112 protein-coding genes and 1 tRNA gene (2 of these 113 cut by a window edge) are annotated in these 111,631 nt (G+C 62.7%); 88 read left to right on the top strand and 25 right to left on the bottom strand.

Annotated elements, in window-relative coordinates; all coding sequences use genetic code 11:
- On the bottom strand, positions 1–719 hold the 5' portion of the coding sequence (tssK, locus tag AC54AG_RS21020) for a type VI secretion system baseplate subunit TssK (protein ID WP_496631492.1). It extends 652 nt beyond the left edge of the window; only the first 719 of its 1,371 coding nucleotides appear in the window; its start codon is at positions 717–719; its stop codon lies beyond the left edge, outside the window.
- A 37-nt stretch (positions 720–756) separates the two neighbouring features.
- Entirely contained in the window at positions 757–1,341 is a 585-nt protein-coding gene (gene tssJ / locus AC54AG_RS21015; RefSeq protein WP_051991048.1) for a type VI secretion system lipoprotein TssJ, read from the bottom strand.
- Positions 1,342–1,617: 276 nt separating this feature from the next.
- On the opposite strand from tssJ, the gene AC54AG_RS21010 reads away from it, so the two are divergent.
- The 12 genes from AC54AG_RS21010 to AC54AG_RS20955 all read left to right on the top strand — a co-directional run bounded on the left by AC54AG_RS21010 (position 1,618) and on the right by AC54AG_RS20955 (position 14,481).
- A complete protein-coding gene (locus tag AC54AG_RS21010) occupies positions 1,618–2,214 on the top strand; it encodes a hypothetical protein (RefSeq protein WP_496631491.1) in 597 nt (198 codons plus the stop codon).
- 37 nt (positions 2,215–2,251) lie between these two features.
- Positions 2,252–2,761 (top strand): type VI secretion system contractile sheath small subunit, encoded by a 510-nt coding sequence (gene tssB / locus AC54AG_RS21005; RefSeq protein ID WP_034750131.1) that lies wholly within the window; start codon positions 2,252–2,254, stop codon positions 2,759–2,761.
- 1 nt (position 2,762) lies between these two features.
- Complete coding sequence (gene tssC / locus AC54AG_RS21000) at positions 2,763–4,253, top strand: type VI secretion system contractile sheath large subunit (RefSeq protein WP_072452675.1); 1,491 nt, start codon at positions 2,763–2,765, stop codon at positions 4,251–4,253.
- 31 nt (positions 4,254–4,284) lie between these two features.
- Complete coding sequence (locus tag AC54AG_RS20995; RefSeq protein ID WP_034750126.1) at positions 4,285–4,776, top strand: Hcp family type VI secretion system effector; 492 nt, start codon at positions 4,285–4,287, stop codon at positions 4,774–4,776.
- A 66-nt stretch (positions 4,777–4,842) separates the two neighbouring features.
- On the top strand, positions 4,843–5,319 hold the full coding sequence (gene tssE, locus AC54AG_RS20990; protein WP_072452677.1) for a type VI secretion system baseplate subunit TssE: 477 nt from the start codon (positions 4,843–4,845) through the stop codon (positions 5,317–5,319).
- Positions 5,316–7,958 (top strand): type VI secretion system ATPase TssH, encoded by a 2,643-nt coding sequence (gene tssH, locus AC54AG_RS20985; protein ID WP_331778008.1) that lies wholly within the window; start codon positions 5,316–5,318, stop codon positions 7,956–7,958. The genes tssE and tssH overlap by 4 nt, the downstream gene beginning before the upstream one ends.
- Positions 7,959–7,978: 20 nt before the next feature.
- The gene (gene tssA / locus AC54AG_RS20980; RefSeq protein ID WP_331778007.1) at positions 7,979–9,010 is read left to right on the top strand and encodes a type VI secretion system protein TssA; all 1,032 of its coding nucleotides are present in this window, start codon (positions 7,979–7,981) and stop codon (positions 9,008–9,010) included.
- Positions 9,011–9,043: 33 nt separating this feature from the next.
- Positions 9,044–9,844, top strand: coding sequence for a substrate-binding periplasmic protein (locus AC54AG_RS20975; protein ID WP_331778006.1), 801 nt, complete (start codon positions 9,044–9,046; stop codon positions 9,842–9,844).
- Positions 9,845–9,879: 35 nt separating this feature from the next.
- Complete coding sequence (locus AC54AG_RS20970) at positions 9,880–10,392, top strand: lipocalin family protein (RefSeq protein WP_034750114.1); 513 nt, start codon at positions 9,880–9,882, stop codon at positions 10,390–10,392.
- A gap of 263 nt (positions 10,393–10,655) precedes the next feature.
- Positions 10,656–12,431 carry a methyl-accepting chemotaxis protein gene (locus tag AC54AG_RS20965; protein WP_331778005.1) on the top strand — a complete coding sequence of 592 codons (1,776 nt, stop codon included), beginning with the start codon at positions 10,656–10,658 and terminating at the stop codon, positions 12,429–12,431.
- Positions 12,432–12,502: 71 nt separating this feature from the next.
- Positions 12,503–13,210, top strand: a complete 708-nt coding sequence (locus AC54AG_RS20960; RefSeq protein WP_496631490.1) for a tRNA-uridine aminocarboxypropyltransferase — start codon at positions 12,503–12,505, stop codon at positions 13,208–13,210.
- A gap of 80 nt (positions 13,211–13,290) precedes the next feature.
- Positions 13,291–14,481, top strand: a complete 1,191-nt coding sequence (locus tag AC54AG_RS20955) for a PA0069 family radical SAM protein (protein WP_419177875.1) — start codon at positions 13,291–13,293, stop codon at positions 14,479–14,481.
- Positions 14,482–14,563: 82 nt separating this feature from the next.
- Here AC54AG_RS20955 and AC54AG_RS20950 read toward each other — a convergent pair whose 3' ends face one another.
- The gene (locus tag AC54AG_RS20950) at positions 14,564–15,187 is read right to left on the bottom strand and encodes a gamma-glutamylcyclotransferase (RefSeq protein ID WP_442907274.1); all 624 of its coding nucleotides are present in this window, start codon (positions 15,185–15,187) and stop codon (positions 14,564–14,566) included.
- Positions 15,188–15,215: 28 nt separating this feature from the next.
- Entirely contained in the window at positions 15,216–16,184 is a 969-nt protein-coding gene (locus AC54AG_RS20945) for a LysR family transcriptional regulator (protein ID WP_034750103.1), read from the bottom strand.
- 126 nt (positions 16,185–16,310) lie between these two features.
- Between AC54AG_RS20945 and AC54AG_RS20940 the strand changes: the two genes are divergently transcribed.
- The 3 genes from AC54AG_RS20940 to maiA are packed head-to-tail and all read left to right on the top strand — an operon-like array spanning position 16,311 to position 18,585.
- Positions 16,311–16,844, top strand: a complete 534-nt coding sequence (locus tag AC54AG_RS20940; protein WP_092710160.1) for a VOC family protein — start codon at positions 16,311–16,313, stop codon at positions 16,842–16,844.
- A gap of 57 nt (positions 16,845–16,901) precedes the next feature.
- Entirely contained in the window at positions 16,902–17,924 is a 1,023-nt protein-coding gene (locus tag AC54AG_RS20935) for a fumarylacetoacetate hydrolase family protein (protein WP_331778003.1), read from the top strand.
- A gap of 10 nt (positions 17,925–17,934) precedes the next feature.
- On the top strand, positions 17,935–18,585 hold the full coding sequence (gene maiA, locus AC54AG_RS20930) for a maleylacetoacetate isomerase (RefSeq protein ID WP_496631489.1): 651 nt from the start codon (positions 17,935–17,937) through the stop codon (positions 18,583–18,585).
- A gap of 26 nt (positions 18,586–18,611) precedes the next feature.
- On the opposite strand, the gene AC54AG_RS20925 is transcribed toward maiA, so the two are convergent.
- Entirely contained in the window at positions 18,612–20,351 is a 1,740-nt protein-coding gene (locus tag AC54AG_RS20925; RefSeq protein WP_496631488.1) for a diguanylate cyclase, read from the bottom strand.
- Between the two features lie 265 nt (positions 20,352–20,616).
- Between AC54AG_RS20925 and AC54AG_RS20920 the strand changes: the two genes are divergently transcribed.
- The 12 genes from AC54AG_RS20920 (at position 20,617) to AC54AG_RS20865 (ending at position 29,985) form a co-directional block, all read left to right on the top strand.
- On the top strand, positions 20,617–21,396 hold the full coding sequence (locus tag AC54AG_RS20920) for a uracil-DNA glycosylase family protein (RefSeq protein ID WP_496631487.1): 780 nt from the start codon (positions 20,617–20,619) through the stop codon (positions 21,394–21,396).
- Between the two features lie 37 nt (positions 21,397–21,433).
- Complete coding sequence (ybiA, locus tag AC54AG_RS20915; RefSeq protein WP_496631486.1) at positions 21,434–21,985, top strand: riboflavin biosynthesis intermediates N-glycosidase; 552 nt, start codon at positions 21,434–21,436, stop codon at positions 21,983–21,985.
- A 349-nt stretch (positions 21,986–22,334) separates the two neighbouring features.
- Positions 22,335–22,811, top strand: a complete 477-nt coding sequence (iscR, locus tag AC54AG_RS20910; RefSeq protein ID WP_034750086.1) for a Fe-S cluster assembly transcriptional regulator IscR — start codon at positions 22,335–22,337, stop codon at positions 22,809–22,811.
- Positions 22,812–22,851: 40 nt separating this feature from the next.
- Positions 22,852–24,108, top strand: a complete 1,257-nt coding sequence (locus AC54AG_RS20905) for an IscS subfamily cysteine desulfurase (protein ID WP_034750084.1) — start codon at positions 22,852–22,854, stop codon at positions 24,106–24,108.
- Positions 24,109–24,163: 55 nt separating this feature from the next.
- Entirely contained in the window at positions 24,164–24,553 is a 390-nt protein-coding gene (gene iscU / locus AC54AG_RS20900; RefSeq protein ID WP_034779562.1) for a Fe-S cluster assembly scaffold IscU, read from the top strand.
- A gap of 51 nt (positions 24,554–24,604) precedes the next feature.
- Positions 24,605–24,925 carry an iron-sulfur cluster assembly protein IscA gene (gene iscA, locus AC54AG_RS20895; protein ID WP_034750079.1) on the top strand — a complete coding sequence of 107 codons (321 nt, stop codon included), beginning with the start codon at positions 24,605–24,607 and terminating at the stop codon, positions 24,923–24,925.
- A 66-nt stretch (positions 24,926–24,991) separates the two neighbouring features.
- Positions 24,992–25,507, top strand: a complete 516-nt coding sequence (hscB, locus tag AC54AG_RS20890) for a Fe-S protein assembly co-chaperone HscB (protein ID WP_035820574.1) — start codon at positions 24,992–24,994, stop codon at positions 25,505–25,507.
- 108 nt (positions 25,508–25,615) lie between these two features.
- Positions 25,616–27,502 (top strand): Fe-S protein assembly chaperone HscA, encoded by a 1,887-nt coding sequence (hscA, locus tag AC54AG_RS20885; protein WP_319992893.1) that lies wholly within the window; start codon positions 25,616–25,618, stop codon positions 27,500–27,502.
- A gap of 61 nt (positions 27,503–27,563) precedes the next feature.
- Positions 27,564–27,905 (top strand): ISC system 2Fe-2S type ferredoxin, encoded by a 342-nt coding sequence (gene fdx, locus AC54AG_RS20880; RefSeq protein WP_034750070.1) that lies wholly within the window; start codon positions 27,564–27,566, stop codon positions 27,903–27,905.
- 1 nt (position 27,906) lies between these two features.
- A complete protein-coding gene (iscX, locus tag AC54AG_RS20875; RefSeq protein WP_034750067.1) occupies positions 27,907–28,101 on the top strand; it encodes a Fe-S cluster assembly protein IscX in 195 nt (64 codons plus the stop codon).
- Entirely contained in the window at positions 28,088–29,005 is a 918-nt protein-coding gene (locus tag AC54AG_RS20870; protein ID WP_072452701.1) for a class I SAM-dependent methyltransferase, read from the top strand. Before iscX ends, AC54AG_RS20870 begins: the two co-directional genes overlap by 14 nt.
- Positions 29,006–29,226: 221 nt before the next feature.
- Positions 29,227–29,985, top strand: a complete 759-nt coding sequence (locus tag AC54AG_RS20865; protein ID WP_496631485.1) for an rRNA pseudouridine synthase — start codon at positions 29,227–29,229, stop codon at positions 29,983–29,985.
- Here AC54AG_RS20865 and AC54AG_RS20860 read toward each other — a convergent pair.
- The 5 genes from AC54AG_RS20860 to AC54AG_RS20840 form a co-directional block, all read right to left on the bottom strand.
- Positions 29,982–30,410 (bottom strand): group III truncated hemoglobin, encoded by a 429-nt coding sequence (locus tag AC54AG_RS20860; RefSeq protein WP_496631484.1) that lies wholly within the window; start codon positions 30,408–30,410, stop codon positions 29,982–29,984. The two genes, AC54AG_RS20865 and AC54AG_RS20860, sit on opposite strands and share 4 nt — an antisense overlap.
- 63 nt (positions 30,411–30,473) lie before the next feature.
- Positions 30,474–31,010, bottom strand: a complete 537-nt coding sequence (locus AC54AG_RS20855; RefSeq protein ID WP_496631483.1) for an RDD family protein — start codon at positions 31,008–31,010, stop codon at positions 30,474–30,476.
- Positions 31,000–31,761, bottom strand: coding sequence for a DUF3106 domain-containing protein (locus AC54AG_RS20850; RefSeq protein WP_496631482.1), 762 nt, complete (start codon positions 31,759–31,761; stop codon positions 31,000–31,002). Before AC54AG_RS20850 ends, AC54AG_RS20855 begins: the two co-directional genes overlap by 11 nt.
- Positions 31,762–32,166 carry a DUF3619 family protein gene (locus tag AC54AG_RS20845; protein ID WP_046683840.1) on the bottom strand — a complete coding sequence of 135 codons (405 nt, stop codon included), beginning with the start codon at positions 32,164–32,166 and terminating at the stop codon, positions 31,762–31,764.
- Positions 32,163–32,732: an RNA polymerase sigma factor gene (locus tag AC54AG_RS20840; RefSeq protein ID WP_034750048.1), complete on the bottom strand. Its 570-nt coding sequence runs from the start codon at positions 32,730–32,732 to the stop codon at positions 32,163–32,165. Before AC54AG_RS20840 ends, AC54AG_RS20845 begins: the two co-directional genes overlap by 4 nt.
- Before the next feature lie 497 nt (positions 32,733–33,229).
- On the opposite strand from AC54AG_RS20840, the gene AC54AG_RS20835 reads away from it, so the two are divergent.
- From AC54AG_RS20835 to AC54AG_RS20795, 9 genes are all read left to right on the top strand, one after another.
- Positions 33,230–34,960: an acetolactate synthase 3 catalytic subunit gene (locus AC54AG_RS20835; RefSeq protein WP_051991041.1), complete on the top strand. Its 1,731-nt coding sequence runs from the start codon at positions 33,230–33,232 to the stop codon at positions 34,958–34,960.
- 2 nt (positions 34,961–34,962) lie between these two features.
- Complete coding sequence (ilvN, locus tag AC54AG_RS20830; protein WP_010399754.1) at positions 34,963–35,454, top strand: acetolactate synthase small subunit; 492 nt, start codon at positions 34,963–34,965, stop codon at positions 35,452–35,454.
- Positions 35,455–35,529: 75 nt separating this feature from the next.
- On the top strand, positions 35,530–36,546 hold the full coding sequence (ilvC, locus tag AC54AG_RS20825) for a ketol-acid reductoisomerase (protein ID WP_034750044.1): 1,017 nt from the start codon (positions 35,530–35,532) through the stop codon (positions 36,544–36,546).
- 308 nt (positions 36,547–36,854) lie between these two features.
- A complete protein-coding gene (locus AC54AG_RS20820) occupies positions 36,855–37,265 on the top strand; it encodes a hypothetical protein (protein ID WP_219327404.1) in 411 nt (136 codons plus the stop codon).
- 195 nt (positions 37,266–37,460) lie between these two features.
- Positions 37,461–38,699 carry an MFS transporter gene (locus AC54AG_RS20815; protein ID WP_496631481.1) on the top strand — a complete coding sequence of 413 codons (1,239 nt, stop codon included), beginning with the start codon at positions 37,461–37,463 and terminating at the stop codon, positions 38,697–38,699.
- A 206-nt stretch (positions 38,700–38,905) separates the two neighbouring features.
- Positions 38,906–39,661 (top strand): SIMPL domain-containing protein, encoded by a 756-nt coding sequence (locus AC54AG_RS20810; protein ID WP_034750034.1) that lies wholly within the window; start codon positions 38,906–38,908, stop codon positions 39,659–39,661.
- A gap of 101 nt (positions 39,662–39,762) precedes the next feature.
- The gene (locus AC54AG_RS20805) at positions 39,763–40,518 is read left to right on the top strand and encodes an SIMPL domain-containing protein (protein ID WP_496631480.1); all 756 of its coding nucleotides are present in this window, start codon (positions 39,763–39,765) and stop codon (positions 40,516–40,518) included.
- Between the two features lie 157 nt (positions 40,519–40,675).
- Positions 40,676–41,527 carry a CDP-diacylglycerol--serine O-phosphatidyltransferase gene (gene pssA, locus AC54AG_RS20800; RefSeq protein ID WP_034750030.1) on the top strand — a complete coding sequence of 284 codons (852 nt, stop codon included), beginning with the start codon at positions 40,676–40,678 and terminating at the stop codon, positions 41,525–41,527.
- Between the two features lie 48 nt (positions 41,528–41,575).
- Complete coding sequence (locus AC54AG_RS20795) at positions 41,576–43,120, top strand: 2-isopropylmalate synthase (protein WP_456150504.1); 1,545 nt, start codon at positions 41,576–41,578, stop codon at positions 43,118–43,120.
- An 11-nt stretch (positions 43,121–43,131) separates the two neighbouring features.
- Here the strand turns inward: AC54AG_RS20795 and bamE are convergent, their stop codons facing one another.
- On the bottom strand, positions 43,132–43,629 hold the full coding sequence (bamE, locus tag AC54AG_RS20790; RefSeq protein WP_034750022.1) for an outer membrane protein assembly factor BamE domain-containing protein: 498 nt from the start codon (positions 43,627–43,629) through the stop codon (positions 43,132–43,134).
- A gap of 185 nt (positions 43,630–43,814) precedes the next feature.
- On the opposite strand from bamE, the gene rpsO reads away from it, so the two are divergent.
- From rpsO to AC54AG_RS20620, 34 genes are all read left to right on the top strand, one after another.
- Positions 43,815–44,084 (top strand): 30S ribosomal protein S15, encoded by a 270-nt coding sequence (rpsO, locus tag AC54AG_RS20785; RefSeq protein WP_010399743.1) that lies wholly within the window; start codon positions 43,815–43,817, stop codon positions 44,082–44,084.
- A 220-nt stretch (positions 44,085–44,304) separates the two neighbouring features.
- Positions 44,305–46,422 (top strand): polyribonucleotide nucleotidyltransferase, encoded by a 2,118-nt coding sequence (gene pnp / locus AC54AG_RS20780; protein WP_128142471.1) that lies wholly within the window; start codon positions 44,305–44,307, stop codon positions 46,420–46,422.
- A 216-nt stretch (positions 46,423–46,638) separates the two neighbouring features.
- Positions 46,639–47,331 carry a hypothetical protein gene (locus tag AC54AG_RS20775; protein ID WP_070302204.1) on the top strand — a complete coding sequence of 231 codons (693 nt, stop codon included), beginning with the start codon at positions 46,639–46,641 and terminating at the stop codon, positions 47,329–47,331.
- An 8-nt stretch (positions 47,332–47,339) separates the two neighbouring features.
- Entirely contained in the window at positions 47,340–47,636 is a 297-nt protein-coding gene (locus tag AC54AG_RS20770; protein ID WP_496631479.1) for a hypothetical protein, read from the top strand.
- A 121-nt stretch (positions 47,637–47,757) separates the two neighbouring features.
- Positions 47,758–49,704 (top strand): methyl-accepting chemotaxis protein, encoded by a 1,947-nt coding sequence (locus AC54AG_RS20765; RefSeq protein ID WP_331777996.1) that lies wholly within the window; start codon positions 47,758–47,760, stop codon positions 49,702–49,704.
- A gap of 153 nt (positions 49,705–49,857) precedes the next feature.
- Positions 49,858–50,067, top strand: coding sequence for a hypothetical protein (locus AC54AG_RS20760; RefSeq protein WP_034750006.1), 210 nt, complete (start codon positions 49,858–49,860; stop codon positions 50,065–50,067).
- Positions 50,068–50,175: 108 nt separating this feature from the next.
- Positions 50,176–50,937 carry a GIN domain-containing protein gene (locus tag AC54AG_RS20755; RefSeq protein WP_072452723.1) on the top strand — a complete coding sequence of 254 codons (762 nt, stop codon included), beginning with the start codon at positions 50,176–50,178 and terminating at the stop codon, positions 50,935–50,937.
- A 64-nt stretch (positions 50,938–51,001) separates the two neighbouring features.
- Positions 51,002–51,610 (top strand): tetratricopeptide repeat protein, encoded by a 609-nt coding sequence (locus AC54AG_RS20750; protein WP_338679304.1) that lies wholly within the window; start codon positions 51,002–51,004, stop codon positions 51,608–51,610.
- 71 nt (positions 51,611–51,681) lie between these two features.
- Positions 51,682–52,662 (top strand): NAD(P)H-quinone oxidoreductase, encoded by a 981-nt coding sequence (locus tag AC54AG_RS20745; RefSeq protein WP_496631478.1) that lies wholly within the window; start codon positions 51,682–51,684, stop codon positions 52,660–52,662.
- 72 nt (positions 52,663–52,734) lie between these two features.
- Positions 52,735–53,484 carry a triose-phosphate isomerase gene (gene tpiA / locus AC54AG_RS20740; RefSeq protein ID WP_496631477.1) on the top strand — a complete coding sequence of 250 codons (750 nt, stop codon included), beginning with the start codon at positions 52,735–52,737 and terminating at the stop codon, positions 53,482–53,484.
- A gap of 28 nt (positions 53,485–53,512) precedes the next feature.
- The gene (gene secG, locus AC54AG_RS20735) at positions 53,513–53,917 is read left to right on the top strand and encodes a preprotein translocase subunit SecG (RefSeq protein ID WP_496631476.1); all 405 of its coding nucleotides are present in this window, start codon (positions 53,513–53,515) and stop codon (positions 53,915–53,917) included.
- 192 nt (positions 53,918–54,109) lie between these two features.
- Positions 54,110–54,194: transfer RNA gene (locus AC54AG_RS20730), tRNA-Leu, on the top strand.
- Between the two features lie 177 nt (positions 54,195–54,371).
- The gene (locus tag AC54AG_RS20725; protein ID WP_010399734.1) at positions 54,372–54,731 is read left to right on the top strand and encodes an NADH-quinone oxidoreductase subunit A; all 360 of its coding nucleotides are present in this window, start codon (positions 54,372–54,374) and stop codon (positions 54,729–54,731) included.
- 3 nt (positions 54,732–54,734) lie between these two features.
- Positions 54,735–55,211, top strand: coding sequence for a NuoB/complex I 20 kDa subunit family protein (locus AC54AG_RS20720; protein ID WP_010399733.1), 477 nt, complete (start codon positions 54,735–54,737; stop codon positions 55,209–55,211).
- Positions 55,212–55,228: 17 nt separating this feature from the next.
- Positions 55,229–55,822, top strand: a complete 594-nt coding sequence (locus AC54AG_RS20715) for an NADH-quinone oxidoreductase subunit C (RefSeq protein ID WP_072452729.1) — start codon at positions 55,229–55,231, stop codon at positions 55,820–55,822.
- On the top strand, positions 55,822–57,075 hold the full coding sequence (locus AC54AG_RS20710; protein WP_034749992.1) for an NADH-quinone oxidoreductase subunit D: 1,254 nt from the start codon (positions 55,822–55,824) through the stop codon (positions 57,073–57,075). Before AC54AG_RS20715 ends, AC54AG_RS20710 begins: the two co-directional genes overlap by 1 nt.
- 12 nt (positions 57,076–57,087) lie before the next feature.
- Positions 57,088–57,567, top strand: a complete 480-nt coding sequence (gene nuoE / locus AC54AG_RS20705; RefSeq protein WP_035820520.1) for an NADH-quinone oxidoreductase subunit NuoE — start codon at positions 57,088–57,090, stop codon at positions 57,565–57,567.
- Entirely contained in the window at positions 57,564–58,859 is a 1,296-nt protein-coding gene (gene nuoF, locus AC54AG_RS20700; protein WP_010399729.1) for an NADH-quinone oxidoreductase subunit NuoF, read from the top strand. The genes nuoE and nuoF overlap by 4 nt, the downstream gene beginning before the upstream one ends.
- A 22-nt stretch (positions 58,860–58,881) precedes the next feature.
- Positions 58,882–61,215, top strand: a complete 2,334-nt coding sequence (gene nuoG / locus AC54AG_RS20695; protein WP_496631475.1) for an NADH-quinone oxidoreductase subunit NuoG — start codon at positions 58,882–58,884, stop codon at positions 61,213–61,215.
- Entirely contained in the window at positions 61,215–62,297 is a 1,083-nt protein-coding gene (gene nuoH, locus AC54AG_RS20690; RefSeq protein ID WP_034749983.1) for an NADH-quinone oxidoreductase subunit NuoH, read from the top strand. The genes nuoG and nuoH overlap by 1 nt, the downstream gene beginning before the upstream one ends.
- A gap of 14 nt (positions 62,298–62,311) precedes the next feature.
- On the top strand, positions 62,312–62,800 hold the full coding sequence (gene nuoI / locus AC54AG_RS20685) for an NADH-quinone oxidoreductase subunit NuoI (RefSeq protein ID WP_010399726.1): 489 nt from the start codon (positions 62,312–62,314) through the stop codon (positions 62,798–62,800).
- 65 nt (positions 62,801–62,865) lie between these two features.
- Complete coding sequence (locus AC54AG_RS20680; protein WP_034749981.1) at positions 62,866–63,498, top strand: NADH-quinone oxidoreductase subunit J; 633 nt, start codon at positions 62,866–62,868, stop codon at positions 63,496–63,498.
- Positions 63,495–63,803, top strand: a complete 309-nt coding sequence (gene nuoK, locus AC54AG_RS20675) for an NADH-quinone oxidoreductase subunit NuoK (RefSeq protein WP_010399724.1) — start codon at positions 63,495–63,497, stop codon at positions 63,801–63,803. Before AC54AG_RS20680 ends, nuoK begins: the two co-directional genes overlap by 4 nt.
- 46 nt (positions 63,804–63,849) lie before the next feature.
- Entirely contained in the window at positions 63,850–65,943 is a 2,094-nt protein-coding gene (gene nuoL, locus AC54AG_RS20670; protein ID WP_496631474.1) for an NADH-quinone oxidoreductase subunit L, read from the top strand.
- A 29-nt stretch (positions 65,944–65,972) separates the two neighbouring features.
- Positions 65,973–67,472, top strand: a complete 1,500-nt coding sequence (locus tag AC54AG_RS20665) for an NADH-quinone oxidoreductase subunit M (protein WP_496631473.1) — start codon at positions 65,973–65,975, stop codon at positions 67,470–67,472.
- Positions 67,473–67,488: 16 nt separating this feature from the next.
- The gene (gene nuoN, locus AC54AG_RS20660; protein WP_070302186.1) at positions 67,489–68,991 is read left to right on the top strand and encodes an NADH-quinone oxidoreductase subunit NuoN; all 1,503 of its coding nucleotides are present in this window, start codon (positions 67,489–67,491) and stop codon (positions 68,989–68,991) included.
- 3 nt (positions 68,992–68,994) lie between these two features.
- Complete coding sequence (locus tag AC54AG_RS20655) at positions 68,995–69,318, top strand: DUF2818 family protein (RefSeq protein WP_034749970.1); 324 nt, start codon at positions 68,995–68,997, stop codon at positions 69,316–69,318.
- Between the two features lie 57 nt (positions 69,319–69,375).
- Positions 69,376–69,948 carry an NUDIX domain-containing protein gene (locus tag AC54AG_RS20650; RefSeq protein ID WP_034749968.1) on the top strand — a complete coding sequence of 191 codons (573 nt, stop codon included), beginning with the start codon at positions 69,376–69,378 and terminating at the stop codon, positions 69,946–69,948.
- Between the two features lie 8 nt (positions 69,949–69,956).
- The gene (locus tag AC54AG_RS20645; protein WP_034750291.1) at positions 69,957–70,652 is read left to right on the top strand and encodes a membrane protein; all 696 of its coding nucleotides are present in this window, start codon (positions 69,957–69,959) and stop codon (positions 70,650–70,652) included.
- A 12-nt stretch (positions 70,653–70,664) separates the two neighbouring features.
- Complete coding sequence (gene ispD / locus AC54AG_RS20640) at positions 70,665–71,366, top strand: 2-C-methyl-D-erythritol 4-phosphate cytidylyltransferase (RefSeq protein WP_456130412.1); 702 nt, start codon at positions 70,665–70,667, stop codon at positions 71,364–71,366.
- A gap of 17 nt (positions 71,367–71,383) precedes the next feature.
- A complete protein-coding gene (ispF, locus tag AC54AG_RS20635; protein ID WP_496631472.1) occupies positions 71,384–71,884 on the top strand; it encodes a 2-C-methyl-D-erythritol 2,4-cyclodiphosphate synthase in 501 nt (166 codons plus the stop codon).
- 162 nt (positions 71,885–72,046) lie between these two features.
- Positions 72,047–74,080: a PKD domain-containing protein gene (locus AC54AG_RS20630; protein WP_496631471.1), complete on the top strand. Its 2,034-nt coding sequence runs from the start codon at positions 72,047–72,049 to the stop codon at positions 74,078–74,080.
- A gap of 114 nt (positions 74,081–74,194) precedes the next feature.
- Entirely contained in the window at positions 74,195–75,370 is a 1,176-nt protein-coding gene (locus AC54AG_RS20625) for a PQQ-dependent sugar dehydrogenase (RefSeq protein WP_496631470.1), read from the top strand.
- Positions 75,371–75,427: 57 nt separating this feature from the next.
- Entirely contained in the window at positions 75,428–75,730 is a 303-nt protein-coding gene (locus AC54AG_RS20620) for a hypothetical protein (protein WP_034749954.1), read from the top strand.
- A 4-nt stretch (positions 75,731–75,734) separates the two neighbouring features.
- On the opposite strand, the gene AC54AG_RS20615 is transcribed toward AC54AG_RS20620, so the two are convergent.
- The gene (locus AC54AG_RS20615) at positions 75,735–76,949 is read right to left on the bottom strand and encodes an MFS transporter (RefSeq protein ID WP_338679294.1); all 1,215 of its coding nucleotides are present in this window, start codon (positions 76,947–76,949) and stop codon (positions 75,735–75,737) included.
- A 90-nt stretch (positions 76,950–77,039) separates the two neighbouring features.
- Here AC54AG_RS20615 and AC54AG_RS20610 point away from each other — a divergent pair, with 90 nt between their 5' ends.
- Positions 77,040–77,660 (top strand): TetR/AcrR family transcriptional regulator, encoded by a 621-nt coding sequence (locus AC54AG_RS20610; protein ID WP_496631469.1) that lies wholly within the window; start codon positions 77,040–77,042, stop codon positions 77,658–77,660.
- Here AC54AG_RS20610 and AC54AG_RS20605 read toward each other — a convergent pair whose 3' ends face one another.
- Positions 77,661–77,999: an MmcQ/YjbR family DNA-binding protein gene (locus AC54AG_RS20605; RefSeq protein ID WP_072452751.1), complete on the bottom strand. Its 339-nt coding sequence runs from the start codon at positions 77,997–77,999 to the stop codon at positions 77,661–77,663. It lies immediately after the preceding gene.
- 516 nt (positions 78,000–78,515) lie between these two features.
- On the opposite strand from AC54AG_RS20605, the gene AC54AG_RS20600 reads away from it, so the two are divergent.
- A complete protein-coding gene (locus AC54AG_RS20600; RefSeq protein WP_072454057.1) occupies positions 78,516–79,172 on the top strand; it encodes a CCXG family PEP-CTERM protein in 657 nt (218 codons plus the stop codon).
- Between the two features lie 73 nt (positions 79,173–79,245).
- On the opposite strand, the gene AC54AG_RS20595 is transcribed toward AC54AG_RS20600, so the two are convergent.
- The 6 genes from AC54AG_RS20595 to AC54AG_RS20570 form a co-directional block, all read right to left on the bottom strand.
- A complete protein-coding gene (locus tag AC54AG_RS20595; RefSeq protein ID WP_496631468.1) occupies positions 79,246–80,226 on the bottom strand; it encodes an FHA domain-containing protein in 981 nt (326 codons plus the stop codon).
- The gene (locus tag AC54AG_RS20590) at positions 80,223–81,626 is read right to left on the bottom strand and encodes a S1 family peptidase (RefSeq protein WP_496631467.1); all 1,404 of its coding nucleotides are present in this window, start codon (positions 81,624–81,626) and stop codon (positions 80,223–80,225) included. The genes AC54AG_RS20595 and AC54AG_RS20590 overlap by 4 nt, the downstream gene beginning before the upstream one ends.
- A gap of 74 nt (positions 81,627–81,700) precedes the next feature.
- Positions 81,701–82,354 carry a GTP cyclohydrolase II gene (gene ribA, locus AC54AG_RS20585; protein WP_034749940.1) on the bottom strand — a complete coding sequence of 218 codons (654 nt, stop codon included), beginning with the start codon at positions 82,352–82,354 and terminating at the stop codon, positions 81,701–81,703.
- 220 nt (positions 82,355–82,574) lie between these two features.
- Positions 82,575–84,818 carry a PhoX family protein gene (locus tag AC54AG_RS20580; RefSeq protein WP_072452757.1) on the bottom strand — a complete coding sequence of 748 codons (2,244 nt, stop codon included), beginning with the start codon at positions 84,816–84,818 and terminating at the stop codon, positions 82,575–82,577.
- A 157-nt stretch (positions 84,819–84,975) separates the two neighbouring features.
- Positions 84,976–85,362, bottom strand: a complete 387-nt coding sequence (locus AC54AG_RS20575; RefSeq protein WP_034749935.1) for a DoxX family protein — start codon at positions 85,360–85,362, stop codon at positions 84,976–84,978.
- A gap of 31 nt (positions 85,363–85,393) precedes the next feature.
- Positions 85,394–86,095, bottom strand: a complete 702-nt coding sequence (locus tag AC54AG_RS20570; RefSeq protein ID WP_072452761.1) for a pirin family protein — start codon at positions 86,093–86,095, stop codon at positions 85,394–85,396.
- A 167-nt stretch (positions 86,096–86,262) separates the two neighbouring features.
- Here AC54AG_RS20570 and AC54AG_RS20565 point away from each other — a divergent pair, with 167 nt between their 5' ends.
- Positions 86,263–87,189: a LysR family transcriptional regulator gene (locus AC54AG_RS20565; protein WP_034749931.1), complete on the top strand. Its 927-nt coding sequence runs from the start codon at positions 86,263–86,265 to the stop codon at positions 87,187–87,189.
- Positions 87,190–87,354: 165 nt separating this feature from the next.
- Entirely contained in the window at positions 87,355–89,511 is a 2,157-nt protein-coding gene (locus AC54AG_RS20560) for a putative bifunctional diguanylate cyclase/phosphodiesterase (RefSeq protein ID WP_070302160.1), read from the top strand.
- An 11-nt stretch (positions 89,512–89,522) separates the two neighbouring features.
- Here the strand turns inward: AC54AG_RS20560 and AC54AG_RS20555 are convergent, their stop codons facing one another.
- Both AC54AG_RS20555 and AC54AG_RS20550 read right to left on the bottom strand, forming a co-directional pair.
- Positions 89,523–90,056: a DUF4256 domain-containing protein gene (locus AC54AG_RS20555; RefSeq protein WP_496631466.1), complete on the bottom strand. Its 534-nt coding sequence runs from the start codon at positions 90,054–90,056 to the stop codon at positions 89,523–89,525.
- 64 nt (positions 90,057–90,120) lie between these two features.
- The gene (locus AC54AG_RS20550) at positions 90,121–91,041 is read right to left on the bottom strand and encodes a LysR family transcriptional regulator (protein ID WP_496631465.1); all 921 of its coding nucleotides are present in this window, start codon (positions 91,039–91,041) and stop codon (positions 90,121–90,123) included.
- Between the two features lie 85 nt (positions 91,042–91,126).
- Between AC54AG_RS20550 and AC54AG_RS20545 the strand changes: the two genes are divergently transcribed.
- Positions 91,127–92,359 (top strand): MFS transporter, encoded by a 1,233-nt coding sequence (locus AC54AG_RS20545; RefSeq protein WP_496631464.1) that lies wholly within the window; start codon positions 91,127–91,129, stop codon positions 92,357–92,359.
- Here AC54AG_RS20545 and AC54AG_RS20540 read toward each other — a convergent pair.
- Positions 92,324–93,217 (bottom strand): LysR family transcriptional regulator, encoded by an 894-nt coding sequence (locus AC54AG_RS20540; RefSeq protein ID WP_034749920.1) that lies wholly within the window; start codon positions 93,215–93,217, stop codon positions 92,324–92,326. The two genes, AC54AG_RS20545 and AC54AG_RS20540, sit on opposite strands and share 36 nt — an antisense overlap.
- Positions 93,218–93,390: 173 nt before the next feature.
- Here AC54AG_RS20540 and AC54AG_RS20535 point away from each other — a divergent pair, with 173 nt between their 5' ends.
- Together AC54AG_RS20535 and AC54AG_RS20530 are read left to right on the top strand one after the other, a co-directional pair.
- Entirely contained in the window at positions 93,391–94,422 is a 1,032-nt protein-coding gene (locus tag AC54AG_RS20535) for an alpha/beta hydrolase (RefSeq protein WP_496631550.1), read from the top strand.
- Complete coding sequence (locus AC54AG_RS20530; RefSeq protein ID WP_496631463.1) at positions 94,419–95,603, top strand: MFS transporter; 1,185 nt, start codon at positions 94,419–94,421, stop codon at positions 95,601–95,603. The genes AC54AG_RS20535 and AC54AG_RS20530 overlap by 4 nt, the downstream gene beginning before the upstream one ends.
- 19 nt (positions 95,604–95,622) lie before the next feature.
- On the opposite strand, the gene AC54AG_RS20525 is transcribed toward AC54AG_RS20530, so the two are convergent.
- Positions 95,623–96,516, bottom strand: a complete 894-nt coding sequence (locus AC54AG_RS20525; RefSeq protein ID WP_319992866.1) for an EamA family transporter — start codon at positions 96,514–96,516, stop codon at positions 95,623–95,625.
- Between the two features lie 77 nt (positions 96,517–96,593).
- Between AC54AG_RS20525 and AC54AG_RS20520 the strand changes: the two genes are divergently transcribed.
- On the top strand, positions 96,594–97,082 hold the full coding sequence (locus AC54AG_RS20520; protein ID WP_331777979.1) for an Lrp/AsnC family transcriptional regulator: 489 nt from the start codon (positions 96,594–96,596) through the stop codon (positions 97,080–97,082).
- Positions 97,083–97,137: 55 nt separating this feature from the next.
- Positions 97,138–97,815, top strand: coding sequence for a GNAT family N-acetyltransferase (locus tag AC54AG_RS20515; RefSeq protein WP_496631462.1), 678 nt, complete (start codon positions 97,138–97,140; stop codon positions 97,813–97,815).
- Here AC54AG_RS20515 and AC54AG_RS20510 read toward each other — a convergent pair.
- Positions 97,812–98,327: a hypothetical protein gene (locus AC54AG_RS20510; protein ID WP_496631461.1), complete on the bottom strand. Its 516-nt coding sequence runs from the start codon at positions 98,325–98,327 to the stop codon at positions 97,812–97,814. The genes AC54AG_RS20515 and AC54AG_RS20510 overlap by 4 nt on opposite strands.
- 124 nt (positions 98,328–98,451) lie before the next feature.
- On the opposite strand from AC54AG_RS20510, the gene AC54AG_RS20505 reads away from it, so the two are divergent.
- Positions 98,452–98,835: a glutaredoxin domain-containing protein gene (locus tag AC54AG_RS20505; RefSeq protein ID WP_034749913.1), complete on the top strand. Its 384-nt coding sequence runs from the start codon at positions 98,452–98,454 to the stop codon at positions 98,833–98,835.
- A gap of 20 nt (positions 98,836–98,855) precedes the next feature.
- Here the strand turns inward: AC54AG_RS20505 and AC54AG_RS20500 are convergent, their stop codons facing one another.
- Positions 98,856–99,092, bottom strand: coding sequence for a DUF3820 family protein (locus AC54AG_RS20500; protein WP_034749909.1), 237 nt, complete (start codon positions 99,090–99,092; stop codon positions 98,856–98,858).
- 144 nt (positions 99,093–99,236) lie between these two features.
- Here AC54AG_RS20500 and AC54AG_RS20495 point away from each other — a divergent pair, with 144 nt between their 5' ends.
- The 8 genes from AC54AG_RS20495 to AC54AG_RS20460 all read left to right on the top strand — a co-directional run.
- Positions 99,237–100,448, top strand: coding sequence for an MFS transporter (locus tag AC54AG_RS20495; protein WP_034749907.1), 1,212 nt, complete (start codon positions 99,237–99,239; stop codon positions 100,446–100,448).
- A gap of 86 nt (positions 100,449–100,534) precedes the next feature.
- Positions 100,535–101,752, top strand: coding sequence for a YeeE/YedE family protein (locus AC54AG_RS20490; RefSeq protein WP_496631460.1), 1,218 nt, complete (start codon positions 100,535–100,537; stop codon positions 101,750–101,752).
- Between the two features lie 81 nt (positions 101,753–101,833).
- Positions 101,834–103,312: a sodium:solute symporter gene (locus tag AC54AG_RS20485; protein ID WP_496631459.1), complete on the top strand. Its 1,479-nt coding sequence runs from the start codon at positions 101,834–101,836 to the stop codon at positions 103,310–103,312.
- 63 nt (positions 103,313–103,375) lie between these two features.
- A complete protein-coding gene (gene sppA, locus AC54AG_RS20480) occupies positions 103,376–105,250 on the top strand; it encodes a signal peptide peptidase SppA (protein WP_070302140.1) in 1,875 nt (624 codons plus the stop codon).
- A 62-nt stretch (positions 105,251–105,312) separates the two neighbouring features.
- Positions 105,313–105,864: a GNAT family N-acetyltransferase gene (locus AC54AG_RS20475; protein WP_496631458.1), complete on the top strand. Its 552-nt coding sequence runs from the start codon at positions 105,313–105,315 to the stop codon at positions 105,862–105,864.
- Between the two features lie 438 nt (positions 105,865–106,302).
- Complete coding sequence (locus AC54AG_RS20470) at positions 106,303–107,667, top strand: efflux RND transporter periplasmic adaptor subunit (RefSeq protein ID WP_496631457.1); 1,365 nt, start codon at positions 106,303–106,305, stop codon at positions 107,665–107,667.
- On the top strand, positions 107,664–110,783 hold the full coding sequence (locus AC54AG_RS20465) for an efflux RND transporter permease subunit (protein WP_496631456.1): 3,120 nt from the start codon (positions 107,664–107,666) through the stop codon (positions 110,781–110,783). Before AC54AG_RS20470 ends, AC54AG_RS20465 begins: the two co-directional genes overlap by 4 nt.
- Positions 110,780–111,631 carry the start of an efflux RND transporter permease subunit gene (locus AC54AG_RS20460; protein WP_496631455.1) on the top strand. Its footprint extends 2,391 nt past the window's final position, so the window shows 852 of its 3,243 coding nt (coding positions 1–852); its start codon is at positions 110,780–110,782; its stop codon lies off the right edge, out of view. The genes AC54AG_RS20465 and AC54AG_RS20460 overlap by 4 nt, the downstream gene beginning before the upstream one ends.

Raw genomic sequence — 111,631 nt, 5'->3', positions numbered from 1 at the left:
AACTCGATCACGTTGCGGCTTGGTTCGCGATGGTGGCCGTGCAGCGCGCTCACTTTCGCCTGCAAGGCGTCGAGCAGGTGTTCCAGCACGCCCTGCAGGCGCGGCGCGCCGGCGATCGCCAGGCTGGGCGCCATGAACGAGGGCACGGGTTCGAAGCCGCCCGACACCGTGCGCCGCAGGGCGATCAGCGGCAGGCAGTCGTAGGAGCCGCGTGCTTCGCTGTCGGGAATCAGGCGCACGGTTTTCTTCAGGTAGGCCACGTCGGCCACGGCGGACTCCGTAAACAGGTCGGGCGTGGCGCGCATGGCGTGCGCAAAGCGCGTGCTGGCCGGCGTGCCTGCCGTTGCTGCCTGCACCGTGTAATTCATGCCTTCGCGGTTGAGGATGGGCAGCGCCGCGTAATACGTCACTTCCTGCACGGCCGGCGGCAGCGCTTCCAGGTCCACGGGCGGGGGCAGGGTATCGCTGCCGGGCGCGCCGTCGCCCAGCGATTCGAACACTTCGCCGTCGCGGAAGATCGCCGACAGCGCTTGCAGGCGCAGGGTGCCCGTCTTCAGCGCCGCCAGGTCCCACGCCATGTGCGCCACGCCCCACAGGTAGGGATGCAGCGCGCTGGCCGTGTGATGCAGGCGCGCTTCGTGATATTGATCCTGGCGCTGGAAATGCTGCGGCCGCAGGAACAGGCCTTCTCCCCACAAGACTTTCGCTGCCATGCCCATCTCGGTTCTCCTTGAATATGTGGCGTGTCTGTTCGTGTTACTGGCAGCGCGGGGCCGACAGCGCGGCTACCCCGCTGATGCTGAGCGCGCAGGCGTGCAGGCCGACGGTGATGCCGCCGCGTTCCGCATCGGCGGCGGCAAAGGTGGCGCGCCAGCGCTGCGCGGCCGGCGCGCGGAACAGGGCCACGACGCCGATGAAATACGCTTCCTTGCTGACTTTTTCCTGTACTTCGTAGCGCTGGCCCGGCACCAGCAGCACCTCCTTGACTTCCATCAGGTCGGCGCCCAGCGCGGCCTTTTCGCGCTGCGTGTCGAGGAAGCTGTCGTACGGCGCCTGTTCGAAGGCGGCGCTCTGGCGCAGCTTGTAGATGCGCGCCACCAGCGCCAGCGGCCGGCCGTCCGCATCCGTGTTCAGGCGCTGCGCCGCATGCAGGCGGATGCTGACATTGCGCGGCGGCTTTTGCGCGTCGGGCAGTTCCGGCGGCGGCTTGGCCACGCCGGCCATTTGCAGCGCCGCGTTGGCCAGTGTACCGATGGCGCCGCCCGCACAGCCGGCCAGCAGCAAGGCCATCAGCAGTAGCGCGGTGGCGCGGGCTGGGCGGACCAGGGCGTCAGGTGGCATGGGCGACCTTTGTAAATTGAAGGGTGGAAATAAAAGTGTTGCAGTCATTTAAACGCATGCACTGGCGGCCTGCTTGCGTTGGCGCAAGATCGGCCTGCGATCAAGACAGTTACTGCGCCAGATCAGGATTCATGGCGCTGTACGCGGCTGTGATGTGGAACTTCTTCTTTGCTGATTAATCTCAATTTGGCAAAAAATTGCCGATCAATAATAGTCTCCACCAAGGCGCCGCCCATCGTTCCCAGCGGTAGCGTCCTCCACGTGAAGGAATGCCCGATGAAGCCAGCCACGATGTTGCCCCGTATTGCCTGCCTCGCCAGCGCCTTGCTGCTGGCGGCCTGTGCCACGCCAGACCAGCCGGCGCCCCAAAAACCTGCCGCGCCGACCCTGGCGCAAGTGATGAGCGACGCCGATGCGGCTGCGCGCGCCGGCCAGTACGAACGCGCCATGACCCTGCTTCAGCGCGGCGGGGCCAGCTACCCGGCTGACAAGGCGCCGTGGCTGCAAATGGCGCAGATGAAGTTCGACCGCGGCCAGTACGGCGATGCCATCGGCCATGCGCTCGAAGCGCTGGAGCGCGACCCGGACGACAAGGTGGCCAACAGCATCGTCGCCGTCAGCGGCTTGCGCCTGTCCGGCAAGGCGCTGGCCGACCTGTCGCGGCAAAACAATCTGAATGGCTCGCTGCGTTCGGAAGCGCAGGACCTGGCCAAGCTGCTGCGCGCGAGCATCGGCGAAGACGTGCTGGTGCCGCCGGCTAAACGTCCGCTGGCGGCCGGCAAGCGCGCTTCCGCATCCGGCTCCGGCTCGGCGGCGGCGAAGGGCGCGGCGGCGCCAGGCAGCACGGCCGACCCGTTCAGCGGCCTGAAATAAGCGAGCATCCCCACCATCCCCTTGCAAAGGAAGCGACATGCCCAAGTCCGATAGCGTGCAAAAACGCCTGCAGAAGATCCGCGCGCCGCGCGTGCAAATGACCTACGACGTCGAGATTGGCGACGCGATTGAAAACAAGGAGCTGCCCTTCGTGGTCGGCGTGCTGGGCGACTTTGGCGGCAATCCGGACAGCGAGAAAAAACGCCTGAAGGACCGCAAGTTCGTTTCCATCGACCGCGACAACTTCGATGAAGTGCTGGCCGGCGTGGAGCCGGTGGCCCGTTTCGCCGTGCCGAACCGCCTCAGCGACGCGGGCGGCACGTTTGCCGTCGACCTGCATTTCCGCTCGATGGATGACTTTCGCCCTGAATCGGTGGTGCGCCAGGTCGACCCCTTGCGCAAGCTGCTCGAAGCGCGCACCAAGCTGGCCGACCTGCGCAACAAGCTGGCCGGCAACGACAAGCTGGAAGATTTGCTGACGGAAGTGCTGAACAACACGGACAGCCTGGCCGCCCTGAAACCGCAGTTCCCAGCGCAGGAGGATTGAGATGAGCGCCCAGGCAGAAGCCCTTGCAGTATCGGCCGCCAATGCGCCGGCCGCCACCGACTTGCTGGACCAGATCGTCGAGCAAAGCCGCGTCGCCAAGTCCGGCGCCGAACATGCGCGCGCGCGTGACCTGATCTCCGAGCTGGTGGCGCAGGTGCTCGATGGCACGGTGCTGATGTCCAGCAGCCTGTCGGCGACGCTGGACGGGCGCGTGGCGGAGATCGACCGCCTGATCTCGGCCCAGCTCAGCGAAATCATGCACGCGGCGCCGTTCCAGCAGCTCGAACAAAGCTGGACGGGACTGCGCTACCTGGTCGGCAATTCCGATACGGGCACGCGTTTGCAGATCCGCATGTTCAACGCCACCAAGCGCGAACTGGTGAAGGATTTCCAGGCCGCGCTGGAGTTCGACCAGAGCAGCATGTTCAAGAAGGTGTATGAAGAGGAATTCGGCACCTTCGGCGGTGCGCCATTCGCCGCGCTGCTGGGCGACTTCGCCATTTCGCGCCAGCCGGAAGACATCTATTTCGTCGAGCAGATGTCGCACGTCGCGGCCGCCGCGCATGCGCCGTTCATCGCCTCGGCCGCGCCGGAACTGTTTGGCCTGGAAAGCTACGGTGACCTGGGCAAGCCGCGCGACCTGGCCAAGGTGTTCGACACCATCGAATACGCGAAATGGAAAGCCTTCCGCGAATCGGAAGACGCGCGCTACGTCGGCCTGACCTTGCCCCGCTTCCTGGGCCGGCTGCCCTTCAATCCCGTCGATGGCACCACGGTCGAAGGTTTTAATTTTGTCGAGGAAGTCGACGGCAGCGACCATCACAAATACCTGTGGTGTAACGCCGCATATGCGTTCGGCTGCAAGCTGACAAGCGCCTTTGCCGACTACGGCTGGTGCGCCGCCATCCGCGGCGTGGAGGGCGGCGGCCTGGTGGACGACCTGCCCACGCACACCTTCAAGACGGACGAGGGCGACGTGGCCCTGAAATGCCCGGCCGAAGTGGCGATCACCGACCGCCGCGAAAAGGAGTTGTCGGACCTGGGCTTCATCTCGCTGGTGCACTGCAAGAACACGGCATATGCGGCATTTTTCGGCGCCCAGTCGGCGCAGAAAAGCCGCAAGTACAACAGCGACGCGGCCAACGCGAACGCGGTGCTGTCGTCGCAGCTACAGTACATCTTCGCCGTCTCGCGCATCGCCCACTACATGAAAGCCATGATGCGCGACAAGATCGGCAGCTTTGCCGCCGCCTCCAACGTGGAAGATTTTTTGAACCGCTGGCTGATGCAGTACGTGCTGCTCGACGATAACGCCAGCCAGGAACAGAAAGCGCAGTTCCCGCTGCGCGAGGCGTCCGTGCAGGTGCACGAAGTGCCGGGCCGGCCCGGCGTGTACCGCGCCGTGTCATTCCTGCGGCCGCACTTCCAGCTTGATGAATTATCCGTTTCGCTCCGACTGGTCGCGGAGTTGCCGAAGTCGACCAATTCCTGATTCACCCATCTTTCAACCACAGGAGCACACCATGGCAATCGATGTATATCTGCAGATAGACGGCATCAAGGGCGAGTCCACCGATGACAAGCACAAGGATTGGATCGAGTGCAAATCGGTCAGCTGGAGCGTCGAACAGCCGAAGTCCGCCACCGCGTCGACGGGCGGCGGCCACACGGCCGAACGCTGCGAGCACAAGGATATCGTCATCTCCAAGCTGGCCGACCTGGCCTCGCCGGTGCTGCTGCAGACCTGCTCGGCCGGCAAGACCATCCCCAAGGCGCGCTTCGAATTCATGCGCGCCGACGGCCAGGGCGAGCGCGTCAAGTACTTTGAAATTGAAATCGAGAATGTGCTGATCGGCGCCGTGACGCCGAACGTGGAAGAGGGCGACATCCTCGGTGAACACGTCGGCTTCAAGTTCTCGAAAGTGAAGTGGAAATACACGCAGCAGAAAGTGACGGGCGGCGCCGGCGGCAATACCTCGGGCGGCTGGGACCTGGCCGCGAACCGCGTGGCTTGATCGATGGTGCGCGGCGCGCGGCGGCTACCTTCGCCCGCGCGCCGCGCCGACTTTTCAGGAGAGCGCATGGACAGTTATGTACCTGGCCTGTTCGACCGCCTGATGGGCGATGGCGGTGCGGCGGCGGGCGGCGTGGCGGTGCGCCTGTCGCTGGAACAATTGAAGGATGCGGTGGCGCGCGACCTGGAAGAACTGCTCAACACGCGCGTGGCCCTGCCGCCTGGCGCGCTCGACGCCTATCCGGAATGCGCGGCCTCCATCGTCAACTATGGCCTGATCGATTTCGCCGGCATGTGCTTGTCCAGCAGCGATGACCGCGCCCGCATCTGCGCCGCGCTGAAGGCCGCCATCGAACGCCACGAACCGCGCCTGCGCAATGTGCGCGCCCGCCTGGAACGCGAAGCGGGCGCCATCAACCGGGTCGGCTTCGTCATCAGCGGCACCCTGGCCGTGAAGGCTGGCGGCGAGACGGTCAATTTCGACGCCGTGCTGCAGCCATCGTCGCTGCGTTATTCGATCAACCGCAAGGGAGCCGCCGCATGAGCACTAATCTGAAAACCCTGATCGCCAAACTCAATGACACGGCGCGCACGGCCGCCACGCGTGCCGCCGCCATCTGCGTGGGACTGGGACAATATGAAGTCGATATCGAGCATCTGTTTTTGGCGTTGCTGGAGCAGGAGCGCAGCGACTTCGTCACCATCGCGCGGCGCAGCGAAATCAGCCTGACGGCGCTGGAAGCGGACCTGCGCCGCGAGATCGGCGGCTTCAGGACGGGCAGCGCGCGCACGCCCGTGTTCTCTCCCCATCTGCCCTTGCTGTTCGAGCATGCCTGGCTGATCGCTTCGCTCGATACGGCGCAGCCAGGCCCCATCCGCAGCCGCCACCTGTTATTGGCGCTGCTGACGGAGCCGGAACTGTCGCAGCTCGCATACCGCGGTTCGAAGCTGTTCGCCCGCTTCAGCGTGGAGCAATTAAAGCACCATCCGGACAAGCTGACGGCCGGCTCCTGTGAAGAGGAAAGCGCGGCAGTGCCGCGGCTTGCCGACACAGGTGATGATCCTGTTGCGGCCCTGGCCAGCAAAACCCCGGCGCTGGACCAGTTTACCACCGACCTGACGCAGCTGGCGCGCGACGGCAAGCTTGATCCCGTGATCGGCCGCGAGGCGGAGATACGCCAGGCCGTCGATATCCTGCTGCGCCGGCGCCAGAACAATCCGATACTCACGGGCGAGGCGGGCGTGGGCAAGACGGCCGTGGTGGAAGGCCTGGCCTTGCGCATCGCTGCAGGCGACGTGCCCGAGGTGCTGCAGGGCGCGCACATCCACGCGCTCGACATGGGTTTGCTGCAGGCCGGCGCCAGCGTGAAGGGCGAGTTTGAAAGCCGCTTGAAAAACGTCATCGACGAGGTGACGAAAAGCCCGCACCCGATCATCCTCTTCATCGACGAGGCGCACACGATGATCGGCGCCGGTGGCCAGGCGGGGCAGAACGACGCGGCCAATCTGCTGAAACCGGCGCTGGCGCGCGGCGCCTTGCGCACCATCGCCGCCACCACCTGGAGCGAGTACAAAAAATATTTTGAAAAGGATGCGGCGCTGGCGCGGCGCTTCCAGGTGGTGAAGGTGGAAGAACCGAGCGAGGACATCGCCTGCGCCATGCTACGCGCCATGGCACCGCTGATGGAGCGCCATTTCGGCATCCGCGTGCGCGACGCCGCCATCGTCGAGGCGGTGCGCCTGTCGCACCGCTACATCAGCGGGCGCCAGCTGCCCGACAAGGCCATCAGCGTGCTCGATACGGCCTGCGCCAAGGTGGCGCTGGGCCAGTGCGCCACGCCGGCGCAACTGGAAAACGCGCACCGGCGCCAGGAACGCATCGGCGCGGAAATCGACGCCTTGAGCCGCGAGGCGGCCGATGGCGAAGTGCCCGATAAAGCCGGTGCCGCGCGCCTGACGCAGCTGCGGCGCGAGCATGAAGAAGGACAGACGCAGATCGCGGCGCTGGCGCAGCGCTGGGAGCGCGAAAAGGCGCTGGTGGCGCAGATCGGCGACTTGCGTGCGCAGCTGCGCGGCGAGCGGCCGGGCGAGGTCGGCGCGGCGCGCCTGCTGGCGCTGAAGGAAGAACTGGCGGCGCTGCAGGGAGAAGCGCCGCTGTCGCCGCTGGAAGTCGATGCGCAGGTGGTGGCCGGCATCGTCGCCGGCTGGACCGGCATCCCGCTGGGGAAAATGCTCAAGGACGAGATCCGCACGGTGCTGACCCTCGACGGGGCGCTGCGCGAACGGGTGCTGGGGCAGGACCACGTCATCGCAGCAGTGGCACAGCGCGTGCGCACGGCGCGCGCCAGCCTGGACGACCCGAACAAGCCGCAAGCCGTGTTCCTGTTCACGGGGCCGTCCGGTACGGGCAAGACGGAAACGGCGCTGGCGCTGGCCGACCTGCTGTATGGCGGCGAGCGCAAGCTCATTACGATCAACATGAGCGAATACCAGGAAGCGCACAGCGTGGCCGGCCTGAAAGGCTCGCCGCCCGGCTATGTCGGCTATGGCGAAGGCGGCGTGCTGACGGAAGCCGTGCGGCGCCAGCCCTACAGCGTGGTGCTGCTCGATGAAGCCGAAAAAGCGCACCCCGACGTGCTGGAGCTGTTCTTTCAGGTCTTCGACAAGGGCGTGCTCGATGATGCGGAAGGGCGCGAAGTCGATTTTCGCAACACCATCATCATCGCCACCTCGAACCTGGGTTCGGGCGCCATGATGGCCGCCTGCCTGAACCGGGTCGCGCAGGACATGCCCACGCCGGCCGCGCTGGAAGAACTGGTGCGCCCGCAACTGGTCGCGCATTTCAAGCCAGCCTTGCTGGGACGGCTGAAGGTGCTGCCGTTCTATCCCCTCAACGACGCGGTGCTGGCCGAGATCATCCACCTGAAGCTGGCGCGCATCGGGCAGCGCATCGCGCGCAACCATCAGGCGCAGTTCAGCCATGACGCGGGTCTGGTCGACGCCGTGCTGGCGCGCTGCACCGAGGTCGATTCGGGCGCGCGCAATGTCGACCAGATCCTCAATGGCAGCCTGCTGCCGGCGATCGCCGAAGCGGTGCTGGCGCGCATGGCCGAAGGCGAGTCGGTCGCGTCGATACGCATCAGCGCGAACAAGCAGGGGCAGTTCAAGTACACGATCCGATAATCCACTTTCCGGAGAGCGCCATGTTCAATCTGGAGCAGTTGCTGCATCCCGTCAGCGCCGTCAGTCCCTGCGGCGGCGACATCACCTTCAGCCAGGAGCTCGACGCCATCGCGCGCGCGCGCCAGCACGATGACCCGAGCCTGGACCAGGGCGAGTGGGTGACGGCGTTGAAGGAGGCGGACTGGCCGTTCGTGGCCACGCGCTGCGAACAGCTGATCGCCACGCACAGCAAGGATTTGCGCGTGGCCGTGTGGCTGGCCGAGGCGCACGCGAAAACGCGCCACTTCCGTGGCCTGGGCGATGGCTACGCGCTGCTGGCCGGCCTGTGCGAGCGTTACTGGGATGGCCTGTATCCGCCGGCGGAGGAGGGCGATCAGGAACAGCGCATCGGCAATGTCTTCTGGCTGCTGTCGCGCACGCCGCAGCTGTTGCGCGAGATCCCGCTGACCGACGGCGCCAACGGACTGTATTCGCTGCAGGATTTCGATACGGCGCGCCAGCGCGCGGCCGCCAGCCTGGCGCAGGGCGCGGCGGAGCAGGGCTGGGGCGATACGCGCCATGATGAAGGGGCGACCCTGGCGCAGATGGAGGCGGCGCGGCAAAGGAACTCGCGCGCATTTTCCGACGGCTTGCTGGCCGATGCACAATACTGCATGCAGTCGCTGCTGGCGTTCGAGCGCAGCGTCGATGCGCATTTCGGCGCCGATGGTCCGAGTTTTCGCGTCGCGCGCGAAGCGCTGGAAAACGCCATTCATTTCATCGCGCCGCTGTCGCCTGGCGCGGACTTTGCCGGCGCGCCGCCCGCCGCCGGCCAGGGCGCCAGCGGAGGCGGGGGCGCCATCGTGCAGCGCCAGCAGGCGCTGGCCCAGCTGCGCCAGGTGGCCGATTTTTTCCGCCGCACGGAGCCGCACAGCCCCGTCGCCTACTTGGCCGAGAAGGCCGCCAGCTGGGGCGAGCTGCCGCTGCACCTGTGGCTGCGCGCCGTCGTGAAGGATTCAAGCACCCTGGCGCAGCTTGACGAAATGCTGGGCACGAACAGCGCAAACGGGTGATGGCGTTTTCCCCTTCCATGCTACTCTTCGCGCATGTCCAGAATGCTCATCCTGCCTGCCGCGCTGTGCCTGTTCATCGCTGCCGGCGCGCGGGCCGAGGGGCCGACGCCGCTGGTGATCTATGGCGACGACGATTATCCGCCATACTCCTACGTCGACAACGGCCAGATGAAAGGCATCTATACGGAGATCGTGCGCGAAGCCGTGCAATCAATGCCGCAGTATGCGGTGCAGCTGCGTCCCGTGCCCTGGAAGCGGGGCGTGCTGATGCTGCAGACGGGCGAGGCGTTTGCCTTGTATCCGCCGTATTCATGGCGCAGCGAGCGGCCGTACGTGCGCTATTCCGTGCCGCTGCTGATGGAGCAGCTGGTGGTGCTGTGCAACCAGGACGTGCTGGCCAAACGCACGCTGCGGCAGTGGCCCGCCGATTACAGCGGCTTGCACATCGGCGTGAACGCGGGTTTCTTGCTGGGCGATGCAAAGCAGACTGCAGCCGTGCAAGCGGCCAACATCGTGTTCGATACGGCCAAGGGCACGCGCACGAATCTGCTCAAGCTGATGCGTGGACGTATCGATTGCTATGTCAGCGACCGCCTGTCGGCGCAGTGGGAATTGCAGCGCATCCGGCGCGAGGAACCGCCGGGCACGCCGATGCAGGCGATTCAGGAAACGGCGCAGCTGGCCAGCCAGCAGGGACACCTGGGTTTTACGGAGCGCCGGCCTGCCGCCTACCCGTATCGCGATGACTTTATCGAACAATTCAATGCCGCCATCGTGCGCATGCAAAACAATGGCGCGATCCGCCGCATCGTCGATCGCGCGCTGCAACCCTGACCTTGCCACCCTGATTTCACCCGATGGAGAAAAACATGAAAAAACTGCTGTTCCTGTGTGTGCTTGTGCTGGCCGGCTGCGTGGGCCGGCCCGAGAATATTGTGCCAGTTAGCAACTTCGACACGACCCGCTATCTGGGAAAGTGGTATGAGATCGCGCGCCTCGACCACTCGTTCGAACGGGGCTTGAGCCATGTGACGGCCGACTACAGCCTGCGCCAGGATGGCGGCCTGAAAGTACTGAACCGCGGCTACAAGGATGCGGACGCTGTCTGGAAGGACGCGGAAGGCAAGGCGTATTTCGTCGACAAGAAAGACGTGGGCTACCTGAAAGTGTCGTTTTTCGGCCCCTTTTATGGTTCCTACATCGTCTTCGACCTCGACCAGCAAAATTACAGCTATTCCATGATCAGCGGCCCCGACAAATCCTACTTCTGGTTGCTGTCGCGCACGCCAACCATGGACCCTGCCTTGCAGCAGCGCCTGATCGAGAAAGCCGGTGGCCTGGGTTTCGATACGTCAAAATTGATCTACGTGAAGCAAAACTGACACTGCTTGCCTGCCGCCCGTTCGTGGCGGCATACCACCTTCTGGTTGTTGCTTTTCTGCATGTTATTTCTTGCAATGCCACTCTGATTCACTCACAATCTGCTCCAAAGTAGTGCGCTGCGGCGCGCTGCCATTCCGGTGGCGTGGATAACGTTGCGCCACCTCTCGTGATTGCCGCACGGCAGATGCCTGCTATATTGATACGTAGCAGTAAATCGGTTTCGTGGCGTCTGTGCATCGTTTTTTCAGATTGGAATCACGCAATGAAGAACCTCAAAATCGGCGTACGTCTTGGTGGCGGTTTTGCCGCCGTCCTCCTTCTGTTGACGACCTTGACCGTGGTGGGCATCGTGCAGATGCAAAGCGCCAGCAAGGAGACCGATGCGCTCGTCAACGTCAAGGTGCGCAACGAGCGCCTGATCGGTGAATGGACCAAGGTCATCGAGGTGAACGCGGCGCGCACGGCGGCCGCCTGGAAAGTCAGTGATCCTGAACACCAGAAACAGTTTGAAAAGGAAATGGCGGTCTCGTCCGCACGCGCCACGGAAATCCAGAACGATATCGGCAAGAGCCAGCTGAACGCTGAAGAGCAAGCGCTGTACCAGGAAGTGCTGAGCACGCGTAAGGCCTACACGGAAGTGCGCAAGAATGTGTTCAAGGCCAAGAATGCGGGCGATCTTGAACTGGGCAAGCACCTGTACGAAGGCGACATGGGTGTCAAGCGCGACATCTACCTGGCGTCGCTGAAGAAGCTGGAACTGCTGGAAGCCAAGTTGCTCGATGAATCAGCCGCGCAAATCCGTTCGCGCTATGAAAGCGGCCGTCTGCTGCTGATTTCGCTGGGCGTGGTCGCCATCTTGCTCGGCATCGCCTGCGCGTACTGGATTACACGCTCGATCACGCGCCCCATCACGCGTGCCGTCGAGGTGGCGGAAGCCGTGTCCGCTGGTGACCTGACCAGTCATATCGTCGTGGAAAGCCGCGATGAAACGGGGCAATTGATGCACGCGCTGAAAAACATGAACGACAAGCTGGTGAGCATCGTCGGCCAGGTGCGCGCCGGCACCGAATCGATCAGCACGGCGTCGAGCGAAATTGCCGCCGGCAACCTGGACTTGTCGTCGCGCACGGAAGAGCAGGCCAGTTCGCTGGAAGAAACGGCGTCTTCCATGGAAGAGCTGACCTCCACCGTGAAACTCAACGCCGACAATGCGCGCAGCGCCAACCAGCTGGCCATCGACGCCTCGCAGATCGCCAGCAAGGGCGGGGTGGTGGTATCGGAAGTGGTCAGCACCATGGGCTCGATCAACGATTCCTCGCGCAAGATCGTCGATATCATCAGCGTCATCGACGCCATCGCCTTCCAGACGAATATCCTGGCCTTGAACGCGGCCGTGGAGGCGGCCCGGGCCGGCGAGCAGGGCCGTGGTTTTGCCGTCGTCGCTTCCGAGGTGCGCAACCTGGCGCAACGCTCGAGCGCGGCGGCCAAGGAAATCAAGGGCTTGATCGACGATTCCGTGCAAAAGGTCGAAGCAGGTTCGCAACTGGTGGACAAGGCGGGCCGCACCATGGACGAGATCGTGCAAAGCATCAGCCATGTGACGCAGATCATGAACCAGATCACCGACGCCAGCGATGAACAGCGCACCGGCATCGAACAAGTCAACCAGGCCATCGGCCAGATGGACCAGGTGACGCAGCAAAACGCGGCCCTCGTGGAAGAAGCGGCTGCGGCGGCCGAATCCATGCAGGAACAGGCGGCCAAGCTGGCCGACGTGGTGGGCCTGTTCAAGCTCGATGCAACGCAGCACTATGTGTCGGCCAGTGCCAGCCCGTCCGTGACGGCATCCGCACCAGCTGCCATGCGACCTGCGACGCGACCTGTCACCAGGCCCACCATCCAGCCCGCAAGGCACCGCGCGCCGGCGCCAGCCGTGGCGGCACCCGCGCCGGGCAAGGCGGCGCAAGCGGACGCCGTGCATGCACGCGCGCCGAAGGCACCGGTGGCATCCGGCGCCGACGAGTGGGAAGAGTTTTAAGCGCAAACTCCCTTTGGCATGGCGTGGGCGCTACAATCGCGGCTTGAAGACAGCCGCGAACGCGCTCCGCCATGACCACCCGCCGTACCTCCAGCCATCCGTCCAGTAATACCTCGAGCCATGCCTCCAGCTCTACCGCTGCATCGTCCTCCCTGGCGGAACCCGCCAAACGGGCGCGCTGCCCGGCTTGCCTGCGCGCCGTGTCCAGCTGCATCTGCCGCTGGATCGCCCCCGTTTCCCATGCGGTGGAAGTGCTGATCCTGCAGCATCCGCTGGAAGTCCACAATGCCAAGGGCAGCGCCCGCTTGCTGCACCTGAGCCTGCCCAACAGCCGCATGCTGACAGGCGAGCAGTTTGTCCCCGATGTTCTCGCCGGGCTGCTGGCCGGCAAGCACAATGTGCTGCTGTACCCGGATACGCCAGGCGACCGTTCGCTGGGCATCGCGCCGCCGCCAGTGCTCGACCCCGCCATCTTGCTTGATCCCAGCCAATTGCGGCTGGTGGTGCTGGACGCCACCTGGCGCAAGAGCCGCAAGATGCTATATATGAATCCCCCGTTGCAACAGCTGCCGCGCCTGCCACTGCGCGATACGCCCGCTTCCCATTACCTGATCCGCAAGGCGCATGCGCCAGACCAGTTATCGAGCCTGGAAGCGACGTGCTATGCCTTGATGCAGTTGGAGCAGGACGCGGCCCGCTTCGTTCCCCTGATCACGGCATTTGACGGTTTTGTCTCGCAGCAGTTGAGTTATGTCATGCCGCAGGGTGAAAAAGCTTGAAATAGCACCATGGCAGCCCTTGATATTGGCCGGACAGCGGCATAGTATACTGTACGTATATACAGTTGATGGGGCCGTTCATGAAAGCAATCATTCCAGAGCACGATGACAGCTTCGCCGGGCAAGCCATGCTGCCGCCGCAATCGCTGAAAGCTCACAAGGGCCGTGGGGCCGTCTCGAACCTGCAAGGGCGCTACGAGGTGCATGCGCGCGCCGGTTTCGACGATGGCTGGAGCGTGGGCGGCCTGGATGAGGCGGCCGGGGAAGAGGGGGCGCCGGGCTGGAAGACGCAGGTCAGCGATGAGCAGGCGCGCACCATCCTCACGCGCAACGCTTCGCCCGATTTGCCGTTCAATGTCTCGCTGAACCCGTACCGCGGTTGCGAACACGGCTGCATTTATTGCTTTGCCCGTCCCACGCACAGCTATCTGGGCCTGTCGCCGGGCCTGGACTTCGAAAGCCGCATCTACGCCAAAGTGAACGCTCCTGAACTCTTGCGGCGCGAACTGGCCAGGCCGTCGTATGTGCCTGAACCGATCGCCCTCGGCGTCAATACCGATGCGTATCAGCCGTGCGAACGCGAACGGCAGCTGACGCGGCGCGTGCTGGAAGTGCTGCAGGAGTGCGACCATCCCGTGGCGCTGATCACGAAATCGTCGCTGATCGAGCGCGATATCGACATTCTGGCACCCATGGCGGCCAGGCATCTGGCGGCCGTGGCCGTGACTGTCACCACGCTCGATCCCGCCATCGCGCGCACCCTGGAACCGCGCGCGGCTGCTCCGGCGCGGCGGCTGCGCACCATCCGCACGCTGACGGAGGCCGGTATTCCCGTGGGCGTGAGCATCGCGCCCATCATCCCGTTCGTGACGGAGCCGGAAATCGAACAGCTGCTCGAAGCCGTGCGCGACGCGGGCGCCATCCACGCCCATTACGTGGTGCTGCGTCTGCCGTGGGAAGTGAGCCCGCTGTTTCAGCAATGGCTGGAAGCACACTTCCCGGAACGGGCCCAGCGCGTGATGAACCGGGTGCGCGAAATGCGGGGCGGCAAGGATTACGACAGCGCGTTCGGCGCGCGCATGCGGGGCGAAGGCGTGTGGGCCGACCTCATCCGCCAGCGCTTTGAAAAGGCCGTGCACCGGCTGGGGCTGCATGGCAAGGGCGGCCGCTTCAAGCAGCTCGATTGCACGCAGTTCCGGCGCCCGTTGGTGGTGCCGCCGTTGGGCGCGAAAGTGAAAAATGGCAATGCGGGACAACTGGATTTGTTTTAAGAAGTTAAGCCAAGTTAAGTCGTCGTTACCGCGGCTGGGGCGGAGGTGCTGCGGCGCTATCGTGTAGCCCTAACGTGTAGCACTATCCTGCAGCGTTATCCTGTGCAGGTGCCTGTATCTGCGCCAGATGTTGCTCGATGGCAAAGACATGCGGATCGCTCTTGCCCAGCTCGCGCAAGGCGCTGGCCAGATGCAGCAGGTATTCGCTGTTCGGGCCGCTGGGACCGTTTGATCGGGCGATCTGGCGAGCGATATCCAGTTCCGGGGCGGCGCCCAGGAAGGCGGCGTTTTCCTCGTTGGCGATGTACACGAGGCCTTCGACCTTGCCGCCGTCCTCGAAGGTGATGTCGGTGGCCAGGCGCAGGTAGCCGTTCTTTTCGCGGTGGTCGAGGTGGGCGAAGACTTCGGGCGTGATCAGATAAGCCATGCCGTCGCACATGGCGCCCGCCTGCGGCACGATGGTGGCGACCCGGCCCGGCGCCATCGGCGTGCCGCGGTGGTCATGCGAACCTTGCCAGAAGCGCCGCGTCCAGCCGGCGATGCTGGCGGGGCGGCGTTCGATGTAGGGGAAGTCGGCCTTGTAGATCAGCGACCCATAGCCGAACAGCCAGACCTGTGCATGGCCGTCGAATTTGTTCATGCGCTGGTTGATGGCGATGGTGGCGGCGTCGATGGCGGACAGGTCATTCTGGGCAGGCTGGGTCATGGCGTAGGCGGCAAAGGGCGATGCGCCATTATAAAGCGGCGCCAGCCGGGCCGCCTGCGGGCAGGGCGTCGCGTGCCGCGCCGCTGCCAGCTCCCACATTCCACTCGTGCGTCTCGACAAAGCGGAACAGGAAGGCCATGAAGCTTTCGGCGGCCGGCGACAGCGAACGGCCCGTCTTCGTGTAGACGAAAAAGCGCCGCGTCAGTTCCGGCTCGTGCAGGGCGCGCATGTGCAATTGATATAGTTTCACCATCGGTTCCGCGTACGGCAGGCAGACCGTGATGCCCAGGTTGGCGCTGACCATGGCCAATGCCGTCGTCATGAAGGTCACTTCGTTATAGGGATTGAGCGACAGCTCGCGAAACGCGCCGTGCATGTCGCGCAGCAGGCGTTCCGTGAACTGGCCCTGCAGTGAGATGAACGGGTAGTCGCCCACGTCGGCCCAGGTGACTCTTTCCTTTTGCTGCAGCGGGTGCTGTTCGGGGAAGACCAGCACGAAGGGCATCTCGAACAGCGCCTGCGCGGCGATTTCCGCCGTCGGATCGCGTTCGGGGCCGATACCGAAATCGACTTCGCCGCTGAATACGCGTGCCGAGACATTCTCCACGGGGCAGTCGACGAGGCGCAGCTGCACGTCCGGGTGCGCCTGGCGGTAGGCGGCGATTACTTCCGGCAGCAAGGTGCACGCCATCATTTGCGGCGCGGCGATGCGCACCATGCCCGTTTTCAGGGCCTTGCGCTGGGCGATGCCGGCCATGGCGCCGTCGAGGTCCTCGATCATCTTTTCAAACAGCGGATACAGTTCGCGGCCGATTTCCGACAGCTGCGTCTTGCGCGTGCTGCGCTCGACCACCCGCACGCCCAGCACGCTTTCCAGTTCCTTGATCAAGCCGCTCAAGGCCGATTGCGTCACGTGCAGGTATTCGGCGGCCAGGGTAAAACTGCCGGTCTTGGCCAGCGCCACGAAGGCGCGCATTTGGCGCAGGCTGGGACTCATAAGATAATCCGATAAATCAATGGTTAAAAATTGTTTGTATGATAGCTGTAACTCGATTCTAATGGTGAAAAGCTGAAAAACAGGCCAGCCCACGCGCCCACGGCGCCATCCATTGGAGACAAGCACATGAAGATCAAGCAAATCCACCACGTCGCCTACCGCTGCATCGACGCGAAGAAAACCGTCGAGTGGTACGTCAAGCATTTGAACATGAATTTCGTCCTCGCCATCGCCGAAGACCTGGTGCCGTCGACCAAGGCGCCGGACCCGTACATGCATGTCTTCCTCGATGCGGGCCAGGGCAATGTGCTGGCCTTTTTTGAACTGCCGACGCAGCCGCCGATGGACCGCGACCGCAATACCCCGGCCTGGGTGCAGCACCTGGCGCTGGAAGTGGGCAGCATGGAGGAGCTGCTGGCCGCCAAGGAACGCCTGGTCGCCGGCGGCATCGAGGTGCTCGGTCCCGTCAATCACGCGATCTTCCAGTCGATCTATTTCTTCGACCCGAACGGCCACCGCCTGGAGCTGGCGGCCAACGTGGGCACACCGGAGATGATGGCCAAACTGGACGCCGTCAAATGGGAAATGCTGGAAGAATGGTCGCAGACGCGCCGCGCGCCCAAGCACGCCGCCTGGATGCACGCGCCAGCCGACGCCTGAGCGCACCGGACCGACACTCTCTGACTAATTACACCGAAACACCGAACAAGGAACATCATGAAATTCGCAACCCTGAAAAACGGCAGCCGCGACGGCGCCCTGATCCTCGTCAGCCGCGACCTGCGCCAGTACCAGCGCGTGGCCGCCATTGCGCCCACCTTGCAGGCCGCGCTCGATAACTGGGACGCCGTCGCACCGAAACTGGAGCAGGCCTACGCCGACCTGAACGCGGGCCAGGCGCCGGACGCCCAGCCGTTTGATGCGGCGCTGTGCCACTCGCCGTTGCCGCGCGCCTACCAGTGGGCCGACGGTTCCGCCTACATCAACCACGTGGAACTGGTGCGCAAGGCGCGCCACGCGGAAGTGCCGGCCTCGTTCTACACGGACCCGCTGATGTACCAGGGCGGCTCCGACAGCTTTATCGGCCCGCGCGACCCGATCTTCGCCCTGTCCGAAGAGTGGGGCATCGACCTAGAAGCGGAAGTGGCGGTGATTACGGGCGACGTCGCCATGGGCGCCAGCGTGGACGACGCGGCGAAAGCGATCCGCCTCGTCATGCTGGTCAACGACGTCTCCTTGCGCAATCTGATCCCGGGCGAATTGGCCAAGGGTTTCGGTTTCTTCCAGTCGAAGGCGGCCAGCGCGTTTTCGCCCGTCGCCGTCACGCCGGACGAACTGGGTGCCGACTGGGCGGACAGCAAGCTGCATTTGCCGTTGCTGGTGGACTTGAACGACAAACCGTTCGGCAAGCCGAATGCGGGCGAAGACATGACCTTCAATTTTGCCCAGCTGGTCGCCCATGCGGCGAAGACGCGCGAACTGGGCGCCGGCAGCATCGTCGGTTCCGGTACCGTGTCGAACAAGCAGGGCAACCTGTTTGGATCGAGCATCGAGAACGGCGGCGTCGGCTACTGCTGCCTGGCCGAGGTGCGCATGTATGAAACCATCGAGCACGGCGCGCCGAAAACGGCGTATCTGAAGTTCGGCGACACGGTGCGCATCGAGATGCGCGACGCGGCCGGTGCCAGCATCTTCGGCAGCATCGAGCAGACCGTGGCCCTGTACGCCGGCCGCGCCTGAGGGGAGGCCCATGAAGCTGTACACCTATTTCCGCAGTTCGGCCGCCTACCGGGTGCGCATTGCCTTGAATCTCAAAGGCATCGCCTACGACAGCATCCCCGTGCATTTGCTGCAGGATGGCGGCCAGCAGCTGCTGCCAGCCTACCGCGCCGTCAACCCGTCGGCCCTGGTGCCGGCGCTCGACGACGACGGCGCCATCCTGACGCAGTCGCTGGCGATGCTCGAGTATCTCGACGAGACTCGCCCAGCCGTGCCGCTGCTGCCGGCAGACGCGCTGGGACGCGCCAGGGTGCGCGCGCTGGCGCTGGCGATCGCCTGCGATGCCCATCCGCTGACGAATCTGCGCGTGCTGAAATACCTGAAAAACACCCTGGGGCTGTCGGACGAGGCCAAGCAGGAGTGGTACCGCCACTGGATGGCCGAGGGACTGGCGGCCGTGGAAGCGCTGCTGGCGCAGGGCGATCCGGCCGGCATGGACCTGTTCTGCCATGGCGGCAGCCCGACGATGGCCGACTGCTGCCTGGTGCCGCAGGTATTCAATGCGCAGCGTTTCGCCATCGACCTGGCGCCGTACCCGCGCGTGGCGCGCATCCACGCGCATTGCTCCGGCTTGCCCGCGTTTGCGGCCGCCCATCCGTCGCAGCAGCCTGACGCCGAATAGGGCATCAGGTCAACAAGGGAGCAGTTTCAGCTCCACTCAACCCTGTCCCGTCCGCCATGTTTGGCGCGGTACAGGGCCTGGTCGGCGCGAATCAGCAGATCGGTCAAGTGGTCCGCTTCCCGCCTGACTGGTGCGGTCGATTGCGGCGTACTGGATGTCACGCCGATGCTGATGGTCAGGCTGACCAGCTGGCCATCATCGCATTCCACGCGCAAGCTGGCTGCCGCCAGGCGCAGGCGCTCGGCCGCTTCCAGCGCCACCGACAGCGGCGTCTCCGGCATCAGCAGCACGAATTCCTCGCCCCCGAAGCGCGCCGCCGTATCCATGCCCCGCGTGACGCTGCGCAGCACTTGCGCGACGGCAGCGATGGCGCGGTCGCCCGCGTCGTGGCCATGGCCATCATTGATGCGTTTGAAGTGGTCGATATCGATCATCAGCAGCGACAGCGTGTGGCCGAAGCGCTGGGCGCGCTCAAGCTCCTCCGTCAGCCGCAGGGTCATCATGCGGCGGTTCCCCAGGCCCGTCAGCGGGTCGGTCGTGGCTTGCTGCTCCAGCCGGGAGTTGGCCACCAGCAGTTCCAGGGTACGCTGCAAGACCCGTTCCTCGAGCATGTCGCGCTCCGCATGCAGGGCCGCCACGCTGGCGCGGCGGCTGCGCTGTGCCAGCAGCAGGGCCGTGATCAGCGCCGCTTGCAGCGCGATCAGCGACAGTCCGGCGATGATCTGCCAGTGATATTGCGCCCATACGCCCTGTGGCCGGTTCAGGATGCGCGCCTCGCCGGGCAGGTTGCGCAAGCCGAAGCGCTGTACCGCGGCATCGTCAAAGATATACGCCTGCATGCCATCCGGGTCGGGCGTTCTGCCCAGCAGGATGCGCGCAATGGTGCGTCCCACTTTCTCTCCGCTGATGACATAGCCGCCCACCACGCCGGGCAGTATCAGCGACTCCACGCTGGTGAAAATGGGCACGGCGCTGCGCGAGGCCAGGTCGCGCGCCATGACGGGCGGCGTCGTGTGCTGCCCCAGTTCGTCGCGGTAGACGGGCAGCAGGTAGATGGCGCTGCCCTCGCCCAGCGTGCCGGTGCGGCGCCACAACTCTTCCTGGCTCAGGTGATCCCAGAACTCGACCTTGAGCCTGTCCTGGTAGGGCGCGATGGCGGCGCGGATGGCGGCGATCCACGCCTGGCCGCGTGCGCTGCCGTCGCCGACGACGGCGATATGGCGCAGCCTTGGCGTCACTTGCAGCATGACGCCGATGGCCTTGCCAAAATCGTGGCGCACATCGAGATTGATGCCGTCGGCAGGTACCCAGTCCTGCCGTCCCTGATTCACATAGTAGCGGGGCACGCCGGGAAACAGCGTTGGATGCTGGCTCAGGAACTGGGCCGCCAGGTAGTTTTCCGTGATGATGGCGTCGAACCGCACCATCCTGTACTTGGTTTGCAGATAGGTTTCCAGCCCGGCTATGGCAGGTTGCTCGCCCACGCGCACGGAATCGAGCCGCTCCTCATAGATGCCGGGCGCGAGGCGCCAGTTCTCGTTGGCCAGTTCCGCGCTCATGCCCTTGTGGATCAGCGTTTGCCACTGCGAGGAGGCGTCGCTGCCCAGCGAATACAGTACCAGCACTTGTCTTGGCGCAAAACGCGGTGCGCTGATCTCCGTCAGGTCTTGCGCATGGACGGGGGCGTTGCAGCATAGCCATAGCAGAAAGCTCAGGCAGGGCAAGCGTATCGCGGCGCGCAATCGTGTGAGGTAGGGACAGGGCATGGACAGGGCAGTGTGTTGAGAACTTGCCCAGGCGCAATGAGCGTTAGTGGATGGAAGAATCCGGTAAGCACTATTTCTTGATGTGGCTCAAGTTCCAAGGAAACCAGTCTAGCATTGCCGGCCTCGATTGGCGCAGATGGCGTGCAATTTTTGATACTGTTGTTGCTATATTGGTATTGCTGTGAGATGTGGGGGGGGGGCGCATTCAACAATGCAGGCGTACCGGTGCGCTACAATTTGCGTTTGCCCAAATATTTCACGCGCCATGACTGCAACAACCGTTCCTGCCAGCATCACCGATGCCCTGTCCCTGGCGCACGCTTCCTGGCGTCCCATCCTGCTACGCGGCTTGGACGCCGTGATGGCGGCCGATCCCGCCTACCTGCCGGCGCTGGCCGTCGACGATTACCTGCCCACGCAGGGCCGGCTGTTCGCCGCCTTTGCCCTGCCGCTGGCGCAGGTGCGCTACGTGCTGGTGGGCGAGGGGCCGTATCCGCGCGCCGACAGTGCCACGGGCGTGTGCTTCATGGATGGCGCCGTCGGCAGTCTGTGGTCGGCCACGGGGCTGTCGAAGCCCGTCAACCGCGCCACGTCCCTGCGCAACTTCATGAAGATGCTGCTGGTGGCCGATGGCCAGCTGCAGGGCGGCGACACGTCCGGCGTAGCCATGGCGCCCGTGGCGGCTGCCGCGCAATTGCCGGGCAGCGGCGTGATCCAGACCTTGCCCGACCTGCAGCGCAAGATGACGGAGCAGGGCTTTTTGCTGCTCAACGCGGCGCTGGTGTTCCGTTCCCACGTGCCGCCCGTGCAGGATGCGCGCGGCTGGCTGCCTTTCCTGCAGGTGGTGCTCGAAGCGCTGGCGCGGCAGGGCGGGGCGGCCTTGCCGCAACTGGTGTTGTGGGGCAAGATTGCCGAGCTCATCAAACGCCTGCCGGTGGCGGCATCGTTGCCGCAGGTGACGGCGGAACATCCGTATAATCTGTCCTTTATCGGCAATCGTGACATGCAGGCCTTGTTTGGCCCGATGCAACTATTGCGTGCTTGAGATTGAATTGACGCCATCTGGCGGAAGTGCGGGGAATATGCAAATCAGTAACGTGGAAGAATTGAAGGCGTGGATCGCGGCAGGCGGCGTGCCCGACTATCTGTATTTCTGGGGCCACACGCCGGCGCAGCCGCAGGTGCCCGACAAAAGCTGCTTCAGCCAGTGGTTCCCGTCGCCCTTCAGTCTGGCCGGCGTCACGTATGCGACGGCCGAGCACTACATGATGGCGCAAAAGGCAGCGCTGTTTGGCGACACGGCCGTGCAGGCGCGCATCGTGGCGGCCGCGCGGCCGTCGGAAGTGAAAAAACTGGGGCGCGAAGTGGCGAACTTTGACGCCAAGGTGTGGGAAGCGGCGCGCGCTGGTATCGTCTTCGATGGCAACTTTGCCAAGTTCTCGCAAAAGGCCGCACTGCGCAAGTTCTTGCTGGGCACGGGCGAGCGGGTCATCGTCGAGGCCAGTCCCGTCGACCGCATCTGGGGCGTAGGCCTGGCTTCGGACAATCCGCGCATCGACGACCCCGCCAGCTGGGACGGCTTGAACTTGCTCGGTTTTGAGTTGATGAAAGTGCGCAGCGCCCTGCGCGGATGATAGCGCCTGACCAAACCTGCTGCGCGTCGGTATAGGTAGCCTGCGATGCTCACCGGCTCGGCGCCCCCGTACTCAGTACGGTTGCGTTTCTCGGCCACCTCTCCCTTCCGCTCGCGACGGTTTTGTCAGGTGTCGTGAAGCCGGCGATTGTCCTATTGTTGTTTGATTGTTGTTTTCTTGAGGCCGCCATGTCACGCGTGGCCCGTTAAGCCCCTGCCAGCCCTGTGGTCATCGAGGGGCGCTCTGACAAACCCCGCCGAATTTGTTATACTTGACTAAATCATTCAACTACTCAGGGTTTGAGAAGTTGAAAAGCCGCAATATTTTAAACTAGTTGAACCGAGGATGTATGCGTCTGACTACAAAAGGCCGTTTTGCCGTGACTGCGATGATCGATCTTGCCCTGCGCCAGGGTAAAGGTCCGGTCACCTTGTCCGGCATCAGCCAGCGCCAGTCGATTTCCCTGTCCTACCTGGAACAGCTGTTCGGCAAGCTGCGCCGCCATGAGATCGTCGAATCGATCCGCGGTCCGGGCGGCGGCTACAGCCTGGCGCGCCGCGCGGACAAGGTGACGGTGGCCGACATCATCATCGCGGTCGACGAGCCGCTGGACGCCACGCAGTGCGGCGGCAAGGAACATTGCCACGGCGCCGACGCGGCCACGGGTGCGCGCTGCATGACGCATGAATTGTGGTCCACACTCAATGAAAAAATGGTCGATTATCTGGATTCTGTGTCCTTGCAGGACCTGGTCGACCAGCAGAGACAAAAGATTGCCGAACAAAGCGTGATGGTGATGCATCGTAACCACGCCGCCATCGGTTGAATATTACAAAATACTAAGTTGCTGATTGCAGGAGTTATTGATGAACGCCCCAGAAAAAAACGTAGGCCAAGTGCACTTTGAAACCGCACCGCATTTCCCGATCTACATGGATTACTCGGCCACTACGCCGATCGATCCACGCGTCGCCGACAAGATGATTCCCTACCTGCGCGAGCAGTTCGGCAATCCGGCATCGCGCAGCCACATGTATGGCTGGACGGCGGAAAAAGCCGTGGAAGAGGCACGCGGCCACGTGGCGGCCCTGGTGAACGCCGATCCGCGCGAAATCATCTGGACCTCTGGCGCGACGGAAAGCAACAACCTGGCCATCAAGGGCGCGGCACAGTTCTACAAGACCAAGGGCAAGCACATCATCACCGTCAAGACCGAGCACAAATCGGTACTCGACACGGTGCGCGAACTGGAACGCATCGGCTTTGAAGCTACGTATCTGGAACCGCAGGACAACGGCCTGATCACCGTCGAGCAGCTGGCCGCGGCCGTGCGCCCGGACACCATCCTCGTGTCGGTCATGCTGGTAAACAACGAAATCGGCGTGATCCAGCCGATCGACGAGATCGGCGTGTTCTGCCGCTCGAAAGGCATCATCTTCCATTGCGACGCCGCGCAAGCGACGGGCAAGGTCGTCATCGACCTGCAAAAGACCAAGGTCGACCTGATGACCTTCACGGCGCACAAGACCTACGGCCCGAAAGGCGTGGGCGCCCTGTACGTGTGCCGCAAGCCGCGCGTGCGCCTGGAAGCGCAGATGCACGGTGGCGGCCATGAGCGCGGCCTGCGTTCGGGCACCCTGCCAACGCACCAGATCGTCGGCATGGGCGAAGCGTTCCGCATCGCCAAGGAAGAAATGGACAGCGAAATCGGCCGCATCAAGGCCTTGCGCGACCGCCTGGCCAAGGGCTTGCAGGAGATCGAAGAAGTCTACATCAACGGCGACATGGACCACCGCGTGCCGCACAACCTGAACGTGAGCTTCAACTACGTCGAAGGCGAGTCGCTGATCATGGCAATCAAGGATATCGCCGTGTCGTCCGGTTCGGCCTGCACCTCGGCCAGCCTGGAACCATCGTACGTGCTGCGCGCCCTGGGCCGCAGCGACGAACTGGCGCACAGCTCGATCCGCTTCACCATCGGCCGCTTCTCGACCGAGGAAGACATCGACTTCGCCGTGAACCTGCTGAAATCGAAAGTACACAAGCTGCGCGAACTGTCGCCGCTGTGGGACATGTTCAAGGACGGAATCGACATCAATTCGATTCAATGGGCAGCCCACTAACCAACACCGTGGCCCCTGTTGACGGGGCCGGCAAGAATATTAAAGGAGCATCAAAATGGCTTACTCGGACAAAGTACTCGATCACTACGAAAACCCGCGCAACGTGGGCGCTTTCGACAAGGGTGATGAAACCATCGGCACTGGCATGGTAGGCGCGCCTGCCTGCGGCGACGTGATGAAACTGCAGATCAAGGTCGGCGCCGATGGCCTGATCGAAGATGCGAAATTCAAGACCTACGGCTGCGGTTCGGCCATCGCGTCGAGCTCGCTGGTAACGGAATGGGTCAAGGGCAAGACCCTGGACCAGGCACTGGCCATCAAGAACACGCAGATCGCCGAAGAACTGGCCCTGCCGCCAGTGAAGATCCACTGCTCGATCCTGGCGGAAGATGCCATCAAGGCGGCGGTACTGGATTATCAAACCCGTCACCCGGCAGCAGCTTAAACGTTGGTAGCCCGCCCCAGCCGCAAGGCCGGGGCAGTTACGGAGAAATACATGATCACACTGACCGAAAAAGCGGCGAAGCACATCAACCGTTATATCGAACGGCGCGGCAAGGGCATGGGTTTGCGCTTTGGCGTGCGGACCACGGGCTGCTCGGGCCTGGCTTACAAGCTCGAATATGTCGATGAAGCGGCGGCCGAAGACAGCGTCTTCGAATCGCACGGCGTGAAAGTCTTCGTCGACCCGAAAAGCTTGCCTTACATCGACGGCACGGAACTCGATTTCGCGCGCGAGGGCTTGAACGAAGGTTTCAAGTTCCACAATCCGAACGAAAAAGACGCCTGCGGCTGCGGCGAGTCCTTCAGGATTTAAACAGCTGGCAAGACCCCGGTCGGTGCGCTGTACCCATCGATTGCGGTACAGCGACCACTGACCATTATGCAAAACCACTTCGAATTATTCCAGTTGCCGGCGCAGTTCTCGCTCGACATGAGCGCGCTCGACGCAGCCTACCGCGACGTGCAGGGCAAGGTCCACCCGGACCGCTTCATCAACGCCAGCAGCGCTGAAAAGCGCGTGGCGATGCAATGGGCCACGCGCGCCAATGAAGCCTACCAAACCCTGAAAAGCCCGCAAAAACGCGCGCAATACCTGTGCGAACTCAATGGCGTCGATTTGCAGACGGAATCGAACACGGCCATGCCCGTCAGTTTCCTGATGCAGCAGATGGAGTGGCGCGAAGAACTGGGCGATGCCCGCGCCGGCAAGGATGCCGACGCGCTCGACGCCCTGGACCGCCAGCTGCGCGGCGAACGCAAGGCCTTGCTGGCCCAGGTGGCGGCCCAGCTCGACGCCGCCGACTATGTGAATGCTGCGCAAAGCGTGCGCGCCCTGATGTTCCTCGACAAATTCGGCGAGGAAGTCCGTTTTGCCTATGAGGCGATCGAAGTCTGATCTCCGGATAGCTTGACCGGCGTGCCAAGCGCCAGTCTGGCGCGCGTCTTATAATGCGCGACAGGCATCAACCGCATCACGCAAAAAATTAATCGAGGCACGAATACAATGGCACTTCTGCAAATCTCCGAACCAGGCATGTCGACCGCGCCGCACCAGCACCGCCTGGCCGTCGGCATCGATCTGGGCACCACCAATTCCCTGGTCGCCACCGTCCGCAACAGCATTCCCGAGGTACTCAACGATGAGGAAGGGCACTCCCTGCTGCCGTCCGTCGTGCGCTACCTGCCGAATGGCCACGCGAACATCGGCTACAAGGCCCTGTCCGCGCAAACGACCGACCCGAAGAACACCATCGTGTCCGTGAAACGCTTCATGGGCCGGGGCCTGGCCGACATCGCCTACGCGGAAAACCTGCCCTACGACTTCCAGGATACGCCTGGCATGGTGCAGCTGAAAACCGTGGCCGGCGTGAAAAGCCCCGTCGAAGTGTCGGCGCAAATCCTCGCCACCTTGCGCCAGCGCGCGGAAGATTCGCTGGGCGACGACCTGGTCGGCGCCGTGATCACCGTGCCCGCCTATTTTGACGACGCGCAGCGCCAGGCAACGAAAGATGCGGCGCAGCTGGCCGGCATCAACGTGCTGCGCCTGTTGAGCGAGCCGACGGCCGCCGCCATCGCGTACGGCCTCGATAACGCTTCCGAAGGCGTGTACGCCGTGTATGACCTCGGCGGCGGCACCTTCGACATCTCGATCCTGAAACTGAGCAAGGGCGTGTTTGAAGTGCTGTCCACGGGCGGCGATTCGGCCCTGGGCGGCGACGATTTCGACCGCCGCCTGTTCTGCTGGATCAGCGAGCAGGCCAAGCTGGCACCGCTGTCGGACGAGGACACGGCCATCCTGATGGTAAAAGCGCGCGAGATCAAGGAATTGCTGTCGACCAAGCCGGAAACGACGATTGACGCCAAGCTGAACTCGGGCGAAGAAATCCACCTGCGCGTTACGGCTGCCGACTTTGCCGCCATGACGCAGCACCTGGTCGCCAAGACCATGAACGCCATCAAGAAAGCCTTGCGCGATGCGAACGTGGACGCGGACGACGTCGACGGCGTGGTGATGGTGGGCGGCGCCACGCGCATGCCGCACGTGCAGCGTGCCGTCAGTGAATTCTTCCACACGACGCCGCACGCGAACATCGACCCCGATAAAGTGGTGGCGCTGGGCGCGGCCATTCAGGCGAACTTGCTGGCCGGTAACCGCGCCGCCGGCGACGACTGGCTGCTGCTGGACGTGATCCCGCTCTCCCTGGGCATCGAAACCATGGGCGGCCTGGTGGAAAAAATCATCCCCCGTAATTCGACGATCCCATGCGCCCGTGCGCAGGAATTCACGACATTCAAGGACGGCCAGACGGCCCTGGCCGTGCACGTGCTGCAGGGTGAGCGCGAACTGGTTAGCGACTGCCGCTCGCTGGCGCGTTTTGAATTGCGCGGCATTCCGCCGATGGTGGCGGGCGCCGCGCGCATCCGCATCACCTACCAGGTCGATGCGGACGGCTTGCTGTCCGTCTCGGCGCGCGAGCTGCGCTCGGGCGTGGAAGCATCGATCAGCGTCAAGCCGGCCTACGGCCTGGGCGACGACGACATCGCCCGCATGCTGCAGGACTCGTACACGTCGGCCGACGTCGACATGGTGGCGCGCGCGCTGCGCGAAGAGCAGGTGGAAGCGGAACGCATCCTGCTGGCCACGCAGTCGGCGCTCGATGAAGACGGCGGCTTGCTCGATGACGCCGAGCGCGTTACCGTCGACGGCTTGATGAACAAGGTGCGCGACGCCATCGTGCAATCGCAAAGCGGCGCCATCGACCATCAGGCCTTGAAGCTGGCGATCGAGCTGCTCGCCGACGGCACCGAGGATTTTGCCTCGCGCCGCATGGACCGCAGCGTGCGCACTGCCTTGACGGGTAAATCCCTGGACCAGGTCGTACAAGACTAATTGAACAGCGCGCCGCCGAAACTGCGGCCGCGCTCCGAATGACAGACTGAAAGAAGAAACCATGCCACAAATCGTTATCCTGCCGCACGCCAAGCTTTGCCCGGACGGCGCCGTCATCGAAGCACCTGCCGGCAAGTCCATCTGCGACATCCTGCTGGAAAACGACATCGACATCGAGCACGCCTGCGAAAAATCGTGCGCCTGCACCACGTGCCACGTGCTGGTCCGCGAAGGCATCGAATCCTTGAACGAAGCAACGGAACTGGAAGAAGACATGCTGGACAAGGCCTGGGGCCTGGAAGCCGTGTCGCGCCTGTCGTGCCAATCCATCGTGGCCGAGGCCGACCTTGTCGTTGAAATCCCGAAATACACGATCAACCAGGTCAGCGAAGGCAGCCACTAACATGAAATGGTCCGACATCACCGCGATCGCCGAAGCGCTGTTCGATACGCATCCGGACATCGATCCCCTGACCGTGCGTTTCACCGACCTGCATAACTGGGTGGTGGAACTGGACGGTTTCGACGATGACCACACGCGCGGCGGCGAAAAAGTGCTCGAAGCGATACAGATGGCGTGGATCGATGAAGCGCGCTAAGGGCGCGGCAGCCGCCGCCACCGCAGTCGCTGCGCCGAAAGATGTCATCACGGCCGCCAGCAACATGCCCGAGATCAAGGATGGCCAGTCGGTCGCCTTGCTGCAGGAACTGCACATCCTGACGCGCGACGGCAAGATGAATCAGGACAGCCGCCGCAAGCTCAAGCAGGTGTACCACCTGACGCAGTTCATCGAGCCGCTGCTGCGCGAAGTGCAGCTCGACCACCCCGGCGTCTCGCTGGTCGACCACGGCGCCGGCAAGTCCTACCTGGGCTTTATCCTGTACGACCTGTTCTTCAAGAACGGCAACGACGGTTCGCACATCTACGGCATCGAGACGCGCGAAGAGCTGGTGCAGCGCTCGCAGGAGCTGGCCAAGAAATTCAAGTTCCCCGGCATGTCGTTCCTGCCGCTGTCCGTGGCCGAATCGACGGAATCGAACTTGCTGCCCCAGCAGATCGACATCGTCACGGCCTTGCATGCGTGCAACACGGCCACTGATGACGCGATTCACTTCGCCCTGAAGAAAAAGGCGAAATTCATGGTGCTCGTGCCATGCTGCCAGGCGGAAGTCGCATCCGTGCTGAAGAAGAACAAGGGCAAAAGCCTGGGCAAGAGCGTCTTGACGGAACTGTGGCGCCACCCGCTGCACACGCGCGAGTTCGGCAGCCAGATCACCAACGTGCTGCGCTGTCTGCAGCTGGAAGCGCACGGCTACCAGGTCAGCGTGACGGAACTGGTGGGCTGGGAGCATTCGATGAAGAATGAACTGATCATCGCCAGCTATAAGAACCTGCCGCGCCAGCGCCCGACGGAACGCCTGCAGGAAGTGCTGCAGACCCTGGGCCTGGAAGAGATGGGCCACCGTTTCTTTGCCGAGGAATTGGCCAAGGCGACGGCCTGATTGTTGGATTACGCGTTCCGCTAATCCAACCTACCTGATGAGCCACGTAGGTCGGATTAGCGCGCAAGCGCGTAATCCGACAACCACCAGCAACCGCCGGTAGGTCGCGTAGGTCGGATTAGCGCAGCGTAATCCGACAAGCACCAGCGCAATCAACAAAAAGGGAGGAGCCGGTCGGTTACAATACCGGTTTTCTCCTCCCTTGCTTTTTGCGCCTCCCCATGACCACACCAATCGAAATGCCCACCGTCCGCCTGGCCAAGCGTCTGTCTGAAGACGTGCCCTGTTCGCGCCGCGAGGCCGAGCTGTATATCGAGGGCGGCTGGGTAACGGTCGATGGCGTGCTGGTGGAAGAGTCGGGCGCGCGCGTGGCCGACAATCAAACGGTGGTGCTGCTGCCGAACGCGACCCTGGAAGAAATGCCGCCCGTGACGATTCTGCTGCACAAGCCGGCCGGCATCAATGGCGGCGTGGGCAGCGAAGGCAAGCCGGCCCTGAGCTGTTTGCGTCCCGAAGAGATTTTCACGCCGGAAAATGTGGCGCCCAGCTCCGTCACGCGCTTCCTCAAGCGCCACCTGATCGGTCTGACCATCACCAATCCGCTTGACACCATGGCGTCCGGCCTGCTGGTGTTCACGCAGGATTTCCGCGTGGCCCGCAAGCTGGTCGACGAAGCGAAAACGGTGGAGCAGGAATTCATCGTGGAAGTGTCGGGCGCCATCGCCGAGAATGGCCTGGCGCTGCTGAATCACGGTTTGCCCTTCAATGGCAAGCCTTTGCCGCCGATCAAGGTCAGCTGGCAGAATGAAACGCGCTTGCGTTTCGCCCTGAAAAACGTGCAGCCGGGCCAGATCGCCCATATGTGCAAGATGGTGGGGCTGGAAGTCGTCGGCATGAAGCGCTTGCGCATCGGCCGCATCCCGATGGGCGCCATGCCTGTGGGGCAATGGCGCTATCTGCAAGGCTACGAACGTTTCTAAAGCTGCGGCGCCACGATGGAATGGCTTTCCGCAAAGCTTTTCCATAGCCGTTCGGCGATATTCAAGGCGATGGTATCGGCCTTCTCCTGCAGGGCCGGGTTGCCCATGCTTTCCGTCGTGGCAAAGAACAGGGTCAGCCAGCGGCGGAACATGCAGGGCGTCAAATTTTCCATTTGTGCGTGCTGGGCCAGCGGCTTGCCGTGGTAGCGCATGGTGCCGCGCAGCAAGCCTGACCAGAAATCGACCAATGTTGCTAGGTGGGCATCCCAATCCTTGACCTCGGCGGCAAAGATGGGGCCCAGCATGGCGTCGTCGCGCGCGGCCGCATAAAAGGTGTGGACGAGGTGTTTGACTTCGTCTTCGCTGCAGACTTCCTCGCGGTAGGGAGCGAAGCGTGTGTGGGGGAGGGGGGCGGTATTCTTCATGGCATGCCATGATCGCAGAGCCCCCGTGGCGCTTCAATGACCCAGGTCAAGCCGCGTAAAAACTCAGGCGGCGACTTTCTTCGGCTTCTTCGCAGGGGCTGGCAATTGCACGATCTGTGTGCCTGCCAGCTTGTCGTGGAGGAATTGACCATTGCCCGTGAACAGGGCCGTGCTGGACCAGGCCAGGATGCCCGCGCCGATGGCGCCCAGGGCCGTCCAGTGCTGCAGGTCGAAGGCATACGCCGCCACGAGCGCGGGCAGCAGCCACATCCATGACAGGACATAGCGGTAGGCGGCCACGCGCAGCGGCACGTGGGCGTGGCCCGGCAGCACGACTTTCAGGCGCCACGTCTTCATGGCCAGGGTTTGTCCTTCGCGGCTCCACTGATGGATGAAATACGCGCCCATGACGAGGAAGGCCAGGCATTGGCGCATGTGTTCCGTCAATGGCGTATGCGCGCCTTGCACGGCCAGTTCAAACAGCAGGAACGGTAAAAAGAGCACGGCCAGGGCCAGCAGCGACTCGTACACCATGGAAATCAGGCGGCGCTTGATCGTGGGATGGGAGGTGATGCTGGCGGCAGGCGTGCTATTTGACATTGGTCGGCAGTGGGGCAGGCGTAACAGGTGGTATGACGGGCACGGCGGCGGGTGGCGTGGTGGCGGCAGGATCGCCTGCCGGCAGGGCCGTCGCTGCGGGAGCGGGCGGCTGGACAGGTGCGGCGGCAGGCGCTGCCGGCGTGGCAGGCGCCTTAAGTACGGGCGGCTTGGTCGTCGTCGAGTTGATCGCAGGCACCTTGCCCAGCGGTTTTTTCGGCACGAGCTCCGTCGCCAGCTTTTTCTTTTGATCTTCCGGCAATTGCTGGTATTGCTCCCATTGCGCGGTTTTTTGACCCGGATCAATCTTCTTCGTGCGGGTATAGTTTTCGCGCACGAGGCGGCGCTGTTCCGGCGTCAGCTTGACCCATTCGCGCATGCGGTCATGTACGCGGATTTGCTCGTCGGCCGTCATCGAGGCAAAACGGCTGGCGATATCGAGCCATTTCTGCTTGCGCAGCGGTTCCAGCTTGTTCCACTCGCCCGCCAGCGGCTGCAGGGCTTCCTGTTGCGCGCGCGACAGCTTGTTCCATAATGGATTCTCGCCAGCCTTCGGCGTGCCGCCCTTGCCGCCCGTGCGGGGTGAGCCGGGCTTGACGGCCGGTGCGGGCGCCACGACGGGCGCGGCTGCTGCAGGAGGGGCGGCGGGCGCGGCATGTTGCTGCGCGCCTACCCAGGCGGCGCCCGCCAAGGCGCAAGCACCCAGGCCGATGCCGCCAGCCAGCCAGCCTTTGCGTACGCTCGTGCGTGCCATTTATTGCTCGCGTTTCGTCAGGTAGGCGTTGAAGCCATGGTCCATGTAGGCGGAGAGCGGCAATTCGTCCGACAGGACGGCGGCGTCGATTTCTGCCAGTTCGGCAATATGTTGTTCCTGCTCAAACTGATAGATGCCCACCAGGCCGCCAACGAGCAGCAGCAGGGGGATGACAACGCTCATGCGGCCCAGCCACGACAGCGGCTCAACGAACAGGCTGCTGGCGATGCCGGCGAAGACATCCTTGCGCACGGCGACTGCGGCGGGCGCGTCCGCCTTCTTGCGCGACAGGGCCAGCTTGCGTGCCGCTGCCAGGCGATCGGTGGCCGATGCGGGCAGGTCGTCGAGTTTTTCGTTCAGTGCATGGCGCACTTTGTAAGCGAAATTGAGATCGTCGGTGTTCATAATTTAATTCCCTTGGCTTTCAGCGATTCGGCGAGCGTGTGGGTAGCTCTAGAGCAATGTGTTTTCACGCTACCTTCGGAGCAACCCATCGCTTCCGCTGTTTCAGCCACATCCATGTCCTGCCAGTAACGCATGAGGAAGGCTTCGCGTTGACGTGAGGGCAGTTTTTGTACCTCTGCATCAATCAAATCAAGCATTTGCGCGCGTTCGACCTGGTCGGCTGACGATTCGGCGGCACTCGAGCCCTGTTCCGATTCATAAGTATCAAGTATATCAAAATCTTCATGCTCGTCGCCCGAGGGCTTCATGCCGGAAAACAGGCTGACCCAGGTGTTGCGAACTTTTTCTCGGCGGAAATAATCAAGGATGGTGTTCTGCAAGATGCGCTGGAACAGCATCGGCAGCTCGGCGGCCGGCTTGTCGCCGTATTTCTCGGCCAGCTTGATCATGGCGTCCTGCACGATGTCGAGTGCCGATTCTTCCTTGCGGACCGCGTAGGCGGCCTGCTTGAAAGCGCGCCGCTCGACATTTTCTAGAAAGTCGGATAATTCTTTGTCTGTTGCCATGCGGTATTGGGGATCTTAGCGGCTGCGGGGTGCGGTGGGCGAAATGGGGGCGGGTATGCTTTTTGCAACCCCGTGCATGCTAGCAAAAAATGTGCGTTTCCGCAGGGTTTTTGCACGGCGTGCGGGCGAATTGGCCTTTCGGCTGACATTTTCCTTGACCATAATGGTGCAACGCGATAACGTATGGGACGCTTTGAACACCCCAAAGCCCTATGGTCAGGTCGCGACCGGCACACAAGGCCATCCGCGGCAAGACGCGCTTTCATTTGTAGGCAGTTTGTTCTAACCCGCGCCACAAGCGCGAGCGGTTCGTACAGGCGCCACAGAAACTCCGGCCAAACGAGTTGCGTTAAGCGTTGTTTTGTAAGGTATCTATGGGTGCCCAAAGAAATGTCGTGACCGCATGAAAAGGGAAGCAGGAGCACTGTCGCGCACGGCGAACTTCGTCAGGAAAGAACATCCGATCAATCTCCAATGGACCTTGAAAGGAATGTTTCATGAATACCGAAGCAGCAGCAGGACCCATTACCGGCGCAGAAATTGTCGTGCGCTGTCTGGCTGAAGAGGGCGTCGAGCACGTCTTTGGATACCCGGGCGGAGCCGTACTCTACATCTACGACGCCATCTTCCAGCAAAACAAATTCCAGCATATCCTGGTACGCCACGAGCAGGCCGCGATCCACGCCGCCGATGCCTATTCGCGCAGCTCGAACAAAGTCGGTGTCGCCATCGTCACGTCCGGTCCGGGCGTCACGAATGCCGTCACGGGCCTGTCCACCGCGTACATGGACTCGATTCCCATGGTCGTGATCTCCGGCCAGGTGCCGAGCCACGCCATCGGACAGGATGCGTTCCAGGAATGCGACACGGTCGGCATCACGCGCCCCGTCGTCAAGCACAACTTCCTCGTCAAGGACGTCAAGGACCTGGCAGCGACGATCAAGAAAGCCTTCTTCATCGCCCGTACCGGCCGTCCGGGACCCGTGCTGGTCGATATCCCCAAGGATATCAGCATGCACAAATGCCATTTCGACTATCCGAAGGAAGTCGAGATGCGTTCCTATCGTCCCGTCGACAAGGGCCACTCGGGCCAGATCCGCAAGGCCGTGCAGCTGTTGCTGCAAGCCGAACGTCCGATGATCTACACGGGCGGCGGCGTGATTCTCGCGCATGCGGCTCCTGAGCTGAACAAGCTGGTCGACCGCCTGGGTTTCCCGTGCACCAACACCTTGATGGGCCTGGGCGGCTACCGCGCCTCGAGCGAGCAGTATGTCGGCATGCCCGGCATGCACGGCACCTATGAAGCGAACATGGCGATGCAGAACTGCGACGTCCTGATCGCCATCGGCGCCCGTTTCGATGACCGCGTGATCGGCAACCCGAAACATTTCGCCTCGCATCCGCGCAAGATCATCCACGTGGACATCGATCCATCGTCGATTTCCAAGCGCGTCAAGGTCGATATCCCCATCGTCGGCAACGTCAAGGACGTGCTGATCGAGTTCCTCGCGCAACTGGACGCGGCCGAAGCCAAGCCGAACGTCAATGCCTTGAGCAACTGGTGGAAGCAGATCGCCGAATGGCGTGGCCGCGAATGCCTGAAATATCCGACCTCCGACCTGGTCATCAAGCCGCAATCGGTGGTGGAAAAGGTGTTCCAGATCACCAAGGGCGACGCCTTCATCACGTCCGACGTGGGCCAGCACCAGATGTGGGCGGCGCAATATTATGGCTTCGACAAGCCGCGCCGCTGGATCAATTCCGGCGGCCTGGGCACCATGGGTGTCGGCTTGCCGTACGCCATGGGCGTGCAGATGGCCAATCCGGACGCCACCGTTGCCTGCATCACGGGCGAAGGTTCGATCCAGATGTGCATCCAGGAGCTCGCCACGTGCAAGCAGTACCACCTGACGCCGAAGATCATCATGCTCAACAACCGCTTCCTCGGCATGGTGCGCCAGTGGCAGGAAATCGATTACGGTTCGCGCTATTCCGAGTCGTACATGGATTCGCTGCCCGACTTCGAGAAGCTGGCTGAAGCGTACGGCCACGTGGGCATGAAAATTGAAAAACCGGGCGACGTCGACGGTGCCCTGAAAGAGGCGTTTGGCATGAAAGACAGGCTGGTATTCATGAACTTCATTACCGACCAGTCCGAAAACGTGTGGCCAATGGTGAAAGCCGGCAAGGGCCTGTCCGAAATGATGCTCGGTTCGGAGGATCTCTAATCATGCGCCATATTATTTCTGTCTTGCTGGAAAACGAAGCGGGCGCCCTGTCGCGCGTGGTAGGCCTGTTCTCGGCACGCGGCTACAACATCGAAACATTGACGGTGGCGCCGACGGAAGACTCGACCCTGTCGCGCATGACCATCGTCACCAGCGGTTCGGACGACATCATCGAGCAGATCACCAAGCACTTGAACCGCCTCATCGAGGTGGTCAAGGTGGTGGACCTGACCGAAGGCCAGCATATCGAACGCGAGTTGATGCTGATCAAGGTTCGGGCCGTGGGCAAGGAGCGCGAGGAAATGAAGCGCACCGCCGATATCTTCCGTGGCCGCATCATCGATGTCACCGAAAAGACGTACACGATCGAACTGACCGGCAACAAGGTCAAGCTCGACGCGTTCATCGATTCGATCGACCGCGCCGCCATTCTGGAAACCGTCCGTACGGGCGGTTCCGGCATCGGCCGCGGCGAACGCATCCTCAAAGTATAAAAATATAAGCAGCACTACGCGGCCCTGGCGCCGCATTTAAAACAACAACGCATCATCAAATATATAGGAAATACCATGAAAGTTTTTTACGACAAAGACGCTGACCTCTCCTTGATCAAAGGTAAAAACGTTGCCATCATCGGCTACGGTTCGCAAGGCCATGCACACGCGCAAAACCTGAACGATTCGGGCGTCAACGTCACCGTCGGCCTGCGCAAGGGCGGCGCTTCCTGGACCAAGGTCGAGCAAGCGGGCCTGAAAGTAGCGGAAGTCAATGACGCCGTGAAAGCGGCCGACGTCATCATGATCTTGCTGCCAGATGAAAACATCGCCCAGGTCTACAACGAAAACATCGCCCCGTTCGCCAAGCAAGGCGCCGTGCTGGCCTTCGCCCACGGCTTCAACGTGCATTACGGCCAAGTCGTGCCACGCGCCGATCTGGACGTGATCATGGTCGCGCCGAAAGCCCCGGGCCACACCGTGCGCGCCACCTACACCCAGGGTGGCGGCGTACCGCATCTGATCGCCGTGTACCAGGATAAATCGGGCATCGCCCGCGATATCGCCCTGTCGTACGCCTCGGCCAACGGCGGCGGCCGTGCCGGCATCATCGAAACGAACTTCCGCGAAGAAACCGAAACGGATCTGTTCGGCGAACAAGCCGTGCTGTGCGGCGGCGCCGTGGAACTGATCAAGGCTGGCTTCGAAACTTTGACGGAAGCGGGTTACGCGCCTGAAATGGCGTACTTCGAGTGCTTGCACGAATTGAAACTGATCGTCGACCTGATCTATGAAGGCGGCATCGCCAACATGAACTACTCGATCTCGAACAACGCCGAATACGGCGAATACGTGACCGGTCCTAAGGTTGTGACGTCGGCCACCAAGGATGCGATGCGTCAATGCCTGAAGGACATTCAAACGGGCGAATACGCGAAGAGCTTCATCCTGGAAAACAAGGCAGGCGCACCGACCCTGATCTCGCGCCGCCGTTTGACGTCCGAGCACCAGATCGAAGAAGTGGGTGCGAAACTGCGCGCCATGATGCCTTGGATCGCCAAGAACAAGATGGTTGACCAGTCGAAAAACTAAGTAATCCTCAGGAAATTATTGTGAAATTATGACGAACAGAACCGGATGCTATGCAAGGCGCCCGCTGCGACGCAGTGCGAGCACTGCTAGCAGCGGGCAACGCCGCAGAGCGCCGGTTATGGAAGTCAGAAATCACAATAATTTATTGGGGGTTACTTAGGCAGTTGTAGTGCATCACAGGAAGCCGGCGCAAGCCGGCTTTTTTTGTGCAGGCGTTTGGCAGGCAACATCCGTTACAATCAGCCCCATTCAACCATACCGTCAGCACCATGCTTGTTTTTTCTAAAGTTTTTGTCGGGAATCTTCATGTGGTCAAGCGCCCCGTCTCGCTTGCCATCAGTTGCTGGTTTCTGGTCATCGGTTCTCTGTCATCCCTCGTGTCGGCTTACCTCGGCCGCAACGATCCCGCCATGCAGGCGTGGATGGCGCACAGCGCGATTCCCGCCGAGGTGCAATACGCGATCTTGCTCGCCAGCCTGGGCATTACCCTGGTGGCCGCGCTGGCTATGCTGCAAAGGCAGCGTGGCGCGCGCACTGTGTATCTGGTGTGGGGCGTGATCGACATTGCGCTCAGCCTGGCGACCGTGCCGCTCAAGATGAATGTCTTGCCGGGCGCGCTGACGTTCGCCGTCATCTGCGCCTTCCTGTACAGTCCGAAATCGAATGCCTGGTTTTCGCCACGCAAGGCGGCCAACGATGCCTGCATGACGCCAGCTTGAGCGCGGCTGGTTTCGTCCGCCCGTTTTCCGCCCGCCTCCTGTCTTTTTATATTCCTATATAATCCCGCCCTTCCTTTGCAGTTTCATACTTGACTGCATCTGTTTCGGTATCTGCCGACCGCAACGCGCATCACCGCTTTTGTAGCACGCCAGGCGCTAGTTTATTGAGCCGCTTGCGCAACCAGAAGGACCCCTATGACCGACCGCACTACCGCCGCAGTACCCATGCCGGGCACTGCCGAATCTTCCATTTCCGAACGTCTCCCCGTGCTGGCCTTGCTGGCCCTGGCCATGACGGCGTTTCTCGCCCTCCTGTCGGAAACCTTGCCGGCCGGCTTGCTGCCGCAGATTGCCCGCGACCTCGGTATTTCCGAAGTCATGACGGGCCAGCTGGTGACCGTCTACGCCATCGGCTCCATCCTGACGGCCATTCCCCTGACGGCGCTGACGAGTGGCTGGCGCCGGCGCAATGTCTTGTTGCTGGCCATCATCGGCTTTTTGATCTTCAATACGGCGACGGCCCTGTCGCCCAACTATATTGTCGCCCTGGTCTCGCGCTTCGTCACCGGCATGGCCGCCGGGCTGGCCTGGGGCTTGATGGCCGGCTACGCGCGCCGCATGGTGTCCGTCGAACAGCAGGGCAGGGCGATGGCGATTGCCATGATCGGCACGCCGCTGGCCCTGTCCTTGGGCGTGCCGCTGGGCACCCTGATGGGCGGCGTGCTGGGCTGGCGCAGCATCTTCGGCATCATGTCGGGGCTGGCCGTGGTGCTGGTCGCGTGGGTGCTGCTGGCCGTGCCCGATTATCCGGGGCAAAAGAATGGCGAGCGCCTGTCGATCCGCCAGGTATTCATGACGCCGGGCGTGCGGCCGATTCTGGCGGTGATCGTTGCCTGGATGCTGGCGCATAACATTCTGTATACCTATATCGCGCCGTTCCTGGCGCCGTCCGGCTTGCGCCCGCGTGTCGACCTGGTGCTGCTCGTGTATGGCGTGGGTTCGCTGGCCGGCATCTGGCTGGTCAGCCAGCTGATCGACCGCTGGCTGCGCCCGCTCGTGCTGGGCTGCATCGCCGCCTTTGCCCTCGTGATGGTGGCGCTGGGCCTGGCGATGGACTCCCCCATCGTCATCTATGTCAGCATGGCCATCTGGGGCGTCACCTTTGGCGGCGCCGGCACCTTGCTGCAGACGGCATCGGCGGACGCGGCCGGCGACGGCATGGACGTGGCGCAGGCCATGGTGGCGACCATCTGGAACGTGGCCATCGCCGGTGGTGGCCTGGCCGGTGGCATGCTGCTAGACGGCTATGGTGCGGCATCGTTCCCGTGGGCCATGCTGGCCTTGCTGCTGGTGGCATTGACCATTGCCTGGCGCGCGCACCGTCACAGTTTCAAGCCGGGCCGGCGCAGCGGCGGCGCAGTCGTAGGTCACTAATAACATTGTTATTTATGATGACAGTGTGTTGAAATGTGAGCAGATGTGACTGGCAAGCCCATTTTGTGACGATTTGTTAATTTGCGCCACGGGAATGAATGAGGCGTTAGAATCTACACAGTTTGACAAGTTTCTCAAGCGAAAGGGGTGCCAAAAGCGCCCCGTTCGCTGGCTGTCAGCCACATTAACTACCTAGGAGTACCCCCATGACCGTGATGAAATCCGTCCTTGTTGCCGCCGCAGCCACCGTTGCCCTGAGCGCGCAAGCGCAATCCCTGCCGACTTCCGGCACTCTGGTGGTCGTCCCCGCGTTTGGCGAAGTCAAGCATGTCAATGACCAGGTGGTCGCTACCCTGGCCGTCGAAGAGCAGGACAAGGACAAGGCTGCCGCCGCGTCGCGTGTCAACCAGAAGATGAACAAGGGCATCGCCATCGTCAAGCAGGCCGACCCGTCGGCAGCACTGAAATCGTATGGCTACTACACCTATCCCGTGTATCCGGAAGAGCGCCCATTGCCGGCTGGCGCCGTTGCCAAGCCGCGCCTGCCAACGGCCTGGCGTGTTGGCCAGTACCTGGAAGTGACGACGGCCAATCTGGCGTCGCTGCCAAAGACCGTGTCGGCGGCGCAAGGCGTGCTGACCCTGAATGGCTTGAATTTCGGTCTGAAGCCGGAAACCATCCGTTTGCTGGACGACCAGCGCATCGCCGCCACCTATAAAAACCTGAATGAGCGCGTGGCCGCCATCGCCAAGGCCATGGGCCGCAACGTTTCCGACGCCGTGCTCGATACGGTGGACTTCGAAGGTTCGGGCAATTACGTCACGGAAAACCGCTCTGCCGCCGCACCGATGATGATGCGCAGCGCCAAGATGAGCGAAGACAGTGCCGTCGCCGAACCAAGCTTCGAACCAGGCGAAACGACGCTCGACATGCGTGTCGTCGGCAAGGTCAAGTTCAAGTAAGTTCAATAGTGTGGAAGTATTTCCACGTTAGCATGTGTTAAAAATCATGGGGCTGTTGGCCCCATGGTTGTTTTTGCCCCCATATTTTCCAGGAGAACCCCATGACCGTCATCAAATCACTGCTGGCTGCCGCCGCCGCTACCGTTGCCCTGGGCGCACAAGCCCAGACCTTGCCCACCTCCGGCACTCTCGTGGTGGTGCCCGCCAACGGCGAAGTGGTGCATGCGAACGATCAGGTGACCGTTACCCTGGCCGTCGAAGAGCAGGACAAGGACAAGGCCGCCGCCGCCTCGCGCGTGAACCAGAAGATGAACCAGGGCGCGGCCATCGTCAAGAAAGCCGATCCGCAAGCCGTGCTGAAGACCCAGGGCTATTACACGTATGCCGTGTATCCTGAAACGGCGCCATTGCCGCCTGGTGTCGCCGCCAAGCCCAGAGTGCCGACCGGCTGGCGAGTGGGCCAGTACCTGCAGGTGACAACGACGAACCTGGCCGCCTTGCCGAAGACCGTGTCGGCGGCGCAAGGCGTGCTGACCCTGAACCGCCTGAACTTCGGCCTGGCGCCTGCCACCATCCGCAAGCTCGACGACCAGCGCATCGCCGCCGCCTACAAGAACCTCAACGAGCGCGTGGCCGCCATCGCCGGCGCCATGGGGCGCAACGTCAGTGACGCCGTGATCGACACCATCGATTTCGAAGGCTCGGGCAACTATGCGCAGCGCGCCAACGTGGCCGGCGCGCGCAACATGAGTGCCGACGTTGCAAGCTATGGCGGCAACCAGGTGGCCGAACCGAGCTTCGAGCCGGGCGAAACGACCCTGAACATGGGCCTGGTGGCCAAGGTCAAGTTTAAATAAGGCTTGAACAGGGATCAATATTGTCAGCTTGACGCCGCCGCGCTTTTCTTTGGCGGTGGCTCCTCTATAATGACAACATCGGCAGGCGCATGCCGTGACAGTCATGCGCCTGCCATCTGGCACCGATTCCCCCGCAGTACACAAGATATGGAACAACATGGCAAACTTCCCCCGTCGTAGAGGCAAGAACGGCACTCCCGCAGTATCCAAAGCGTCCCGCTTCAGCAAATTCGCGCGCCAGCCGGTGAGCGATGGCACTGGCAAGAAAACCTTGCGCCGCCGTGGCATCTACCTGTTGCCGAACGCCTTCACGACGGCAGCCCTGTTTTGCGGCTTCTACGCCATCGTCATGGCCATGAACCAGAAATTCGAACACGCGGCCTGGGCCATCTTCATCGCCATGATCCTCGACGGCCTCGACGGCCGCATCGCGCGCCTGACGAATACGCAGAGCGAATTCGGCGCCCAGTACGACAGCCTGTCGGACATGGTGTCGTTTGGCGCCGCGCCGGCGCTGGTGATCTACGAATGGTCGCTGCGCGGCATGGGCAAACTGGGCTGGCTGGCCGCCTTCGTGTATTGCGCCGGCGCCGCCTTGCGCCTGGCCCGCTTCAACACGAACATTGCCGTGGTCGACAAACGCTTCTTCCAGGGCTTGCCCAGCCCGGCGGCGGCGGCCATGGTGGCCGGCTTCATCCTGCTGATGAACGACCTGGAATTTGCCGGTAACCAGCTGGCCTGGGTATCGTGGACGATCGCCCTGTTTTCCGGCCTGACCATGGTCACCAACGTGCCGTTCTACAGCTTCAAGGATGTGAATTTCCGCAAGTCCGTGCCTTTTATCGTGGTATTCCTGCTGGCATTGTTCTTCGCGCTCATTTCCATCGATCCGCCGAAGGTGCTGTTCCCGATTTTCGTCGTGTATGGCCTGTCCGGCTACGCCGTGTTTTTCTGGCGCATGGCGAAGGGCAAGCCCGTCAGCATCATCCAGACCGACCCCGAGCATTAATGCGGCGAGTCGGTAGCGTCGCCAGTCTTCAGACAGCCAGGAGCAGCCATGACCACCAGCAACCGACTCATCATTTTTGACACCACCCTGCGCGACGGCGAGCAATCGCCGGGCGCCTCCATGACGCGCGAGGAAAAGCTGCGCATCGCCAAGCAGCTCGAGCGCATGAAGGTCGACGTGATCGAGGCGGGCTTCGCCGCCGCCTCGCAGGGCGACTTCGAATCGATACGGGCGATTGCCGGCGCCGTGCGCGAGTCCACCATCTGCTCGCTGTCGCGTGCCAACGACCGCGACATCGCCCGCGCCGCCGAGGCGCTGGCGCCAGCCGAGCGCAAGCGCATCCATACCTTTATCGCCACGTCGCCCCTGCACATGCAGATGAAGCTGCGCATGACGCCAGAGCAAGTGCTGACGCAGGCGCAAAATGCCGTGCGCTTTGCGCGCCAGTTCACTGACGACATCGAATTCAGCCCCGAAGACGGCAGCCGCTCCGACGAAGATTTCCTTTGCCGTGTGCTCGAGGGCGTGATCGCCGAGGGCGCCACCACCATCAATTTTCCCGACACGGTCGGCTACGCTGTGCCCGAAATCTTCGGCGCGACCATCAAGCGCTTGCGCGAACGCATACCGAACTCAGACAAGGCCATCTGGTCCGTCCATTGCCATAATGACCTGGGCCTGGCTGTCGCCAATTCGCTGGCGGGCGTCATGATAGGCGGCGCGCGGCAGATCGAGTGCACGGTCAATGGCCTTGGCGAGCGGGCCGGCAATACGGCGCTGGAAGAAGTGGTGATGGCGCTGCGCACGCGCGCCGCCTATTACAACCTGACGGTGGGCATCGATACGACACAAATCGTGGCGGCGTCCAAAATGGTGTCGCAGATCACGGGCTTTGCCGTGCAGCCGAACAAGGCCGTCGTCGGCGCGAACGCTTTTGCGCACGCGTCCGGCATCCACCAGGACGGCATTTTAAAGGCGCGCGAGACGTATGAAATCATGCGCGCCGAAGACGTGGGCTGGACGGCCAACAAGATCGTGCTCGGCAAACTGTCGGGGCGCAATGCCTTCAAGCAGCGGCTGCAGGAGCTGGGCATTTCTCTGGAATCGGAAGCGGAAGTCAACGCGGCCTTCCTGCGCTTCAAGGAACTGGCCGACCGGAAATCCGAGATTTTCGACGAAGACATCATGGCCCTCGTCAGCGAGGAGCAGCAGGCGCAGGAGAGTGAGCACTACCGTTTTGTTGCGCTGACGCAGCAGTCGACGACGGGCGCCGTGCCCCATGCGCGCGTGGAGTTTCTCGTCGGCGGCCAACAGCGCAGCTGCGAAGGGCAGGGCGACGGCCCCGTCGACGCGACCGTCAACGCCATCGAAAGCGCGGCCGCCAGCGGCGCCGAGCTGGTCTTGTTCTCCGTCAATGCCATCAGCACGGGCACGCAGTCGCAGGGTGAGGTTACCATGCGCTTGTCGCGCGACGGACGCATCGTCAACGGCGTGGGTGCTGATCCGGACATCATCGTCGCGTCGGCCAAGGCGTATTTGTCGGCCTTAAACAAACTGCATGCGAAAGACGAGCGCATCGACCCGCAACCGTGAGGGGGCGCTAACTACCAGAAAAACCGCCGCTCTTCCTTGGCTGGATCTGGCCCGTTCATCATCATGCGCACGATGCCGTCGTGGTCGAAGTGCACGTGCATCATGGAATCCCACACGCCCGATTCCTTGTAGCGGTAGGACCAGACGTGCAGTTTCGGCAGCGACAGGTATGAGGTTTCCGTCGGGCGGCCCAGGGTGTGCAGCACGTCTTGCTGAGTCGACACGCCCACCTTGATGCGGGCAAAGCCTGGCGTGTCGAGCACTTGCTCGTAGGAAATCAACCTGTCGTCGGGGCCGAAACGGGCCATATACGTGTACTGGCCGTACGGTCCCGTCGCGTATTCGAGTTCGGGACCCGTGGGTAGCTGGTAGATATTCGTGGGCCGGCCCAGGCGCGCTTCCACGGCGGCGCGCGGCTCGCCCGGCTGGGGCGGCGGGACGTTCCAGCTGGCGCAGCCGGCCAGCGCGGCAAACAGCAGCGGTGTTGCTGATTTGAGCAGTTTTTTCATGTTTGACCTCCTGAAATGCAGGAAAACCCTATCATGCACCGAGAAAAGCGCGCACGGCAGGATACAGGCGGGCATTTTTCCGATATACTTGCGCGTCTGGTTGGAAGCATAGGCCAGTATTTTAATAATCGTAGTTCACGGTGGATAGGGTTCAGACTCTGTGCACCGCATGTGAAAGGTTTATCATGACAGTAGAAAACATCAACAAAGCCGCTATCATCGCGGACAACGCACGTGGTCAAAACGACACCGGCTCCCCTGAAGTGCAAGTTGCACTGCTGACAGCTCGCATCAACGAACTGAACGGCCACTTCAAAGCCCACTCGAAAGATCACCACTCCCGCCGCGGCCTGATCATGATGGTCAACCGTCGTAAGAGCCTGTTGTCCTACCTGAAGGCTAAAGACGCTACCCGTTATCGCGACCTGATCGCTAAACTTGGTCTGCGCAAGTAATTTTTGCCGTACAAGGTTTATACAGAAATGCCTGCGCCAGTTCGCTGACGCGGGCATTTTGTCATTTGAATTCCGGATTTATGTCGAGAAGTACAGTATTCTCTACCGATATCATGTTTTAAAAGTAAAGTAGTAAAGGCGGCAACGAAGTTTTCGCCGCCTGTGGTGAGGTGAACGACAGCCCCTGAAAATCTGTCGGCAATTAGAAAAGGGATACCCCATGTTTAACAAAGTTACGAAAACCTTCCAGTACGGTCAACATCAAGTGACCCTGGAAACCGGCGAAATCGCACGTCAGGCATCCGGCGCAGTGCTGGTGTCGATCGAAGATACCGTCGTTCTGGCAACGGTAGTGGCACGCAAAGATGCCAAGCCAGGCCAGGATTTCTTCCCTTTGACGGTTGATTATGTCGAGAAAACCTATGCTGCCGGTAAAATTCCGGGCGGTTTTTTCAAGCGCGAAGGCCGTCCTTCCGAAAAAGAAACACTGACCTCCCGTCTGATCGACCGTCCTATCCGTCCGCTGTTCCCGGAAGGCTACCTGAATGAAGTGCAAGTCATCATTCACGTGTTGTCGGTCAACCCTGAAATCGATCCGGACATCGCCGCCATGATCGGCGCATCGGCTGCCCTGTGCGTATCGGGCGTGCCTTTCAACGGTCCTATCGGCGCCGCGCGCGTCGGTTACGCCAATGGCCAGTACATTCTGAACCCGACCGTCCAGCAACTGAAAACGTCGGAAATGGACCTGGTTGTCGCCGGTACCGAAACGGCCGTGCTGATGGTCGAATCGGAAGCGAAACAGCTGTCCGAAGAAATCATGCTGGGCGCCGTGGTCTTTGGCCACGACCAGATGAAAGTCGTCATCGACGCGATTCACGACCTGGTGCGTGACGGCGGCAAGCCGGAAGTGGAATGGGCGCCTGCGCCGAAAAACGAAGCACTGATCGCCCGCGTCGCGCATTTCGCCAACGCCAAGATCAATGACGCGTATCAAACCAAGGACAAGCAAGAGCGTACGGCCAAGCTGAAAGCGGCGACGTCGGAAGTGATCGCCGACCTGTCGGCTGAAGTGGCTGCCACCGGCGGCGCGGCTATCGACAGCGCTGAAGTGAACAACATCCTGTTCGACATCGAAGCGAAAATCGTGCGTACGCAAATCCTGGACGGCGAGCCACGCATCGACGGCCGCGACACGCGCACCGTGCGTCCGATCTCGATCCGCACCAGCGTGCTGCCACGCACCCACGGTTCGGCCCTGTTCACGCGCGGCGAAACGCAAGCGCTGGTCGTGGCAACTTTGGGCACCGCCCGCGACAGCCAGAAGATCGATGCGCTGATGGGCGAGTTCACCGATTCGTTCATGCTGCATTACAACATGCCTCCGTTCGCCACCGGTGAAACGGGCCGTGTCGGTACGCCTAAGCGCCGCGAAATCGGCCACGGCCGCCTGGCCAAGCGCGCGCTGATCGCCGCCCTGCCAGCCGCTGAAGAGTTCAGCTACTCGGTGCGCCTGGTATCGGAAATCACGGAATCGAACGGTTCCTCGTCGATGGCATCGGTGTGCGGCGGCTGCCTGGCACTGATGGACGCCGGCGTGCCGATGAAAGAACACGTGGCCGGTATCGCCATGGGCCTGATCAAGGAAGGCGGCAAGTTTGCCGTGCTGTCCGATATCCTGGGCGACGAAGATCACCTGGGCGACATGGACTTCAAGGTAGCCGGTACCCGCAACGGTATCACGGCGCTGCAGATGGACATCAAGATCATGGGCATCACCAAGGAAATCATGCAAGTGGCACTGGCGCAAGCCAAGGAAGGCCGCGAGCACATCCTGGGCGAAATGCAAAAAGCCATGCCGCACGTCAAAACCGAACTGTCCGATTTCGCACCGCGTCTGATCACCATCAAGATCAACCCGGAAAAAATCCGTGACGTGATCGGCAAGGGCGGCGCCGTGATCCGCGCGCTGACCGAAGAGACGGGCACCCAGATCGACATCAGCGACGAAGGCGTGGTCACCATCGCTTCCGTCGACGCGCAAGCCGGCCAGGAAGCCAAGCGCCGCATCGAAGAACTGACCGCTTCCGTCGAAGTGGGCAAGACCTATGAAGGCACCGTGCTGAAACTGCTGGACTTCGGCGCCATCGTTCAAGTCATGCCAGGCAAGGACGGCTTGCTGCATATCTCGCAGATCGCCAACGAGCGCGTCAACGCCGTGGCCGACTACCTGAAAGAAGGCCAGCTGGTTCGCGTCAAGGTTCTGGAAACGGACGACCGCGGCCGTCTGAAACTGTCGATGAAAGCTGCTGAAGGCAACGAAGCGCCAGCCGCTTAATTTCCTTCAGATTCGCCTGACTGCGGCCCCGGCCGCATGTTCAAAAACCGCCAGTGCGCAAGCCCTGGCGGTTTTTTTTGCGCCGCGTTTGCGCTGCGTCGAAGGTGGGCGCCAATTTGCGCATCGGCCTTGATGCAGCGCGCATCGGCCGCTGCCGCTCTCTGTAGATTCGGGAGGGGATATTCCCCCTGACCGAGTCTTCCAAGGAGATGCAGCATGCGCACATTCCGCGGGCTGGCCGCCGCCTTTCTGCTTGCCGTTTCGCCCTGCACCTGGGCACAGGCTGACGACGCACCGACACCGGTGCCGCTGCCCATTCCCATCGCCGCCGCGTCCGCGGCCATGCCGGCGCAAGACCTCGACGCCTTGCGCGCCGTGCATGCGCGCGAAATCAATGACCTCAGTACCTTCAAGACCATCGGCCTGCAGCGCCCGGTGATCGACGGCTGGCTGGAGGGTGAGGACGGGCAGCAATTCCTGGCCCAGCTGCGCGCGGCCGATCCGGGCGCGCCGGCGGAGACGATTTATGCGCGGGCCGTTGAGCAGCTGGCGTCCGGCAATAAGTTGCCGACCGTCTGGCTGATCGATATTCCGCTCTACAAGGTAGTGCCGCACGGACAGAGCGTCTTGCGCTATTCGCCATACTTCACCACTATCGGGCAGTTGCAAGGCAGCGACGAGTGTGACTCGCTGGCAGACTGCTTCGGCTTGCCGCTCAGGAGCGAAGCGCCGCTGTATGATGTGTATGAGGTCACGCCTAACGGGACCGTGACGGTGTTTGTCAGCTCGGTGGCGCCGACCGAAGAGCTGGGCGGCCTGGTGCGGCGCAAGGGTGGCGCCTTGCAATACCTGTTGCCCAATCGCAAGCTGTGGTCGGCGCCCGTGCTGGTGGGCACCATCAAGAATTAGGAGTGAACATGGATCAGTCGCGCCTGCAAGCCTGTACTACCGAACTGGAACAGTTGCTGGCCCGCCTGGCGGGCGCCGATACGGAAGTGGCCGACCTGCGCAGCGCGCTCAAGCCGCTGCTGGCTCTGGCAGGCAGCGGAGGCTTGAGCGCACCGCTGCCGTGGGGCGATATCCCGGGCGGGCGCTACTTTAATGAAGGCAGTCTGCGCCGCTATGCCGAGCTGGAGCAGGCATTTGCCCGTTTCCGCCTCGAAGCGACGGGTGGCGACTCGCCGGCCCTGCGCAAGCTGCGCGGCGAGATATGATTAATATATGGTATCAATTGTTGTTTATGGGTAATTGACTGTCGGTATTGCTTGACGACAAAATCTTATTCCCCGACCATGGTGCATCCCTCCCGATTTCCTCTTTTTTATTGGATGCACCATGTTGTCCTCCCTTAAGGCGCGGCTGATCGCCATCGCCGTTTCCATCGTCGTGCTGGCCATGCTGGCCGTCGCCATCGCCAATTTCTTCACGACACGGTCCAGCACCCTGGCCGCGCTCGACACGCAGATGCTGCAGTTGTCGCACAGCCATGCGCAAGCCATCGCCGAATGGCTGCGCTCCAAGCAGGCCGTCGTGGGCTCGCTCAAACAGGGCGCCACGGCGGCCGATCCGCTGCCGGCCCTGAAGGCGGCCGAACAGGCGGGCACCTTCGACATGGCATATATCGGCTTTGCCGACAAGCACGCCGTGTTTTCGCAGGAGCGCAAGCGCGCCGCCGACTACGATCCTACGGCACGCCCCTGGTACAAGCTGGCGTCCGAAGTGGGCGGCCCCATCATCACGGCGCCATACATCGGCGCCAGCACGGGCAAGCTGGTGGTGACGTTTGCCGAGCCGCTGGGCGGCAAGGGCAGCGTGACGGGCGTGATGGCGGCCGACGTGATGATGGATGCGGTAGTGCAAAATGTCGCCTCGATCAAGCCGACGGCGTCCAGCTATGCCTTCCTCGTCGATGGCGGCGGCAAGATCATCGCCCATCCGGATAGCAAACTGACTCTGAAACCGCTGGCCGAACTGGACCCGGGCCTGAGCGCGCAGGCGCTGGCCGATATCGAAAAGAGCGGCGATGGCGCAGCCATTCGCCTCGGTGACCGGAACGGTATCTTGCATGTAAGTAAAGTGCCGGGCAGCGACTGGCTGCTGGCTACCGTGCTCGACCGTGCAGAAGCGACGCAGGCACTGAGCTCCATGCTGCGCGCCTCGGCCCTGACGGCCTTGCTGGTGCTGGCCCTGGCCGCCACGGTATTGAGCGTACTGGTGGCGCGCGCCTTGCGCCGCCTGGGTCTGGTGCGCGATGCGATGGAAGCGATCGCCACGGGCGACGGCGACCTGACCAGCCGCCTCGATGCGGAAGGCGCGGACGAGCTGGCGCAGATCGCCAAGGCATTCAACTTGTTCGTCGAAAAGATCGCCACCGTGCTGGTGCAGATCCGCAGCATCAGCACCCTGGTGCGCAGCGAATCGGCCGACATTGCCGCCGGCAATGCCGACCTGTCCTCGCGCACGGAAGCGCAGGCGGGCGCGCTGGAAGAGACGGCCAGTTCGATGGATGAGCTGACCTCGACCGTCAAGCAGAATGCGGAAAACGCGCATGCAGCCAATGAGCTGGCCGTGTCCGCCTCGGAAGTGGCGGCCAAGGGCGGCCGCGTGGTACAGCAAGTGGTGGGCACCATGGCCGGCATCCAGGAAAGCTCGCGCAAGATCGTCGACATCATCGGCGTGATCGATGGCATCGCTTTCCAGACGAATATCCTGGCCTTGAACGCGGCCGTCGAGGCGGCGCGCGCGGGCGAGCAGGGCAGGGGCTTTGCCGTGGTGGCGTCCGAAGTGCGCAACCTGGCGCAACGCTCCGCCGGTGCGGCGAAGGAAATCAAGGAATTGATCGGCGATTCGGTGGAGAAGGTCGATGCGGGCGGCCGTCTCGTCGATGAGGCGGGCCAGACCATGGACCAGGTGGTGGCGTCGGTACAGCAATTGACGACCATCATGAGCGAGATCACGGTGGCCAGCCGCGAACAGAGCGCCGGCATCGGCGAGATCAATACGGCCGTCACGCACATGGATACCATGACGCAGCAAAATGCGGCCCTCGTCGAGCAAGCGGCCGCTGCCGCGGAAAGCCTGCAGGAGCAAGCCGTGGACCTGGCGCAAGCCGTCGGCATGTTCCGCCTGGGCGATGCCGGTCCTGCCGCGGCACACGCGCCCGTGACGCGCCTCAAGGCGAAGCCAGCCGCTGCTGCACCGCGCGCGCCGGCCCGCGCGCTGGCGCCGGTCAAACCCGTCAAGGCGGCCAAGTCCGGCGCCGACGAGTGGGAAGAGTTTTAAGAAGACGCTTAGCGATCTGCACGTTCATCCGCGTTTTTGTCAGGCCAGCCTGCCAAAAATGCAGTTCGTCGCAATCGGCGTGTCTGCCGGGGGCGGTATGGCTATAGTGACACCATACCGCAAGCCCACTGCCAGACACCCGAGGAGAACAACATGAACGTCGCTAAAAACATGGAAGTCATTGCCGTTGCCGCCGCCATCGTGCTTGGCGCCAGCTGCTACGCCATCGCCCCGGCCGCCCCGGCCCTGCAAGTGGCCAGTTCCACGGCCACCCTGGCCGCGCCAGCGAACAAGGCTGCCATGCAAGTGGTGGTCGTCAAGGCCAAGCGCCTGAGCGCTGCCGAAAAAGCCCGTTTTGCATAATTGATTGTCAGCCATTTTCGGCGCTGCTACAGTGGTGCTGCGCGAGCAATGCAGGCGCCCCACGCGGGCGCCGCGACACATAAAAACAAGATACCGAGGATGCACTACATGAAAAAGATTCTGCAACTGGCGCTGCTGTTCCTGGCGACATTGGGCCTGGTGCGCGGCGTGGCCGCCGAGACCCGCTTGCTGGAAATGCGCAACGTCGACGCCCGCGTCGTGCGCGTCAAGCTCGATGGCGTGATGGAAGTGCGCATTCGCCAGGGCAACGTGGCTTCGCTGAGCATCACGGCCGACAAGCGCTACATCGCCGATGTCAGCACGGCGCAAAGCGGCGACACCTTGCACATCGAAACGGAGGTGCGCGGCTTCAAGATCGGCCCCTCGTCGATCCGCGCCGACCTGGTCCTGCCGAACCTGCGCGAGCTGAGCTCGGAAGGCTTTGGCAGCACCGATATCACGGGTTTCAAGGGCGAGGAACTGACCTTGTCGCTGGAAGGGGCGGGCAGCATCAAGCTGGTGGGCGACTACCGCAAGCTCAATGCCAGCCTGGGCGGCGTGGGCAGCATGCAGATATGGATAGGCAACAATGAGCGCGCGGAGCTGGACCTGCAGGGTGCGGGTTCCGTGATGCTGGGTGGACGCGGACGTATCCTGAAAGCGAGCCTGGGCGGCCTGGGCAGCCTGAATGCGCAGCAGTTCGAAGTCGATGCCGTCAATCTGGAGTTGAGCGGCCTGGGCAATGCCACGGTGAATGCCCATACGAATGCCAAGCTGAACCTGAGCGGACTCGGCTCGGTGGTGGTGTACGGCAAGCCGGCCAACCGCGATGTCAGCGTCGAGGGCCTGGGCAAAGTCAGCTGGAAGTAAACGCATCCTGCCGCAGGCTTTATTGGCAGAACAAGAATAAGTAGTCAGACCACATCCCATTCCGATGAAAAAACTGATCATTACATTACTCATGCTGTTGGTGATACAGCTACCCGCGCGGGCTGGCTTCGTCGAAGGCGCCAGTGCCTACAACAACAAGAATTACGCGCTGGCCTACAAGGAAATCCTGCCACTGGCCAAGACCGGCAACGCCGATGCCCAGCATTTGCTGGGCTTGATGTATTACATGGGCCGCGGCTTGCCGCAGGATTACAAGCAAGCCATGTTCTGGCACCGCAAGGCGGCCGACCAGGGCAAGGCCGACGCCCAGTATGTGGTGGGCGCCATGTATTACACGGGCAACGCCGTGCTGCAGGACCACAAGCAGGCCGTCAGCTGGTTCCGCAAGGCGGCCGAGCAGAACCACGCCGAGGCGCAGCAGGTGCTGGGCCTCATGTACCGCTACCACATGGGCGGCGTGCAGCAGGACAACGTCATCGCCTACATGCTGTGGAACCTGGCGGCGGCGAACGGCAACGCGAATGCGGCCGACCAGCGCGCCGCCGTGGTGCGCAAGATGACGCATGAGCAAGTCGAGGAAGGACAGGCCCTGTCGGCGAAATGGAAGCCGGGCACGCCGCTGCCGCGCCAGTCGAAGACGGGCGGCGCATAGGGAAGGGGGCATGCCTGCAAGGGTGAACGGCTTGGCGTACAATCGCCGTTTTCCCTTGAAAGAGTCCCGCCATGCGTGCAGTTGCCATCAGCCAGCCAGGTCCCGCCGACGTTTTGCAGATCGTCGAGTGTTCCGTTCCCGCCTTCAAAGCGGGCGAACTGCTGATCAAGGTGCACGCGGCCGGCATCAACCGTCCCGACGTGCTGCAACGCCTGGGCAAGTATGCGCCGCCAGCCGGTGCGTCCGATTTGCCTGGCCTGGAAGTGGCCGGTGAAGTCGTCGATGGCGATTTCAGCAATACCGCATTCAAGAAGGGCGACCTCGTCTGCGCGCTGGTGCAGGGCGGCGGCTATGCCGAATACTGCGCCGCACCCACCGGCCAGTGCCTGCCCTTGCCGAAGGGATTGACTGCGCTGGAAGGCGCGTCCCTGCCGGAAAACTTCTTTACCGTGTGGAGCAATGTCTTCGACCGCTGCGCGCTGGCCGACGGCGAAACCTTGCTGGTGCAGGGCGGCACGTCCGGCATCGGCGTGACGGCCATTCAATTGGCGGCCGCCCTGGGCCACCGCGTGTTCGCCACGGCCGGCAGCGACGAGAAGGCGCGCGCCTGCGAAGCGCTGGGCGCCGAGCGGGGCATTAACTATCGCACGGAAGACTTCGCCGCCGTCGTCAAGGAGCTGACTGGTGGCAAGGGCGTCGACGTCATCCTCGATATGGTGGGTGGCGACTACCTGCCGCGCGAAATCGATTGCCTGGCCGACGATGGCCGCATCGGCCTGATCGCCGTGCAGGGCGGCAGCAGGGCGGAACTGGACCTGGGTAGCCTGCTGCGCCGTCGCCTGACGGTGACGGGTTCCACCTTGCGTCCCCGTTCCGTGGCTTTCAAGGCGGCCATCGCGAACCATCTGCGCACGACCGTCTGGCCGCTGATCGAGGCGGGCAAGATCAAGCCCGTGATCTATAAAACTTTCCCCTTGGAAAAAGCCAACGAGGCGCATGCCTTGATGGAAGCGAGCACGCACGTGGGCAAGATCATGTTGCAAGTTGCTTGAAACGGGGCACTGCCTGTTTGACCGGCATCGGTGCCGGAGTTAGAATGACGGGTTATTAGAATTTAGGCTACTATGCGTCGCAAACTCGTCGTCGGAAATTGGAAAATGAACGGCAGTCGCACCTCGAACGCGGTGTTATTGTCTGAAATAGTTGCTGGCCTGGCTGCCTCTGGCGCCGCCAGCGCCGTCTGTGTGCCTGCGCCGTATCTGGCGCAGTGCCAGGCGCAATTGGCAGGCACGGCTCTCGGCTGGGGTGCGCAGGATGTGTCCGCGCATGCCGGCGGCGCCTACACGGGAGAAATCTCGACCGCCATGCTGCAGGATTTCGGCTGCGGCTATGTGGTGATCGGGCATTCCGAGCGCCGCGCCTACCATGGCGAGAGCGATGCGCAAGTGGCGGCCAAGACGGTTGCGGCGCTGGCGGCGGGCATCACGCCTATCGTCTGCATCGGCGAAACCCTGGCGCAGCGCGAAGCGGGCCAGACCGACGCCATCGTGGCGCAGCAGCTGGGCGCCGTGCTGGCGGCGATTTCCGCCGACGACGTGGCGAAACTGGTGCTGGCCTATGAGCCGGTCTGGGCCATCGGCACGGGCAAGACAGCCACGCCGCAAATGGCGCAGGACGTGCATCAGGTATTGCGCGGCCAGCTGGCGGCAAAGAATGCGGTAGCAGCGGCCGGCGTGCAGATCCTGTACGGCGGCAGCATGAAGCCGGAGAACGCAAAAGAATTGATGGCGATGCCGGATATCGATGGCGGTCTGATCGGTGGAGCAGCATTGAAGGCGGCGGATTTCCTGGCAATTATTCACGCCGCTGATTGAATTAATTTAAACTAAGAATGGAATTGCAATGAACATGATGTTCAATCTGGTAGTGGTAGTACAGGTTATTTCGGCATTGTCGATTATCGCGCTGGTGTTGTTGCAGCACGGTAAGGGCGCCGACATGGGCGCCGCCTTCGGTTCGGGCGCCTCCGGCAGCCTGTTCGGTGCGACGGGTTCGTCGAACTTCATGTCGAAATCGACGGGCGTCGCCGCCGCGATCTTCTTCGGCGCCACCCTGGCCCTGTCGCTGATGGCCAATCAGCGCGCCACGACGGTCGGCGGCGGCGTGATGGATAAGGTCGTCAAGCCAGTGCCGGTCACCGGCGCGGGCGCGATCCCGACGACGGTACCTGCGGCAGCTCCGGCTGCCAGCGCTCCAGCGGCGGTGGCACCGGTTGCCAGCACCCCGGCAGGCGCGATTCCGAAGTAATTTTTGTATGAGCTCGATACCTCATCGAGAGTAATTCTCATTACGGGCAGATTATTGCTCAATGTTTCAGCAGTGCGGCAGGAAAAAATCGTGACGCGCTGGAAGATGTAAAAATTTATCGTTTTTATCTGTGTTTTGATGCATTTGTGCATTAACTTTAGCGCCAAAGCAGAGTAGAATACGGGCCTTACCGCCGACGTGGTGAAATTGGTAGACACGCTATCTTGAGGGGGTAGTGGCGAAAGCTGTACGAGTTCGAGTCTCGTCGTCGGCACCAGAAATCAGAAGCCAGCAACGGCGCACGAGCCATGGCTCGTACAAAGTTGCTGGCTTTTTTTACGAGGATGTGTCGTTCGATCCTGGTCTTAGCTTTGATTGGGGTCGTGCGTTAGATACGCTGCAAATGATCGCAGCGTCCTCATTTAACCGATCGTTCAATATAAGCTCATCAATCGTGAACCTCGAAAATTACTTCCCCGTCCTGCTGTTCATTATTATCGGCCTTGGTGTCGGTATCGCTCCCCAGCTCCTGGGGCGCCTGTTAGGTCCTAACAAGCCTGACGCAGCAAAACTCTCCCCGTACGAATGTGGTTTTGAAGCATTCGAAGACGCGCGCATGAAATTTGATGTGCGCTACTATCTGGTCGCAATCCTGTTTATTTTGTTCGATCTGGAAACGGCATTTTTTTTCCCATGGGGCGTTGCAATGCGCGACCTGGGCTGGGCCGGTTTCGTCACGATGATGGTGTTCATCGCTGAATTCGTGGTCGGATTTTGGTACATTTGGAAGAAAGGTGCCCTTGACTGGGAATAAGCCATGGCTATTGAAGGCGTATTAAGCGAAGGTTTCATCACCACCTCGGCCGACAAGCTGATCAACTGGGCGCGCACCGGGTCTATGTTCCCGATGACGTTCGGTCTGGCCTGCTGTGCGGTCGAAATGATGCATGTGGGCGCAGCCCGCTACGATATGGACCGTTTCGGCGTCGTGTTTCGTCCGTCGCCGCGTCAGTCCGACGTCATGATCGTTGCCGGCACCCTGTGCAACAAGATGGCGCCGGCCCTGCGCAAGGTCTACGACCAGATGGCAGAGCCACGCTGGGTCATCTCGATGGGTTCCTGCGCCAATGGCGGCGGGTACTACCATTACTCCTATTCCGTGGTGCGCGGTTGCGACCGCATCGTGCCCGTCGACGTGTATGTGCCTGGCTGTCCTCCGACCGCTGAAGCCTTGCTGTACGGCATCATGCAGTTGCAGAACAAGATCAAGCGTACCAGCACGATCGCACGCTAACGGGGCCGCTTCAGATTATGACAACACATTTAGAAGTATTGCAAAACGCCCTCGGCACAGCCCTGGGCGATCGCGTTAGCACGACGGTTGCGCTGGGCGAAGTCACCCTGGTCGTCAAGGCCGAGGACTACCTGGCCGTGATGCAGACCCTGCGCGATGATCCGGCCCTGCATTTCGAGCAATTGCTCGACCTGTGCGGCGTCGACTACTCGACCTATGGCGATGGTAGCTGGGATGGCCTGCGTTTCGCAGCCGTCTCGCACTTGCTGTCGGTCAAGCACAACTGGCGCGTGCGCGTGCGCGTGTTCGCGCCGGACGACGACATGCCGCTGCTGCCTTCCGTGGTCGGCATCTGGCGCGCCGTCAACTGGTACGAGCGCGAAGCGTTCGACCTGCTGGGCATCCTCTTCGAAGGCCACAACGACTTGCGCCGCCTGCTGACCGACTACGGTTTCATCGGCCATCCGTTCCGCAAGGATTTCCCCGTCTCCGGCTATGTCGAGATGCGTTACGATCCGGAACAAAAGCGCGTGATTTACCAGCCCGTGACGATCGAGCCGCGGGAAAACGTGCCGCGCGTGATCCGCGAAGAACATTACGGGATGAAATAATGGCTGAGATTAAGAACTACACCCTGAACTTTGGGCCACAGCATCCGGCCGCGCACGGTGTGCTGCGCCTGGTGCTGGAGATGGATGGCGAAGTCATCCAGCGCGCCGACCCGCATATCGGCCTGCTGCACCGCGCCACCGAAAAGCTGGCCGAACAGAAGACCTACCTGCAATCCGTGCCGTACATGGACCGTCTTGACTATGTGTCGATGATGTGCAATGAACACGCGTACGTGATGGCCATCGAAAAGATGCTGGGCCTGGAAGTGCCGCTGCGCGCGCAATACATCCGCGTCATGTTCGACGAGATGACGCGTATCCTGAATCACCTGATGTGGCTCGGCACCCACGCGCTGGACGTTGGCGCCATGGGCCCGTTCCTGTATTGCTTCCGCGACCGCGAAGACTTGTTCGACGCCTACGAGGCAGTCTCGGGCGCACGCATGCACGCGGCCTACTACCGTCCGGGCGGCGTGTACCGCGACCTGCCGGACGCGATGCCGCAGCACAAGGCGTCGATCATCCGCAACGCCAAGGCCATCGGCAAGCTGAACGAAAACCGCCAGGGTTCCCTGCTGGACTTCATCGAAGACTTCGCGCGCCGTTTCCCGAACTCGGTGGACGAGTACGAAACCCTGCTGACCGACAACCGTATCTGGAAACAGCGTACCGTCGGCATCGGCGTCGTCTCGCCGGAAGATGCGCTGGCCATGGGCTTCACGGGCGCCATGCTGCGCGGCTCGGGCGTGCAGTGGGACTTGCGCAAGAAACAGCCGTACGAAGTGTACGACCTGATGGATTTCGACATTCCTATCGGCACCAACGGCGATTGCTACGACCGCTACCTGGTCCGCGTGGAAGAGCTGCGCCAGTCGAACCGCATCATCAAGCAATGCGTGGAGTGGCTGCGCAACAATGAAGGTCCTGTCATGACCAGCAACCGCAAGGTGGCGCCTCCGGGCCGCGTCGACATGAAGACCAACATGGAGTCCTTGATTCACCACTTCAAGCTGTTTACGGAAGGTTTCCACGTGCCGCCAGGCGAGGCCTACAGCGCCGTGGAGCATCCGAAGGGCGAGTTCGGCGTGTACCTGGTGTCCGATGGCGCCAACAAGCCGTACCGCATGAAACTGCGCGCGCCAGACTACGCCCACTTGCAGTCGCTCGACGAAATGGCGCGTGGGCACATGCTTGCCGACGCCGTGACCATCATCGGGACGCAAGACATCGTGTTCGGCAGTATTGACCGCTAAGAGGCAAAAAGTATGTTGTTATCAGAGCAATGCTATAAGAAAATTGACCGCGAGCTGGCCAAGTACCCGGCCGACCAGCGTCAGTCGGCCGTCATGGCCGCGCTGGCCCATGCCCAGGATGAACTGGGCTGGCTGGCGCCGGAAACCATGAAGGAACTGGCCGACTACATCGGCATGCCGGCGATTGCCGTGCAGGAAGTGGCCACGTTCTACAATATGTACAACGTGAAACCCGTGGGCAAGCACAAGATCACCGTGTGCACCAACCTGCCATGCGCCCTGTCGGGCGGCGTGCGCGCTGCAGAGTACCTGAAGCAGAAACTGGGTATCGATTTCCGCGAAACCACCGCAGACGGCCAGTTCACCCTGGTTGAAGGCGAGTGCATGGGTGCTTGCGGCGATGCGCCTGTCTTGCTGGTCAGTAATAAAACCATGTGCAGCTGGATGTCGAACGAGAAGATCGACGCCATGCTGGAGGAACTCAAGAAATGACGTCACTCCACAACCGCCATATCGATCCATTGATCCTGAAGGATCTGGATGGCAAGAACTGGCATTTGCAAGATTATGTGAACCGCGGCGGCTACAGCGCTTTGCGGCGTATCCTGGAAGAGAAAATCACGCCGGAACAGATCATCGCCGACCTCAAGGCGTCGTCCTTGCGCGGCCGTGGCGGCGCGGGTTTCCCTACCGGCTTGAAGTGGAGCTTCATGCCGCGCCAGTTCCCGGGCCAGAAATACCTCGTCTGCAATACAGATGAAGGCGAACCGGGCACTTTCAAGGACCGCGACATCATTCGTTACAATCCCCATGCGCTGATCGAAGGCATGGCCATTGGCGCTTATGCGATGGGCATCACCGTCGGCTACAACTATATCCACGGTGAAATCTTCCAGGAATACCTGCGTTTCGAAGAAGCGCTGGAAGAGGCGCGCGCCGCCGGCTTCCTGGGCGACAAGATCATGGGCAGCGAGTTCTCGTTCCAGTTGCATGCGCACCATGGTTATGGCGCCTACATCTGCGGCGAAGAAACGGCCCTGCTCGAATCGCTGGAAGGCAAGAAAGGCCAGCCGCGCTTCAAGCCGCCTTTCCCTGCCTCGTTTGGCCTGTACGGCAAGCCGACGACGATCAACAACACGGAAACCTTCGCGGCCGTGCCATTCGTGCTGAATATCGGTCCAGAGAAATACCTGGCGATGGGCAAGCCGAACAACGGCGGTTCGAAGATCTTCTCGATCTCGGGCGACGTGGAAAAACCGGGCAACTATGAAGTGCCGCTCGGCACCCCGTTTGCGACCCTGCTGGAACTGGCAGGCGGCATGCGCGGTGGCAAAAAGATCAAGGCCGTGATCCCTGGCGGTTCGTCCGCTCCGGTGATCCGCGGCGACATCATGATGCAGACCGACCTGGACTACGACTCGATCGCGAAAGCCGGTTCGATGCTGGGTTCGGGCGCCGTCATCGTGATGGACGAAACACGCTGCATGGTAAAGGCGCTGGAACGCCTGTCCTACTTCTACTTTGAAGAATCGTGCGGCCAGTGTACGCCTTGCCGTGAAGGCACAGGCTGGATGTACCGCATGGTGCACCGCATCGAGCAGGGGCAGGGTCGTCCAGACGACCTGGACATGCTCAACTCGATCGCCGACAACATCCAGGGCCGCACGATTTGCGCGCTGGGCGATGCGGCTGCCATGCCGGTACGGGCCTTCATTAAGAATTTCCGTGAAGAATTTGAATATCATATCGAGCACAAGCATTGCTTAGTGCCCGCATATATCTAAGCTGCGTCAGGTAACGATCACCATGGTTGAAATCGAAATAGACGGCAAAAAAGTCGAAGTCCCTGCTGGTAGCATGGTGATGGACGCCGCCAACAAATTGGGAACCTACATTCCGCACTTCTGCTATCACAAGAAATTGTCGATCGCAGCGAACTGCCGCATGTGCCTGGTCGAAGTGGAAAAGGCCCCCAAGCCTTTGCCCGCTTGTGCGACCCCGGTCAGTGCCGGCATGATCGTGCGCTCCGCCAGCGATAAAGCTGTGCAGGCGCAAAAGTCGGTCATGGAATTCTTGCTGATTAACCACCCGCTCGATTGCCCTATCTGCGATCAGGGCGGCGAATGCCAGTTGCAAGACTTGGCAGTGGGTTACGGCAAGAGCGAATCGCGCTACAAGGAAGACAAGCGCGTCGTCACGCCGAAGGAGGCCGGTCCGCTGGTCTCCATGCAAGAGATGTCGCGCTGCATCCAGTGCACCCGTTGCGTACGCTTTGGCCAGGAAGTGGCCGGCGTGATGGAGCTGGGCATGATCGGCCGCGGCGAACACTCGGAAATCGTGTCGTTTGTCGGCCAGTCGGTCGACTCCGAACTGTCGGGCAACATGATCGACCTGTGCCCGGTTGGCGCACTGACCTCGAAGCCGTTCCGCTACAGCGCCCGTACGTGGGAACTGTCGCGCCGCAAATCGGTCAGCCCGCATGACGGCCTCGGTTCGAACCTGATCGTGCAAGTGAAAGCTGGCAAGGTCAAGCGCGTGCTGCCGCTGGAAAACGAAGCCGTCAACGAGTGCTGGATCTCGGACAAGGACCGTTTCTCGTACGAAGCGCTGGACAGCGCCGAACGCCTGACTTCCCCGATGCTGAAACAAGGCAACGAGTGGAAAGAAGTCGATTGGCAAACCGCGCTGGAATACGTGGCGCACGGTTTGAAAAACATCAAGCACGAACATGGTGCCGACGCCATCGCCGCGCTGGCAACGCCGCATTCGACCGTCGAAGAGCTGGTCCTGCTGCAAAAAGTGGCCAACGGTCTCGGTTCCGAGAACGTCGACTTCCGCCTGCGCCAGACCGACTTCGCGCTGGACGCTGGCGTCAAGCCATGGCTGGGCATGCCGATCAGCGAATTTGGCCAGATCAAGCGCGCCTTTGTCATCGGCTCGTTCCTGCGCAAGGATCACCCATTGCTGGCCACGCGTTTGCGCGCGTCCGTCAAGGGCGGCGCCAAGCTGTCGATCCTGCACGCCTCCGACGATGATCAATTGATCACCATCGCCAACAAGATGATCGTCGCACCAAGCGATTGGCTGGCGGCCTTGTCGGAAGTGGTCGCCGCTGTTGCGAAAGCCAAAGAAATCGCCGCGCCAGCCGGTTTTGAAGCGGTTGCCGCTTCGGACGTGGCAGTGGCCATCGCCGCCAGCCTGATGGCTGGCGACCATGGCGCCGTGCTGCTGGGTAACGCGGCAACGCAACACCCGCAAGCGTCGCAACTGCATGCTGCCGCGCAATGGATCGCCGAACAGACGGGCGCCAAGCTCGGCTACCTGACGGAAGCGGCCAACACGGTTGGCGCGCACCTGGTCGCCAAGCCGCGCGCCAATGTGCAAGCTGCCTTTGCCGTACCGAAAAAAGCCTATGTGCTGCTGCACGCCGAGCCGGAACTCGATGCCGCCAATCCACAAGCGGCCCGCGCCGCCCTGGATGGCGCCGACATGGTCGTGGCCATGTCCGCCTTCAAGCACGGCATGGATTACGCCGATGTCTTGCTGCCGATCGCGCCGTTCGCTGAAACCTCGGGCACCTTCGTCAACTGCGAAGGCCGCGCGCAAAGCTTCAACGGTACCGTCAAACCGCTGGCGGAAACCCGTCCAGCCTGGAAAGTGCTGCGCGTCCTGGGCAACATCCTGGGCCTGGCCGGTTTCGACTACGACACTTCCGAAGCGATCCGCGACGAAGCGTTTGGCGCCGGCGTGACCGATCTGTCGGCACAGCTGAACAACATCGCCAAGAACGCACCGGAAGCGGCAACGTACGCACCGGCTTCGCCAGCGCTGCAACGCATCGCCGACGTGCCGATCTACTTCGCCGACGCGCTGGTACGCCGCTCCGAACCGTTGCAACGCACGGTCGATGGCGCCACGCCGCAAGCACACCTGTCCGCCGAACTGGCTGGCAAGCTGGGCATCAAGGCGGGCGACAAGGTCAAAGTGGCGCAAGGCTCCGGCAGCGCCATCCTGGTGGCGGCAATTCACGCCGGCCTGCCAGCCAATGTGGTCAAGGTGTCGGCGGCGCATGCCTCGACGGCTGGCCTGGGCGGCATGTTCGGTGACATCACAGTTGAAACAGCAGAGGGGAAAATCTGATGGCTCTGCCTGAATTTGTAAACGTCATCAACAGCAGTGGCCAGGATTTGCTGGGCGGCTCTTGGCCGTTCTTCTGGACCCTGATCAAGATCCTGTGCGTGCTGCTGCCGCTGATGGGCCTGGTTGCTTACCTGACCTTGTGGGAACGCAAGCTGATCGGCTGGATCCAGATCCGCGTCGGCCCGAACCGCGTGGGTCCGCTGGGCTTGCTGCAGCCGATCGCCGATGCGCTGAAACTCTTGTTCAAAGAGATCATCATCCCGTCCAAGGCCGCCAAGGGCCTGTTCGTGATCGGTCCGATCATGACCATCATGCCGGCCCTGGCCGCCTGGTCGGTCGTGCCGTTCGGTCCGCAAGCCGTGCTGGCCAACGTCAACGCGGGTTTGCTGATGCTGCTGGCGATTACCTCGATGGAAGTCTACGGCATCATCATCGCCGGCTGGGCCTCGAACTCGAAGTACTCGTTCATGGGCGCCATGCGTGCTTCGGCTCAGATGATTTCGTATGAAATCCCGATGGGCTTCGTGATGGTCATCGTGCTGATGGTCTCGGGCAGCCTGAACTTCATCGACATCGTTGGCGGCCAGCAGATCGGCTACTTCGCCGACAAGGGCGTGAACTTCCTGTCGTGGAACTGGCTGCCGCTGCTGCCGATGTTCGTCATCTACATGGTGTCGGGCCTGGCTGAAGCCAACCGTCACCCGTTCGACGTCGTCGAGGGCGAGTCGGAAATCGTTGCCGGCCACATGGTCGAGTACTCGGGCATGGCCTACGCCATGTTCATGCTGGCCGAATACGCCAACATGATCCTGATCGGCGCGCTGACTTCGCTCATGTTCCTCGGTGGCTGGTCCGCACCATTTGCCTTCCTCGAGTTCTGGGGTGGTTTCGGCGGCTTCTTCTGGCTGTTCGCCAAGACCTTCTTCATCGTGTCGGTGTTCATCTGGGTGCGCGGTACTTTCCCACGCTACCGTTATGACCAGATCATGCGCCTCGGCTGGAAAGTGTTTATCCCGTTGACGCTGGTCTACCTGGTCTTCGTCGCTGCCTGGATGCAGACATCCTGGAATATTTGGAAGTAAGAGAGTGCATACGAATGGATAAGGTAAAAGATTTCTTCAGCAGCCTCTTGTTAGGCGAGCTGATCAAGGGCATGGCGCTGACAGGCAAGTACATGTTTTCGCGCAAGATCACGGTGCAGTTCCCGGAAGAGAAGACACCGATCTCGCCGCGTTTCCGTGGCTTGCACGCGCTGCGCCGCTACCCGAACGGCGAGGAACGTTGCATCGCCTGCAAACTGTGCGAAGCGGTTTGCCCGGCGATGGCCATCACGATCGAATCGGAACAGCGTGACGACGGTTCGCGCCGCACCACGCGTTACGATATTGACTTGACCAAGTGCATCTTCTGCGGTTTCTGCGAAGAGTCCTGCCCGGTCGATTCGATCGTCGAGACGCAAATCCTGGAATACCACGGCGAGAAACGCGGGGATTTGTATTACACGAAAGAGATGTTGCTGGCCGTGGGTGATCGTTATGAAAATGACATCGCCGCTGCGCGCGCCGCCGACGCACCTTATCGCTGATGGATGCGCCGTAGCCACTGGCTGCGGCGCGCCCCTCGTTCATCTGTACGTCTATTGGGTTTTTTATGGACTTTAAAACAATTTTGTTTTACGCCTTCGCGCTGATCTTGATTCTGGCAGCGACGCGCGTCATCACGGCCCGTAATCCGGTCCACGCAGTACTGTTCCTGGTACTGTCCTTCTTTTCCGCAGCGGGCATCTGGATGCTGCTGCAAGCTGAATTCCTGGCCATCGTGCTGGTATTGGTGTACGTCGGCGCCGTGATGGTGCTGTTCCTCTTCGTCGTCATGATGCTCGATATCAATATCGACCGCATGCGCGAAGGTTTCTGGGGCTACCTGCCTTTGTCGGTGACGGTGGGCGTGATCATCGTGCTGGAAATGGCCGCTGTCCTGTGGCACGGTTTCCGCAACTTTGCGCCTAGCATCGCGCCGGTCAACGTCAACCTGGGCGGCACCAAGGAACTGGGCCTGCTGATCTACACGGAATATGTGTTCGCCTTCGAGATCGCCGCCGTCGTGCTGCTGGTGGCCATCGTTGCCGCGGTTGCGCTGACCCTGCGCAAACGCAAGGACACCAAGCACTTTGCTCCAGGCGATGCCGTGCGCGTCAAGCGCAACGACCGCCTGAAGATCATCAAGATGGACGCGGTTGTCGAGCGTCCTGCGGCTGAGCCGGAAGTTAAGGAGGCACCATGACATTATCGCTCACACATTTTCTGGTCCTGGGCGCGATCCTGTTCGCAATCTCGATCGTCGGTATTTTCCTGAACCGCAAGAACATCATCGTATTGCTGATGGCAATCGAATTGATGCTGCTGGCGGTGAATATGAATTTCATCGCGTTCTCCCATTTCATGGGCGACGCGGCCGGTCAGATCTTCGTTTTCTTCATCCTGACGGTTGCCGCCGCTGAGTCGGCTATCGGTCTGGCTATTCTGGTGGTGATGTTCCGTAATCTGGATACCATCAACGTCGAAGACCTGGACAGCCTCAAAGGCTGATGTTTTTCAGACTCGATCTCTCGAATAATAACGATTAAGGTTCATCATGGCGGGGCAACTCCTCAACCCTAACCTCCTTCTTGCCGTACCGCTGGCGCCGCTGGCCGGTGCCGCGATTGCAGGCTTGCTTGGCACCCAGTTCCTGGGTAATTTGGTCGGACGCAAGACGTCGCATACCGCGACGATCCTGGGCGTACTGATTGCGTTCATCCTGTCCGTGCAGACACTGCTGGCAGTGATGGATGGCGCGACATTCAATGGCACGATCTATAACTGGATGACGATCGGCACCCTGAAGATGGAAGTGGGCTTCCAGATCGATTCGCTGTCGGCGATGATGATGTGCGTGGTCACCTTCGTCTCCCTGATGGTGCACATCTACACGATCGGTTACATGAAGGACGACGAAGGCTACAACCGCTTCTTCGCCTACATCTCGCTGTTCACGTTCTCGATGCTGATGCTGGTCATGGCCAACAACTTCCTGCAACTGTTCTTCGGTTGGGAAGCCGTGGGCCTGGTTTCCTACCTGCTGATCGGTTTCTGGTACCAGCGTCCGACGGCCATCGTGGCCAACATGAAGGCTTTCCTCGTCAACCGCGTGGGCGACTTCGGCTTCATCCTCGGCATCGGTTTGCTGCTGGCTTACGCCGGCACCATGAACTACCAGGAAGTATTCGCCAAGAAAGACGAACTGGCGCTGTTGAGCTTGCCAGGTACCGACTGGGCCCTGCTGACCGTAGCCTGCATCTGCCTGTTCATCGGCGCGATGGGCAAATCGGCGCAGTTCCCGCTGCACGTGTGGCTGCCTGACTCGATGGAAGGTCCTACCCCGATTTCGGCACTGATTCACGCCGCGACGATGGTGACGGCCGGTATCTTCATGGTCTCGCGCATGTCGCCGCTGTTCGAACTGTCCGACACGGCACTGTCCTTCATCCTCGTGATCGGCTCCATCACGGCGCTGTTCATGGGCTTCCTGGGCATCATCCAGAACGACATCAAGCGCGTCGTCGCTTACTCGACCCTGTCGCAGCTCGGTTACATGACTGTGGCGCTCGGTTCGTCCGCGTACTCGGTGGCCGTGTTCCATCTGATGACGCACGCATTCTTCAAGGCACTGCTGTTCCTGGGCGCCGGTTCCGTCATCATCGGCATGCACCACGATCAGGATATCCGCAACATGGGCGGCCTGCGCAAGTACATGCCGATCACGTGGATCACGTCATTGGTCGGTTCGCTGGCCCTGATCGGCACGCCGCTGTTCTCCGGTTTCTACTCGAAAGACAGCATCATCGAAGCCGTCGAAGCGACGCACATCTGGGGCGCTGGCTTTGCCCAGTTCGCCGTGCTGGCTGGCGTGTTCGTCACCGCCTTCTACTCGTTCCGCATGTATTTCCTCGTCTTCCATGGCAAGGAACGTTTTGGCCAGGCGCATGCGCACGGCCATGACGACCATCACGCGCCTGCGGCCAAGCACGATGCCCACGCGCATGACGACCACCATGACGAAGAGGAAGACGACCACGCGCACCACGGTCTGGAACCTGGCCAGAAGCCGCACGAGTCCCCATTCGTCGTCTGGTTCCCTCTGGTGATGCTGGCGATCCCGTCGCTGATCATCGGTTACCTGACGATCGGCCCGATGCTGCATGGCGATTTCTTCAAGGGCGTGATCTTCGTCGGCGAAAACCATCCAGCAATGGAAGAGTTGTCGCATGAATTCCACGGCGCAATGGCGATGGCGATCCATGGCCTGTCGACAGCACCGTTCTGGCTGGCATTGTCCGGCGTGGTGGCAGCCTACTACTGCTACATGGTCAACCCGCGTGTACCGGCCTGGTTCTTTGCCAAGTTCCACGCGATCCACACCCTGCTGGACAACAAGTACTACATGGACAAGTTCAATGAAGTCGTGTTCGCCGGCGGTGCCCGCTTGCTGGGTAATGGCCTGTGGAACTTCGGTGACAAGAAGCTGATCGATGGCCTGCTGGTCAACGGTAGCGCCAAGGTCGTCGCCTGGCTGTCCTCGCTGTCGCGAGTGCTGCAGACCGGCTACATCTATCACTATGCATTCGTGATGATCCTGGGCGTGCTGGGCTTCCTGATCTATTTCCTGCCATTCTGGCCCGCTAAGTAAGCTGACCTGATAAAAGAATACTGAGAACCATGATGCAGTCTACGATTTCTACATTACCTCCTTACCTGAGTCTGTCGATCTGGGTGCCGATCATTTGCGGCGTCCTGATCCTGGCTCTCGGCCGTGACAGCAAAGCGGGCTTTACCCGCTGGCTGTCGCTGGCTGGCGCCGTGCTCAGCATGCTGTGCACCTTGCCGCTGATCCAGCATTTCGACAACGCCGCACACGGCATGCAATTCGTCGAAAAAGCACCGTGGATTGAAACTTTCAATATCTGGTACTCGCTGGGTATCGACGGCCTGTCGCTGTGGTTCGTGCCACTGACGGCCTTCATCACGGTCATCGTCGTCATTTCGGCCTGGCAAGTGATCGAGAAGCGCATCGCCCAGTACATGGGCTCCTTCCTGATCCTGTCGGGCCTGATGATCGGCGTGTTCTGCGCGCTGGACGGCTTGCTGTTCTACTTCTTCTTTGAAGCAACCCTGATCCCGATGTTCATCATCATCGGTATCTGGGGCGGTTCGAACCGCGTGTACGCGTCGTTCAAGTTCTTCCTGTACACCTTCTTCGGTTCGCTGCTGACCCTGGTTGCCATCATCTACCTGCGCAATGTGTCGGGCACCTTCGACATCCTGGCCTGGCACGCGTTCAAGCTGACGATGAACGAACAGATCTTCATCTTCCTGGCCTTCCTGATGGCGTTTGCCGTCAAGGTGCCGATGTTCCCCGTCCACACGTGGTTGCCGGACGTCCACGTGGAAGCGCCTACCGGTGGTTCCGCCGTGCTGGCCGCCATCATGCTGAAACTGGGCGCCTACGGCTTCCTGCGTTTTTCGCTGCCGATCACGCCGGACGCCAGCCACTACCTGTCGGGCTTCATGATCGCCTTGTCGCTGATCGCCGTCATCTACATCGGTCTGGTTGCCCTGGTGCAAACCGACATGAAAAAACTGGTCGCCTATTCGTCGATCGCGCACATGGGTTTCGTGACCCTGGGCTTCTTCATGTTCAACGACATCTCGGTGCAGGGCGGTATCGTGCAGATGGTCTCGCACGGCTTCATCTCCGGCGCGATGTTCCTGTGCATTGGCGTGCTGTATGACCGCATGCATACCCGCAACATCGCCGACTACGGCGGCGTCGTGAACCGCATGCCGAAATTTGCCGCCTTCTTCGTACTGTTCTCGATGGCCAACTGTGGTCTGCCAGCGACGTCCGGCTTCGTCGGCGAGTTCATGGTGATCCTGGGCGCGGTGAAATACAACTTCTGGATCGGTCTGCTGGCTGCAACGGCACTGATCTGGGGCGCGGCGTACTCGCTGTGGATGGCCAAGCGCGTGGTGTTCGGCAAGATCAAGAACAAGCATGTGGCCGAACTGACCGACATCAACAAACGTGAATTCTTCATGCTTGCTGTGCTGGCCATCGCCGTGCTCGTGATGGGTCTGTACCCAGCCCCGTTCACCGACACGATGCAAACTTCGGTTGCTGACCTGCTGCTGCATGTCGCCACCAGCAAGTTGCCTTAAATAGAAGACCGATAACATGACTAATGCACCTAATCTGGTACCGCTGTACGCGGAAATCTTTCTGCTGATCGCCACGTCGGCGCTCTTGCTGATCGATATGTTCTTGCCTGCGGCGAAGCGTTCGATCACCTATGCGCTGTCCTTGCTGACCCTGGCAGGCTGCGCCTTGCTGACCGTGGGCGACTTCAACGCGGGCACCACCGTCTACACGTTCCACAACATGTTCGTGTCGGACCCGATGTCGCAGCTGCTGAAACTGTTCTCGTACGGCGCCGTGGCGCTGACCCTGATCTACTCGCGTGCCTATGCCACCGACCGCAACATGCTGTCGGGTAACCTGGGCGGCGAGTTCTACGTGCTGGCCCTGTTTGCACTGCTTGGCCAGATGATCATGATCTCGGCCAACAACTTCCTGATCATCTACCTGGGTCTGGAACTGATGTCGCTGTCGCTGTACGCGCTGATCGCTCTGCGCCGTGACAATGCCAAGGCCACGGAAGCGGCCATGAAATACTTCATCCTGGGCGCACTGGCTTCCGGTTTCATGTTGTACGGTATCTCGATGCTGTACGGCGCCTCCGGCACGCTGGATCTGGGCGAACTGCGCGTGGCGCTGGAAAACGGCAAGACCAACGGCACCATCATGGTCTTCGGCCTGGTGTTCCTCGTAGCCGGCCTGGCCTTCAAACTGGGCGTCGTGCCATTCCACATGTGGGTGCCTGACGTGTATCAAGGTTCGCCGACGGCCGTGACCCTGCTGCTGGGCGGCGCGCCGAAACTGGCCGCGTTTGCCATCACCCTGCGTTTGCTGGGCGAGGGCTTGCTGCCGATGGCGCATGACTGGCAGCAAATGCTGCTGGTGCTGGCCGTGATGTCGCTGGCCATCGGTAACTTCACCGCCATCGCGCAAACGAATCTGAAGCGCATGTTGGCGTACTCGACCATCGCGCAAATGGGCTTCGTTCTGCTGGGCCTGCTGTCCGGTACCGTAGACGCACCGAACAACACCCTGAACGCGGCTGGCGCAGCCACCGCCTACGGCGCCTCGATGTACTACGTCATCACCTACGTGTTCACCACCCTGGGTACCTTCGGCGTGATCATGTTGTTGGCACGCAGTGGTTTCGAAGCGGAAGAACTGGCCGACTTCAAGGGCCTGGGCAAACGCAGCCCGATCTTCGCTCTGGTGATGACCCTGTTCATGTTCTCGCTGGCCGGCGTGCCGCCGCTGATGGGCTTCATGGCCAAGTACTCGGTGCTCGCTTCCGTGCTGGCCACGGGCCAGCTGTGGCTGACCATCGCCGCCGTACTGTTCTCGCTGATCGGTGCCTTCTACTACCTGCGCGTCGTGAAAATGATGTGGTTCGACGAGCCGACCGATACCAACGCACTGGTCGTGCATGGCGACATGCGCGTCGTGCTGGCACTGAACGGCGTGTTCGTCCTGGCGCTGGGCGTGATGCCTAACAGCATCCTGGCGGCCTGTGCTTCGGCCATCACCAAGACCCTGGCGTCCTGACCGATGGATGTCACCGTCTCGAGCTGGCTGGTGATCGCCCTGGGCATCCTGGGCGCGAACCTGCCTTTCTTGAACGAGAAACTGTTTGCCGCCGTGCCCCTGAAAAAGGCGGCGCAGGCGGAGCAGGGCTGGCGCAAGCCGCTGGCGCTGCGCCTGCTGGAGATGGTGATTCTGTACTTCATCGTCGGCGCCGTGGCCTTCGCGCTCGAAGCGCGCATCGGCAACGGTTTCCCGCAGACGTGGGAGTTCTATGCCATCACCGGCTGCCTGTTCCTGGTGCTGGCTTTCCCAGGCTTTGTCGGACGCTACCTGCGCAAACGCCGTTAGCAACAACGACCGAAAGCGGCGCCTCTGGCGCCGTTTTTTATTGAATAAAGGAATTCCATGGATACCCAAGCCACTGATACGCAATTGATTGAAACCAAGGTCGATGGCGAGCTCGTTTACCAAGGCGGCTTCCTGCGCGTGCAGCGCGACCGTGTTGCCCTGCCGGACGGCAAGATCACGGCGCGCGAATTCGTCCTGCATCCGGGCGCCGTCGTGATCCTGCCGCTGCTCGACGATGGCACGGTGCTGATGGAACGCCAGTACCGCTATCCGCTGGACCGGGTCTTTATTGAATTCCCGGCCGGTAAGATCGACGCGGGCGAATCGCACCTGGCGTGCGCCCAGCGCGAGTTGCTGGAAGAAACAGGCTACACGGCCAGCGACTGGCAATTCGTCTCCACCATCCACAACGCCATCGCGTATTCCGATGAACACCTGGAATTGTTCCTGGCGCGCGGCCTGGTGGCCGGCGAACGCCAGCTCGACGAAGGCGAATTCCTCGAGACATTTACGGCCACGGTGCCGCAGCTGCTCGACTGGGTCAAGGATGGCACGATCACGGACGTGAAAACCGTCATCGGTATCTTCTGGCTTGACAAGATCACCAGCGGCGTGTGGCAGCCGGCCTGATACAGCGCATGCGCACGGCAATCTTCCTGCTGCTGGCGACGGCCAGCCTGGACACGCTGGCGGCCGCGCGCACGCCGTTCCAGGTGCGCTGCGAAGACACGATCAGCAAGACGGTGTCCGTGCTGACGGCGCAGCAGAATGGCTACAGCATCGACACGCATCTGCCGTACAAGGCCCTGACGGTGATGAAGGGCATGGCGCGCGCCAATACCTGGGTACTGGGATTGACGAAGACGGATTCGCGCGTGGCCATCGCCCTGGCCGGCCCCATGCTGCAAGACCCGGCCAGCGGCTATGAATGCGTGGCGCCGCAGATTACCGTGAGCCTCACGTATGCGCCCGTCGTGATCTATATCGGCCGCGAGTTTGCCCCCGGCACTTGCGCGTATGATGAGATACTCGCGCACGAGCTGCGGCACATGAAAACCTATATGGAACACTTGCCGCGCGTGGAAAAGACCGTGCGCGCGGCGCTGGCCAAGCGCTTCGAGGCGCGGCCCCTGTATGCGCCCAGCGGCACGGCCAAGGCGGCGCTGGCGCGCGAGATCGACACGGGCTGGTTGCCGTACATCAAGGCCGAAATGCGCAAGGTGGAAACCTTGCAGGCGGCCATCGATTCTCCGCAAGAATATGCGCGCCTGGGCAAGGCGTGCAAAGGTGAAATCCAGAACATCCTGGCGGGCAAGGCAGCGCCCGCCAACTAGACAAGGAATGGCATGACAGCAGCACCGAACACCGTCCGCTACTTTGCGCTGATCCCCGCCGCCGGCGTGGGCGCGCGCATGGAGGCGGGCAGTCCCAAGCAGTATTTACCCATCGCTGGCAAACCCATGCTGCGCCATGCGCTCGACGCCTTTCTCGCCAGCCCCCTGATCGCGCATACCTATGTCGTCGTCAGCGCCGACGATGGCGTGATCGACACGGTCGTGCCGGAATACGGCGTCACTGTGCTGCGTTGCGGCGGCGCCACGCGCATGGAAAGCATCCTCAATGGATTGCGCGCCATGCACGGCAGCATCGCTGCCCACGACCAGGTGCTGGTGCACGACGCGGCGCGTCCCGGCCTGACGCCGGCACTGATCGAAAAGCTCATCACCGAAGTCGGTGAGCATCCGGCCGGGGGCCTGCTGGCCTTGCCCGTGGTCGATACCGTCAAGCGGGCGGGGCAGGGCGGCTTGTCCGCGCAGACGGTGCCGCGCGACGGCCTGTGGCTGGCGCAGACGCCGCAAATGTTCAGCTATGCCTTGCTGCACAAGGCATTATCCGAAGCGCCCGACCCGCAAGCGATCACGGACGACGCCAGCGCCATTGAAGCGCTGGGCCTGGCGCCCAGGCTCGTCGAAGGCCACCCGCGCAACCTGAAGGTGACCTTGCCGCGCGACATACACACGGCCGAGCTGTACTTGGCCCATCCTTGAATTCCTGAGAGACCCGCATGAACCCAACGACACCCAACCTCCCATTTCGCATCGGCCAGGGCTATGATTGCCACGCGCTGGTGGAAAACCGCGACCTGATCATTGGCGGCGTGAAGATTCCCCATCACCTGGGCTTGCTCGGCCATTCCGACGCGGACGTGCTGCTGCACGCGATCACGGACGCCATCTTCGGCGCCGCCGCCTTGGGCGACATCGGCCGCCACTTCCCCGACACGGACGCGCAATTCAAGGGCGCCGATTCGCGCACCCTGCTGCGCGAAGCCGTGCGCCGCGTGCAAGCCACCGGCTATGTGATCGGCAATATCGACGCCACCATCATCGCCCAGCGCCCGAAAATGGCGCCGCACATCGCCGCCATGTGCGCCAACGTGGCCGAAGACCTGGGCGTGAGTGTGAGCCAGGTCAACATCAAGGCCAAGACGAATGAAAAGCTCGGTTACCTGGGCCGGGAAGAGGGCATCGCGGCGGAAGCCGTGGCCTTGCTGTTGCGGGCCTGAGCGTACCCGGCAGCGCTGTTTTAATGATTCCTGAAAATTAATATTTCTAAAGTGAAATTTGGTGAAAATTTAACGTTATTGTCACGATAATATTTGTCCGCTTTTTCGGACGCGACAAGACGTCACCTTATAACCACGGGAATATTGAGAGAACGGAATCATATGCGCAGTCGTATGCAAGGGCCAGTCGTGCGCTGGTTGGGCGTTGGGATGCTGGCCGGGTGTGGCGGTGGTAGCGGTGGCGGTGGCGGCGGAAACGATACTATATCGCCTCCGCCGGTCAATACGGCACCAAAAGCCGCTGTCTACTTTGCTGGCACGGTCAGCAATGGCAGCAGCGGTGCCGACGCTACCGCCACCACAGGCGCCGATGTGGTGCTTGATGCGTCTGGTAGCAGCGATGCGGAAGGCGATGTACTCAGCTATATCTGGAGCCTGGTCGCCAAACCTGCTGGCAGCGCCTACGTGCCCGTTACTCCCACCGGTGCCAAGCTCAGTATCAAGCCCGATGTACTGGGTAACTATGTATTCAATTTGCGTGTGACAGACAGCAAGGGTGCGTTCTCAGACAAGAGCGTAACTGTGATTGCCGACAATACCCCACCGAATGCGGTCACTGTGATTCGGGCTACCTTTACGGCGGTGCCAGTGAATCAGCCGCCCCTGACCGTGTCGGTCGGTTCTGGCGTGGCCCTCGACGCCTCAGGCAGTACGGATGTCGACGGCGACGTCGTCAGTACGACATGGCAATTGATAACAAAGCCGGTCGACAGCATGTCCACGCTGTATGCCACGGGACAAGGCGCCGTCTTCTCACCCGATGTGATGGGCATGTACCAAGTGCGCGCCCACACTACCGATGGCAAGGGCGCATATGCAGACACGGTGTACCAGATCAGTGCCGCCAACAGGGCACCGGTCGGCGTCATCCGCGGTACGGTGGCTGTTATCAGCCGCGACACGCAAACGGTGCCGATAGGCCAGCCGGTGGTCACCAGCGGCATCCTGAGCTATGACGAGGGTGGTGCTCCGCTGAGCTATGCCTGGGCGGTCGATACCCGTCCGTCCGGTTCTGTTGCCGTTGTAGGTGCAGCGACGGCGGCGATTCCTGCATTTACGCCGGACGTGGCTGGTGCTTACGTGTTGTCGCTGACAGTGAGCAACGGCCGCCAGACGGCCGTCGCTTACCTGAAGCTCAATGCGGTCACGTCGACTTCGAGCGTGGTCGCATTGCCGTTCAAGCCGGTTGAAATGCGTTATAGCCAGGCTGTTGACCGCTTGGTCGTGGTGACTGCGGAGCCGTACACAATCAAAGTCATCAATCCGGTCGATGGTGCGACCACCAGCATTGATCTGCCGACAGCGGTCAAGACCTTCAATCTGAGTCCGGACGGCAAACTGGCTGCTGTGTTGCATGATGGCGTGGTCAGTCTGGTTGATCTGGTGTCGGGGAGCCTGTTGAAATCGTCCGGCACCGGTGGCATGCAAACGGAAGTATTCGTTACCAACGCCGGCGTGGTATTTCTCTCGGGCCAATCGACTGTTTCATACGCACGGCCCGCTGTTGCTGTTATCAACGCACGTACGGGACAGGCGATGCCTTCGCTTGAGTTTGGCAATAGCGGTTTCTATGGCGCCCTGCGCGGCGTGTTTGCGGCATCGAAGAACAAGGCATTTCTCTCGCAGGGTAATTACGCGACTCTCTCGTATTTCACCATTGACCCGCAAACGCACGCCATCCTCACCAACGGCACTGTGTATAGCGACTATTACATTTCGTCACCGTTCTTCCTGTCTCCGAAGGAAGATTTGTTGTTTACCGCAAACGGTACCTACTTTAGTACCGATACGTTGCAATACATGGGGCGCTTTACCTTTGGTTCAAGCAGCAGCGGCGGCAGCAACAGCATGCAAGCGATGAGTTATTCGCCCGCCAGAGCGGAAGTGTTGCTGATGGAAAGTTCGCTTGACTACGCTTATCCAGCCAACGATACGGTATATCAGACCAGCTACAAGAAATATAGCGGTGAACTGCTGTTCCCTGCAGGCAGTGTTAGCCTGCCGGTGATTGGCGGCGAACAAAGTTACGGCATCGGCATCTTCCACACGGCCGCTGGCGACCCCGTGGCGCTGGTGCAGACGGGCGGCGCGCAGAAGAGCACGCCGCGCGCGAAGTACTATCTGATCTATCGTTGATAGTCGCTGCCAGGCGGCGCGCCCGTCTGGCAATCTGTGCTATTTTTAAAGGCGGCGCGATGGCAAAGACCATCCCGGCCGCCTTTTTTCATTGACGACACAGGAGAATTTCCGATGCCAACCATCAAGCGCACACGCCTTGCCACCGCACTGTTGCTGGGAGCTTTCGCCGCTTGCGCCATACCCGCCCACGCCGAACTGCAAGCCACGGGCGAACCGCCTGCCGCCAAACAGGGCTGGAAGGCCGAGACCGTCGCGCAGGGCGTGCGCCAGCCGTGGGGTATTGCCTGGCTGGGCGAGGGACGCGCGCTCGTCACGAGCAAGCAGGGGACCTTGCATCTGCTTAACGGCAAGAAATTCGAGGACGTTGCGCTGGAAGGCATGCCCAAGGTGTTTACGGGCGGTCAGGGCGGCCTGCTCGATATCGTCGTTCATCCGCAGGATGCGGGCAAGGCTGCGCCACGGGTCTACATGACGGTGTCGACAGGCAACAACGACGCCAACCGCACGACCCTCGTGCGCGGCGTGTTCGACGGCAAGAAGGTGACGGGCATCCAGACCCTGTTCAAGGTGGCCACCGACAAGAGCGGCGGCCAGCATTTCGGTTCGCGCCTGCTGTGGCTGCCGGACGGCACTTTACTGATGAGCGTGGCCGATGGCGGCAATCCGCCGCTGCGCATCGGCGACCGCCTGGCGCGCGAGCAGGCGCAAAACCTGGCCACGCACCAGGGTTCCATCCTGCGCCTGACGGACGAGGGAAAACCGGCGCCCGGCAATCCGCTGGCGGCCAAGGGCGCCTTGCCGGAAATCTGGTCGTACGGCCACCGCAACGTGCAGGGCCTGGCGCTCGATCCTGTTTCCGGCCGCGTGTGGGCCACGGAACACGGGCCGTATGGTGGCGACGAGCTGAACCTGGTGACGGCAGGCGGCAATTACGGCTGGCCTTTGCAAAGCTATGGCGCCGACTACAAGACGCATGAGCCAGTTGGCAAGCACGAAGTGGCGGGCATGCTCAATCCTAGCGTGGCCTGGGTGCCGTCGCCGGCTCCGTCGGGGCTGGCCGTCTATACGGGCGACAAGATCGCCGCCTGGCGCGGCAGCATCTTCAGCGGCGGCCTGGCGGCCAAGGATATCCGCCGCATCGCCGTCGATGCCAGCGGCAAGGTGACGGGGCAGGACCGTCTGGACATCGGCGCGCGCGTGCGCGACGTGCGCCAAGGGCCGGACGGCTACCTGTATGCGCTGACCGATGAAGACAACGGCCGCTTGCTGCGCATCGTGCCGCAGTAACACGCCAGGTGCCCACTTCGCTTAAGATGGCGCCTTTACTTTATTCAAGGTGGCGGCATGGCCCGTGATACTTATGCATACCGGCACGTTGCCGTCGAATCGCGCGTCATCAATGGCCACGTGGAAATCCGCCCCGTGCCGGGCCAGGCTTTCTCACCCGAGCTGGCCGTGCAGTGTTCACGCCGCCTGGCCGACCTGCAGCGCTATCCGTTGGGCAGCCGCTTTTTACTGTTTGCCAAGCTGACGGACCGCCTGGGCGGCACGCCCTTCCTGTATGCATATCACGGCGACGCGGACGTCGTGATGACGCCGGCCGAAGTGACGAAATTCCTCGGCGAATTCCGCCGCGGCCGCATCTGATTTTCTACGAGGCGACGCAGGCCGCGCCAGCCTTGGCATTGGCTTGCGGCTTGCCGAAGATGGCGATCGTCAAGGCGCAGCCGAGGGCGAACAGGCCACCGACCACCATTGCGCTCGATACGCCCAGCCGGTCGACGGCCATGCCGCCCAGCAAGGCACCGGACGCCAGCGATACTTGCACGATGGCGACAAACAGCGCGCTGCTGCCTTCCATCAAGTGCGGCGCCGCCTTGAACATCCACGTCTGCACGGCGATCGGCATGGCGCCGAATCCGAAGCCCCACACGGCCACCAGCAGCATGGCGGTGAGTGCATGGCTGCCGAACGCGGCCAGGGCCAGGGTGGACAAGCCCAGCACGGCGCCCGTCACCATCAGCGCGGCCCGTTCGTAGCGGCCGGCGGCCCAGCCGCCCACGAGGTTGCCGATGAAACCGGAAGCGCCGTACACGAGCAGCATCGCGCTGACGGTGCCGGCCGCCAGGTGCGACACTTGCGTGAGGAACGGCGCGATATATGTGTAGGCGGCGAACTGGCCCGTGAAGATCAGGGCCGTGGCGATCAGGCCCAGCCTGGCTTTACGGATGCCGAAAATCATCGGCAACTGGCGCAAGCGGATGGCTTGCGTCGGTGGCAGCCTGGGCAGCAGCAAGAGCTGGCCGATGAAGACCAGCACGGCAATGGCGCTGGCCGCACCGAAAGCGACTCGCCATCCCACCAGTTCGCCCACCAGCGCCCCAGCTGGCACCCCGGCCACCGTACCCAGCGAGACGCCGGCGAAGATGATGGACATGGCGCGCGACGCATGCTGTGGCGACACGAGGCGCGGGCCGATGGCGCTGCCGATGGCCCAGAAGCCGCCCACGCCCACTCCCAGCATGGCGCGGCCCAGCAGTATCCAGCCATATGACGGCGCCAGCGCCACCAGCAAGTTCGAGGCGATCAGCAGGGCGGTGAGGGCCAGCAGCACGATGCGGCGGTCCAGGCGGCCCGAGCCGACGGTGACGAAGATGGCGGCAAACGCGGCAACGATGCCGGGCGTGGTGATCATCAGCCCCGCCTGGCCCTTGCTGATGGCCAGTTCGGCGGCCATGGCCGGCAGCAGGCCGACGGGCAGGAATTCGGAGGTGACGAGGGCGAAAGCGCCGATGCCGACCGACAGGACGGCCAGCCACGGCGCCACGGTGGTATCGTCGCCAGTAGTGTTGGAGGGTGTGTGCATAGGGGTTCCTGAAAAGCCCGGAGGTTTTTAACCGGTCGGTATATAATATCTGGAAATGAACATTGTTGTCATAATTTTTTACCGATCGGTATGAAACCAGAAAAAACAGCTGAGACAGCCAAGGCAAAAACGGGACGGCCACGCACGTTTGACGCGGACGAGGCGCTCGATTGCGCCATGAAAGTGTTCTGGGAAAAGGGCTATGAGGGCAGTTCCCTGCCGGAATTGACGAAGGCCATGGGCATGAACCGGCCCAGCCTGTATGCTGTCTTCGGCAACAAGGAGCAGCTGTTCCACAAGGCGCTCGAACGCTACAGCGACACGCGCATGCGTTTTTTCGATGCGGCACTGGAACAGCCGACGGCGCGCCAGGTGGTGGAAGCGTTGCTGACGCAGTATGTCGACGCGCAAACCATGCCGGACGGCCCGCACGGCTGCATGGGCGTCAATGCGGCGCTCGCCTGCAGCGACGATGCCCTGCCGATCCGCGATGAATTGTTCGCGCGCCGGCTGCGCGGTGAAATCAAATTGCGCGACCGCTTGCGGCGCGCCAAGGAAGAGGGGGATTTGCCGCCCGATTCCTGCCCGGAGCAGCAGGCGCGCTTTGTCGTGACCCTGTCGCAGGGCATGGCCATCCAGGCGGCGGCCGGCGTCTCGCGCGAGCAATTGCAGCAGATGGTGGGCTTGCTGCTGCGTAATTGGCCGATGTAACTATCCTGTCGGGGCGATGGTCTTGGCCAGGTCGCTGGGCGCCTTGCGCCGCCAGGCGGCCGTCAGGGCGGCGGCCAGCATGTCGAGCTCGGCGTCCGCCAGGCACACCGTGATGCCGGCCAGGCGTTCGCCCCACCACAGTTTCTCGCAGCCCGCTGGCGTGATGACGGTGGCGATATGCGCCGCTTCCGCATCGAGCAGCACATTGATGTGCTCGTCGTCGGGCAGGGTGGCGAAGATCTTCCCGCCCACGCGGAACGATGGACGGTCGTGGTGTTCTTCCTCGGTAGTGTCGGGAAACGACAGTGCCAGATAGCGTAGTTCTTCCAGGTCGACCATTCCTCTTTCCCCCTCATCGGACAGATAGCAGCGTGACTACATTTTGCCATGCTGTTTCGCCCCGTGGTGCAGCGGCATGCGAAAAGAAATGCGCAAGATGCGACACTGACGGACTGGTCTGTGGTGCCGCCGCGACACGCCGCGCACCGCGCATGGTCGTTGCGACAGAGTGGAAGATGGTGCTTTTCTGCCGCTGGACAGATGCTTGCCAGAAAAATATCTTTCATGGCTAAAAGAAAAATACTTTTCTTCCTGGAAATTTGAGCTAGAATAGCTCCAACGTCTTACCTGACCCGTCAATTGTCTGGCCTTGTCCCGGGAACCCGAACCCTTTCCAGGACGCTTGCAGTGCCGCCATGGCACGCCGCAAGTCCGCGCTGTTTTGTGGAAGCCACGTCCCCGACCGCTCATTCACGCAATCCCTAGCGCTACGCCGACACGCCTCAATGCAGCGTGTATTCAGCTCCAGCGCGCCCCTTGCTGCGCCCACTGAATACTTACTTACTGGATACCATCATGAAAAACCTGCCTAAAATCGCCCTGTCCCTGATCGCCGTCGGTGTGTTTGCCCACGCGAACGCCAGCACCATCACCGTCTCCACCGGCTATTCGGGCGCCGGCGCGCAAAGCTCGGCCGCCGACTACCAGTCCGTCGTGAATGCCGCCGTGGCCACGCCAGGCGCCGGCTATGGCTCGACGACGATCGCCAGCTATGACAACGTCAGCAACAGCGGCCTGTTCGGCAGCGGCTCGAACATCGCCTTCAAGTCGGTGATCAACTTTGGCGTCAGCGCGGCCGATGCGGGTGCCTGGAGCTTCCGCAGCGGCGTCGACTTCGGCAAGGGCGGCGCCCTGTTCCTCGACGGCGTGGCGCTGGACTTCAAGAGCAATGACATGTGGTGGGCAGGCAACTACAACAATGGCAGCCAGTTCTTCAGCGGTTCGAGCGCCTTGTCGGCCGGTAACCACACCCTGAGCATCTACGGCCTGGAAGGCTGCTGCGATGGCGGCCAGCAAGCGCAGTTCAAGGCGGGCAACAACAATTTCGCCAGCTTCGGTGCCAATGACGGCTTGATCTCGGCCGTCCCTGAGCCAAGCACCTACGCCATGTTGCTGATCGGCCTGGGCTTGCTGGGCTTTACGGCGCGCCGCAAGCAGGAAGCTAAGTTCTAAGCAGAGTTTCCAAGCAATAATAAAAAGCCCGCCGGTCTGTCAGGACACGGCGGGCTTTTTGCATGTCGGCCTCTTAATCGCCGCTGTCTTCGTCTTCGTCGGCGCCCTTCGCCGCCTTGCCCCGTTCGGCATCGACGGCGCGCTGCAGGCCGGCCGCGTCGCGGAAGAAGGCGTCCGTCGTGTGATCCGGGCTCAGGCGCAAGGCCGGCGGGTAGATCACGGACATGTAGGTCTCGTCGGCCAGGCGGCCGCTGGCCTGCAGGTTGCTCAGCAGGATCAGGCTCGAGCCGAGGATGGCCAGCACGACGGCGACGAGGCCGAAGCGGCGCGGGTGCTGCGGTTTGATCGTGCACAAATGGTAGTAGATCATGGCGCACACGATGATGATGAACATATGCCGTCCGTAGCGCGTCAGCGCTTCCAGCGAGAACGCATACGCCGCCACGTTGCTGGCCAGCTCCCACACTTCCATGGCCAGCAGGCCGCAGCCGATGATGAACAGGTGGCGGCCGAAGCGCGCCACATGGCCGAACAATCGGTTTGCCACGGCCCAGATCGACGCCCATACGAGGCCGCCGGCCAGCGCATAGGCGACGATCATCAGGTAGGAAATCGGCTCGAAGGCGTCCGCATCGCTGAGCCAGTTGCTGAAGGCGGCCGAGGCGCCGATCATGGCCAGGCCGGCGACGGCGGGGCGCAAGCCTTCCCAGTCGTGCCGGGTCGTGTCGCCCAGTTCGGGCGCCACCGGATGATCGCTGGCGCGCACGCGAAGGCGTGTGTGGCCCAGGCGCACGATGCTGTTGCCACTCAAGGCCACTTGCGGTTGCCGCTGTCCCCGGTGGATCACGCCGTTCTGGCTGCCCAGGTCGCGCAGCAGCAGGCCGCCGTCGCCGTCGTCTTCCACAATGGCGTGCTCGGCCGCTGTATGCGGGTCGTCGAGGATGAAGTCGTTGCCGTAGCTGCGGCCGATGCGGATCGGCAGGGACTCGATCCGCTGGCGCCGCTGCACTTCGCCATTCTCGGCGAGGATTTCAAGGTAATAGGGCGGCTTCATGGCTTGCGGCTGCTGTTGGTGGAGGGCGCGCGCGACAGCGCTTCGAGGAAGGTGCGCGTGACGCGCATGCCGTTGGCGTAGGACACGCCGCGCGCGTCGATGCGGCTTTGCAGGCTCATCAGTGGCTCATCGGTGCTGGCGGCCAGCAGGGCAAAGTCGTACAGTCCCGTAAACTTGCGGTAGGCGCGCACGCACAGGACGGCGCGTAGGGGCAGCGTCTTGTTCTTGACGAACTGTTCGGTGCATTGCGGGCCCGTCAGATTCACGCTCTTGTAGCTGCCGAAACTTTCATTCTTGAACGAGGCGCTGGCCAGTTCGGAAAAGCGCAGCGCGCCCAGTTCGCTGCTGCGCAAGAATTCGTGGCGCATCGACACTTGCCCCGTCTGCAGGGCGCCGGAAATGAAGATGGCCGATTCCATGGCGCAGCTGGTGTTGTCGAGCATGTAGGGCTTGTCGGACTTGACGTTGGAGCGGCCCCAGCAGCGCATCTGGTCCGACTCGCGCACGGGCACGCGGTACGGGCCCATGGCTTTCAGGCTCAAGGGCGTGTCGAGCAGGCGCGCCAGCATGACTTCCTGGTGCGCCAGCAGCTGCGCCGTCACCAGCGGCTTGAAGTCTTTCGGCGGCTTGCCTTGCTGCGCCACCTTGGCCAGCAATTGCTGGGCATAGCGGGCCGGTACGAGAAAACTGACGAGTTCGCCATCGAGGCGTTTCGACACGTTCACGCCGGCCACGTCGCCATTCGCGGTGACGCTGGGGCCGCCGCTCATGCCGGAATTGATCGGCCCCGTAAACATCAGCTGATCGTAGAAGCTGCGTGTGACGACGCCGTTGTACGAACCTTCCGAAATGGCGAAGCCCAGGTCCAGCGGATTGCCCATCGAATACAGGTATTGGCCTTGCGTCAGCGGCGCCAGCGTTTCCGGCATCTTGAAGAAACCCGTGCCGTGGCGGTTGACGCGCAGCACGGCCAAGTCGTGCAGCACGTCGACGGCCAGCAATTCCACGTTACCGCGCTGGCCGCTCGTGTCGACCCATTCGCCCACATAGGTATCGGGGTCGAGCGCGAACTGGGACACCACGTGATAGTTGCTCACCACCAGGTCGCCCGTGCCGATCAAGAAGCCCGAGCCGACCGACGACTGCGTGCGGCCGTTTTTCAGCAGCACGCGCACTTGCAGGATGTCGGCACGCGCGGCCGTGTACAGTTTTTGCGCGGCCGACGAGGGTGGCGGCAGGGCCGCATGTTCGGTGGCGGCGGGCGCGGCGGTGGCCGGCGGCGGTTTGGCGGGAGGAGTCGAAGCGGCGGGGGCAGCGGCTGGCGCAGGCGCCGGGGCCGCGTGTGCACCTGCGCCAGCGCACAGGCTGGCCAGCAGGAAGGCGTAGTCAGATAATTTCATGCATCCTTTGTGCGTGAGCAGGAGCGCGGCGGACGAGGGCCGGCATGCGCCGGCCCGGCAAGCCGGGGCAGCAATTACAGGGCGCCGTCTTCCAGCGCCGGGGCCGTTTCCGGCGTCATCATGTGACCCAGCTTGCTTTGCTTGGTATTCAGGTAGTGCTGGTTGAAGGCGTTGCGGTTGACCAGCAGCGGCACCCGTTCGGCCACCGTGATGCCCAGCGCTTCCATTGCCGCGATCTTGCGCGGGTTGTTCGTCATCAGACGCAGGCTGTGGATGCCGAATTGCGCGAACATGGGCTTGCACAAGGTGTAGTTGCGCGCGTCGGCCTTGAAGCCCAGCTGTTCATTCGCCTGCACCGTGTCGGCGCCCGCTTCCTGCAGGCGGTAGGCGCGGATCTTGTTGATCAGGCCGATGCCGCGCCCTTCCTGGCGCAGGTACAGCAAGATGCCGCGGCCTTCTTCGGCGATGCGTTTCAGGGCGCCCTCGAGCTGCGCGCCGCAGTCGCAGCGCTGCGAAAACAGCACGTCGCCCGTCAGGCACTCGGAATGCACGCGCGCCAGCACCGGTTCGCCGTTGCCGATATCGCCCAGCACCATGGCCAGGTGTTCCTTGCCCGTGGCATGTTCGACAAAGGCGTGCAAGGTGAACTGGGCCCACGGCGTCGGCAGTGCGCAGGAAGTCGTGTAATCCAATTCGCCTGTCGCCAGGATGTCTGCGCCGCTTTGCATGGTTGTGCTCATATAAGTAATTATCAAAAATAAAAGGCGCGCGACACCACTCCGGTGCCGGCGCGCCTTGCCATCATACCAAAAAGCAGGGAAACGTTTTCCCTGGCTGCCATTCGGTCGTTGCAATGTCTGGTGATAAGCCTTACTTAGGGGCACTTCCTCCTTTTACAAGGTGAATTGCTGGCTTTGCCTGGCGGTAGCCGCCGCCAGGCACGGGACATCAGCTGCCGATGCGTCCGCCATCGTTCTTGGTGATCACGATGGTGGCCGAACGAGGGCGCTTGCCGGCGCCATAGCCGGCGTTGGCCGGCCACTGGCTCGTGTATTTGGACGGATCGCCGATATTCGCCAGCGAGGTGTTTTCGCCCGGGTGCTGGATGTTGATGAACATGGTCTTGCCGTCAGGCGTTTCGCTGATGCCCGTGATTTCCGAGCCGACCGGTCCCACCAGGAAGCGCTTGAGCGTATCGGCCGTGGGTTTCTTGCCGATGAAGGTGTCGACCGCCAGGTTGCCGCCGGCCGCTGTCGCGTAGTTCAACGTGGACTTGGCGCCGTCGCCGACCTTGCCGGGAATGGCCGCCAGCATCATGCAGTTGGTCACATCCGTGTACGCGCCATCGTCCGTCTGGATCCAGCAGATGCCCGTGTACGGGCTGAAGGCCAGGCCGTCAGGGCTTGAGAAATCCTGGTCGGCCGTCAGGTTCGACAGGTTGATCTTGCTGGCATCGGCGCCGCTCTCGGCGCCGAACAGGTAGACGTCCCACGTAAAGCTGGTGGCCGCGGCCGCGCCCGTGCCTTCCTTGAAGCGGATGATGTGGCCGTTCGGATTGCCGTTCTGCGCGCTGCTGCCCTTCATGTCCGTGTAGGCGCGCGGATTGGCGCTGTCCGGCGCCAGCTGCGACGAGCCGCTCGGATTGACGGTGCGGTTCGAGTTATTGGTCAGCGTGTAGTAGATCTCGCCATTGGCCGGGTTGACCGAGCACCATTCCGGACGGTCCATTTTTGTGGCGCCCACGGCGTCGGCCGCCAGGCGGGCGTTGACCAGCACGTCGGCCAGGTCGGCGAACTTGTAGGCGCTGTAGGCCTGGATCAGCGCGTTCGACATGGCCAGCTCGATCCACTGGCCCGTGCCGTCGGCGGCCAGCTTGGCCACGTACAGCTTGCCCGAATCGAGGTATTTGTCGCCGGTGGCGATACGGTCGGCCGGATTGGCATCGGCGGCGGCCCAGACGGCCGTCGTGACGAACTTGTAGATGTATTCGTTGCGCGAATCGTCGCCCATGTAGACGGCAAGCTGCTGGCCCACGGCCGGCACGCTGAAGGCGGCGCTTTCGTGCGCGTAGCGGCCCAGCGCCGTGCGCTTGCGGATGGCCTTGGTTTTGTCGTACGGATCCATTTCGACGATGTAGCCCATGCCGTTCAGCTCATTGCGGTAGTCGTCGCTGCCGTTGGTCGACGCGCCGATCTTGCTCAGATTCCAGCGCGCGTACTTGTCGTCGCTGCCGCCCGTTTCCCAGCCGTGGCGCGAGGCGCCGCCCTGGCTGCGGCCATAGCGGTTCAGCGACACGACGGACTTGTCGCCGCGCGCCGCGTTGTCGGTGGCCGAGCGCGTGAAGTAGCCGGCCCAGTTTTCTTCGCCGGACAGGTAGCTGCCCCAAGGCGACTTGCCCGTGCCGCAATTGTTGATGGTGCCGCGCGTCTTGGTGCCGGTCGGCGAATATTTGGTGACCACGAGGGCGTTGCCGCGCACGGGGCCGGCGATCTCGATGTCCGTCAGCGGCGTGACGCGGCGGTTGAAGGCGGAATCGTTGACGGTAGCCCAGGCGCTGCCCGTCTTCTTGACTTCCACCACGCTCAGGCCGTGGACGGCCACTTCCTTGTCGACTTCGGCCGCAGGGCGGGGCAGCGAGGTGGTGCCGCCATTCACGTGCAGGAAGTGCGAGGACAGTTTTTCGTCCGTGGTCGCTTCGTGGTTCATCGCCAGCAAGCCCCGTTCGGCGCCGGACGCCAGCGGTGCGCCGGCGGCGGACAGGCCGTAGTATTCCATGCCGTCGTGGTGGTCGCCGGCGCGGTTGTCGAAATCGGTATCGCTGCCGTCATTCTTGTACGCTGGCGTGGCCGCGCGCAGCGAGTCGCCCAGCGCGTACAGGGCCGTGGCCGTGTAGCCGGCCGGTACCGACACGACGTCGGCCAGGCTTTTTGGCACGGCCGTGAAGGCCAGCAGTTTTTCAGGCGTCGGCGTCGGCGTCGGCGTGACGGCGACCGCATCGCTGCCGCCACCGCAAGCGGACAGGCCCATCGACCCCATGACGGCGGTAGCGGCCGTGACGGCGCTGCCGCGCAGCCAGTTGCGGCGGCTCAGGCGGGCGTTCAGGATGCTGTTGAAATGGTTGTCGTGGGACGCGTTGCTGTCAATGTCGTTCAGATCGGTGGCGCTGATGGCCAGATCGTTGGGCTTGTTCATGGGCTGCGATGTCCTGTGGTTGCGTGATTTAAATGGCAACCGCATGATAGTTGGCGAATGTGACAGCGCCATGTCAGCTTGATGACAAAACGGTGACAGGCTGCCGGCAGGGCGGGCCGCGTCGATGACGGGCCCGTCCGGTCAGGCAGCCTTGGCCTTACTTGGCCTGGCGAAAGCCGCGTTCCACCAGCAAGAGCATGCCGCCGAAGATGGACAGGTTCTTCAGGAAGTTCGTCAGCTGGTCCTGGAAGTGGGCCGCATCGGCGCTCCAGAAGGCGTGGAAGATCACGGTAGTCGGGATCAGGAACAGCGCCAGGGCCAGCGCCGCCCAGCGCGCCTGCCAGCCCGTGATCAAGAGCAAGCCGCCGCCCACTTCCAGCACGATCACGCCCACCAGCAAGATATTGGCGATCGGCAAGCCCTGGCTGGCCATGTAGCCGGCCACACCGGCAAAGCCGCCGATTTTCAGCAAGCCCGAGACAAAGAACAGCACGCCAAGGGCGGCACGGCCGAGGGGCAGCAATACGTTGCTTCTGTTTTCCATGATTTTCTCTTTCTGTATATTTGTCTGTTAATTATTTTGGCAGGTCGAAGACGAGCACTTCAGCGTCTTCTGCCTGTGTCAATGTCACGGCTGCTTCCTGCGTCAGCTTCAGCGCATCGCCCGCTTTCAACGGCGTGCCGTTGACGACCAGGCTGCCTCGGATCAGGTGCACATAGGCGAGGCGGCCTTCTTCCAGCGCATGTTCGGCCTGTTCGCCTTCCTGCAGGATGCTGGCGTAGATGGCCGCATTCTGGTGGATCAGCACGGAACCCTGGCGGCCGTCGGAGGAGGCGATCAGGCGCAGCTTGCCCCGTTTGCTTTCCGGCGTGAAGTGTTTCTCTTCATAGCTGGGCGGAATGCCCGTCACGTTCGGCTGGATCCAGATCTGCAGGAAGTGCAAGCCCTCCGTTGCCGAGTGGTTGAACTCGCTGTGGCGCACGCCGCTGCCGGCGCTCATGCGCTGCACATCGCCGTAGTGCAGGACGGAGCCCGTGCCCATGCTGTCCTTGTGTTCCAGCGCGCCGTCGAGCACATACGAAATGATTTCCATGTCGCGGTGGCCGTGCGTGCCGAAACCCTGGCCAGGCGTGACCCGGTCTTCATTGATCACCAGCAAGGGGCCAAAGCCCATATGCAGCGGATCATGGTAGCTGCCGAAGGAAAAGCTGTGGTGGGAATTGAGCCAGCCGTGGTTGGCTGCGCCGCGTTCTTCGCTATGACGAATCTGTAACATGGTGGACTCCGTTTCTATAAGTTAATGTGCGATAATTTCGAAGGACCGTTGCCTGGCGTTACGCCGTGGCTTCTTTTCTGCCCCTCGCTGTACGATGAACAAAGTATAGGCCCCCCAGCAGAGAAAGAAAAACGGAAAATCTTGCGACCTATGATCGAAAAAATCGAATGTTAAGACTGAGCCTGGAAGCCCTGCAAATCGTTGACGCCATCGACCGCCGCGGATCGTTCTCGTCGGCCGGCAAGGAGTTGCATAAAGTCCCGTCCACTATTTCCTATACGGTGGCCAAGCTGGAAGACGACCTGGGCGTGCAAGTGTTCCAGCGCAATGGCCCGAAAGTCATGCTGACGGCGGCTGGCCAGGAATTGCTGAAAGAGGGCCGTTATCTATTGAAGGCGGCACAGGACCTCGAGCACCGCGTGCGCAGGGTGGCGTCCGGCTGGGAAACGGAATTGTCGATCGGCATCGATTCCATGTTTTCCGCCGTGGCCCTGGCCGACGACGTGCGCGCCTTTTACGACGTGGCGCAGCAGACGCGCCTGCGCCTGTCGCAAGACACCCTGTCGGGCACGTGGGAAGCGCTGCTGGACCGGCGCGCCGACTTGCTCGTGGGCGCGCCCGGCGACGGACCGGCGGGCGGCGGCTATATCGCGCAGCCGATCGGCATGCTCGACTTCGTCTTTACCGTGGCGCCCACGCATCCGCTGGCGCAGGTGCGGGAACCGTTGTCGCGCGGCCACCTGCAGCAGCACCGGGCCGTGGTGGTGGCCGATTCGGCACGCCAGATGGCGCCGCGCACCGTGGGTCTGCTGCTGGGCCAGGATGCCTTGAGCGTGCCGAACATGCAGGTCAAGTTCGATTACCAGGTGCTGGGGCTGGGCTTTGGCTTCCTGCCGGGACCGTGCGCCCGCGCCGCCATCGCGCGCGGCTTGCTGGTGGAAAAGGCCGTGGAAGAGCCGAAACCGTCGGAAACGTTTTACCTGGCCTGGCGAGTGGGCGAGGATGGCGCGGCATTGCGCTGGTGGATGGCGCGCATGCGCGAACCGGATGTGTTTGCCCGCCTGGCGCAGCATCTGCCGGGCCATTCGGCGTAGGCCTTAAAATGTTGACATACGCCAACATTTTTAAGTTACCATATTCGCAGTATTGCAATCGTATTTCTTGCCCGACCTCCATGCCCCACAGTGGGATTTTGATGATTACACACACCGCAGCGCCCCTGATACCTTCCCCTGACCTGGCCCACGAGTGGGGTTGCCATGCTTGAGGCGAAGGTCGCGCTGTGCCTGCGCCTGGCCCAGGACGCCCGTGAACAGGCGGGGCCGCAGCAGGCCGCCACGCTGGCGCGGCTGGAGGAAGAGCTGGAACGGCTGCGCGGCGCCAGCCGGCCCGTCGTGCGCGTGGCGCCCCCCGACGCCTTGCTGGAAATCGATCCCGACGGCTTTTTGATCGGCTGGAACCATGGCGCCGAACAGATGTTCGGCTATTCCGAAATCGAGGCGCTGGGCCAGCACATCCTGTTTTTGTATCCGGAAGACGACGCGGAAGCGAGCGTGCTGGAACTGCATTTCATGCAGGGCGACGTGGCTACCGATGTGCGCCGGCGCAAGAAGTCGGGCATGGTGACGTGGCTGCGCATGCACCGCCACGTGATCCACGACCAGGCGGGCAAGGCATGCGGCATGGCCGTGCGCCTGTCGGCCATGAGCGAGCCGCTGTCCGACGTGGACAAGGTCAGGTTGCACGCGCGCATCATCGAAGACAGCGAGCAAGCCGTGCTGATCACGGATGCGGAAGAGCGCATCGTCTCGATCAACAGTTCGTTCAGCCGCATCACCGGCTATTCGCCTGCCGAAGCCATCGGCCGCACGCCGGACTTGCTGCGCTCGGGCGTGCACGACCCCGATTTCCGCGCCAAGGTGCGCGCCGCCATGCGCGGACACGGTTCCTGGCGCGGCGAAATCATCGGCAAGCGCAAGAATGGCGAACTGTTCCCGCAAGACGTCACCATCAGCGTCGTGCGCGACGAATTCGGCGAAATCAGCCACGTGTTTTCCCTGTTTTCCGATATCTCGGTGCACAAGGATGCGGAAGCGCGCATGCAGCGCATGGCCAACTACGACAGCCTGACGGGCTTGCCCAACCGCTGCCTGCTCAATCAATTGGTCGACCAGGGCCTGGCCGAAGCGAAACGCCAGGGCACGCATGGCGCGCTGATGGTCATCGACATCAGCCGCATCGGTTCCATCAGCGATACCCTGGGCCATGAAGTGGGCGACCAGCTGGTGATCGCCATCGGCCAGCTGTTCCGTGGCGCCCTGCGCGACGCGGACATCCTGGCGCGCGTCGACAACAGCAAGTTCGTCGTGGCCCTGCTGCATATCGAAAAGCGCGAACATGCGGCGAATGTGGCGCAAAAGCTGCTCAACCTGCTCGAGGCGCCGATCAATATCGATGCGCACGCGCTGCATGTGGGCGCCAGCATCGGCATCACCGTGTATCCGGAAGATGGCCTGGAAGCGCCGGCCCTGTTCCGCTTTGCCGACGTGGCCGTGTCCAAGGCGGGGCAGACGATCGAATCGACCTTCCTGTTCTATCGCGAAGACATGAACCGCAGGGCCAAGGAACATTTGCGTCTGGAAAGCGAAATGCGGCTGGCGCTGGGCGACAAGGAGCTGGAATTGCATTACCAGCCGAAAGTGAGCCTGGCCAGCGGACGCATCGTGGGCGCGGAAGCCTTGCTGCGCTGGAAGCATCCGATGCGCGGCATGGTCTCGCCCGGCGTCTTCATCCCCGTTGCCGAGGAAACCAGTTTGATTCTGGAACTGGGCACCTGGGTGCTGGACGAGGCATGCCGCCAGATCCGCAGCTGGGAAGACCGGGGCCTGCACATGCCGGCCATCGCCGTCAACCTGTCGGCGCGCCAGTTCGATGAGCAGTTGCCGGCGCGCATAGCGGCCGTGCTCGAGCGCTACGGCGTGCGGCCCGACCAGATCATGCTGGAAATCACGGAAAGCCTGCTGATGCGTGGCGCCGACAAGGTCATCGACATCATGAACCAGCTGGTGGCCATGGGCCTGGCGCTGGCGCTGGACGACTTCGGCACCGGCTATTCCAGCCTCGCCTACCTGAAGAAATTCCCCATCAGTACCTTGAAGATCGACCGCTCGTTCGTCATCGGTTTGCCGTTCGAGGAAAACGATTGCGCCATCGCCCGCGCCATCGTCACCATGGCGCAGCAGCTGCGCCAGGAAATCGTCGCCGAAGGGGTAGAAACGGCCGAGCAGATGCGCTTCCTGCGCGAACTCGGCTGCGACCAGCTGCAAGGCTATCTGTTCAGCCCGGCCGTGCCGGCGGCCGAGTTCGAGCTGATGCTCGATGAAGGCCGGCAATTGCGCCTGGAAGCGGCAGTCTGAAGCCTTAGCGGTCAGACGCGCAGCAAGCCACGGAAACCCCGGCTCGCATAATACGAGTCGGCGCCATTGTGATAGACGAAGACCTGCTCATAGCGGCGGTCGCAAAACAGGGCGCCGCCCAGCGCACGGATGCTGTCCGGCGTCGCGATCCAGCTCGAGGTCTTGCGGTCGAACGGTTCCAGTTCCTGCAACTGGCGGTACTGCGTTTCCGTCAGCAGTGTGACTCCCATCGTTTGCGCCATGGCCATGGCGCTGCCGGCCGGCTTGTTGGCCTTGCGCGCGGCCAGGGCATCAGCATCGAAACACAGGCTGCGCCGGCCGAGCGGGCTTTCTGCCGAACAATCGCAAAACGTGACGGCGCCCGTGCCGCCGGCGTGCCCGATGACGTCCGGTTCGCCGCCCGTGTCTTCCATTTGCTCCAAGACCGCCAGGCTGGCGGGAGCGGCATTCAGCCGCGCCAGCACCTTGTCCCACGTCCATCCTGGATGGCGGTGCATGTGCTTGCTGAAGCGGGTTTGCAAGGTATGGATCAAGTCATCGTGCATGGCGCGGTTCCCTGGAAGTTCAACGATACGGCCGATTATAAGACGCGATGTGGGCAGGTGGCGCTCACCCCAGCTGCACTTTTTCCAGCAGATAATCGAGCATCACGCGCACCCTGGCCGGCACTTGCAAGCCCGGTCCCACGAAGACGGCGTGCACGAGTTCCCTGTCGCCCGGATTGTAGTCCTGCAGCACGGGAATCAAATCGCCCCGCTCGATATCGCGCAGCACGTGCTGGCGTGAAAAGCGTCCCAGTCCCATGCCGGCCAGCACCAGCTGGCGCATGCTTTCGCCATCGCTGACGCAGGTATTGCCCTGCGGCGCCACCTGCATCGTTCCGCCCGCGCCATCGAGGAAGGGCCAGGTTTCGTTCTGGCAGCGGAAGTTGAACGCCAGCAGATTGTGCGTGGATAAATCCTGCGGCGTGTGCGGCAAGCCGTGGCGTGCCGCGTAGGCGGGCGAGGCCACGACGACCATCGCGTCTTCGCCCAGCTTGCGCGCCACCAGGTTCGATTCCTTCAGCTTGCCCGTGCGGATGGCGATGTCGGTGCGGTCTTCCAGCAAGTCGACGATGGCGTCGCTGACGACGACGTCGAGCACGATGTCGGGATAGCGCTGCGTGAACTCGGGCAGGATGGGCAGCAGATGGCGTACGCCGAACGGCACGAAACAGTTGATGCGCAAGCGCCCGCGCGGCGCCGCGCCTTGCGATGCTTCGCGCTCGGCGCCGTCGATATCGTCGAGGATGCGCTTGCACTGCACGAAGAAGGCGTCGCCCTCGGGCGTCGTGTGCAGCTGGCGCGTGCTGCGCTGGAGCAAACGGGCGCCGAGCCGCGCTTCCAGGCGGTTGACGAGCTTGCTCACGGCCGATGGCGTCAAGGCCAGGCGGCGCGCGGCGGCGGAGAACGCCCCCGTTTCCACCACGGCGACGAAGACGGCCATCTCGAACGCGCGGTTGATGTCTTGCCTGGCCATTATTGAATCCATTTCACAGGTGTTTCCATTATCGGAGTCTATATCAAAAGCGGAATGCCCGATACACTGGCTGGCTTGAACTCAGCCGGAGAATGCCATGACCACCGCAAGCCCTGTTTCCCCTCAAACAAGCAAGATGCCGCCCGGCGTGCTGGCACTGGCCGTCGGCGCCTTTGCCATCGGCGTGACCGAATTCATCGTCGTCGGCATCTTGCCAAGCATCGCGAAAGATTTGCGAATTTCCATCGAATCGGCCGGCTCGCTCGTGAGCCTGTATGCGCTGGCGCTGGCCATCGGCACGCCGCTGCTGGTGCTCTTGATGTCGCGCCTGCCGCGCAAGGCGGCCCTGCTGGGGCTGATGAGTGTGTTCCTGGCAGGTAACCTGCTGGCAGCGTTTTCCCACACGTTCGAACTGTTGCTGCTGGGGCGGGTCATCACAGCCGTCGCGCACGGCACCTACTTTGCCATCGGCGCCACCGTGGCCGCCAGCCTGGTGGACAAGGCGCAGGCGGGCAGGGCGATTTCCGTGATGTTCGCGGGATTGACCCTGGCCATGGTGATCGGCGTGCCGTTCGGCAGCTTCCTCGGCAATTTGATGGGCTGGCGCTTGCCCTTCTTTGCCGTGGTGGTCCTGGCCGCGCTGGGCCTGGCCGCCATGGCGCGCTGGCTGCCGGCCGGTTTAGTGCAAGGCAAGGGCGGCAAGGCCATGACGCAGCTGGCGGCCCTGGGCAGCGGTCCCATTTTGACCATGATGGCCGTGACGACGTTCGGTTTCGGCAGCAGCTTTGCCGCCTTTACGTTTATCACGCCCATCCTGACGGACGTGACAGGTTTTTCCGCCACCATGGCCAGCGCCTTGCTGATCGTGTTCGGCGTCGCCACCTTTGCTGGCAACCTGGCGGGCGGCTACCTGACGAGTCACCTGGGCTGGCAAAAGGCCTTGCGTGTGATGCTGCTGTTGCTGGCCGTTACGCAAGCGGGCGTGGCGCTCAGCATCAGCTCGCAGTGGATGATGACGGTGATGCTGTTCGTCTGGGGCGTGTTCGCCTTCGGCCTGTCGCCCGCCCTGCAGGCCGGCATGCTGGCCACGGCCGAGCGCTACACGCCGCACGCCGTCGATTTCGCTTCGGGCCTGAACATTTCCGCGTTTAACCTCGGCATTTCCTTGGGTTCCATGCTCGGTGCGCTGATGGTCTCGCGCCAGTTGATGGCGTCGTCGCCGTGGGCCGGCGTGGCAGCGGCATTGCTCGCCTTGCTGCCGCTGGCCTGGCTGGCGCGCAGGAACGTGGCGAAATCAGGCGCGGTAGCGCAGCGCCTCCACGAAGGCTGAAAACGCGGGCGTGGCCTGGCGCCGGTTCGGGTAGTACAGGTGGTAGCCCTGGAAGGTGGGGCACCAGTCGGCGAGGATTTCGACCAGGCGGCCATCGGCCAGGTAGGGCGCCAGCAGGGGCTCGGGCACATACGCCAGGCCGATGCCGTCGAGCGCCGCATTGAGCACGTGCATGATGCTGTTGAACACCAGCTGGCCTTCGGCCTTGACGGCAAAGGCTTGGCCATCCTTTTCGAATTCCCAGGCGTAGATGGCGCCAGCGGGCCGGTGGCGGATATTCACGCAAGCGAATTCCGTCAGCGCATGCGGCGTCGCGGGCGCCCCATGGCGCGCGAAATACGCGGGCGATCCCACCACGGCCAGGCGCCAGTCGGGGCCGATGCGCACGGCGATCATGTCCTTGCTGATCGCTTCGCCCAGGCGGATGCCGGCGTCGAAGCGCTGCTCGACCACATTCGTAAAGCCGTAGTCGACCACCAGTTCCAGGCTGATGTCGGGATAGTCGCGCAGGAAGCCGGCCAGCATGGGGCGCAGCAGCAGTTCGATATGGTCGTCGGTGCAGGTGACGCGGATAGTGCCGCGCGGCTTGTCGCGCAGCGCGCCCAGCGCCTCGACCTCGGCGGCGATCTGCTCGAACAGGGGCGCGATGGCCAGCATGAGCTTTTCGCCCGCGTCGGTGGGCGCCACGTTGCGCGTGGTGCGCGCCAGCAGACGCACGCCCAGCCGTTCTTCCAGGGTGCGGATGGTATGGCTGAGCGCGGACGCGGTGATGCCCAGCCTGGCGGCGGCCTTGGTAAAGCTGCGTTCCCGCGCCACGGCGAGGAAGGCTTGCAGATCGTTGACTTTGGTTTGGCTCATTGCTGAATTTTTCTCACAACTACATCAAGATTGTACCCGCTAATCAAAAGAGCTTGCCTGCGTCAAGATGGTGCCCTGACTTTTAAAGGAGCATGGGCATGAAGACAACACGCATGAAAACGACAGCTGGCCGCCGCGAATTCGTCAAGGCCGCGGGCACGGGTATGGCGGCACTGGGCGTCCTGTCCGTCCTTGGCGCACCCATTTTCGCATCCGCCGCGCCGGCCTTGCCAGCCATGCCCGATGGCGCCGACAATTTCTACAAGAGCGGCAAGGTGACGGTGCAGCCGGTGCGCTTCCGGAACCAGTATCAGATGACGGTTGCCGGCAATCTGTTCCTGCCGGCGCAGCTGGACCCCGCTTGCCGGCACGCTGCCATCATCGTTGGCCACCCGATGGGCGCCGTCAAGGAGCAAAGCGCGAACCTGTATGCGACCAAAATGGCCGAGCAGGGCTTCGTCGCCCTGTCGCTGGACCTGTCGTTCTGGGGCGAGAGCGAAGGGCGGCCGCGCAACGCCGTCTCGCCCGATATCTACGCCGAGGATTTCAGCGCGGCCGTCGATTTTCTCGGCGCACAAGCGGTTGTCGACAGCGAACGCATCGCCGCCATCGGCATTTGCGGCAGCGGCAGCTTTGTCATCAGCGCGGCCAAGATCGACCCGCGCATCAAGGCCGTCGCCACGGTGAGCATGTACGACATGGGCAGCGCCAGCCGCCATGGCTTGCGCCGCACGCAAACGCTGGCGCAGCGCCAGGCTTATATCGCTGCGGCCGCGCGCCAGCGCCAGGTGGAATTTGCCGGCGGCGCCACCGCGTACACGAGCGGTACCTTGCCCGAGCTGAGCGCCAACCCAAGTGCTATCGAACGCGAATTCCACGACTTCTACCGCACGCCGCGCGGCGCCTACATCCCTGCCGGCCAGCTGCCCGAGCGCGCCACCCGTCCCACCTTGAGCAGCAACGTCAAGTTCATGAATTTCTATCCCTTCATCGATATCGAGACGATCTCGCCCCGTCCGCTGCTGTTCATCACGGGCGACCAGGCGCACTCGAAGGAGTTCAGCGAGGATGCCTACCGGCGCGCCGCCGAGCCGAAGGAGCTCCATTACGTTGCCGGCGCCGGCCACGTCGACCTGTATGACCGCGTGACCCTGATCCCGTGGGACAAGCTGGCGTCGTTCTTTCAGCGCGCCCTGGCGGCATGAGCGCGGTCCGCAGCGAGGCGGCAGCGCCCGCGTTCTGGGGCGGCATCTTTGCCATGACCCTGTGCGTGTTCACCCTGATCGCTTCCGAATTCATGCCGGTCAGCCTGCTCACGCCCTTGGCGGCGGACTTGCGCGTCAGCGAAGGCCTGGCCGGCTATGGCATCGCCATCTCGGGCGCCTTCGCCGTGCTGGCCAGCCTGTCCATCGCTACCCTGGCGGCATCGATGAACCGCAAGACCTTGCTGCTGCTGTTGACGGGCCTGATGTGCGTGTCGGCGCTGGTGGTGGGACTGGCCACCAGCTACGCGATGTACATGGCGGGGCGCGCGCTGATTGGCGTGGTGGTGGGGGGATTCTGGTCGATGTCGGTCGCCGTGGCGATGCGCCTCGTGCCCAGCCACAGCGTGCCCAGGGCGCTGGCCATCTTCAACGGCGGCAATGCGCTGGCGACCGTGGTGGCCGCGCCGCTGGGCAGCTATCTGGGCGCCAGCATCGGCTGGCGCGGCGCCTTCCTGTGCCTGGCGCCCGTGGCGCTGCTGGCGCTGGCCTGGCAGTGGCGCAGCCTGCCATCGATGCCGGCGGCGCCGCGTTCGGCCCGTTCCGGCCAAATCTTGCGCCTGCTCGAACGCCGTCAGGTGGCCCTGGGCATGCTGGCCGTCGGCGCGTTCTTCATGGGGCAGTTCGTGCTGTTTACCTATGTGCGTCCGTTCCTGGAAAACGTCACGCGCGTCGGCGTGCCCACCTTGTCGATGCTGCTGCTGGCGATCGGCGTGGCCGGCTTCATCGGCACGGCGCTGATCGGCGTCGTGCTGCGGCGTGGCCTGTACCGCACGCTGGTCGCCATTCCCTTGCTGATGGCCGCCATCGCGCTGGCCCTGCTGGCGTTCGGCGACGAGCTGGCGCCCGTCTTCGTGCTGCTGGGGCTATGGGGATTGCTGGCGACGGCCGCGCCCACGGGCTGGTGGTCGTGGCTGGCGCAGACCTTGCCTGATGACGCCGAAGCCGGTGGCGGCCTGATGGTGGCCGTCGTCCAGCTGTGCATCGGCTTCGGTTCCACCGTCGGCGGCATCCTGCTCGACGGCTACGGCTTTCGCGCCACCTTCACGGCCAGCGCCGCGCTGCTCGTGCTGGCCGCGCTGCTGGCCTGGCGCACGGCCAGGCAGCACGAGGCATCGTCATGATCTATGCCAGCTTCACGATTTATATTCGGGCCTGAGCACCAGCCGGCGCAGCGCGTCTCTGGCGCTGCGCCATGTACGAACTGCCCATCGACGCGGCCATGATCATGGCAATCGCCAGCCATTGCCCGGCACCGAGGCGCTCGTCGAGCAGGATGTACGCGAGCATGGCGGCCACGGCCGGCTCCATGCTGCTCATGATGCCGAACGCTTGCGGCGTCAGCCGCTTCAGGGCCACCATTTCCAGCGAGATCGGTATCGCGCTGGAAATGAGGGCCACGCCCAGGCCTACGCCCAGCACGATGGGCGAGAGCAGGGCGGCGCCGCTGTGCATCACCCCGACGGGCACGACCACCAGCGCGGCCATGGCCAGGCCCAGCGAGACGGAATGGCCCGCATGCAGATGGCTGGCGCGCTTGCCGAAGACGATGTACGAGGCCCAGCAGACGGCAGCGCCCAGGGCGAACAGCACGCCCGTGGGATCGAGGTTGCTGACGTCGTGGCCGAGCGGCAGCAGCAGCGCCAGTCCCGCCACGGCCAGGGCCACCCAGACAAAGTCGAGCGGGCGGCGCGAGGCCAGCAGGGCCACGGCCAGCGGGCCGGAAAACTCGATCGCCACGGCGATGCCGAACGGGATCGTGCGCAAGGCCATGTAGAAGCACAGGTTGGTCAAGCCGAGCGCGGCGCCGTACAGGGCCACGGTGCGCAGGTCGGCACGGCTCAGCTGCCAGCGCCACGGGCGCCAGAACAGCAACAGCAGCAGCGCGGAAAAGCCCACGCGCACGGCCGTCGTGCCCTGCGCGCCCACGAGCGGAAACAGGCTGTGCTTGGCCCATGAGGTGCCCAGTCCCAGGCAGGTGACGGAACCGAGGATGGCCAGCAGGGGAATCAACGAGGAATAGCGGCGTAATGGCATGGTGATAAAAGGCTTGATATCGGAATAGTGAAAGTTTATTGTGTCTGCTCCGAGTTTTGCACTGCATTTTGACCTTCATGACGCAACTTTCGCTCACACCCTCCGTCACGCTCGACGCCTTCGACCTGGCCATCCTCGACATCTTGCAGCGCGATAACACGACATCGCAGCGTGAAATCGCCCAGGCCGTGCACTTGTCGGCACCGGCCGTGCAGCGGCGCATCCGCCGCCTGCGCGAGAGCGGCGTGATCCGCAATGAAGTGGCCGTGCTCGACGCGAGCCGCGTAGGCCGCCCCCTGATCCTGACGGTGGAAGTGCATCTGCACGACGAGCACCCGCAGCGCACGGCCGGCATGCGCGCGCGCATCATGGCCGAACCTGCCATCCAGCAGTGCTACGGGATCACGGGCGAGGCCGATTACCTGCTGATCATTACCGCCAGCAGCATGGCCGAATATGAGGCGCTGACGGAACGCCTGTTCGGCGGCGACGACAATATCCGCCGCTACCGCACGTCGGTGGCACTGACTTGCCTGAAGATGGGCTTGCACGTGCCGCTGGGGTAGGCGGAAGATTTTCCCTGGCATAAGCGGGACAGGGACGAATGTAGGAGCATGAAAATTGGAAGAACAAGGAATGTCGAATCTGGCCGATCCCGGCCTGCTTGCCGCCTGGCTGGCGGCACGTTCGATCGCGCGCGGCCTGGCGCTGCCCGTGCCCGATCACGGCGGATGGCGCGTCGATACGGGCTTGCCGGGCGAAATCCGGCGCCACGTTTTTGCGGGACCTGTTCCAGGCATCAGCGCGCTGGCAGCGTCGATCCACGGTCCGCATATCTTCATCAAGATGTGTGGTGACGGGGAGCAATTGCTGGCGCTGTTACCGCCGCGATGGCAACTTTGCCCCGGCGGCTATTTCATGACCCATGAAGGCACTCTGCAGGCGCCGGACCTGCCTGCCGGCTACCGCCTGGACGTGGCAACATCACAGGAAATTACGACGGCGCATATTCTGGCCGAAGATGGCGGTATTGCCGCCAGCGGCCATGCCGTCGAATATGCCGGTGTCTTTGTCTTTGACCGCATCGTCACCGAGGCCGGCCACCGGCGCCGGGGTCTGGGGCGGGCGCTGATGGCCGCGCTGGCGGCCAGGCAACGATCGGCCAGCGCGCGCCGGGTGCTGGTGGCAACGGACGATGGGGCGAAATTGTATGCGAGCCTGGGCTGGCATAGCGAATCACCCTATTCGACGGCAACGATTGTTCAGGACGGCATACGGCATCCGCCATCGAGCCGCTAGGGCTGCGCGTCGCGTTCGCGGCAGCTCAATGAGGCGTAATGGCCTTGCGGCAGCCTGGCCTTGATGGCCACCTCGCTCAATGCATGTTGCATATCGACCGGGTCGGTCAGGGTGCAGTGCTGGGCGCTGGCGAACGCTTGCAGGTTTTGCGTGTTGCCGCGTACTTTCACCGTCACGCCGGCCCCGGGGCCGACGCAGCAGCCTATGTATTGCGAGATGTATTCTTCCTCGATGAGCACCAGTTCATGTCCCATGAAGCTGGCCGGTTTCTTCAGCAAATAATAGTCTGTGTAGTCGAAGCGCTGGTCGGGACGCTTGCCGATATAGCCTTCGCGCATGTAGGCGGCGATGGCCTTGCCCGAGGTGCCCACCCTGTCCGTCGTGCCCTTTTTCAGGTGCAGGGCGTGGAGCAGGCCGCTTTCAAGGCCGGGATCGGCGGCGTGGGCGCTGGCGCAGCTGGCGGCCAGCAGCAGAGCGCCGAGCAGGCACCGGCTGCGGCGCCATTCAAGCATGGGATGGATGTCTTGCATATATTTGACGCGAAGGGGAGGAGAGGCGCAGTGTAGCCCACGCCAACCTGTCTGCGTGGCACAATGCGTGATCCGCACGCCACGTGCCACTCATCCCAGGACTTTCATGACCCGCGCCATCCTTGACCAAGCCCAGATCCATTCCGCCGCCCGTCCCTTGATCGGCAGCAAGCACAAGGACATAGTGCGCGAGGTGCAGGCTGCCATCGCCGCGCACCAGGTGGTCGTCGTCGGCATGGCGCTCAATCCGTTTCCGCGCAAGGCACGCAAGATCCTTGACGTGCTGGGCACGCCCTACCAGTACCTGCAATACGGCAGCTATCTGAACCAGTGGCACCGCCGCAACGCCCTCAAGATGTGGACGGGCTGGCCGACGTTTCCCATGGTCTTTGTCAACGGCGTGCTCATCGGCGGCGCCAGCGAGCTGCAAAAACTCGTGGAAAATGGCGAGTTCAGCGCCATGCTGGCAAAGAAAGTGCGCGAGTTCTAAGACCCGCCTGACTGCTATCCTTACTCGCCCGGCCGCCACGGCGACTTGCGCGTGCGCAAGGGGTCGAGCAAGCTCCTTAAGTCGTTGTGGTCGAGCTCGTACATCAGCGCGATTAAACTGCCCAGTTCGCCCGAGGGAAAGCCTTCGCGCGCGAACCAGCCCAGGTAGTGTCCCGGCAAGTCGGCCAGCAGCCGTCCCTGATATTTCCCATATGGCATTTCGCGCGTGACCAGCAGCGCCAGTTTTTCTGAATTCATGGTGGTGACCCCGTGTTGATGCAGCCAGTGTAGCAGACCATCAAATTGTTGAGTTGCGCGCAACTATCTTCTTCCCATGGAGGTATTTTTCGGCACAAAGAAAACCCCGATACTGCACGCCAACATCTTTTATCGGAGTTTTTCATGCCCATTGCCTTGCTCGCGCTGACCCTCAGCGCATTTGCCATCGGAACCACCGAGTTTGTCATCGTGGGGCTGTTGCCCACCATCGCCGCCGACCTGGGCGTGAACCTGCCGTCGGCCGGCCTGCTGGTCAGCCTGTATGCGCTGGGTGTCGCCGTCGGCGCACCCGTGCTGACTGCCCTGACGGGCAAGATCCCGCGCAAGACCTTGCTGTTGTCGCTGATGGTCTTGTTCACCCTGGGTAACTTGCTGGCGTGGAAGTCGCCCGGCTATGAAACCCTCGTCGTCGCCCGCATCCTGACGGGGCTGGCGCATGGTGTGTTCTTCTCGATCGGTTCGACCATCGCTACGTCATTGGTGCCGAAAGACAAGGCGGCCAGCGCCATTGCCATCATGTTTACGGGTTTGACCGTGGCCCTGGTGACGGGCGTGCCGCTGGGCACCTTCATCGGCCAGCATTTCGGCTGGCGCGAAACCTTCCTTGCCGTCTCGGCCCTCGGCCTGGTGGCGTTCATCGGCAGCCTGCTGTACGTGCCGTCGACCATCGCCCACAGCAAACCGGCTTCCCTGCTGCAGCAAGTGCAGGTACTGGCCCAGCCGCGCCTGCTGCTCGTGTATGCGATGACGGCCGTCGGCTATGGCGGCTCCTTCATCGCTTTTACCTATCTGGCGCCGATTTTGCAGCAAGTGTCGGGCTTCAGCGCCGGCGCCGTGGGCGTGGTGATGCTTGTGTATGGCGTGTCCGTGGCGTTCGGCAATATCTGGGGCGGCAAGCTGGCCGACAAGAAGGGCCCCGTCAGCGCCTTGAAACTGATCTTTTTGCTGCTGGCGTTTGTTTTGCTGCTGCTGACCTTCACGGCGCCGCATCCGGTGCTGGTCGTCATCACCGTGCTGCTGTGGGGCGCCGTGGCCTTCGGTAACGTGGCCGGGTTGCAAGTGTATGTCGTGCAGCAAGCGGAGCACTTCACGCCCCGCGCCGTCGATGTGGCGTCGGGCCTGAATATCGCCGCTTTCAACCTCGGCATCGCCGGCGGCGCCTGGGGTGGCGGCCTGATCGTCGAACACCTGGGCCTCGTGCACACGGGCTGGATCGGCGCGCTCGTCGTGCTGGGTGCCTTCGGTCTGACAGCCTTGAGCGGCCGGATGGATCACTTGAATCCGATTCCTGTGCGTGCCGGCGGTGAAAAGTCGATCCATGCGGTGGGGCACTAGGCTAGCCTGATCTGCCAGTAAGTTTCTGGCAGAAAACACCGAAACGGGCGAGAATGACGTTTACTTTCCTCTTGCCCATATTTCCCATGTCCGATACAGCAATGTCACCGCTGCGCCTGCGCGCCGCCATCAATCCAAAACCGCTGGGCGTCGCGCTTGTGCTCATCGTGCTCGGCGCCTGGTATTTGGCGCAAACCGTCGGCGCCACATTGTCCGCGCTGTACGTGGTGGGCGCCTTGCTCGGCATCACCCTATATCACGCGGCCTTCGGTTTTACGTCCGCCTGGCGCGTCTTCATCGCCGATGGGCGCGGCGACGGCTTGCGCGCACAAATGCTGATGCTGGCCGTCGGCGTGGCGGTGTTCTTCCCCGCGCTGTCGGCCGGCACGCTGTTCGGCACGCCCGTCGCTGGCCTCGTTTCTCCGGCCGGCACCTCGGTGATCTTTGGCGCCTTCATCTTCGGCATCGGCATGCAGCTGGGCGGCGGTTGCGCGTCCGGCACCCTGTACACGGTGGGTGGGGGCAGCACGCGCATGCTCATCACCCTGGCCGCCTTCATCGTCGGCTCCGTGATCGGCACGGCGCACATGCCGTTCTGGACGTCGCTGCCACAGCTCCAGCCCATTTCCCTCGTGACGACCCTGGGCCTGGTGCCCGCGCTGGCGCTGAACTGGATCGTCTTCGCGCTGATCGCCGGCATCACGGTCTTCGTTGAAAAGCGCCGCCATGGCAAGCTCGTCGCCACGCCATTGCGGCCCGCGCAGGCGTCGCCCTGGCTGCACGGTCCGTGGCCGCTGGTGGCGGGCGCCGTTGCACTCGTTGTGCTGAACTTCGCCACTCTGGCGCTGTCGGGCCGCCCTTGGGGCGTGACGTCCGCGTTCGCGCTGTGGGGCGCGAAGGCCGCGTCCGTGGTCGGCATCGACACGGCCAGCTGGGCCTACTGGTCCACCAAGGCCAACGCGGCCGCGCTGGCCGCGCCGCTGACGCAAGACAAGACGTCCGTGATGGACATCGGCATCGTGCTCGGTGCCATGCTGGCCGCCGCGCTGGCCGGCCGCTACGCGCCCGTGTGGCGCATCCCGCGCCGTTCGGTGATCGCCGCCATCGTCGGCGGCTTGCTGCTCGGCTACGGCGCGCGCCTGGCCTACGGCTGCAATATTGGCGCGTATTTCAGCGGCATCGTCTCGGGCAGCCTGCACGGCTGGCTGTGGCTGGTCTGCGCCTTTCTGGGCAACGTCGTCGGCACGCGCTTGCGTCCGTGGTTCGGTCTGGAAGTGGAGCGCGTGAAACGCAGCGGCTGCTGATGCCTGATTGACCGGGGGCATTGCTGTACGCTTTGTTGTATATTGCTGCCCCTGTTCCTTTTTGCCGCCAGCGCAACGCCCATGTCGCCCCTCATCCTGTTTGCCGTCGTCCTCGCGTATTTCCTGATCTTGCTGTGTGTTGCGTGGCGCACGTCGCGCCATGCGACCAACGACAGTTTTTTCATCGGCAACAAGGATAGCAACTGGATGCTGGTGGCCTTCGGCATGGTGGGCACGACACTTACGGGTGTGACCTTCATCAGCGTGCCTGGCGCCGTGGGCAGCAACGGTTTCGGCTACATCCAGCTGATGATCGGCTATGTACTCGGTTACCTGGCCATCACTTTCATCTTGCTGCCGCTGTACTACCGGCTGCAGCTGACCTCGATTTACCGCTACCTGGAACTGCGCCTGGGACGCCGCTCCTACCAGAGCGGGGCGGCGTTTTTCATCGTGTCGCGGCTGCTGGGCGCCACAGCGCGGCTGTATCTGGTGGTCAATATCCTGCAAGCGACCATCCTCGACAGCCTGGGCGTGCCGTTCTGGCTGACGTCGTGCGCCGTGCTGCTGCTGATCCTGCTGTACACGTATGAAGGCGGCGTCAAGACCATCGTCTGGACCGATACCCTGCAAACGGCATGCATGCTGGCCGGTCTCGTCATCTGCAGCGTATTTTTGCTGCGCGAGATGGACCTGTCCCTTGCCGACAGCCTCGAACACATGCGCGCGCAGGGCCTCACGCGCATCTTCACCGTCGATCCGGACAGCCCCGCCTATGTCTGGAAGCACATCGTGGCCGGCATGTTCATCACGATTGCCATGACGGGCATGGACCAGGAGATGATGCAAAAGAATATCTCCGTGCGGACCTTGCGCGACTCGCAAAAGAATATGCTCAGCCTGACCGTGGTGCTGACGGGCGTGCTGCTGCTGTTCCTGTTCCTCGGCGGCTTGCTGCACCTGTATGCGCCGCTGGCCGGCGTGACGGCCACGGGCGACAAATTGTTCCCCGCCGTCGTGCTCGGGCATTTCCCTGCCGTGGTGCAGCTGATCTTTTTCATTGCCCTCATTTCCGCGCTGTTTCCCAGCGTGGACGGGGCGCTGACGGCGCTCACCTCCACCTTCTGCATCGATATCCTGGGCGTGCAGAGGCGGGCGGACTTGAATCCGGCCGCGCAGATGCGCTGGCGCCGCCGTGTCCACCTGGGTTTTGCGGCGCTGTTCCTGGTCCTCATCATGGCCTTCAAATGGCTTGACGATCCCAGCATGATAGGCGTTATCCTCAAGCTGGCCAGTTATACCTATGGTCCGCTGCTGGGCCTGTTCGCCTTCGGCTTGCTGAGCCGGCGCGGCGTGCGCGACCGCTGGGTGCCGCTGGTGGCCGTGGCGGGGCCGCTGCTGTGCGCGCTGATCGAACAGGAACAGGCGTTGCTGTTCGAGCATTACCGCATCGGCCTGGAATTGCTGATCCTGAATGGCGCCCTGGTGCTGGGCGGCCTGTTCTTCATTTCGACGCCGCCAGGGCAGGCCATCAAAGGCGCGGCACACTTGTCAAAATAAGACGATTCAGCCCGTTTTCAGTTATATTGATTTCCTTTAGGTACACAACCTCACGGAGCATCAATGTCACTCAACCCCTTCCCGCCGCTGCGCCGCGGTTTTGGCGCATTCTGGCGCGCGCTCGACGCCACCCGCCGCGCGGTCATCAATCTGATCTTCCTGCTGATCGTCATCGCCATCCTGATCGCCATCTTCGGCGGCGGCGCCAAGCCGCTGGCGGAAAAGACCACCCTGGTGCTGGACTTGCAAGGCCCGCTCGTGGAGGAAACCCCGGGCGGCGTGCGCGAGGCCGTGCTGGCCAATGTCAGCGGCGAAGTCAAGAAGACGGTGCAGCTGCGCGATGTGCTGGCGGTGCTCGACACGGCTTCCAAGGACAAGGACATCGGCTCGATGGTGATCCTGCTCGACGAATTGCAGGGCGGCGGCCTCGCTTCGCTGCGCGAAGTGGCGGCCGGCGTGGAACGCTTCCGCGCCACGGGCAAGAAAGTCACGGCCTGGGGTTCGAGCTACAACCAGCGCCAGTACCTGGTGGCGGCCAAGGCCGACGAGGTATTCCTGCACCCGATGGGCGGCGTCATGCTGGAAGGCTTTGGCCGCTACCGCAATTACTACCGCGACGCGCTCGACAAAGTAGGCGTGACGGTGAACCTGCTGAAAGTGGGCACGTACAAAAGCGCGGCCGAGCCTTTCATTGCCAACGGCCCGTCCGAAGCGGCGGCCGAAGCGGACCGCTACCTGAACAACGGCCTGTGGACCACCTACACGACGGATGTGGAAAAGGCGCGCAAGCTGCCGGCCGGCGCCATCATGCAAACGATCGATAACCTGCCCGCCATGATGACGGCCGCCGGTGGCGACATTGCCAAGCTGTCGCTCGATGGCAAGCTGGTCGACGGTCTGAAAACGCGCGATGAACTGCGCCAGTTCATGATGGCGCGCGGCGCGAAGAACACGGAAGGCACGAACTTCCGCCAGGTGAACTACACCGATTACCTGGCGCGTCTGCGCCCCGTGCATGTCGGCGACGCCGTCGGCGTGGTCATCGCCTCCGGCGAAATCGGCGACGGCATCGCGCCACCGGGCGCCATCGGCGGCCTGTCCACCTCGCGCCTGATCCGCCAGGCACGCGAAGACAAATCGATCAAGGCCATCGTGCTGCGCGTCGATTCGCCGGGCGGCAGCGCCTTCGGCTCGGAACTGATCCGCCGCGAACTGGAACTGACGCGCGCCGCCGGCAAACCGGTGGTCGTCTCGATGGGCAACGTGGCCGCTTCGGGCGGCTACTGGATCAGCACCTCGGCCGATGAAGTGATCGCCGACGCGGCCACCATCACCGGTTCCATCGGCGTGTTCGCGATTCTGCCGACGGCCGACAAGGTGGTGGAAAAGCTGGGCATCCACACGGCCGGCTCACCGACCACGTGGCTGGCCGACGCGGGCAACCCATTGCGTCCGCTCGATCCCCGTTTCGCGCAAGTGATCCAGGGCTCGATCAACCACGTGTATGGCGACTTCCTGAACCTGGCCGCCAAGGCGCGCAAGACCACGCCCGAGAAAATCAATGAGGTGGCGCAGGGACGCGTCTGGACGGGCTTGCAGGCGAAAGAGCGCAACCTGGTCGACCGCATCGGCAGCTATGGCGATGCGCTGGCCTCGGCGGCCAAGCGCGCCAAGCTGGGCACTGATTACCGCGTGACCTACCTGGAGCAGGAAACGTCGAACGTGGACCGTTTGATCGGCATGTTCGGTTCCAAGGCCATGGCTTCGCTGGGCCTGGGCGAACACGTGAAGCTGGGCCTGGCCACGACCGGCTTGCCGGCCGACGCGGCCCTGGGCATGGCGCAGGACCTGTCCTGGCTGTCCGGCATCACGCGCGAACATAAACCGTTCATGGCCCTCACGCACTGCCTGTGCGAGGTGCCGTTAGGCGGCAAGTAATCGCAGTAGTGATATGACCTCAAGCCGGCTTCGCCCGGCTTGTTTTCCTTGAGGAGCAGACTATGCCAAGCGATATGAATGCAGACACGGCCAACGCGATCGCCATCCGCCCTTGCGCCAAGGGCGACGAACACGCGCTGGCGCTGGTGGGGCAGGCCACTTTTCTTGAAGCATTCGCCGGCATCCTCGATGGCGCCGACGTCATCGCCCATTGCCAGCGCCAGCACGACGTGCAGCTGTACCGCGACTGGCTGGCGCTGCCGGCCATGCGGCTGTGGCTGGCCGAGGCCACGCCGGGCGGCGCGCCCGTCGGCTACCTGGTGCTCAGTCCCGCGGGCCTGCCGGTGGCCGGCCCGCGCCCGAACGACCTGGAAATCAAGCGCATCTACCTGCTGCACCGCTTCCAGGGCCAGCGCGTGGGCCAGCGTTTGATGCAGGCGGCCGTGGAGCAGGCGCGCGCCAGCGGAGCGGGGCGGGTGCTGCTGGGCGTGTACGCGGAAAACCACGATGCGCTGGCCTTCTATGCGCGCTGCGGCTTTGCGCAGCTGGGCCGGCGCACTTTTCGCGTGGGCCGCACCGACTACCAGGACGTCATCCTCGGCATGAGCTTGTAAATCCGCGTAAAGAATCGGCGCCGCCTGTCGCCGCCCGAGCATCCGCGTGGCGCCAGGTCAAGCAGGCTGGCCGGAGATTTGTAGCGAGTTTGTATCTGCATGCGAGTCGCCCGCGCCACGTGTTCGCCAGGGCGCGGCGCCCCGCAAGCCTGATTTTTCCACCGTTCCCCCACAGTGGCGGCCCGCCTGCCGGCCCGCCGGATCCTCCCATGCCTGTCAGGCTGTGTGTAATTGTTTCAGGTAGAAATGAAACAGTTACATGACTATGCTAGAGTCGTTTCACGCTAGGGAGCGATGTTTTTTCAGCTGATTTTCAGCTCTTGACTCCCCCGGCTTTGTACCGAAACAACCCCGAAAAACGGTCGTCCTGCCTGAGTGTGTCCCACCTCGGCCGGCGCCACAGACTCGCCGTGCCAGCGGCCTAGACAAGGATAAGCGATGGATTCGCAGACAACACCCAACACCCCGCGGCGCAGCCGCCGTTCGAAAATCGTCGGCACGGTCATCGCGCTGGCCGTGATGGCGGCGCTGGGGGGCGGTGCCTGGTACCTGACCCATTCGGGCACCAGCGCCCAGGGCGGCCCAGGCATGGGCGCCGGCGGTCCTGGCGGACCCGGTGGCCCGGGCGGGCGCCGCGGCGGCCCTTCGACCACCGTGGGCGTGGCCACGGCCGTGAAATCCGACCTGCCCGTGGTGCTCGACGCGCTGGGCACGGTGACGGCCGCGTCGACCGTGACGGTGCGCCCGCAAGTGTCGGGCATTTTGAAGGAATTGAAATTCAAGGAAGGCGGCATGGTCAAGGCGGGCCAGGTGGTGGCGCAGATCGACCCGGCACAATTCGAGATGGCGCTGATGCAGGCCACGGGCCAGCGCCAGCGCGATGAGGCGCAGCTGGAAAACGCGCGCCTGACCCTGAAACGCTATCAGACTTTGCTGGGCCAGGATTCCATCGCGCGCCAGGACGTCGACACGCAGGCCGCTCTGGTGAAGCAGCTGGAAGGCACTGTGATGACGGACCGCGCGTCCGAAGGCACGGCCAGGCTGAACCTCGGCTACACCAAGGTGGTGTCGCCGATCAGCGGCCGCGCCGGCCTGAAGGTGGTCGATATCGGCAATCTGGTCAGCACCAGCGACACGGGCGGCGTGGTGGTGGTGACGCAGCTCTCGCCCATCGACGTCGAGTTCTCCGTGCCGCAGGATAAAGTGCAGACGATCCAGGAGCGCCTGAATGGCGGCGCGGCCCTGGCGGCGCTGGCGCTGGACCGCACGCGCACGCATACCCTGGACAAGGGCAGCTTGACGGCGCTCGACAACCAGGTCGACGTGCAGACGGGCACCGTGCGCGCCAAGGCCCGCTACACGAATGACAAGATGGCGCTGTTCCCCAGCCAGTTCGTCAACGTGCGCCTGGAGCTGGGCAACATCACGGGCGCCGTGCTGGTGCCCGTCACGGCCCTGCGCCACAGTAACAACGGCGACTTCGTCTACGTGCTGAAAGCGGATAAAACCGTCACCGTGCGCATGGTCACGCGGGGCCAGGCGACCACCGACATGGTGGAAATCCGCGCCGGCCTGGAGGCGGGAGAGCAAGTCATCACGGAAGGCGCCGACCGCCTGAAGGAAGGCGCGAAAGTCACCTTGGCGGGCGACAAGCCGGCCATGGGCGGCGCCGGTGGAGCGGGAGCGAATGGCGAACGCCGCCACCGCCGCCAGCACGCTGACGGCGCGGCCAGTGCAGCCGCATCGGCTGCCGCACCGGCGCCGGCGACCGCTCCCACTCCCGCTAAGGGCGCAGCGCAATGAGTCCATCGACGCCATTCATCAAGCGCCCCGTCGCCACGGCGCTGCTGATGCTGGCCATCGTGCTGGCGGGGCTGGTCGGCTTCAAGTTCCTGCCGCTGGCCGCCTTGCCGCAGGTGGACTTCCCCACCATCCAGGTGCAGACCCTGTATCCGGGGGCCAGCCCCGAAGTCATGGGGCAGACCGTGACGGCGCCGCTGGAGCGCCAGTTCGGGCAGATGTCGGGCTTGCAGCGCATGAGTTCCACCAGCGCGGCCGGCGTTTCCATCATCACCTTGCAATTCACGCTGGGCCAGACCCTGGACGTGGCCGAGCAGGAAGTGCAGGCGGCCATCAATGCGGGCGGCTCCCTGCTGCCGACCGACTTGCCAGCGCCGCCCGTGTACGCGAAGATCAACCCGGCCGACGCGCCCGTGCTGACCCTGGCGATTACCTCCGACACGATGCCGCTGACGCAGGTGCAGAACATCGTCAATACGCGCCTGGCGCTCAAGATCAGCCAGGTCAACGGCGTGGGCCTCGTCTCGCTGTCGGGCGGCCAGCGTCCGGCCGTGCGCATCCAGGGCGACACGAAATTGCTGGCGTCGTACGGCCTGGGCCTCGACAGCCTGCGCACGGCCATCGCGGCGGCCAACGTCAATAGCGCCAAGGGCAGTTTCGACGGCCCCACGCGTTCATTCACCATCAACGCCAATGATCAATTGGTGACGGCGGAAGACTACAAGCGCCTGATCATCACCTATAAAAACGGCGCGCCCGTGCGCCTGTCCGACGTGGCGAACGTCGTCGACAGCGCGGAAAACACGCGCCTGGGCGCCTGGTCCGGCAAGCAGCCGGCCATCATCCTGAATGTGCAGCGCCAGCCCGGCGCCAACGTCATCAAGACGGTCGACGCCATCAAGGCCTTGCTGCCCGACCTGCAGGCCAGCCTGCCGGCGGCCATGAAGCTCGACGTGCTGAGCGACCGCACGACGGGCATCCGCGCCTCGGTCGAACACGTGGAAATGGAACTGCTGTTGTCCGTGCTGCTGGTGGTGCTGGTGATCTTCGCCTTTTTGCACAGCATGCGCGCCACGGTGATCGCCAGCCTGTCCGTGCCGATCTCGCTGATCGGCGCCTGCGGCGTCATGTATCTGCTCGGCTACAGCCTGAACAACCTGTCCTTGATGGCGCTGACCATCGCCACGGGCTTTGTCGTCGATGACGCCATCGTCATGATCGAAAACATCGCCCGCTACATCGAGGAGGGCGAAACGCCGATGGCGGCCGCCCTGAAGGGCGCGTCGCAGATCGGCTTTACCATCATCTCGCTGACGGTCTCCCTGATCGCCGTGCTGATTCCCCTGCTGTTCATGGGCGACGTGGTGGGCCGCTTGTTCCGCGAATTTGCCATGACCCTGGCCATCACGATTCTGATTTCCGCCGTGGTCTCGCTGACCCTGGTGCCGATGATGTCGGCGCGCTGGCTGAAAAGCCACGCCGATGAAAAAGTCAGCGCCACGGGCCAGCGCATCCAGGCCTTCCTCGACCGCGTGATCGTGCAGTACGACCATGCGCTCGTGTGGGTGCTGAAACGCCAGGGACTGACCCTGCTGGTGGCGCTGGCCACCCTGGTGCTGACCGTCATCCTCTACATCACGATTCCGAAAGGCCTGTTCCCCACGCAGGACACGGGCCAGCTGCAGGCGCGCATCGAAACCTCGCAAGCCGTCTCGTACGAACGCATGGCCACCTTGCAGCAGGCGGCCGCCAGCGCGCTACTGGAAGACCCCGCTGTCGATACCCTGAGTTCCCTCGTCGGCGTCGATGCGGCCAACAACACCATGCTGCACACGGGCAGCATGCTGATCAACCTGAAGCGTCCGCGCAGCGGCAGCCAGGACGAGGTCATGGAGCGCTTGCGCAACCGCGTGGCCAAGGTCGCCGGCGTGACCCTGTACCTGCAGCCGACGCAGGATCTGACCATCGATGCGGAATCGGGCCCGACGCAGTACCGCGTCTCGCTCGAAGGGGCCGACACGGCCACCGTCACCGAGTGGGCCGGCAAGCTGGCCGCGCGCATGCGTGAAAAATCGCAGCTGCGCAACGTCGTCACGGATGCGGGCGCCACGGGCGCCGCCGTCACCGTGGCGATTGACCGCGACAGCGCCGCGCGCATGTCCGTCACCACGGCCACCGTCGACGACGCGCTGTACAACGCTTTCGGCCAGCGCATCATTTCGACGATTTTCACGGAAACCAACCAGTACCGCGTGATCCTCGAAGCGCAACCGGGCATCGTCACCACGCCGTCCGACCTGTCGGACCTGCAGGTGCGCACGGGTTCCGGCAAGTCGACGCCGCTGTCCGCCTTTGCCAGCGTCAGCGAAAAACAGGCGCCGCTGCAAATCACGCACGTGGCGCAATACCCTGCCACGACCCTCGGTTTTGACACGACGCAGGGCGTGGCGCTGGGCAGCGCCGTCGACGCCATCCGCCAGGCCGCCAAGGACATCGCCTTGCCGCCATCGGTGACATTGACTTTCCTCGGCGCGGCCGGCGCGTATGAAAACTCGCTGTCGAATCAGCTGTGGCTCATTCTGGCCGCCGTCGTCTGCGTGTACATCGTGCTCGGCGTGCTGTACGAAAGCTATATCCACCCGCTGACGATCCTGTCGACCCTGCCGTCGGCCGGCGTGGGCGCCTTGCTGGCGCTGATGATCTCGGGGCAGGACCTGGGCGTGATCGGCATCATCGGCATCATCCTGCTGATTGGCATCGTGAAAAAGAACGCCATCATGATGATCGACTTCGCCATCGAGGCCGAACGCGATGAAGGCAAGAGCCCGCAGGAAGCCATCCACCAGGCGGCGCTGCTGCGCTTCCGTCCCATCCTGATGACGACCCTGGCGGCGTTGTTCGCGGCCGTGCCGCTGATGCTGGGCTGGGGCGAGGGCGCCGAGTTGCGCCGTCCGCTGGGCCTGGCCATCTTCGGCGGCCTGATCGTCAGCCAGGTGCTGACCCTGTTTACCACGCCCGTCATCTACCTGGGCTTCGACCGCCTGGGACAGCGCTTCGCCTCCAGAGCGCGGGGCGTCAACCTGGACAAGCCGGCCGATAACGCGGGGAGCGCCGCGTGAACCTGTCCGAACCGTTCGTCAAGCGTCCGATCGCCACCGTGCTGCTGACCATCGGCATCGCGCTGGCCGGTGTCGGCGCCTTCTTCGTGCTGCCCGTCTCGCCGCTGCCGCAGGTCGATTATCCGACCATTTCCGTCAGCGCCAGCCTGCCCGGCGCCAGTCCCGCGACCATGGCCACGTCGGTGGCCACGCCGCTGGAACGGCGCCTCGGTGTGATCTCGGGCGTGAACGAGATGACGTCGTCGTCGGGCACGGGCTCGGCGCGCATCAACCTGCAGTTCGACCTGAACCGCAAGATCGATTCGGCCGCGCGCGAAGTGCAGGCGGCGATTGCCGCCGCGCGCGTGGACTTGCCGGCCACCTTGCGCAGCAACCCCACCTACCGCAAGGCCAATCCGTCCGACGCGCCCGTGATCATCCTGGCGCTGACGTCGAAAACGCGCACGCCAGGCCAGATCTACGATGCTGTGTCGAATCTGGTGCAGCAGAAGGTGGCGCAAGTGAAGGGCGTGGGCGACGTGGAACTGGGCGGCGGCTCGCTGCCGGCCGTGCGCGTGGAACTGCTGCCATACCAGCTCAATCACTACAGCGTGTCGATGGAAGACGTGCGCGCGGCCATCCAGGCCAGCAACGCCAACCGGCCCAAGGGCGCCATTTCCGGCGACGAGCGCAGTCTGCAAATCTATTCGGGCGCGGCGACGGCTTCGGGCGGGCGCAGCGCGGCCGATTACCGCAGCCTGGTCGTGGCCTGGCGCGACGGCGCCGCCATCCGCCTCGACGACGTGGCCGAAGTGGTCGACGGCGTGGAGAACAACAATACCCTGGGCCTGTTCAACGGCGACCCGGCC

The organism is Janthinobacterium sp. BCJ23 (genome assembly GCF_059617945.1).
The sequence above is the reverse complement of the archived record's forward strand: the minus strand, read 5'-3'. Positions and strand labels throughout refer to the sequence as shown.

What these genes read in the sequence shown, in the direction of transcription:
- tssJ (WP_051991048.1), bottom strand. Translation starts at nt 1,341, where the DNA reads ATGCCACCTGACGCCCTGGTCCGCCCAGCCCGCGCCACCGCGCTACTG.
- AC54AG_RS21010 (WP_496631491.1), top strand. Translation starts at nt 1,618, where the DNA reads ATGAAGCCAGCCACGATGTTGCCCCGTATTGCCTGCCTCGCCAGCGCC.
- tssB (WP_034750131.1), top strand. Translation starts at nt 2,252, where the DNA reads ATGCCCAAGTCCGATAGCGTGCAAAAACGCCTGCAGAAGATCCGCGCG.
- tssC (WP_072452675.1), top strand. Translation starts at nt 2,763, where the DNA reads ATGAGCGCCCAGGCAGAAGCCCTTGCAGTATCGGCCGCCAATGCGCCG.
- AC54AG_RS20995 (WP_034750126.1), top strand. Translation starts at nt 4,285, where the DNA reads ATGGCAATCGATGTATATCTGCAGATAGACGGCATCAAGGGCGAGTCC.
- tssE (WP_072452677.1), top strand. Translation starts at nt 4,843, where the DNA reads ATGGACAGTTATGTACCTGGCCTGTTCGACCGCCTGATGGGCGATGGC.
- tssH (WP_331778008.1), top strand. Translation starts at nt 5,316, where the DNA reads ATGAGCACTAATCTGAAAACCCTGATCGCCAAACTCAATGACACGGCG.
- tssA (WP_331778007.1), top strand. Translation starts at nt 7,979, where the DNA reads ATGTTCAATCTGGAGCAGTTGCTGCATCCCGTCAGCGCCGTCAGTCCC.
- AC54AG_RS20975 (WP_331778006.1), top strand. Translation starts at nt 9,044, where the DNA reads ATGTCCAGAATGCTCATCCTGCCTGCCGCGCTGTGCCTGTTCATCGCT.
- AC54AG_RS20970 (WP_034750114.1), top strand. Translation starts at nt 9,880, where the DNA reads ATGAAAAAACTGCTGTTCCTGTGTGTGCTTGTGCTGGCCGGCTGCGTG.
- AC54AG_RS20965 (WP_331778005.1), top strand. Translation starts at nt 10,656, where the DNA reads ATGAAGAACCTCAAAATCGGCGTACGTCTTGGTGGCGGTTTTGCCGCC.
- AC54AG_RS20960 (WP_496631490.1), top strand. Translation starts at nt 12,503, where the DNA reads ATGACCACCCGCCGTACCTCCAGCCATCCGTCCAGTAATACCTCGAGC.
- AC54AG_RS20955 (WP_419177875.1), top strand. Translation starts at nt 13,291, where the DNA reads ATGAAAGCAATCATTCCAGAGCACGATGACAGCTTCGCCGGGCAAGCC.
- AC54AG_RS20950 (WP_442907274.1), bottom strand. Translation starts at nt 15,187, where the DNA reads ATGACCCAGCCTGCCCAGAATGACCTGTCCGCCATCGACGCCGCCACC.
- AC54AG_RS20945 (WP_034750103.1), bottom strand. Translation starts at nt 16,184, where the DNA reads ATGAGTCCCAGCCTGCGCCAAATGCGCGCCTTCGTGGCGCTGGCCAAG.
- AC54AG_RS20940 (WP_092710160.1), top strand. Translation starts at nt 16,311, where the DNA reads ATGAAGATCAAGCAAATCCACCACGTCGCCTACCGCTGCATCGACGCG.
- AC54AG_RS20935 (WP_331778003.1), top strand. Translation starts at nt 16,902, where the DNA reads ATGAAATTCGCAACCCTGAAAAACGGCAGCCGCGACGGCGCCCTGATC.
- maiA (WP_496631489.1), top strand. Translation starts at nt 17,935, where the DNA reads ATGAAGCTGTACACCTATTTCCGCAGTTCGGCCGCCTACCGGGTGCGC.
- AC54AG_RS20925 (WP_496631488.1), bottom strand. Translation starts at nt 20,351, where the DNA reads ATGCCCTGTCCCTACCTCACACGATTGCGCGCCGCGATACGCTTGCCC.
- AC54AG_RS20920 (WP_496631487.1), top strand. Translation starts at nt 20,617, where the DNA reads ATGACTGCAACAACCGTTCCTGCCAGCATCACCGATGCCCTGTCCCTG.
- ybiA (WP_496631486.1), top strand. Translation starts at nt 21,434, where the DNA reads ATGCAAATCAGTAACGTGGAAGAATTGAAGGCGTGGATCGCGGCAGGC.
- iscR (WP_034750086.1), top strand. Translation starts at nt 22,335, where the DNA reads ATGCGTCTGACTACAAAAGGCCGTTTTGCCGTGACTGCGATGATCGAT.
- AC54AG_RS20905 (WP_034750084.1), top strand. Translation starts at nt 22,852, where the DNA reads ATGAACGCCCCAGAAAAAAACGTAGGCCAAGTGCACTTTGAAACCGCA.
- iscU (WP_034779562.1), top strand. Translation starts at nt 24,164, where the DNA reads ATGGCTTACTCGGACAAAGTACTCGATCACTACGAAAACCCGCGCAAC.
- iscA (WP_034750079.1), top strand. Translation starts at nt 24,605, where the DNA reads ATGATCACACTGACCGAAAAAGCGGCGAAGCACATCAACCGTTATATC.
- hscB (WP_035820574.1), top strand. Translation starts at nt 24,992, where the DNA reads ATGCAAAACCACTTCGAATTATTCCAGTTGCCGGCGCAGTTCTCGCTC.
- hscA (WP_319992893.1), top strand. Translation starts at nt 25,616, where the DNA reads ATGGCACTTCTGCAAATCTCCGAACCAGGCATGTCGACCGCGCCGCAC.
- fdx (WP_034750070.1), top strand. Translation starts at nt 27,564, where the DNA reads ATGCCACAAATCGTTATCCTGCCGCACGCCAAGCTTTGCCCGGACGGC.
- iscX (WP_034750067.1), top strand. Translation starts at nt 27,907, where the DNA reads ATGAAATGGTCCGACATCACCGCGATCGCCGAAGCGCTGTTCGATACG.
- AC54AG_RS20870 (WP_072452701.1), top strand. Translation starts at nt 28,088, where the DNA reads ATGAAGCGCGCTAAGGGCGCGGCAGCCGCCGCCACCGCAGTCGCTGCG.
- AC54AG_RS20865 (WP_496631485.1), top strand. Translation starts at nt 29,227, where the DNA reads ATGACCACACCAATCGAAATGCCCACCGTCCGCCTGGCCAAGCGTCTG.
- AC54AG_RS20860 (WP_496631484.1), bottom strand. Translation starts at nt 30,410, where the DNA reads ATGAAGAATACCGCCCCCCTCCCCCACACACGCTTCGCTCCCTACCGC.
- AC54AG_RS20855 (WP_496631483.1), bottom strand. Translation starts at nt 31,010, where the DNA reads ATGTCAAATAGCACGCCTGCCGCCAGCATCACCTCCCATCCCACGATC.
- AC54AG_RS20850 (WP_496631482.1), bottom strand. Translation starts at nt 31,761, where the DNA reads ATGGCACGCACGAGCGTACGCAAAGGCTGGCTGGCTGGCGGCATCGGC.
- AC54AG_RS20845 (WP_046683840.1), bottom strand. Translation starts at nt 32,166, where the DNA reads ATGAACACCGACGATCTCAATTTCGCTTACAAAGTGCGCCATGCACTG.
- AC54AG_RS20840 (WP_034750048.1), bottom strand. Translation starts at nt 32,732, where the DNA reads ATGGCAACAGACAAAGAATTATCCGACTTTCTAGAAAATGTCGAGCGG.
- AC54AG_RS20835 (WP_051991041.1), top strand. Translation starts at nt 33,230, where the DNA reads ATGAATACCGAAGCAGCAGCAGGACCCATTACCGGCGCAGAAATTGTC.
- ilvN (WP_010399754.1), top strand. Translation starts at nt 34,963, where the DNA reads ATGCGCCATATTATTTCTGTCTTGCTGGAAAACGAAGCGGGCGCCCTG.
- ilvC (WP_034750044.1), top strand. Translation starts at nt 35,530, where the DNA reads ATGAAAGTTTTTTACGACAAAGACGCTGACCTCTCCTTGATCAAAGGT.
- AC54AG_RS20815 (WP_496631481.1), top strand. Translation starts at nt 37,461, where the DNA reads ATGACCGACCGCACTACCGCCGCAGTACCCATGCCGGGCACTGCCGAA.
- AC54AG_RS20810 (WP_034750034.1), top strand. Translation starts at nt 38,906, where the DNA reads ATGACCGTGATGAAATCCGTCCTTGTTGCCGCCGCAGCCACCGTTGCC.
- AC54AG_RS20805 (WP_496631480.1), top strand. Translation starts at nt 39,763, where the DNA reads ATGACCGTCATCAAATCACTGCTGGCTGCCGCCGCCGCTACCGTTGCC.
- pssA (WP_034750030.1), top strand. Translation starts at nt 40,676, where the DNA reads ATGGCAAACTTCCCCCGTCGTAGAGGCAAGAACGGCACTCCCGCAGTA.
- AC54AG_RS20795 (WP_456150504.1), top strand. Translation starts at nt 41,576, where the DNA reads ATGACCACCAGCAACCGACTCATCATTTTTGACACCACCCTGCGCGAC.
- bamE (WP_034750022.1), bottom strand. Translation starts at nt 43,629, where the DNA reads ATGAAAAAACTGCTCAAATCAGCAACACCGCTGCTGTTTGCCGCGCTG.
- rpsO (WP_010399743.1), top strand. Translation starts at nt 43,815, where the DNA reads ATGACAGTAGAAAACATCAACAAAGCCGCTATCATCGCGGACAACGCA.
- pnp (WP_128142471.1), top strand. Translation starts at nt 44,305, where the DNA reads ATGTTTAACAAAGTTACGAAAACCTTCCAGTACGGTCAACATCAAGTG.
- AC54AG_RS20775 (WP_070302204.1), top strand. Translation starts at nt 46,639, where the DNA reads ATGCGCACATTCCGCGGGCTGGCCGCCGCCTTTCTGCTTGCCGTTTCG.
- AC54AG_RS20770 (WP_496631479.1), top strand. Translation starts at nt 47,340, where the DNA reads ATGGATCAGTCGCGCCTGCAAGCCTGTACTACCGAACTGGAACAGTTG.
- AC54AG_RS20765 (WP_331777996.1), top strand. Translation starts at nt 47,758, where the DNA reads ATGTTGTCCTCCCTTAAGGCGCGGCTGATCGCCATCGCCGTTTCCATC.
- AC54AG_RS20760 (WP_034750006.1), top strand. Translation starts at nt 49,858, where the DNA reads ATGAACGTCGCTAAAAACATGGAAGTCATTGCCGTTGCCGCCGCCATC.
- AC54AG_RS20755 (WP_072452723.1), top strand. Translation starts at nt 50,176, where the DNA reads ATGAAAAAGATTCTGCAACTGGCGCTGCTGTTCCTGGCGACATTGGGC.
- AC54AG_RS20750 (WP_338679304.1), top strand. Translation starts at nt 51,002, where the DNA reads ATGAAAAAACTGATCATTACATTACTCATGCTGTTGGTGATACAGCTA.
- AC54AG_RS20745 (WP_496631478.1), top strand. Translation starts at nt 51,682, where the DNA reads ATGCGTGCAGTTGCCATCAGCCAGCCAGGTCCCGCCGACGTTTTGCAG.
- tpiA (WP_496631477.1), top strand. Translation starts at nt 52,735, where the DNA reads ATGCGTCGCAAACTCGTCGTCGGAAATTGGAAAATGAACGGCAGTCGC.
- secG (WP_496631476.1), top strand. Translation starts at nt 53,513, where the DNA reads ATGAACATGATGTTCAATCTGGTAGTGGTAGTACAGGTTATTTCGGCA.
- AC54AG_RS20720 (WP_010399733.1), top strand. Translation starts at nt 54,735, where the DNA reads ATGGCTATTGAAGGCGTATTAAGCGAAGGTTTCATCACCACCTCGGCC.
- AC54AG_RS20715 (WP_072452729.1), top strand. Translation starts at nt 55,229, where the DNA reads ATGACAACACATTTAGAAGTATTGCAAAACGCCCTCGGCACAGCCCTG.
- AC54AG_RS20710 (WP_034749992.1), top strand. Translation starts at nt 55,822, where the DNA reads ATGGCTGAGATTAAGAACTACACCCTGAACTTTGGGCCACAGCATCCG.
- nuoE (WP_035820520.1), top strand. Translation starts at nt 57,088, where the DNA reads ATGTTGTTATCAGAGCAATGCTATAAGAAAATTGACCGCGAGCTGGCC.
- nuoF (WP_010399729.1), top strand. Translation starts at nt 57,564, where the DNA reads ATGACGTCACTCCACAACCGCCATATCGATCCATTGATCCTGAAGGAT.
- nuoG (WP_496631475.1), top strand. Translation starts at nt 58,882, where the DNA reads ATGGTTGAAATCGAAATAGACGGCAAAAAAGTCGAAGTCCCTGCTGGT.
- nuoH (WP_034749983.1), top strand. Translation starts at nt 61,215, where the DNA reads ATGGCTCTGCCTGAATTTGTAAACGTCATCAACAGCAGTGGCCAGGAT.
- nuoI (WP_010399726.1), top strand. Translation starts at nt 62,312, where the DNA reads ATGGATAAGGTAAAAGATTTCTTCAGCAGCCTCTTGTTAGGCGAGCTG.
- AC54AG_RS20680 (WP_034749981.1), top strand. Translation starts at nt 62,866, where the DNA reads ATGGACTTTAAAACAATTTTGTTTTACGCCTTCGCGCTGATCTTGATT.
- nuoK (WP_010399724.1), top strand. Translation starts at nt 63,495, where the DNA reads ATGACATTATCGCTCACACATTTTCTGGTCCTGGGCGCGATCCTGTTC.
- nuoL (WP_496631474.1), top strand. Translation starts at nt 63,850, where the DNA reads ATGGCGGGGCAACTCCTCAACCCTAACCTCCTTCTTGCCGTACCGCTG.
- AC54AG_RS20665 (WP_496631473.1), top strand. Translation starts at nt 65,973, where the DNA reads ATGATGCAGTCTACGATTTCTACATTACCTCCTTACCTGAGTCTGTCG.
- nuoN (WP_070302186.1), top strand. Translation starts at nt 67,489, where the DNA reads ATGACTAATGCACCTAATCTGGTACCGCTGTACGCGGAAATCTTTCTG.
- AC54AG_RS20655 (WP_034749970.1), top strand. Translation starts at nt 68,995, where the DNA reads ATGGATGTCACCGTCTCGAGCTGGCTGGTGATCGCCCTGGGCATCCTG.
- AC54AG_RS20650 (WP_034749968.1), top strand. Translation starts at nt 69,376, where the DNA reads ATGGATACCCAAGCCACTGATACGCAATTGATTGAAACCAAGGTCGAT.
- AC54AG_RS20645 (WP_034750291.1), top strand. Translation starts at nt 69,957, where the DNA reads ATGCGCACGGCAATCTTCCTGCTGCTGGCGACGGCCAGCCTGGACACG.
- ispD (WP_456130412.1), top strand. Translation starts at nt 70,665, where the DNA reads ATGACAGCAGCACCGAACACCGTCCGCTACTTTGCGCTGATCCCCGCC.
- ispF (WP_496631472.1), top strand. Translation starts at nt 71,384, where the DNA reads ATGAACCCAACGACACCCAACCTCCCATTTCGCATCGGCCAGGGCTAT.
- AC54AG_RS20630 (WP_496631471.1), top strand. Translation starts at nt 72,047, where the DNA reads ATGCGCAGTCGTATGCAAGGGCCAGTCGTGCGCTGGTTGGGCGTTGGG.
- AC54AG_RS20625 (WP_496631470.1), top strand. Translation starts at nt 74,195, where the DNA reads ATGCCAACCATCAAGCGCACACGCCTTGCCACCGCACTGTTGCTGGGA.
- AC54AG_RS20620 (WP_034749954.1), top strand. Translation starts at nt 75,428, where the DNA reads ATGGCCCGTGATACTTATGCATACCGGCACGTTGCCGTCGAATCGCGC.
- AC54AG_RS20615 (WP_338679294.1), bottom strand. Translation starts at nt 76,949, where the DNA reads ATGCACACACCCTCCAACACTACTGGCGACGATACCACCGTGGCGCCG.
- AC54AG_RS20610 (WP_496631469.1), top strand. Translation starts at nt 77,040, where the DNA reads ATGAAACCAGAAAAAACAGCTGAGACAGCCAAGGCAAAAACGGGACGG.
- AC54AG_RS20605 (WP_072452751.1), bottom strand. Translation starts at nt 77,999, where the DNA reads ATGGTCGACCTGGAAGAACTACGCTATCTGGCACTGTCGTTTCCCGAC.
- AC54AG_RS20600 (WP_072454057.1), top strand. Translation starts at nt 78,516, where the DNA reads ATGAAAAACCTGCCTAAAATCGCCCTGTCCCTGATCGCCGTCGGTGTG.
- AC54AG_RS20595 (WP_496631468.1), bottom strand. Translation starts at nt 80,226, where the DNA reads ATGAAGCCGCCCTATTACCTTGAAATCCTCGCCGAGAATGGCGAAGTG.
- AC54AG_RS20590 (WP_496631467.1), bottom strand. Translation starts at nt 81,626, where the DNA reads ATGAAATTATCTGACTACGCCTTCCTGCTGGCCAGCCTGTGCGCTGGC.
- ribA (WP_034749940.1), bottom strand. Translation starts at nt 82,354, where the DNA reads ATGCAAAGCGGCGCAGACATCCTGGCGACAGGCGAATTGGATTACACG.
- AC54AG_RS20580 (WP_072452757.1), bottom strand. Translation starts at nt 84,818, where the DNA reads ATGAACAAGCCCAACGATCTGGCCATCAGCGCCACCGATCTGAACGAC.
- AC54AG_RS20575 (WP_034749935.1), bottom strand. Translation starts at nt 85,362, where the DNA reads ATGGAAAACAGAAGCAACGTATTGCTGCCCCTCGGCCGTGCCGCCCTT.
- AC54AG_RS20570 (WP_072452761.1), bottom strand. Translation starts at nt 86,095, where the DNA reads ATGTTACAGATTCGTCATAGCGAAGAACGCGGCGCAGCCAACCACGGC.
- AC54AG_RS20565 (WP_034749931.1), top strand. Translation starts at nt 86,263, where the DNA reads ATGTTAAGACTGAGCCTGGAAGCCCTGCAAATCGTTGACGCCATCGAC.
- AC54AG_RS20560 (WP_070302160.1), top strand. Translation starts at nt 87,355, where the DNA reads ATGCTTGAGGCGAAGGTCGCGCTGTGCCTGCGCCTGGCCCAGGACGCC.
- AC54AG_RS20555 (WP_496631466.1), bottom strand. Translation starts at nt 90,056, where the DNA reads ATGCACGATGACTTGATCCATACCTTGCAAACCCGCTTCAGCAAGCAC.
- AC54AG_RS20550 (WP_496631465.1), bottom strand. Translation starts at nt 91,041, where the DNA reads ATGGATTCAATAATGGCCAGGCAAGACATCAACCGCGCGTTCGAGATG.
- AC54AG_RS20545 (WP_496631464.1), top strand. Translation starts at nt 91,127, where the DNA reads ATGACCACCGCAAGCCCTGTTTCCCCTCAAACAAGCAAGATGCCGCCC.
- AC54AG_RS20540 (WP_034749920.1), bottom strand. Translation starts at nt 93,217, where the DNA reads ATGAGCCAAACCAAAGTCAACGATCTGCAAGCCTTCCTCGCCGTGGCG.
- AC54AG_RS20530 (WP_496631463.1), top strand. Translation starts at nt 94,419, where the DNA reads ATGAGCGCGGTCCGCAGCGAGGCGGCAGCGCCCGCGTTCTGGGGCGGC.
- AC54AG_RS20525 (WP_319992866.1), bottom strand. Translation starts at nt 96,516, where the DNA reads ATGCCATTACGCCGCTATTCCTCGTTGATTCCCCTGCTGGCCATCCTC.
- AC54AG_RS20520 (WP_331777979.1), top strand. Translation starts at nt 96,594, where the DNA reads ATGACGCAACTTTCGCTCACACCCTCCGTCACGCTCGACGCCTTCGAC.
- AC54AG_RS20510 (WP_496631461.1), bottom strand. Translation starts at nt 98,327, where the DNA reads ATGCTTGAATGGCGCCGCAGCCGGTGCCTGCTCGGCGCTCTGCTGCTG.
- AC54AG_RS20505 (WP_034749913.1), top strand. Translation starts at nt 98,452, where the DNA reads ATGACCCGCGCCATCCTTGACCAAGCCCAGATCCATTCCGCCGCCCGT.
- AC54AG_RS20500 (WP_034749909.1), bottom strand. Translation starts at nt 99,092, where the DNA reads ATGAATTCAGAAAAACTGGCGCTGCTGGTCACGCGCGAAATGCCATAT.
- AC54AG_RS20495 (WP_034749907.1), top strand. Translation starts at nt 99,237, where the DNA reads ATGCCCATTGCCTTGCTCGCGCTGACCCTCAGCGCATTTGCCATCGGA.
- AC54AG_RS20490 (WP_496631460.1), top strand. Translation starts at nt 100,535, where the DNA reads ATGTCCGATACAGCAATGTCACCGCTGCGCCTGCGCGCCGCCATCAAT.
- AC54AG_RS20485 (WP_496631459.1), top strand. Translation starts at nt 101,834, where the DNA reads ATGTCGCCCCTCATCCTGTTTGCCGTCGTCCTCGCGTATTTCCTGATC.
- sppA (WP_070302140.1), top strand. Translation starts at nt 103,376, where the DNA reads ATGTCACTCAACCCCTTCCCGCCGCTGCGCCGCGGTTTTGGCGCATTC.
- AC54AG_RS20475 (WP_496631458.1), top strand. Translation starts at nt 105,313, where the DNA reads ATGCCAAGCGATATGAATGCAGACACGGCCAACGCGATCGCCATCCGC.
- AC54AG_RS20470 (WP_496631457.1), top strand. Translation starts at nt 106,303, where the DNA reads ATGGATTCGCAGACAACACCCAACACCCCGCGGCGCAGCCGCCGTTCG.
- AC54AG_RS20465 (WP_496631456.1), top strand. Translation starts at nt 107,664, where the DNA reads ATGAGTCCATCGACGCCATTCATCAAGCGCCCCGTCGCCACGGCGCTG.